The 115343-nt window shown below is 44.5% G+C and carries 104 protein-coding genes, 1 riboswitch and 1 other annotated feature (2 of these 106 running past the window's edge); of the genes, 63 read left to right on the top strand and 41 right to left on the bottom strand.

What is annotated here, in order from left to right; all coding sequences use genetic code 11:
- Together lapB and pyrF are read left to right on the top strand one after the other, a co-directional pair.
- Window positions 1-36, top strand: partial view of a lipopolysaccharide assembly protein LapB gene (gene lapB, locus OCV20_RS10965; protein ID WP_016769333.1) — the end only. It extends 1140 nt beyond the left edge of the window; 36 of the gene's 1176 nt are visible here — the last part of the coding sequence; its start codon lies off the left edge, out of view; the stop codon is at window positions 34-36.
- Window positions 37-160: 124 nt separating this feature from the next.
- Window positions 161-856 carry an orotidine-5'-phosphate decarboxylase gene (gene pyrF / locus OCV20_RS10960; RefSeq protein ID WP_017078954.1) on the top strand — a complete coding sequence of 232 codons (696 nt, stop codon included), beginning with the start codon at window positions 161-163 and terminating at the stop codon, window positions 854-856.
- Between the two features lie 104 nt (window positions 857-960).
- Here pyrF and miaE read toward each other — a convergent pair whose 3' ends face one another.
- Together miaE and OCV20_RS10950 are read right to left on the bottom strand one after the other, a co-directional pair.
- Window positions 961-1716 carry a tRNA isopentenyl-2-thiomethyl-A-37 hydroxylase MiaE gene (gene miaE, locus OCV20_RS10955; RefSeq protein ID WP_050644556.1) on the bottom strand — a complete coding sequence of 252 codons (756 nt, stop codon included), beginning with the start codon at window positions 1714-1716 and terminating at the stop codon, window positions 961-963.
- A 143-nt stretch (window positions 1717-1859) separates the two neighbouring features.
- Window positions 1860-2624, bottom strand: coding sequence for a hypothetical protein (locus OCV20_RS10950; RefSeq protein WP_048614538.1), 765 nt, complete (start codon window positions 2622-2624; stop codon window positions 1860-1862).
- 322 nt (window positions 2625-2946) lie between these two features.
- Between OCV20_RS10950 and cysB the strand changes: the two genes are divergently transcribed.
- On the top strand, window positions 2947-3921 hold the full coding sequence (gene cysB, locus OCV20_RS10945) for an HTH-type transcriptional regulator CysB (protein ID WP_017060244.1): 975 nt from the start codon (window positions 2947-2949) through the stop codon (window positions 3919-3921).
- Window positions 3922-4061: 140 nt separating this feature from the next.
- Entirely contained in the window at window positions 4062-5264 is a 1203-nt protein-coding gene (locus tag OCV20_RS10940; protein WP_086773726.1) for a methyltransferase, read from the top strand.
- A gap of 190 nt (window positions 5265-5454) precedes the next feature.
- Here the strand turns inward: OCV20_RS10940 and ald are convergent, their stop codons facing one another.
- Window positions 5455-6579: an alanine dehydrogenase gene (ald, locus tag OCV20_RS10935; protein WP_086773725.1), complete on the bottom strand. Its 1125-nt coding sequence runs from the start codon at window positions 6577-6579 to the stop codon at window positions 5455-5457.
- Between the two features lie 156 nt (window positions 6580-6735).
- Here ald and lrp point away from each other — a divergent pair, with 156 nt between their 5' ends.
- The 5 genes from lrp to serS all read left to right on the top strand — a co-directional run bounded on the left by lrp (window position 6736) and on the right by serS (window position 14372).
- Window positions 6736-7230 (top strand): leucine-responsive transcriptional regulator Lrp, encoded by a 495-nt coding sequence (gene lrp / locus OCV20_RS10930; protein WP_004734558.1) that lies wholly within the window; start codon window positions 6736-6738, stop codon window positions 7228-7230.
- Window positions 7231-7393: 163 nt separating this feature from the next.
- Window positions 7394-10564, top strand: coding sequence for a DNA translocase FtsK 4TM domain-containing protein (locus OCV20_RS10925; protein ID WP_086773724.1), 3171 nt, complete (start codon window positions 7394-7396; stop codon window positions 10562-10564).
- A gap of 341 nt (window positions 10565-10905) precedes the next feature.
- On the top strand, window positions 10906-11502 hold the full coding sequence (lolA, locus tag OCV20_RS10920; RefSeq protein WP_017060248.1) for an outer membrane lipoprotein periplasmic chaperone LolA: 597 nt from the start codon (window positions 10906-10908) through the stop codon (window positions 11500-11502).
- Window positions 11503-11566: 64 nt separating this feature from the next.
- The gene (locus tag OCV20_RS10915; RefSeq protein ID WP_231625735.1) at window positions 11567-12922 is read left to right on the top strand and encodes a replication-associated recombination protein A; all 1356 of its coding nucleotides are present in this window, start codon (window positions 11567-11569) and stop codon (window positions 12920-12922) included.
- A gap of 142 nt (window positions 12923-13064) precedes the next feature.
- Window positions 13065-14372 (top strand): serine--tRNA ligase, encoded by a 1308-nt coding sequence (gene serS / locus OCV20_RS10910; RefSeq protein WP_010439959.1) that lies wholly within the window; start codon window positions 13065-13067, stop codon window positions 14370-14372.
- A 125-nt stretch (window positions 14373-14497) separates the two neighbouring features.
- Here serS and OCV20_RS10905 read toward each other — a convergent pair whose 3' ends face one another.
- Both OCV20_RS10905 and bioA read right to left on the bottom strand, forming a co-directional pair.
- Complete coding sequence (locus OCV20_RS10905) at window positions 14498-16144, bottom strand: response regulator (RefSeq protein ID WP_086773723.1); 1647 nt, start codon at window positions 16142-16144, stop codon at window positions 14498-14500.
- A gap of 459 nt (window positions 16145-16603) precedes the next feature.
- Window positions 16604-17887, bottom strand: coding sequence for an adenosylmethionine--8-amino-7-oxononanoate transaminase (gene bioA, locus OCV20_RS10900; protein ID WP_086773721.1), 1284 nt, complete (start codon window positions 17885-17887; stop codon window positions 16604-16606).
- Between the two features lie 158 nt (window positions 17888-18045).
- Here bioA and bioB point away from each other — a divergent pair, with 158 nt between their 5' ends.
- The 4 genes from bioB to bioD are packed head-to-tail and all read left to right on the top strand — an operon-like array spanning window position 18046 to window position 21780.
- A complete protein-coding gene (gene bioB, locus OCV20_RS10895) occupies window positions 18046-19098 on the top strand; it encodes a biotin synthase BioB (protein WP_016792500.1) in 1053 nt (350 codons plus the stop codon).
- Window positions 19085-20296, top strand: a complete 1212-nt coding sequence (bioF, locus tag OCV20_RS10890) for an 8-amino-7-oxononanoate synthase (protein WP_086773719.1) — start codon at window positions 19085-19087, stop codon at window positions 20294-20296. The genes bioB and bioF overlap by 14 nt, the downstream gene beginning before the upstream one ends.
- A complete protein-coding gene (bioC, locus tag OCV20_RS10885) occupies window positions 20297-21100 on the top strand; it encodes a malonyl-ACP O-methyltransferase BioC (RefSeq protein ID WP_086773718.1) in 804 nt (267 codons plus the stop codon). It abuts the gene before it with no gap.
- Entirely contained in the window at window positions 21097-21780 is a 684-nt protein-coding gene (bioD, locus tag OCV20_RS10880) for a dethiobiotin synthase (protein ID WP_048617718.1), read from the top strand. Before bioC ends, bioD begins: the two co-directional genes overlap by 4 nt.
- Window positions 21781-21894: 114 nt before the next feature.
- On the opposite strand, the gene OCV20_RS10875 is transcribed toward bioD, so the two are convergent.
- Window positions 21895-22062, bottom strand: a complete 168-nt coding sequence (locus OCV20_RS10875; protein WP_017078977.1) for a hypothetical protein — start codon at window positions 22060-22062, stop codon at window positions 21895-21897.
- 277 nt (window positions 22063-22339) lie between these two features.
- Here OCV20_RS10875 and htpX point away from each other — a divergent pair, with 277 nt between their 5' ends.
- Window positions 22340-23203, top strand: a complete 864-nt coding sequence (gene htpX, locus OCV20_RS10870) for a protease HtpX (protein WP_048617716.1) — start codon at window positions 22340-22342, stop codon at window positions 23201-23203.
- A gap of 261 nt (window positions 23204-23464) precedes the next feature.
- Here the strand turns inward: htpX and purB are convergent, their stop codons facing one another.
- The 3 genes from purB to mnmA all read right to left on the bottom strand — a co-directional run bounded on the left by purB (window position 23465) and on the right by mnmA (window position 26780).
- Complete coding sequence (purB, locus tag OCV20_RS10865) at window positions 23465-24835, bottom strand: adenylosuccinate lyase (protein WP_086773716.1); 1371 nt, start codon at window positions 24833-24835, stop codon at window positions 23465-23467.
- Window positions 24836-24978: 143 nt separating this feature from the next.
- The gene (hflD, locus tag OCV20_RS10860) at window positions 24979-25596 is read right to left on the bottom strand and encodes a high frequency lysogenization protein HflD (protein ID WP_019822494.1); all 618 of its coding nucleotides are present in this window, start codon (window positions 25594-25596) and stop codon (window positions 24979-24981) included.
- 47 nt (window positions 25597-25643) lie between these two features.
- A complete protein-coding gene (mnmA, locus tag OCV20_RS10855; protein WP_048609389.1) occupies window positions 25644-26780 on the bottom strand; it encodes a tRNA 2-thiouridine(34) synthase MnmA in 1137 nt (378 codons plus the stop codon).
- 204 nt (window positions 26781-26984) lie between these two features.
- Between mnmA and OCV20_RS10850 the strand changes: the two genes are divergently transcribed.
- Both OCV20_RS10850 and OCV20_RS10845 read left to right on the top strand, forming a co-directional pair.
- Window positions 26985-27254, top strand: coding sequence for a hypothetical protein (locus OCV20_RS10850; protein WP_010439986.1), 270 nt, complete (start codon window positions 26985-26987; stop codon window positions 27252-27254).
- Window positions 27255-27356: 102 nt separating this feature from the next.
- Window positions 27357-28661, top strand: coding sequence for an inosine/guanosine kinase (locus tag OCV20_RS10845; protein WP_017065317.1), 1305 nt, complete (start codon window positions 27357-27359; stop codon window positions 28659-28661).
- Between the two features lie 194 nt (window positions 28662-28855).
- On the opposite strand, the gene OCV20_RS10840 is transcribed toward OCV20_RS10845, so the two are convergent.
- Window positions 28856-29266, bottom strand: coding sequence for an H-NS family histone-like protein (locus OCV20_RS10840; protein ID WP_017060262.1), 411 nt, complete (start codon window positions 29264-29266; stop codon window positions 28856-28858).
- A 364-nt stretch (window positions 29267-29630) separates the two neighbouring features.
- A riboswitch (Lysine riboswitch) is annotated at window positions 29631-29808 on the top strand.
- 112 nt (window positions 29809-29920) lie between these two features.
- Between OCV20_RS10840 and OCV20_RS10835 the strand changes: the two genes are divergently transcribed.
- The 9 genes from OCV20_RS10835 (at window position 29921) to hisIE (ending at window position 39167) form a co-directional block, all read left to right on the top strand.
- On the top strand, window positions 29921-31513 hold the full coding sequence (locus OCV20_RS10835; RefSeq protein ID WP_086773715.1) for a Na+/H+ antiporter NhaC family protein: 1593 nt from the start codon (window positions 29921-29923) through the stop codon (window positions 31511-31513).
- A 190-nt stretch (window positions 31514-31703) separates the two neighbouring features.
- Window positions 31704-31839: a sequence feature (His leader region), on the top strand.
- A gap of 53 nt (window positions 31840-31892) precedes the next feature.
- Window positions 31893-32789, top strand: coding sequence for an ATP phosphoribosyltransferase (hisG, locus tag OCV20_RS10830; RefSeq protein WP_048617711.1), 897 nt, complete (start codon window positions 31893-31895; stop codon window positions 32787-32789).
- Window positions 32789-34090: a histidinol dehydrogenase gene (hisD, locus tag OCV20_RS10825; RefSeq protein WP_048617710.1), complete on the top strand. Its 1302-nt coding sequence runs from the start codon at window positions 32789-32791 to the stop codon at window positions 34088-34090. The genes hisG and hisD overlap by 1 nt, the downstream gene beginning before the upstream one ends.
- A gap of 9 nt (window positions 34091-34099) precedes the next feature.
- A complete protein-coding gene (hisC, locus tag OCV20_RS10820; RefSeq protein ID WP_052879872.1) occupies window positions 34100-35140 on the top strand; it encodes a histidinol-phosphate transaminase in 1041 nt (346 codons plus the stop codon).
- A gap of 131 nt (window positions 35141-35271) precedes the next feature.
- On the top strand, window positions 35272-36360 hold the full coding sequence (gene hisB, locus OCV20_RS10815; RefSeq protein ID WP_086773714.1) for a bifunctional histidinol-phosphatase/imidazoleglycerol-phosphate dehydratase HisB: 1089 nt from the start codon (window positions 35272-35274) through the stop codon (window positions 36358-36360).
- Window positions 36361-36369: 9 nt separating this feature from the next.
- The gene (gene hisH / locus OCV20_RS10810; RefSeq protein WP_017060268.1) at window positions 36370-36984 is read left to right on the top strand and encodes an imidazole glycerol phosphate synthase subunit HisH; all 615 of its coding nucleotides are present in this window, start codon (window positions 36370-36372) and stop codon (window positions 36982-36984) included.
- 43 nt (window positions 36985-37027) lie between these two features.
- Window positions 37028-37765, top strand: a complete 738-nt coding sequence (gene hisA, locus OCV20_RS10805) for a 1-(5-phosphoribosyl)-5-[(5-phosphoribosylamino)methylideneamino]imidazole-4-carboxamide isomerase (protein ID WP_012604374.1) — start codon at window positions 37028-37030, stop codon at window positions 37763-37765.
- Window positions 37747-38520, top strand: coding sequence for an imidazole glycerol phosphate synthase subunit HisF (gene hisF / locus OCV20_RS10800; RefSeq protein WP_086773713.1), 774 nt, complete (start codon window positions 37747-37749; stop codon window positions 38518-38520). The genes hisA and hisF overlap by 19 nt, the downstream gene beginning before the upstream one ends.
- Window positions 38517-39167, top strand: coding sequence for a bifunctional phosphoribosyl-AMP cyclohydrolase/phosphoribosyl-ATP diphosphatase HisIE (hisIE, locus tag OCV20_RS10795; protein ID WP_086773712.1), 651 nt, complete (start codon window positions 38517-38519; stop codon window positions 39165-39167). The genes hisF and hisIE overlap by 4 nt, the downstream gene beginning before the upstream one ends.
- Before the next feature lie 248 nt (window positions 39168-39415).
- On the opposite strand, the gene OCV20_RS10790 is transcribed toward hisIE, so the two are convergent.
- The 4 genes from OCV20_RS10790 to OCV20_RS10775 all read right to left on the bottom strand — a co-directional run bounded on the left by OCV20_RS10790 (window position 39416) and on the right by OCV20_RS10775 (window position 42710).
- A complete protein-coding gene (locus tag OCV20_RS10790; RefSeq protein ID WP_086773711.1) occupies window positions 39416-39928 on the bottom strand; it encodes a YchJ family protein in 513 nt (170 codons plus the stop codon).
- 127 nt (window positions 39929-40055) lie between these two features.
- On the bottom strand, window positions 40056-41273 hold the full coding sequence (locus OCV20_RS10785) for an EAL and HDOD domain-containing protein (RefSeq protein ID WP_048614506.1): 1218 nt from the start codon (window positions 41271-41273) through the stop codon (window positions 40056-40058).
- Window positions 41274-41396: 123 nt separating this feature from the next.
- A complete protein-coding gene (gene lpxH / locus OCV20_RS10780) occupies window positions 41397-42131 on the bottom strand; it encodes a UDP-2,3-diacylglucosamine diphosphatase (protein WP_086773709.1) in 735 nt (244 codons plus the stop codon).
- Window positions 42132-42215: 84 nt separating this feature from the next.
- A complete protein-coding gene (locus OCV20_RS10775; RefSeq protein ID WP_017060275.1) occupies window positions 42216-42710 on the bottom strand; it encodes a peptidylprolyl isomerase in 495 nt (164 codons plus the stop codon).
- Between the two features lie 190 nt (window positions 42711-42900).
- Here OCV20_RS10775 and cysS point away from each other — a divergent pair, with 190 nt between their 5' ends.
- Both cysS and OCV20_RS10765 read left to right on the top strand, forming a co-directional pair.
- Entirely contained in the window at window positions 42901-44286 is a 1386-nt protein-coding gene (gene cysS, locus OCV20_RS10770) for a cysteine--tRNA ligase (RefSeq protein ID WP_017060276.1), read from the top strand.
- A 98-nt stretch (window positions 44287-44384) separates the two neighbouring features.
- Window positions 44385-44963, top strand: coding sequence for a thymidine kinase (locus tag OCV20_RS10765; RefSeq protein ID WP_017060277.1), 579 nt, complete (start codon window positions 44385-44387; stop codon window positions 44961-44963).
- 127 nt (window positions 44964-45090) lie between these two features.
- Here the strand turns inward: OCV20_RS10765 and OCV20_RS10760 are convergent, their stop codons facing one another.
- The 3 genes from OCV20_RS10760 to OCV20_RS10750 all read right to left on the bottom strand — a co-directional run bounded on the left by OCV20_RS10760 (window position 45091) and on the right by OCV20_RS10750 (window position 46948).
- On the bottom strand, window positions 45091-45756 hold the full coding sequence (locus OCV20_RS10760; protein WP_086773708.1) for a YdcF family protein: 666 nt from the start codon (window positions 45754-45756) through the stop codon (window positions 45091-45093).
- Complete coding sequence (locus OCV20_RS10755) at window positions 45749-46603, bottom strand: NAD(P)H-binding protein (RefSeq protein ID WP_086773707.1); 855 nt, start codon at window positions 46601-46603, stop codon at window positions 45749-45751. Before OCV20_RS10755 ends, OCV20_RS10760 begins: the two co-directional genes overlap by 8 nt.
- A gap of 114 nt (window positions 46604-46717) precedes the next feature.
- Entirely contained in the window at window positions 46718-46948 is a 231-nt protein-coding gene (locus OCV20_RS10750) for a TIGR02647 family protein (RefSeq protein WP_017060280.1), read from the bottom strand.
- A gap of 257 nt (window positions 46949-47205) precedes the next feature.
- Here OCV20_RS10750 and OCV20_RS10745 point away from each other — a divergent pair, with 257 nt between their 5' ends.
- Window positions 47206-48513 (top strand): ATPase, encoded by a 1308-nt coding sequence (locus OCV20_RS10745; protein ID WP_050712148.1) that lies wholly within the window; start codon window positions 47206-47208, stop codon window positions 48511-48513.
- Window positions 48514-48875: 362 nt separating this feature from the next.
- Window positions 48876-49718, top strand: coding sequence for a formate transporter FocA (gene focA / locus OCV20_RS10740; protein WP_048614492.1), 843 nt, complete (start codon window positions 48876-48878; stop codon window positions 49716-49718).
- Window positions 49719-50054: 336 nt separating this feature from the next.
- Here the strand turns inward: focA and OCV20_RS10735 are convergent, their stop codons facing one another.
- Complete coding sequence (locus tag OCV20_RS10735; protein ID WP_086773706.1) at window positions 50055-50849, bottom strand: ABC transporter permease; 795 nt, start codon at window positions 50847-50849, stop codon at window positions 50055-50057.
- Between the two features lie 437 nt (window positions 50850-51286).
- Here OCV20_RS10735 and torE point away from each other — a divergent pair, with 437 nt between their 5' ends.
- The 3 genes from torE to torA are packed head-to-tail and all read left to right on the top strand — an operon-like array spanning window position 51287 to window position 55188.
- The gene (gene torE / locus OCV20_RS10730) at window positions 51287-51469 is read left to right on the top strand and encodes a trimethylamine N-oxide reductase system protein TorE (RefSeq protein ID WP_017060298.1); all 183 of its coding nucleotides are present in this window, start codon (window positions 51287-51289) and stop codon (window positions 51467-51469) included.
- Window positions 51470-51519: 50 nt separating this feature from the next.
- The gene (torC, locus tag OCV20_RS10725; protein ID WP_017060299.1) at window positions 51520-52701 is read left to right on the top strand and encodes a pentaheme c-type cytochrome TorC; all 1182 of its coding nucleotides are present in this window, start codon (window positions 51520-51522) and stop codon (window positions 52699-52701) included.
- 24 nt (window positions 52702-52725) lie between these two features.
- On the top strand, window positions 52726-55188 hold the full coding sequence (gene torA, locus OCV20_RS10720) for a trimethylamine-N-oxide reductase TorA (protein ID WP_048617692.1): 2463 nt from the start codon (window positions 52726-52728) through the stop codon (window positions 55186-55188).
- Between the two features lie 294 nt (window positions 55189-55482).
- On the opposite strand, the gene OCV20_RS10715 is transcribed toward torA, so the two are convergent.
- Window positions 55483-56697, bottom strand: a complete 1215-nt coding sequence (locus OCV20_RS10715; RefSeq protein ID WP_086773704.1) for a putative manganese transporter — start codon at window positions 56695-56697, stop codon at window positions 55483-55485.
- A gap of 201 nt (window positions 56698-56898) precedes the next feature.
- On the opposite strand from OCV20_RS10715, the gene OCV20_RS10710 reads away from it, so the two are divergent.
- Window positions 56899-57804: a manganese-dependent inorganic pyrophosphatase gene (locus OCV20_RS10710; protein ID WP_017060302.1), complete on the top strand. Its 906-nt coding sequence runs from the start codon at window positions 56899-56901 to the stop codon at window positions 57802-57804.
- A 149-nt stretch (window positions 57805-57953) separates the two neighbouring features.
- Window positions 57954-58343 (top strand): DUF2750 domain-containing protein, encoded by a 390-nt coding sequence (locus OCV20_RS10705; protein ID WP_004734596.1) that lies wholly within the window; start codon window positions 57954-57956, stop codon window positions 58341-58343.
- Window positions 58344-58441: 98 nt separating this feature from the next.
- Here the strand turns inward: OCV20_RS10705 and OCV20_RS10700 are convergent, their stop codons facing one another.
- The 7 genes from OCV20_RS10700 to pspF form a co-directional block, all read right to left on the bottom strand.
- Window positions 58442-59221, bottom strand: coding sequence for a DUF2927 domain-containing protein (locus OCV20_RS10700; RefSeq protein ID WP_086773702.1), 780 nt, complete (start codon window positions 59219-59221; stop codon window positions 58442-58444).
- A gap of 36 nt (window positions 59222-59257) precedes the next feature.
- A complete protein-coding gene (locus tag OCV20_RS10695; RefSeq protein WP_017060304.1) occupies window positions 59258-60040 on the bottom strand; it encodes a peptide ABC transporter ATP-binding protein in 783 nt (260 codons plus the stop codon).
- Window positions 60037-61038 (bottom strand): peptide ABC transporter ATP-binding protein, encoded by a 1002-nt coding sequence (locus OCV20_RS10690; protein ID WP_017060305.1) that lies wholly within the window; start codon window positions 61036-61038, stop codon window positions 60037-60039. The genes OCV20_RS10695 and OCV20_RS10690 overlap by 4 nt, the downstream gene beginning before the upstream one ends.
- Window positions 61038-61925 (bottom strand): putrescine export ABC transporter permease SapC, encoded by an 888-nt coding sequence (gene sapC, locus OCV20_RS10685; RefSeq protein ID WP_017065331.1) that lies wholly within the window; start codon window positions 61923-61925, stop codon window positions 61038-61040. Before sapC ends, OCV20_RS10690 begins: the two co-directional genes overlap by 1 nt.
- Window positions 61912-62874 carry an ABC transporter permease gene (locus tag OCV20_RS10680; RefSeq protein ID WP_048614483.1) on the bottom strand — a complete coding sequence of 321 codons (963 nt, stop codon included), beginning with the start codon at window positions 62872-62874 and terminating at the stop codon, window positions 61912-61914. Before OCV20_RS10680 ends, sapC begins: the two co-directional genes overlap by 14 nt.
- Window positions 62874-64496 (bottom strand): ABC transporter substrate-binding protein SapA, encoded by a 1623-nt coding sequence (gene sapA, locus OCV20_RS10675; RefSeq protein WP_086773700.1) that lies wholly within the window; start codon window positions 64494-64496, stop codon window positions 62874-62876. Before sapA ends, OCV20_RS10680 begins: the two co-directional genes overlap by 1 nt.
- A 102-nt stretch (window positions 64497-64598) precedes the next feature.
- Window positions 64599-65621: a phage shock protein operon transcriptional activator gene (gene pspF, locus OCV20_RS10670; protein ID WP_050621873.1), complete on the bottom strand. Its 1023-nt coding sequence runs from the start codon at window positions 65619-65621 to the stop codon at window positions 64599-64601.
- A gap of 274 nt (window positions 65622-65895) precedes the next feature.
- On the opposite strand from pspF, the gene pspA reads away from it, so the two are divergent.
- From pspA to OCV20_RS10625, 9 genes are all read left to right on the top strand, one after another.
- On the top strand, window positions 65896-66567 hold the full coding sequence (gene pspA / locus OCV20_RS10665; protein WP_010440091.1) for a phage shock protein PspA: 672 nt from the start codon (window positions 65896-65898) through the stop codon (window positions 66565-66567).
- 14 nt (window positions 66568-66581) lie between these two features.
- On the top strand, window positions 66582-66815 hold the full coding sequence (gene pspB, locus OCV20_RS10660) for an envelope stress response membrane protein PspB (RefSeq protein WP_004734605.1): 234 nt from the start codon (window positions 66582-66584) through the stop codon (window positions 66813-66815).
- Entirely contained in the window at window positions 66808-67194 is a 387-nt protein-coding gene (gene pspC / locus OCV20_RS10655) for an envelope stress response membrane protein PspC (protein WP_029405576.1), read from the top strand. Before pspB ends, pspC begins: the two co-directional genes overlap by 8 nt.
- Window positions 67195-67351: 157 nt before the next feature.
- Window positions 67352-68386: an efflux RND transporter periplasmic adaptor subunit gene (locus OCV20_RS10650; RefSeq protein ID WP_086773699.1), complete on the top strand. Its 1035-nt coding sequence runs from the start codon at window positions 67352-67354 to the stop codon at window positions 68384-68386.
- A gap of 1 nt (window position 68387) precedes the next feature.
- Complete coding sequence (locus tag OCV20_RS10645) at window positions 68388-69473, top strand: efflux RND transporter periplasmic adaptor subunit (protein WP_086773698.1); 1086 nt, start codon at window positions 68388-68390, stop codon at window positions 69471-69473.
- Window positions 69466-72576, top strand: a complete 3111-nt coding sequence (locus OCV20_RS10640) for an efflux RND transporter permease subunit (protein ID WP_048614475.1) — start codon at window positions 69466-69468, stop codon at window positions 72574-72576. The genes OCV20_RS10645 and OCV20_RS10640 overlap by 8 nt, the downstream gene beginning before the upstream one ends.
- Before the next feature lie 79 nt (window positions 72577-72655).
- On the top strand, window positions 72656-73222 hold the full coding sequence (locus tag OCV20_RS10635; protein WP_086773697.1) for a DNA-3-methyladenine glycosylase I: 567 nt from the start codon (window positions 72656-72658) through the stop codon (window positions 73220-73222).
- Between the two features lie 109 nt (window positions 73223-73331).
- Window positions 73332-74270, top strand: a complete 939-nt coding sequence (locus OCV20_RS10630) for a winged helix-turn-helix domain-containing protein (RefSeq protein ID WP_086773696.1) — start codon at window positions 73332-73334, stop codon at window positions 74268-74270.
- Window positions 74261-74731, top strand: a complete 471-nt coding sequence (locus tag OCV20_RS10625) for a hypothetical protein (protein ID WP_048614470.1) — start codon at window positions 74261-74263, stop codon at window positions 74729-74731. The genes OCV20_RS10630 and OCV20_RS10625 overlap by 10 nt, the downstream gene beginning before the upstream one ends.
- Window positions 74732-74817: 86 nt before the next feature.
- Here the strand turns inward: OCV20_RS10625 and OCV20_RS10620 are convergent, their stop codons facing one another.
- Together OCV20_RS10620 and cls are read right to left on the bottom strand one after the other, a co-directional pair.
- A complete protein-coding gene (locus OCV20_RS10620; RefSeq protein ID WP_086773695.1) occupies window positions 74818-76002 on the bottom strand; it encodes a cystathionine beta-lyase in 1185 nt (394 codons plus the stop codon).
- Between the two features lie 183 nt (window positions 76003-76185).
- Complete coding sequence (cls, locus tag OCV20_RS10615) at window positions 76186-77640, bottom strand: cardiolipin synthase (RefSeq protein WP_048614466.1); 1455 nt, start codon at window positions 77638-77640, stop codon at window positions 76186-76188.
- A 367-nt stretch (window positions 77641-78007) separates the two neighbouring features.
- Here cls and OCV20_RS10610 point away from each other — a divergent pair, with 367 nt between their 5' ends.
- The 4 genes from OCV20_RS10610 (at window position 78008) to OCV20_RS10595 (ending at window position 83104) form a co-directional block, all read left to right on the top strand.
- Entirely contained in the window at window positions 78008-79441 is a 1434-nt protein-coding gene (locus OCV20_RS10610) for a sodium-dependent transporter (protein ID WP_082151314.1), read from the top strand.
- Between the two features lie 207 nt (window positions 79442-79648).
- Window positions 79649-81265, top strand: coding sequence for a methyl-accepting chemotaxis protein (locus OCV20_RS10605; protein WP_086773694.1), 1617 nt, complete (start codon window positions 79649-79651; stop codon window positions 81263-81265).
- A 178-nt stretch (window positions 81266-81443) separates the two neighbouring features.
- A complete protein-coding gene (locus OCV20_RS10600; protein WP_050648811.1) occupies window positions 81444-82142 on the top strand; it encodes a TIGR01621 family pseudouridine synthase in 699 nt (232 codons plus the stop codon).
- Between the two features lie 8 nt (window positions 82143-82150).
- Entirely contained in the window at window positions 82151-83104 is a 954-nt protein-coding gene (locus OCV20_RS10595) for a class I SAM-dependent methyltransferase (protein ID WP_050648810.1), read from the top strand.
- 82 nt (window positions 83105-83186) lie between these two features.
- On the opposite strand, the gene OCV20_RS10590 is transcribed toward OCV20_RS10595, so the two are convergent.
- The 5 genes from OCV20_RS10590 to OCV20_RS10570 form a co-directional block, all read right to left on the bottom strand.
- Entirely contained in the window at window positions 83187-83804 is a 618-nt protein-coding gene (locus OCV20_RS10590; protein ID WP_048617663.1) for a CDP-alcohol phosphatidyltransferase family protein, read from the bottom strand.
- The gene (locus OCV20_RS10585) at window positions 83794-84444 is read right to left on the bottom strand and encodes an ATP-binding cassette domain-containing protein (protein ID WP_048617661.1); all 651 of its coding nucleotides are present in this window, start codon (window positions 84442-84444) and stop codon (window positions 83794-83796) included. Before OCV20_RS10585 ends, OCV20_RS10590 begins: the two co-directional genes overlap by 11 nt.
- A complete protein-coding gene (locus OCV20_RS10580) occupies window positions 84410-86110 on the bottom strand; it encodes an ABC transporter permease (RefSeq protein WP_086773693.1) in 1701 nt (566 codons plus the stop codon). The genes OCV20_RS10585 and OCV20_RS10580 overlap by 35 nt, the downstream gene beginning before the upstream one ends.
- A gap of 5 nt (window positions 86111-86115) precedes the next feature.
- On the bottom strand, window positions 86116-87282 hold the full coding sequence (locus tag OCV20_RS10575) for an ABC transporter substrate-binding protein (protein ID WP_048614457.1): 1167 nt from the start codon (window positions 87280-87282) through the stop codon (window positions 86116-86118).
- A 428-nt stretch (window positions 87283-87710) separates the two neighbouring features.
- The gene (locus tag OCV20_RS10570; protein WP_004734625.1) at window positions 87711-88157 is read right to left on the bottom strand and encodes an META domain-containing protein; all 447 of its coding nucleotides are present in this window, start codon (window positions 88155-88157) and stop codon (window positions 87711-87713) included.
- 188 nt (window positions 88158-88345) lie between these two features.
- Here OCV20_RS10570 and OCV20_RS10565 point away from each other — a divergent pair, with 188 nt between their 5' ends.
- Complete coding sequence (locus OCV20_RS10565; RefSeq protein ID WP_081090123.1) at window positions 88346-88609, top strand: DUF1289 domain-containing protein; 264 nt, start codon at window positions 88346-88348, stop codon at window positions 88607-88609.
- Window positions 88610-88718: 109 nt separating this feature from the next.
- On the top strand, window positions 88719-88886 hold the full coding sequence (locus OCV20_RS10560; RefSeq protein WP_009846446.1) for a hypothetical protein: 168 nt from the start codon (window positions 88719-88721) through the stop codon (window positions 88884-88886).
- A gap of 57 nt (window positions 88887-88943) precedes the next feature.
- Here OCV20_RS10560 and OCV20_RS10555 read toward each other — a convergent pair whose 3' ends face one another.
- From OCV20_RS10555 to OCV20_RS10545, 3 genes are all read right to left on the bottom strand, one after another.
- Window positions 88944-89246, bottom strand: coding sequence for a thiamine-binding protein (locus OCV20_RS10555; protein WP_086773736.1), 303 nt, complete (start codon window positions 89244-89246; stop codon window positions 88944-88946).
- 127 nt (window positions 89247-89373) lie between these two features.
- Window positions 89374-89595 (bottom strand): hypothetical protein, encoded by a 222-nt coding sequence (locus OCV20_RS10550; RefSeq protein WP_017057116.1) that lies wholly within the window; start codon window positions 89593-89595, stop codon window positions 89374-89376.
- A 253-nt stretch (window positions 89596-89848) separates the two neighbouring features.
- Window positions 89849-91087: a DEAD/DEAH box helicase gene (locus OCV20_RS10545; protein ID WP_086773692.1), complete on the bottom strand. Its 1239-nt coding sequence runs from the start codon at window positions 91085-91087 to the stop codon at window positions 89849-89851.
- Window positions 91088-91296: 209 nt separating this feature from the next.
- Between OCV20_RS10545 and OCV20_RS10540 the strand changes: the two genes are divergently transcribed.
- Window positions 91297-91923: a LysE family translocator gene (locus OCV20_RS10540; protein WP_048609428.1), complete on the top strand. Its 627-nt coding sequence runs from the start codon at window positions 91297-91299 to the stop codon at window positions 91921-91923.
- 231 nt (window positions 91924-92154) lie between these two features.
- Window positions 92155-92511 carry a hypothetical protein gene (locus tag OCV20_RS10535; protein ID WP_017060329.1) on the top strand — a complete coding sequence of 119 codons (357 nt, stop codon included), beginning with the start codon at window positions 92155-92157 and terminating at the stop codon, window positions 92509-92511.
- 158 nt (window positions 92512-92669) lie between these two features.
- On the opposite strand, the gene OCV20_RS10530 is transcribed toward OCV20_RS10535, so the two are convergent.
- Window positions 92670-93794, bottom strand: a complete 1125-nt coding sequence (locus tag OCV20_RS10530; protein WP_048614453.1) for a M14 family metallopeptidase — start codon at window positions 93792-93794, stop codon at window positions 92670-92672.
- Window positions 93795-93929: 135 nt separating this feature from the next.
- Window positions 93930-94205 carry a nitrogenase-stabilizing/protective protein NifW gene (locus OCV20_RS10525; RefSeq protein WP_059019258.1) on the bottom strand — a complete coding sequence of 92 codons (276 nt, stop codon included), beginning with the start codon at window positions 94203-94205 and terminating at the stop codon, window positions 93930-93932.
- 307 nt (window positions 94206-94512) lie between these two features.
- On the opposite strand from OCV20_RS10525, the gene OCV20_RS10520 reads away from it, so the two are divergent.
- The 3 genes from OCV20_RS10520 to OCV20_RS10510 all read left to right on the top strand — a co-directional run bounded on the left by OCV20_RS10520 (window position 94513) and on the right by OCV20_RS10510 (window position 98431).
- Window positions 94513-95607: a NapC/NirT family cytochrome c gene (locus OCV20_RS10520; RefSeq protein WP_017060332.1), complete on the top strand. Its 1095-nt coding sequence runs from the start codon at window positions 94513-94515 to the stop codon at window positions 95605-95607.
- A 22-nt stretch (window positions 95608-95629) separates the two neighbouring features.
- Window positions 95630-98077: a molybdopterin guanine dinucleotide-containing S/N-oxide reductase gene (locus OCV20_RS10515; protein ID WP_086773691.1), complete on the top strand. Its 2448-nt coding sequence runs from the start codon at window positions 95630-95632 to the stop codon at window positions 98075-98077.
- A 141-nt stretch (window positions 98078-98218) separates the two neighbouring features.
- A complete protein-coding gene (locus OCV20_RS10510; RefSeq protein WP_017068050.1) occupies window positions 98219-98431 on the top strand; it encodes a TIGR02450 family Trp-rich protein in 213 nt (70 codons plus the stop codon).
- Window positions 98432-98470: 39 nt separating this feature from the next.
- Here the strand turns inward: OCV20_RS10510 and OCV20_RS10505 are convergent, their stop codons facing one another.
- Window positions 98471-99208: an HAD-IIB family hydrolase gene (locus tag OCV20_RS10505; RefSeq protein WP_050053016.1), complete on the bottom strand. Its 738-nt coding sequence runs from the start codon at window positions 99206-99208 to the stop codon at window positions 98471-98473.
- A gap of 641 nt (window positions 99209-99849) precedes the next feature.
- Between OCV20_RS10505 and proV the strand changes: the two genes are divergently transcribed.
- Genes proV through proX form a run of 3 tightly spaced genes read left to right on the top strand, consistent with a single transcriptional unit; the run spans window position 99850 to window position 103135 of the window.
- The gene (gene proV / locus OCV20_RS10500; protein ID WP_048614446.1) at window positions 99850-101037 is read left to right on the top strand and encodes a glycine betaine/L-proline ABC transporter ATP-binding protein ProV; all 1188 of its coding nucleotides are present in this window, start codon (window positions 99850-99852) and stop codon (window positions 101035-101037) included.
- Window positions 101038-101040: 3 nt separating this feature from the next.
- Window positions 101041-102135, top strand: coding sequence for a glycine betaine/L-proline ABC transporter permease ProW (gene proW / locus OCV20_RS10495; protein WP_048609436.1), 1095 nt, complete (start codon window positions 101041-101043; stop codon window positions 102133-102135).
- Window positions 102128-103135, top strand: a complete 1008-nt coding sequence (gene proX, locus OCV20_RS10490) for a glycine betaine/L-proline ABC transporter substrate-binding protein ProX (RefSeq protein ID WP_017065372.1) — start codon at window positions 102128-102130, stop codon at window positions 103133-103135. The genes proW and proX overlap by 8 nt, the downstream gene beginning before the upstream one ends.
- Window positions 103136-103359: 224 nt before the next feature.
- On the opposite strand, the gene OCV20_RS10485 is transcribed toward proX, so the two are convergent.
- Window positions 103360-103734: a YybH family protein gene (locus OCV20_RS10485; protein WP_048614440.1), complete on the bottom strand. Its 375-nt coding sequence runs from the start codon at window positions 103732-103734 to the stop codon at window positions 103360-103362.
- Between the two features lie 141 nt (window positions 103735-103875).
- On the opposite strand from OCV20_RS10485, the gene OCV20_RS10480 reads away from it, so the two are divergent.
- From OCV20_RS10480 to OCV20_RS10460, 5 genes are all read left to right on the top strand, one after another.
- Entirely contained in the window at window positions 103876-104742 is an 867-nt protein-coding gene (locus tag OCV20_RS10480; RefSeq protein WP_086773690.1) for a LysR family transcriptional regulator, read from the top strand.
- Window positions 104743-104957: 215 nt separating this feature from the next.
- Window positions 104958-106352, top strand: coding sequence for a polysaccharide lyase family 7 protein (locus tag OCV20_RS10475; RefSeq protein ID WP_086773689.1), 1395 nt, complete (start codon window positions 104958-104960; stop codon window positions 106350-106352).
- Window positions 106353-106580: 228 nt separating this feature from the next.
- Window positions 106581-107828 carry a paraquat-inducible protein A gene (locus OCV20_RS10470; RefSeq protein WP_086773688.1) on the top strand — a complete coding sequence of 416 codons (1248 nt, stop codon included), beginning with the start codon at window positions 106581-106583 and terminating at the stop codon, window positions 107826-107828.
- Between the two features lie 24 nt (window positions 107829-107852).
- Window positions 107853-109478, top strand: coding sequence for an intermembrane transport protein PqiB (pqiB, locus tag OCV20_RS10465; protein ID WP_086773687.1), 1626 nt, complete (start codon window positions 107853-107855; stop codon window positions 109476-109478).
- Entirely contained in the window at window positions 109478-109981 is a 504-nt protein-coding gene (locus OCV20_RS10460; protein ID WP_086773686.1) for a PqiC family protein, read from the top strand. Before pqiB ends, OCV20_RS10460 begins: the two co-directional genes overlap by 1 nt.
- Before the next feature lie 138 nt (window positions 109982-110119).
- Here the strand turns inward: OCV20_RS10460 and OCV20_RS10455 are convergent, their stop codons facing one another.
- A complete protein-coding gene (locus OCV20_RS10455; protein WP_086773685.1) occupies window positions 110120-111979 on the bottom strand; it encodes a helix-turn-helix domain-containing protein in 1860 nt (619 codons plus the stop codon).
- Window positions 111980-112285: 306 nt separating this feature from the next.
- On the opposite strand from OCV20_RS10455, the gene OCV20_RS10450 reads away from it, so the two are divergent.
- A protein-coding gene (locus tag OCV20_RS10450) for a DUF11 domain-containing protein (RefSeq protein WP_086773684.1) crosses the window boundary here: on the top strand, window positions 112286-115343 show its 5' end (the start). 7319 nt of this gene lie beyond the right edge of the window; only the first 3058 of its 10377 coding nucleotides appear in the window; the start codon lies at window positions 112286-112288; the stop codon falls past the right edge of the window.

Genomic DNA, 115343 nt, shown 5'->3' with positions numbered 1-115343 from the left:
ACGATCAAGCCTATTCGTGGGCTTGATGGTGAATAGATTTGTGGTCACTTTAAGACCAAATTATTAATTGCAGCTTTCGGGCTGCATTTTTATGACTGTTATTTATCACCTGTTTAGGTGATTAGAAATTTTTAGAAAGTTAACTGCGTTAGGAGATGAAATGAACGACCAAAAAATCATTGTAGCCTTGGATTATGATAATCAAGCGGATGCGTTAGCCTTTGTCGATCGTATTGACCCAGCATCTTGCCGCCTAAAAGTGGGCAAAGAGATGTTTACCCTGTTTGGCCCTGAATTTGTTCGTGAATTACATAAGCGTGGTTTCTCAGTATTTTTAGACCTTAAATTCCACGACATCCCGAACACATGTTCAAAAGCAGTTCGTGCTGCCGCAGAACTGGGTGTTTGGATGGTGAACGTACACGCAAGTGGCGGTGAGCGCATGATGACGGCTTCTCGCGAAATCTTAGAACCTTATGGCAAAGACCGTCCACTGTTAATCGGTGTAACGGTACTCACCAGTATGGAGCAATCTGATTTAGCGGGTATCGGTCTGGATCTTGAACCACAACAACAAGTGATGCGTTTGGCTTCTCTAACGAAAAACTCAGGCTTAGACGGTGTTGTATGTTCTGCACAAGAGGCATCTTTGCTTAAAGGTGCACTTGGTCAGGAGTTCAAGCTAGTTACTCCAGGTATTCGTCCTGTCGGCGCAGATGTTGGTGATCAGAAGCGAATCATGACGCCTTCTAAAGCGATTGAATCAGGCTCAGATTACCTTGTTATCGGCCGTCCGATTACGCAAGCGATAGACCCTGCTGCTGTGCTTGCAGAGATCAACGGTACGTTAGCTTAAGTCTATATTTAGATTGAGATATAAATAAAGAAGGCCAGCAAATTGCTGGCCTTAATTTTTTAGTCTGGATTAGTCTAATCTGGACTGAATGCTCTGTGTGGAGCTTAAACCGGAGCGCCACTATGGAATTTGAAGTCGTTGTCATCTGAAGTGATAAGATCAGCTTCTACTTGAGCAAAATGCGCTATACGCTCTGAAATATCTTTCCCTGCGATCTGCTCTGCTAGCTCAAGGTAATCTTGATAGTGACGCGCTTCCGAGCGAAGTAGAGACACGTAAAACTTCTCCATGTCTTCTTCCAAGAAAGGAGCCAATTTAGCGAAGCGTTCACAAGAGCGAGCTTCAATAAACGCACCGATGATAAGTTTATCAACCAGAGCATCAGGCTCGTAAGTCTTAACTTGTTTGATCAAGCCTTTAGCGTAACGACCCGCCTCGATTGGCTGGTAAGTCACGCCTTTCTTCTCCATCAACTCCATGACTTGGTAGAAGTGATGCAGCTCTTCTTTGATCAGTAATACCATCTTATCGATCAGGTCTGCACCGTAATTACAGCCTTCTTTCGCGGTGATTTGCTTGGATACGTTGCTTTTACCACGCAGAGACTCTAAGTCTCCGATACGACGGTAAGCAAATTGCTCGTATGGCAAAATCCATTCATTCAGTTGCTTCGCGCTTTCTTTATCGACAGCGTACTTGCGGATAAGGAACAAAGCACTTTGTGCCGCCTTAAGTTCACACAGCATGTGATCGCGTAGAATGATGTGAAGGTTTTCAGGCTTTTTGGCTTCATCTATCCATGAATCTGGCGTTTCGGCTTTAAGAAAAGAGTGGATTGGAGCGAGTAATTCTTGATACATGGTCAGGGAAAGTTTGTTGATAATGTGGGGATTTTATCACAGCTCAAGAGATCTCCCTATACAGAGAAAGGAAATTCAACAGCTACAAAAAAGGCCGCCTATTTAATGTAAATAAGGCGGCCTTTAAGTGTTGAATTAGATTGTTACCACTTCTTCTTCTGACCGAAGAGGGCATCCATATCGTCTTCTCGCTCTTTAGATTCCATCTGTTGTAAATCTTGAGCGTTTTTGTCTTGGCGTTTCTGGTCAAGCTCGTTGAGCATCTGTTGAAGCTTTTCTTTGGCTTGATTAGAGTACGAGTCGTTCTTAGTCGCTAAAGCATCAATACCTTTGCGTAATAGCTGGATCGCTGTTCCCGGTTGTCCGCGAGAAATCGAATCGTTTGCACGTTTAATAACATTTTCAATGTTAATACGGATTTGAATCGTTTCTAGGCGAGCATTTTCAACCACATAAGCTTGGGTCTCGAAACGGCCTTTATTGTGCTCGTTGCGTACCGTATCACGTAGGCGCTTAACTAACTTAAGCATCATGATCGCTTGCTTGTCACTACTTGGTACGCGGAAAGCTGTACTCTCGCCACCTTTGTAGTTCTCTTTAAGCTGAGTGATTTGTTGCTTTACACTTTCAATGCGTTGGGCAAGCTGCTTATTTTTTGGATCGAGTTGATACATGTTTTCTAATGCATCAAGAATTCGATTGTTTAAGCATACAAGAAGATCTTGGCTAAACGGCATGTGGTGAGCGTTGCCAATCAGTTCTTCTGTACCGTCAATAATGGTTAGATAACGAGAAGCTTCCTGTTTCTTCGCTGTTTCTACCTTAACTTTATATTGAAGCATGATGTTGTAGCCTAAAACTAACACCAAAAGAACGGCTACTAAGGCGATTATTAAACCAATATTCATATATTTGAGTCTGCTTATTATTTTCTATAGCTAACTGGAGAGGATACACGATTCCATTGTGTATCGGCACTCGTAAATTGCAATTTCTGATTATCTCTTGTTGAGCGAAATCGGCAATCAAAACTTACCAACTAATGTATGAGAATGAGGGTTGGGTTGCAAAGCGTTAGTGATGTTTTTGTTTGTTAAGCTAGAAAAACTCAATTTTCCTGTCATTTTTGTGTTCGAAGCGTTATAACTATTAATTATATTACACGCGACTATAACGCTCTCTTTGCAAATAAGTTAGCACAGAAATGAGTAAAGGATTACGAGGTTAGATATGAAGTTACAGCAACTGAAGTACATTGTTGAGGTTGTAAACCATAACCTAAATGTTTCAGCTACAGCAGAGAGTTTGTACACATCTCAGCCTGGCATTAGTAAGCAAGTTAGATTACTTGAAGACGAACTAGGCATTCAGATTTTTGAGCGTAGCGGCAAGCATTTAACGCAGGTTACCCAAGCGGGTGAGGATATCATTCGTATCTCTCAAGAGATTTTGGCGCGCGTTGAAAGTATTAAAGCGGTAGCGGGTGAGCACACTCATCCAGAGATGGGTACATTGAATATTTCAACGACTCATACTCAAGCTCGTTATGCACTGCCTGATGTAATTAAAGGTTTCACGGCGCGCTACCCAAAAGTATCGCTTCACATGCACCAAGGCACGCCAAGCCAAATGTCAGAAGCCGTCGCTAAGGGTACTGCGAATTTTGCGATTGCAACGGAAGCGCTGCATCTTTACCAAGATGCGATTATGCTGCCTTGTTACCACTGGAACCGTTCGATCGTCGTGACCAAGGATCACCCTCTGGCACAGAAGCGTAATATCACGATCGAAGATCTTGCGGCTTATTCCCTAGTGACCTACGTGTTTGGTTTTACTGGTCGTTCTGAGCTTGATACCGCGTTCAACAAAGTTGGGTTAACACCGCGTGTTGTGTTTACCGCGACCGATGCAGACGTAATCAAAACCTATGTTCGTATGGGTATTGGTGTTGGTGTAATCGCAAGTATGGCGATTGACCACGAGCAAGATACTGATTTGGTTGCGATTGATGCGAGCCATCTATTTGGTGCGAGCACAACCAGTATTGGCTTTAGAAAAGGCACCTTCCTGCGTTCTTACATGTTTGATTTTATGGAGCGTTTTGCACCGCACTTGACTCGCCCTGTGGTTGAGCAAGCTATTTCTTTGAAATCGAATGAAGAGATCGAGGAGATGTTTAAAGATATCGAGCTGCCAGTTCGTTAATCTCATCGTGTAAATCTAGATTCTTATTCGGCCTGTATTTGCAGGCCGTTTCTCTTTTGGGCTTTTAGCTTTCGTTTTCTTTATCGATCCTTTCCATTTCGACCTCTTACCCCTACAATCCACGCATCATAGGGGGAAGCATGCATTCACGATTTAAAATACTCGATTCATTTTTGCTAGAACACCAGATTTACTGGCGTTCAGAGCCTTTTCACCTATGCCAAACTCAACAGCAGCCGTGGAAAGAGGTCAATCGTCCACTCGTTGATTGGTTACAAAGCTTAGATAATGAAAGCATTCAAACCTTAAAAGAGCAGCCTCAGCTTTTGATTAAGGAACTGACTCGTTTCCTACCTGAATTAGATACTGCTACCCAAAACATCCAGTTCAATAACACAGCTTTGGTTGGTTTAGACCTCCCACGTGGTACTGCTGATGGTATTCCTGGTCGAAAGCTACATCAAATTGTCGCAATGGGCGAGGCTGCATTAGGTCATCATCATGGCAAAGAGTGGCTCGAGTGGTGTTCTGGTAAAGGCTTTCTTGGTCGAATCCTATCTCAACAATCTGCTCAAAAAGTCACGAGCTTTGAATGGCAGCAATCATTATGCGAAAGCGGACAAAAGATTGCGGATGACCAGAAGTTAGCGATGAATTTTGTTCAAGGAGATGCGTTTTCAGACAAGGCCGATGACGTGTTTAATTCGTACCAACATGCCGTAGCCCTTCATGCTTGTGGCGATCTTCATGTTGAGCTAGTTAAAAAGTCAGTGTCACATGGGCTACCAGCGGTCACTATTTCTCCTTGTTGTTATCATCTTATTCGAGACGAAAACTACCAAGCGATGTCTTCTGTCGCGAAAAGATCAGCATTAACGTTAAGTAAGAGCGACTTAAGAATCCCGCTTCAAGAAACCGTGACTGGTGGTGAAAGAGTAAAGAGACATCGCCAACTAGAGATGAGTTATCGTCTAGGCTTCAGCCAGTTACTTAAGGCTGAACTTCATATTGAAGAATACATTCCTGTACCGAGCATCAAAAAATCAGAGTTAGCTGAGGGTTTTGAATCCTTCTGCCGCTGGGCATCTGAAGTGAAAGAGCTATCGCTGGGTTCAGATATTGATTTTGCATCTTATTTGATTCAAGGCGAAGCGCTTTTCTGGGAAATGGAGAAGCTGAGTTTGGTTCAACAAGTTTTTAGACGACCATTAGAGATATGGCTGGCTTTAGATCGCGCTATCTACCTTCAAGAACAAGGTTATGAAGCTTCGATTGAAGAGTTCTGCGAACGCAGTATTACGCCAAGAAACCTATTGATTCATGGGGTGAAAATCGAGCGCTAGTGGTAAACAGTCTATTCGTGTTTTTTCGACCTAAATCCAGTAATGCAAAATAAAGCTATAAATACAAATAAAGTCATAAATGCAAAAAAGCCAGCGCGACATTATGTCGTACTGGCTTTTTGTTTAATGTGTATGAGTTAACTGAACGCTTCAACGAGAAGATTATTGCGTTCAGGTAGTCATTACATCATTAGTTAAACATTGCGATTGCTTTTGCTGGGTCTACGTATTCAAGGTCAAAGCTCTCTGCAACTTCTTTACAAGTTACTTTACCGTGAATAACGTTTAGACCTTCTAGGAAGCCTTCATCAGATAGAAGTGCTTCGCGGTAGCCCTTGTTCGCTAGCTTAACAATGTAAGGAAGTGTTGCATTGTTTAGTGCGTAAGTTGAAGTGCGAGCAACAGCGCCAGGCATGTTTGCAACACAGTAGTGAACTACGTCATCAACAATGTAAGTTGGGTCTGCGTGAGTGGTTGCGTGAGAAGTCTCGAAACAACCGCCTTGGTCGATTGCAACGTCAACAACTGCTGAACCTGGCTTCATCTTAGCGATGTGCTCTTTTGTAACCAGTTTTGGCGCTGCTGCACCAGGGATTAGTACTGCACCAATCACTAGGTCTGCTTCTAGAACATGCTTCTCAATAGCGTCTTCAGTAGAATAAACCACTTTTGCGCGACCTTGGAATTCTTCATCAAGACGACGCAGTGTATCTACGTTACGGTCAAGAATTGTAACATCAGCGCGAAGGCCTACAGCCATACGTGCTGCGTTAGCACCTACAACACCGCCACCAACAACAACAACTTTTGCTGGTTCAACACCTGGAACGCCACCAAGAAGAAGACCACAACCACCGTTAGATTTCTCTAATGTTTGTGCACCTGCTTGAATAGACATGCGACCAGCCACTTCAGACATTGGTGCTAATAGTGGCAAGCGACCCATATTATCTGTTACAGTCTCATAGGCTACGCAGACAGCTTTGCTCTTGATAAGCTCTTCAGTTTGTGGAAAATCTGGTGCAAGGTGTAAATAGGTAAATAATATTTGCCCTTCGCGAAGCATAGCTCGCTCGACAGCTTGGGGTTCTTTAACCTTTACAATCATCTCTGCTTTCGCGAAAACGTCAGCAGCAGTAGGAAGAATGGATGCGCCTACAGCGATGTAATCATCGTCTGAAAAACCGATACCAGTACCGGCATTGGTTTCTACAAAAACTTGGTGGCCGTGTGAGATTAGTTCTCTCACGCTAGCTGGGGTCATACCAACGCGGTATTCGTGGTTCTTGATTTCCTTAGGTACGCCAATGATCATCCTGACTCCTCATTTTATTTTGGTTGTTTTATCTATGTGTAGGGTAATTCTGTCGAATTAATATCTAGTATAGATAGGTTCAGATAAAATTTGATACTGAATATTAAAAAGTTGTAGTATATTTTTTTGCAAGGAAGTAATAAGGTGGAATAAAAAATGGCAGACAATTATAAGAAGCCGTCCAAGGAACTAGATCGTATTGACCGCAACATTCTTAATGAGTTGCAAAAAGACGGTCGTATCTCAAACGTTGAACTCTCAAAACGAGTAGGACTTTCTCCAACTCCATGTCTTGAACGTGTTCGTCGTTTAGAACGTCAAGGTTACATTACTGGGTATACAGCGTTGCTGAACCCACAGTACCTTGATGCTTCACTGTTAGTGTTTGTTGAAATTACGTTGAACCGTGGTGCGCCAGATGTGTTCGAACAATTCAACACCGCTGTGCAGAAACTGGATGACATCCAAGAGTGTCATTTAGTGTCGGGTGATTTTGACTATCTTCTAAAAACACGTGTATCTGATATGGGTGCTTACCGTAAGCTACTGGGTGATACGTTACTTCGTCTACCGGGCGTAAACGACACTCGAACTTACGTAGTAATGGAAGAAGTGAAACAAACTAATCAACTTGTGATTAAAACTCGTTAGTCACAATTGGTGAAATGAAAGAAAGCGGACATTTGTTCCGCTTTCTTGCTTTCTGGAATTGGGTTTTTCTGTTTGATATGGTTAAATCAACAGTAGTTTCATTGAAACGAGCGGCTTTGGCCGCTCGAGATGTTTTTATCCCGTTTAATTATTAAGTTGGTTTATGTTCAAGCAGAGCAGTAATAAAGTAGAAACAATCATTAAAACGAGTGAAGAGCCTCAGTCTCCTCGTTTGAGTGGTTCTCAACGTCTCAAAGAGTGCAGTCTGATTCTCGGTGTTCTCTTCTCTATTCTACTTGCCGTTGCGTTATTAACTTTTAGTCCTGCAGACCCATCATGGTCGCAAACGGCGTGGGGTGGTGACATTCAAAATGCGGGTGGCTACCTAGGTGCTTGGTTGGCGGATACGCTTTTCTTCGTATTTGGCTCTTTGGCTTACCCTTTGCCTATCTTAGTGACGGTTGCAGCGTGGGTATTATTCCGCAAACGTAATGAAGACGAGCAGATCGACTTCATGCTGTGGGGCACTCGCTTGCTTGGCCTGACTATCCTAATTCTTACGAGCTGTGGTCTCGCGGATATCAACTTTGACGACATCTGGTACTTTTCATCCGGTGGCGTAGTGGGCGACGTCTTAACAAGCCTTGCTCTTCCAACGTTGAATGTTCTTGGTAGTACGCTGGTTCTTCTTTTCTTATGGGGTGCTGGCTTTACTCTATTAACTGGTATTTCTTGGTTAAGTATTGTGGAATGGTTGGGTGAATGTGCCATCAAATTTTTCACTTCTGCTGTTAATAAGGCTCGTGGCCAAGACCAAGAGCTGCTTGAGCCTCAATTAAGAGAATCAGCAGACCGCGATTTAATCGAGGAACGTCATCACCAGCATCAAGAGCCAACTTACCGCGATGTTCCTGCTATAGAAGACAACAAAGAATCAACAGAGCATGACCCGCTAGATCCTGCGATGAGTTTTTCTGCGACTAATGATTCTTCAGACGTGGCGACAAATGCGCGAGACAATGCTGCATCGCCGAAGCGTCATTACAACATTCATATGCCTGTCGAAGCTCCAGCGAAGCAAGAAGTTTCTGTTCATGAAGAACCTCAGGTTCAGCCTCAAGCGGTAATTGAACCAGAGCAACCGATCCCTGCAGCACCTGTTTACCAAGCGCCAGAAGAACAGTTAGAAGAAGGTATTGAGCGCTCTAAACAGTTGAATGCAACGATCGAGCAACTAGAAAATGCGGCCATGTATGAAGATGATCTAGCAGAACAAGATCAGCTCGACGCGCATGATTCTCAGGTTGCTTACCAACAATACATGCAGAACGAACAGTCAGAAGTTAGCTCTGCTCAAGCTGACCTTGAAAGTGCTGAGCCAGAATTAGATAGCTCACCACAAGTAAATGGCGAATTCGGTGCTGAAGATGTTCAACCTGAATCTTTATACGCTTCACCTATGGGCGAGCCAGAAGCAACAGTGGAAGACGATTTCTCTGCACAACCTTCACCGTTTGATGTGACGGAAGAGCAAAGCTACCAACAGGGTTCAGATTTTGAGTCTGAGCAGACTGAAGCTGAATTAGCTGGCGCAGCATTAACCGAAGAACAGTTTGAACCTTTCACTTATCAAGAAGAACATTCAGAGCCTGAACAGCCAACAGCACAAAGCCTAGAGCCAGCTGTTGATCTTCCTTGGGAAGAAGTAACGGAAGAAGAATCTGCTCATCAAGATCAAGATGTCGCAGCATTCCAAAGCATTGTCTCTGAAGCACAAGCGAATATGGCAGCGACGCAGAATCCGTTCTTGGTTCAACAAGATGTTAATTTACCGAAGCCTGCTGAGCCATTACCAACGCTTGAATTGTTATTCCATCCTGAAAAGCGTGAAACCTTTATTGACCGTGACGCATTAGAGGCAATTGCTCGCCTTGTGGAATCTAAGCTAGCGGATTACAAGATCAAAGCCGATGTGGTTGATATTTTCCCTGGTCCAGTAATCACTCGATTCGAGCTCGATCTGGCGCCGGGCGTGAAAGTAAGCCGTATCTCTGGCCTTTCTATGGACTTGGCGCGTTCACTATCTGCCTTGGCAGTACGTGTCGTAGAAGTGATTCCGGGTAAACCTTATGTTGGCTTAGAACTGCCGAACATGAGTCGCCAAACGGTATTCTTCTCCGATGTGGTTGCTAGCCCTCAGTTCCAAGAAGCAAAATCGCCAACAACAGTGGTTCTAGGACAAGACATCGCAGGTGAAGCCGTTATTGCTGATCTATCGAAAATGCCTCACGTTCTGGTTGCAGGTACAACCGGTTCTGGTAAGTCGGTAGGTGTGAACGTAATGATTCTGAGTATGCTTTACAAAGCATCACCGGAAGATGTTCGCTTCATCATGATCGACCCGAAAATGCTTGAGCTATCGGTTTATGAAGGCATCCCTCATCTATTGTCTGAAGTGGTAACTGACATGAAAGATGCGTCGAATGCCCTTCGTTGGTGTGTTGGCGAGATGGAACGTCGTTATAAGCTGATGTCAGCGTTAGGCGTTCGTAATATTAAAGGTTACAACGATAAGCTTAAAATGGCAGCGGAAGCGGGTCACCCAATTCACGATCCACTGTGGAAGCCGGGCGACAGCATGGACCCTGAAGCACCATTACTTGAGAAGCTGCCTTACATTGTGGTTATCGTTGATGAATTTGCCGACCTAATCATGGTGGTCGGTAAGAAAGTTGAAGAACTGATTGCGCGTTTGGCACAAAAAGCACGTGCGGCAGGTGTTCACTTGATCCTAGCGACGCAACGCCCATCTGTAGATGTTATTACTGGCCTTATCAAAGCGAACATTCCAACCCGTGTGGCCTTTACGGTATCAACCAAAACGGATTCACGAACTATCCTTGATCAAGGTGGTGCCGAATCACTATTGGGCATGGGTGATATGCTTTACTTGCCACCGGGCTCTAGTCATACAACTCGCGTTCACGGTGCTTTTGCATCTGATGACGATGTACACGCAGTTGTGAATAACTGGAAAGCGCGTGGTAAGCCAAACTATATTGATGAGATCACCAACGGCGAACAAACCCCTGAAACCTTGCTTCCGGGTGAGAAGATGGAAGGTGATGAAGAGGTCGATCCTCTGTTTGATCAGGTGGTAGAACACGTTGTTCATTCACGTCGTGGCTCAGTTTCAGGCGTACAACGTCGATTCAAGATTGGCTACAACCGTGCTGCACGTATTGTCGAGCAACTTGAAGCTCAAGGTATCGTAAGTGCTCCAGGTCATAACGGTAACCGAGAAGTCTTAGCACCAGCGCCACCAAAAGATTAGTTCTACTAGGGCGTGTAGATCTTTCGAGCTGATTTTTGCAGCGAGTTGCTGGGTATTTATACAAGGCAGAGGCTTTGATGTGTAGCTAGCCTACATGAGAAGCCGATAACGTAGTAGAAATGACCAGCAAACGCTGCCCGAAGGGTTCGGCTAAAAGCGTTTTACTCTTTGTTGAGGGAGATTTGCTTAGAATTACTAGGCTACTTCCCCCTCGCCGCGATTAAAACGCTTTTATCTCGAACAAAATTCAACCACGAAAGGTCAACACGCCCTATGAACTTATACCCATTAAGTCGGTCAAATCGAAAATATGACCGATTTATGTTCTAACAGGATTATTGATGAAAAAAGTATTCGCACTTTTATTTATGAGCTTCTCAGTGTTTGCTTCTCCGAAAGAAGAGTTGAGTAGCCGCTTGGCATTAAACGCAGGCTTCAGCGCTGACTTTAAACAAGTCGTGACCAGCCCTGATGGTGATGTTGTTATGGAAGGTGAGGGCACGGTTGAGATTGCACGCCCAAGCTTGTTCCGCTGGGAGACCACGTTCCCTGATGAAAACTTGTTGGTATCTGATGGCCAAAGCTTGTGGTACTACAGCCCGTTCATTGAGCAAGTGAGCATTTACTGGCAAGAGCAAGCGACTTCACAAACACCTTTTGTCCTACTTACACGTAACCAAGAAAGCGATTGGGATAACTATAATGTGGCGCAAACGGGTAACCAATTTACGCTAACGCCAACCGCTGTCGATTCTAATCAGGGCGACTTCCAGATTAATATCACCGAAAAGGGCATTGTTCAGGGCTTTAATGTGATTGAACAAGACGGTCAAAAAGGTGAGTTTACCTTTAGCAATGTTGACTTGGGTAAACCTGCAGCAGACCGCTTTACTTTTGTGGCACCGGAAGGTGTCGAGGTCGACGACCAAAGAAACTGATCTAAACAAGCAGATCGTTTGGTAGTACGTCGATAGGCATCAATGCCATCAACGAATCAAGAGATTGCAATTGAGTAATTACAGCTTAGATTTTGCGGGGGACGAAGATTTTCGTCCCCTTGCTGCTCGTATGAGACCGGAAACTGTCGAACAGTACATCGGTCAGCAGCATATATTAGGCCCAGGTAAACCACTTCGCAGAGCATTGGAAGCGGGCCATATCCACTCGATGATTTTGTGGGGGCCTCCGGGCACCGGTAAAACGACGTTAGCCGAAGTAGCAGCAAACTATGCCAATGCTGAAGTGGAACGCGTATCGGCGGTAACCTCGGGCGTAAAAGACATCCGTATTGCGATTGAAAAAGCGCGTGAAAACAAGCAAGCAGGGCGCAGAACGATCCTGTTTGTGGACGAAGTCCATCGCTTTAACAAAAGTCAGCAAGATGCTTTTCTGCCTCATATCGAAGATGGCACCGTGACCTTTATTGGTGCGACGACAGAAAACCCTTCTTTTGAATTGAACAACGCTTTGTTGTCACGTGCGCGTGTATACAAACTGACGTCCCTGAATACAGATGATATTTCTCTCGTCATTCGCCAAGCGATTGAAGACAAGCAACGCGGGTTAGGTGATGTGCCTGCTGATTTTGCTGATAATGTTTTAGATCGCCTTGCGGAACTGGTTAACGGTGACGCACGTATGTCGCTTAACTACCTTGAACTGCTGTATGACATGGCAGAAGATAACGATAGAGGCGAGAAAGCGATAACCTTGCAGTTGTTGGCTGAAGTGGCTGGTGAGAAAGTCGCTCGTTTCGATAACAAGGGCGATATTTGGTACGACCTAATATCGGCGGTTCATAAGTCAATTCGTGGCTCAAACCCTGATGCGGCCTTGTATTGGTCAGCAAGAATGATTGCTGCGGGTTGCGACCCTTTGTATATCGTAAGACGTTTGCTAGCGATTGCTTCTGAAGATATTGGCAACGCTGACCCAAGAGCAATGCAGGTTGCGATGTCGGCTTGGGATTGCTTCACTCGTATTGGCCCTGCCGAAGGGGAGCGTGCGATTGCTCAGGCGGTAGTCTATCTCGCATGTGCACCAAAGAGTAATGCTGTTTACACCGCGTGGAAGCAAGCTCTAACAGATGCTCACAACCTTCCTGAATATGAAGTGCCGCATCATTTACGAAATGCACCGACAACTTTGATGAAGGACATGGGCTACGGGCAAGAATACCGTTATGCTCATGACGAACCAGGAGCCTACGCGGCGGGTGAAAAATATCTGCCTCCTGAAATGGGAGAGAAGCAATACTATTTCCCAACAAAACGAGGCTTAGAGACCAAAATTGGCGAGAAGCTAGATTATCTGGCGGATTTGGACGCAAAAAGCCCACAAAAACGCTATGAAAAGTAGTCTTTTTTGGATATCGTTACCTAGTCATAAAATTTCAATTAAATCGTTATAAATTGGTCGAAATAGCACCAGTTTTAGGGGTTTAGCAGTGATTCAGTAGCAAACTACTGAATATTCAAATAACTAAAGCATAGGATTAGCAATGCTGGATTCTAAATTACTTCGAGCTGAGCTGGATGAAACAGCGGCAAAATTAGCACGTCGAGGCTTCACCCTTGATGTAGAGACAATTCGTGAACTTGAAGAAAAACGTAAGTCCCTTCAGATGAAAACTGAAGAGCTACAAGCGTTACGTAACTCTCGATCGAAGTCCATTGGTCAAGCGAAAGCAAAAGGCGACCATGAAGAAGCTGAGCGTATCCTTGCAGAAGTAGGCAACTTAGGCGCAGAACTAGACCAAGCTAAAGTAGCATTGGCTGACCTTCAATCTGAGCTAGAAACGATCACAATGTCTATTCCCAACCTACCTGATGCAGAAGTGCCTGATGGTAAAGATGAAGACGATAACGTAGAAGTTTCTCGTTGGGGTCAACCTAAGACTTACGACTTTGAAGTGAAAGATCACGTCGATCTTGGCGAAATGTCTGGCGGTCTTGATTTTGCTAGCGCAGTTAAAATCTCGGGTTCTCGTTTCATCGTGATGAAAGGCAAATTTGCACGCCTACACCGTGCTATTGCTCAGTTCATGCTGGACCTTCACACTGATGAGCACGGCTACACAGAAATGTACGTACCGTACCTAGTGAACCACGATAGCCTTTACGGTACTGGTCAACTTCCTAAGTTCGGCGAAGACTTGTTCCACACAAGCCCGCTAACTGAGCAAGTAAGTGACGTACCTCTTAAGACTCTATCGCTTATCCCTACTGCGGAAGTACCGGTAACGAACATGGTTCGTGACACGATTACTGATGAAGCTGAACTGCCACTTAAGATGACAGCTCACACGCCATGTTTCCGTTCTGAAGCGGGTTCTTACGGTCGTGACACTCGTGGTCTTATCCGTATGCACCAATTCGACAAAGTTGAATTAGTACAAATCACTAAGCCAGAAGACTCAATGGCAGCGCTTGAAGAGCTAACTGGCCACGCTGAGAAAGTACTTCAACTTCTAGAGCTTCCTTACCGTAAAGTGATTCTATGTACAGGTGACATGGGCTTCGGCTCTGCGAAAACTTACGACTTAGAAGTATGGGTTCCAGCACAAGAGACTTACCGTGAGATTTCTTCTTGTTCAAATATGTGGGATTTCCAAGCGCGTCGTATGCAAGCTCGTTTCCGTCGTAAAGGCGAAAAGAAACCTGAACTTGTACACACACTAAACGGTTCTGGTCTTGCTGTTGGTCGTACTATGGTTGCTATCCTTGAGAACAACCAAGAAGCTGATGGCCGTATTGCTATCCCAGCAGTACTTCAGCCATACATGGGCGGCGTAACGCACATCGGTTAATGCCAATTTAGGTTAATCAAATTTAGATTAACCTGACTTGCCAGAATATTTAAAAGGCTTTGCTGTAATGGCAAAGCCTTTTTCGTGTCTGGAGCTTACCCAAGTAGAAGTCGTATAAAGCGAAGCTACATAAAAGAGAAGCTCGCTTTGGTTGCTTCGTCTGCTTGCTTACAAGCTAGCAACGCCTTTCGATAGTAATTTTGATAATTGTTTTTGGTCAGTTCATCAAGTGTATAAAGTTGAGTGACCACGCCATCACACTTCTGAATAATCGTTAAAACCTGTTTCGCGCCCATTGCGTCAGGCCAAATAACAGAGAGCAGTTTGACGATGTTCATGCATACGTTTTTGATCATCGGGCATCGCTTGTGAATCTCTAAATAAGCGACCAATACCTGTTTATAGTCCGACGAAGCCTGCTTAATGCTGACGTTGCTCTGTTTGAGCCATTCCATCTTTTCTGCGTTACGGCGTTTCATCTCACTGCACATGGTCATTTGGCTAGAAACAACGGTTTCGTTCGCCGTTTGGATGATCAACATGCCACAGCGGCTCTCTGCGACTTTAAACTCATTCTCACAACTCATTCTGTCCAGCAACCAGGTGTGATGATAGATGACCGGGAATGCATTAAAGCTATTTCTGTCGTGCAGTGCAGTCAAAATAGTCACCGCTTTTTGGTACTGTTTTGATTCCATTGCAATGTGTGCTGCGATAAGCGCCAAATCCGTTTGAAGACCTGCTCTTGCCTCTGTAGGGATCTTCGAAATTAGATAGTTTACTTGGTCGAGTGTCGCTTTATTGTTGCTCTCACCAGATGCACAATAGAGCAAAAATCGAATATGGTTGAGCTTCATATAGAGGTTATCTCGAAAGGTATCCCTATTGATCTGCACATAGTTCTGATAGTGAACCAACGCCGTCTTGGTATCATTTACGGAGAGACACAGATTTGCGATTGCCAGTTCCCTTTCTGAATTACCCGGTGTGAGTTCACTTGCCAATTTAAAATGGGCAATCGCAGCTGGAACCTTATTGCTGATAAGGTTTACTTGAGCTGCTTGGTCTCGATACAAGGTGCTGGTGGGTGCTGAATCAATCAAGCTTTCGATCATTCGTTGTGCTTCATTGATCTGACCCAAATTCGCAAGGCTGTTTGCTAGACCTGCTTGAGCCCAATCAAAACTGCCTTCATCAAGCGCCTTCTCATATACGTTCTTTGCTTCTTCGTAAAGCTTAAGCTTTGACAAAAAGCTTCCGCGAAATTGCTGGATGGTCGTAAAATATTCAGAATGAAAGGCGATCAGCTCTTCGCAGAACTCAAGTCCCGCTTCATAGTCATTTTCTCGTTCGGCCTTATAGATTTTTTGTAGAACCAGCTTCTTTTTTAAAGAGCTTGTAATACGTTGCTTTAAGGTTTCACGATTGAATGGTTTTAATAAATAATTATCTGGTCGAAGCTCTAAAATAGGGCGGATCGATAAAGCGGAATTCTCACCTGTAACTAGAATAAATATTCCATCGTCTTTCAATCTATTCGATTGTTTAAGCTCTTCAAACAGCTGCTTGCCATTGATGGTGTTACCAAAGTTATAGTCGCAGATAATCACATCAAACGTCGTTTCGCTTGTTATCGTCATAGCGATGCGAGGGGATTTAGCAATTGAAATCATTCGCTCTGAAAAGCCGATATGAATCAACATATTGCGGATAGTTGATAGCACGATCGATGAGTCATCAACGATAAGTGCATTGAGTTGGTTTAATTTCATGTTTACTTTAAATTATTTACTGACGTGAATTCCGCAGCGATTACGGTCTGCGTTGCTGTCTTGCACGATCGACAAAACAGAGAACTCTGTTTCTACCAAGTTGATACAAGCTTTCGTTACTATTTATTATCTAAGTACAGTCGAATTGAATTAGCTGATTGGATTCTAGAATGAATCGAATGAGGAAGATCATCATAATATCCGACAAAAAATAGCTTGTATTTTAAGCGGCTATTGACCCGATAGGTAACACTCTTTTGCTAATTCTTTTTATGGAGAGGATTAAATTTATTTGTGAGATTCTTCAGGGTGGAATCATAGATAAAATATCAGTTTGAGATGTTCTTATTGGTTTTCTGATTATTTGCCTTGTGACTAAGCCACCTTTAGCACTCTAAAGGCGGCGTTTCGGCTTATATACTTATAAATTTTCGGAATTTCTATTTGGCTTTATTTATATCAATTTGACTTGAAGCAAGCTGATCGTTGTAGAGCTTTATCAATGGCTGAAACAAGTTTCTCGATATGCTCAGGTTCGCTGATAAATGGAGGCATCATATAAATTAGCTTACCAAATGGACGGATCCAAACGCCTTGCTCTACAAAGTGAGCTTGGATGGTTTCCATATCGACAGGTATGTGGGTTTCAACGACGCCAATCGCGCCCAGCCAACGGACGTCTTTGACAAGATCATGCTCTCGCAACGGTGGTAGCAACTCAGAGAAAAGCTGTTCAATCTGCTGAATCTGATTTTTCCAATGACCTTGCTCGATGATGGATAAACTTGCCGCACCGACTGCGCAAGCCAACGGGTTGCCCATAAAGGTTGGTCCGTGCATAAAGCAGCCCGCTTCACCGCCACATACGGTGTCGGCGACTTCTTTACTCGCAAGCGTCGCTGACAATGTCATATAGCCACCAGTTAAAGCCTTGCCTACGCATAAGATGTCCGGTTGAACATCGGCATGCTCACAAGCGAACAGTTTCCCTGTACGGCCAAACCCGGTCGCAATCTCATCCAAGATCAGTAATACATTGAATTCATCACACAGTAAGCGAACCTGTTTTAGGAACTCAGGATGGTAGATGCGCATGCCGCCAGCCCCTTGCACGATAGGCTCTAAGATCACGGCTGCGACTTCTTGATGGTGTGCTGCCAGCTTTTCTCGAAAGCTGTTTATGTCGTTAGCGTCCCATTGTTCCCAAAAACCTGTTTTTGGAGAATCAGCGAAAATGTGTTCAGGCAAAAAGCCTTTGTAGAGGCTGTGCATTGAGTTGTCAGGGTCGGTCACTGACATCGCCGCAAAGGTATCACCGTGGTAACCATCTCTTAGTGTGAGGAACTTTGAACGAGGTTGTCCTTTAGCGTGCCAATATTGCAGTGCCATTTTGAGGCTAACTTCTACGGCTACTGAACCTGAATCGGCCAAAAATACATGCTCAAGATTACTTGGCGCGAGTTTCAAAAGCTTCTTACATAAATCGATAGCGGGTTGGTGGGTGATACCACCAAACATAACGTGTGAAACCTTATCAATTTGACTGTGAGCGGCGGCATTTAGCTCTGGATGATTGTAGCCGTGGATGGTTGACCACCAAGATGACATACCATCAATAATTCGTTTTCCGCCTTCTAATTCTAGGTAAACACCGTCTGCGTTGGTGACTGGGTAGCAGGTCAGAGGTGTTAACGTTGATGTGTAGGGATGCCAGATATGCTGGCGATCAAAGGCGAGATCCATAGTAACTTCCATTCTTGGTGTGATTAAAAAATAACCAGATGTAAACTTTTGATATTATCAATGTGTTGACAGTCTAAAGCTTGTCGGTAGACTAGCCAAGCATAAATGCAATCTCTATTGATAGAGATGAAACATCAAATAATAAAAAGGATCGACACGTGGAAGTTCGTCATGACTGGACAGTTGCTGAAGTAACAGCGCTGCTTGAAAAACCGTTTATGGATTTAATGTTTGAAGCTCAAGTGGTTCATAGACAGTACCAAGAGCACAACCACGTGCAGGTGAGTACGCTTCTATCGATTAAGACCGGTGCTTGTCCTGAAGACTGTAAGTACTGCCCTCAAAGTGCTCACTACCGAACGGATGTCGACAAAGAGCGCCTAATGGAAGTAGAGCGTGTTTTAGATGCAGCGCAAAAAGCCAAGAACGCAGGCTCGACTCGTTTCTGTATGGGCGCGGCATGGAAAAACCCGAAAGAACGCGATATGCCTCACCTGACTGATATGATCAAAGGTGTGAAAGGCATGGGTCTAGAAACTTGTATGACGCTAGGTATGTTAACGCCAGATCAAGCCGGCGAGCTAGCGGATGCAGGTTTGGATTACTACAACCACAACCTTGATACGTCTCCTGAGTTCTACGGCAGCATCATCACCACTCGTACTTACCAAGATCGTTTAGATACGTTATCCCACGTGCGTGATGCCGGTATGAAGATCTGTTCTGGTGGCATTATTGGTATGGGCGAAAGTACCAATGACCGTGCAGGTCTACTGGTAGAGCTAGCGAACCTTCCGGTACACCCTGAGAGTGTACCAATCAACATGCTCGTGAAAGTGAAAGGCACACCGATGGAAAACGTCGATGATGTTGAATCTTTTGACTTCATTAAGTTGATTGCGATTGCTCGTATCATGATGCCAATGTCTGCGGTTCGTCTATCTGCAGGTCGCGAGAATATGAACGAACAGATGCAGGCGATGTGCTTCATGGCTGGCGCGAACTCTATCTTCTACGGTTGTAAGCTACTGACTACGCCAAACCCAGATGAAGACACGGACATGCAGCTGTTTAAGAAGTTAGGCATCAACAGCCAACAAGTGGCTCAGAAGCCTGATGAAATTCAAGAAAACGAACTGTTAGATCAAGTGGTGGAGCGCGTTGCTGCTCGTCCAACGAAAGATGACATGTTCTACGATGCCACTGTTTAAATCCCGTATCAAAGATGCCCTTGTTCAACGCCGTGAACAGGGGCTAACTCGTCAACTCAAGGTACTCGAAAACAGTAATGGCCCTTTGCTTACTTGCGAAGGCTCTCGCTTTATTAATTTTTCGAGTAATGATTACCTAGGCTTGGCGAACGACTCTGAATTGGTAGAGGTGTGGCAAGCGGGACTTTCTCAGTATGGTACTGGCAGTGCGGCATCGCCATTGGTCACGGGTTTTAGTCCTGCCCATCGAAATTTAGAAGCTCAGCTGTGTGAATGGTTGGGTTTTGAACGTGCCATTCTCTTTAGTTCTGGTTTCAGTGCCAACCAAGCCTTGTTGTTTTCTCTGCTCGAAAAAGACGACTCTCTGCTGCAAGACAAGCTTAATCACGCCTCTTTGATGGAAGCGGGGATGCTTTCACCTGCAACCATGAAACGCTTTAAGCACAACGATACGCAACATCTAGAGTCGCTATTGAGTCGCTCTCCGCAATCGTTAGTCGTGACTGAAGGTGTGTTTAGCATGGATGGCGACCAAGCTCCTCTCGAGCGTATCTCTAGCCTGACAAATCAATACGACAGTTGGTTGGCGGTTGATGATGCCCACGGTATCGGTGTGTTAGGTGATAAAGGGGCAGGGAGTTGCAGTGCGGCACAAATCTCACCCGATATTCTAGTCGTCACTTTTGGTAAAGCATTTGGCCTATCTGGTGCTGCTGTTTTGTGTTCGTCAGAAGTCGGTGACTATCTAACTCAGTTTGCTCGTCATCATGTTTACTCTACGGCAATGCCACCCTCACAAGCGGTGGCTTTGTCTCATGCCTGTAAGATGATTCAAACTCAAGAATGGCGCCGAGAAAAGCTGACTGAGTTAGGGGTTCTTTATGCAGAGCAGATGAGCGGCTTGCAAGGCTTTGTGGATACTCAGACTCCGATTAAGCCATTTGTGATAGGTGAAGCTCAGGCAGCATTATCTATCGCTGAAGAGTTAAAGCAAAACCAAGTTTGGGTGACCGCAATAAAGCCGCCAACCGTTCCTGCTGGAACCGCTCGATTACGAATCACGTTAACGGCTAACCATAGCCATGAACAGATTCTCCAGTTAACTAGGTCGTTGCATCAAGCCATTGAGCGAAACATCGACTTAAGCAATGAACCGGGTATCCATCCAAGCTTTGAATCAAATAAAGAGGCTCAGTAAATGTCACAAGAAGCAGTAGTGCATAATTACGTTGGCCAAGATAAGAGTGCGATTGCCGAAGCCTTTGGTAAAGCGGCAACAACCTATGACAAACACGCTGAATTTCAACGCGATGTTGGCCACCGATTACTGGATAAATTACCCAGCGATCTGTCAGGCTTTAAGGTGCTGGATCTAGGTTGTGGTACTGGCTATTTCTCAGAGCAACTTGTAAAACGAGGCGCCGAAGTGGTTTGCGCTGATCTTTCTGTTGGAATGTTAGCAACAGCAGAGAAGCGGTGTGGTGCATCGGTCTCTTTATATCAACAAGCCGATGCCGAACAATTGCCGTTTGAAGATGGGTGTTTTGACATCGTTTTCTCTAGCCTTGCGTTGCAATGGTGTGATGACTTGTCGTCGCCTTTGAGAGAGATGAAGCGTGTTACAGCGGCTGGTGGGTGTGTTATTTTCTCAACTTTGCTTGATGGGTCACTGTTTGAGTTGAAAAAGTCATGGTCCAAAATTGACGCACATCAACACGTTAACCATTTTATTACAATCAATCAGGTAAAAATTGCGTTAGCGCAATCTAGCTGTACGGTTCATCAACTAGACTTGCCCACCATCACCGTTTGGTACGACACTGCGTTTGAACTGATGCGCGACCTTAAAGGCATCGGCGCTAATCACGTAAGTGGTCGCTCACAGGGTTTAACAAGTCGCAGCATGTTGCAGCTTGTTGAACGGGAATATCGAGAGTTTAAAAACCATCAAGGTTTCTTGCCAGCAACATATCAAGTTTGTTTAGGGGTTATTCAATTATGATTGATGCATTATTTATTGCAGGTACGGATACCGAAGTGGGAAAAACTGTGGTTTCAAAAGCGATTCTTCAAGCTTTGGCCGCACAAGATTTATCGACAATTGGTTATAAGCCAGTTGCTGCAGGGTGTGAGAAATACCCTGAAGGTTTACGAAATAGTGATGCTCTGCATCTTCAAGAAGCGGCGACGCAAGATATTGCTTACGAAGACGTAAACCCGTATGCACTATTGTTACCGTCATCGCCTCACATCGCTGCAAAGCATGACGGTGTGGTGATTGATGAAGCCGTATTATCTGCAAAGCTGGAAGAGCATAAGCAAAACTCTGACATCGTATTAGTTGAAGGTGCTGGTGGTTGGCGTGTGCCGGTTTCAGATGACGAATACCTGTCTAGCTGGGTTAAGAAAGAGCAGCTGCCAGTAGTACTTACTGTAGGTATTAAACTTGGTTGTTTGAGCCATGCTCTACTAACGGCAGAAGCGATTCGTGCTGATGGACTAAACCTAGTAGGTTGGGTCGCAAACCGTATCAATCCAGGTACTGAGCACTACGCAGATATTATTGCGATGCTTGAAGATAAGCTAGGTGCGCCAAAGTTAGGTGAAATCCCTTACGTACCGAAAGCGAAGTCTAAGAACATTGGTAAGTACATTGATGTGCAGCCTTTGCTTGCGCTTTAATTACTACGTTATGTACTAAACAAGAAAAGGGCTGCGATTGCAGCCCTTTTGCTATTTTAAGCCTTTAGACCTCGAGTTGATAAACAACCGGTCTTTTAATAAACAAGCTTAGAATTAATGTTCTTTCGTCAGTCCCATTAAAGCTTGCTGAGTTTCTGTGATTTTTGTCTGTGCCGTTTGCGGTGTTAGGATTCCAATCTGCTTTTTCGCTTCTTCTTCAGTAATCCCTAGGTGACAGCACAGTAAATCGATAGCCATTTGAGTGTTAGTACCTTCAACCATGATCCTTCCCTTTTTGTACATGGACTAGCCAATAAATCATCTGAAGTCACTGTAAACGGATTGTTATATCGACACCATACGACTTAGGTCTAATAGAGTGGATTTAATTCGGATATGGTCTCGTAATCAAATGTTGCAATTTAATGCTTAACCTTGTTTTCTTAATCTAAGACTATATGTATAAGTAAGTATAAATCTTCAAGGTTGGAATCTATTGCTGTCTGCCTTGTCTATAACAATAAGTTTTATAAAAACAGCTTTCATGCGGAGATAAGTAATGAAGCGAGTAATGTTGTTCCTTGCAACCAACCTAGCGGTTGTATTGGTACTAAGTGTTGTTCTTAATATTGTATACGCAGTTACAGGTATGCAACCCGGTAGCCTCTCAGGCTTATTGGTGATGGCTGCGGTATTTGGTTTTGGCGGCTCATTCATTTCATTAATGATGTCGAAAAAAATGGCGCTACGCTCTGTAGGCGGCATGGTCATTGAAAGCCCACGTAACGAAACAGAACATTGGTTGATGGAGACGGTAAGCCGTCAATCTCAACAAGTTGGTATTGGTATGCCAACAGTGGCGATCTACGATTCGCCAGACATCAACGCATTTGCAACGGGCGCTAAGCGTGATGATTCATTGGTCGCAGTATCAACGGGTCTTCTGCACAGTATGACGCGTGACGAAGCTGAAGCGGTATTAGCTCACGAAGTTAGCCACATCGCGAATGGTGACATGGTGACCATGACCCTAATGCAAGGTGTTGTGAACACGTTCGTTATCTTCCTATCTCGTTTCATCGCCAACATTGTTGCGTCGAATGACAACGAAGAAGAGGGTGGCAGCAACATGATGGTGTACTTCGGTGTTTCTATGGTGCTGGAACTGGTATTTGGTTTCCTAGCGAGCTTCATTACCATGTGGTACAGCCGTCATCGTGAGTTCCATGCTGATGCAGGTGCAGCGCACTTGGTAGGTAAAGAGAAGATGATTGCAGCGTTAGAGCGTCTAAAGGTGAGCCACGAGCCACAACTAGAAGGTTCTATGATGGCGTTTGGTATCAACGGTAAGAAGTCTCTAACTGAGCTTCTAATGAGCCACCCGCCGCTAGATAAGCGTATTGCTTCTCTACGTAACATGTAATCTCTAAAGCTGCTTTCGTTAAGCGGTAATATGTATTCTAAAGGCTTCCTTCGGGGAGCCTTTTTTGTACTTGCTGCTTAAGAAAAGGAACGGGTGTTTGTCTAATGCGGTTTGCAGTATTTGAATGCGGTAGGCTAATTGGAGAAGTCAGGTTAGATTGACGACGGTTGTTTTACTTAGGGGCTACTGTTCGAAACATTTGTTCTACGCAACAAAAAGGCTTCCACATGGGAAGCCTTTGTTTATTCGTTTGTTCGAATCTTACAGCTTGTCAGTCAGGTCGATTGCTTGACCGATGTAGTTCGCTGGTGTCATCTCTTTCAGGCGAACTTTCTCGTCTGCAGGGATTTCAAGACCGTCGATGAATGCACGCATGCCTTCGCCATCTACACGCTTACCACGAGTTAGCTCTTTTAGCTTCTCGTATGGCTTCTCGATACCGTAACGACGCATTACTGTTTGTACTGGTTCAGCCAGTACTTCCCAGTTCTTGTCTAGTTCAGCAAGTAGCGCCTCACGGTTAACTTCTAGCTTGCTAATACCTTTCAGAGTTGAAGTGTATGCAATGATTGCGTAGCCAACACCAACACCTAGGTTACGAAGAACCGTAGAGTCAGTTAGGTCACGTTGCCAGCGAGAAACTGGAAGTTTTTGTGCCAGGTGGCTAAATACTGCGTTAGCTAGACCAAGGTTGCCTTCAGAGTTTTCGAAGTCAATTGGGTTAACTTTATGCGGCATTGTAGAAGAACCGATTTCGCCAGCAATAGTCTTCTGCTTGAAGTGACCAAGAGCGATGTAGCCCCAAACGTCACGGTCGAAGTCTAGAAGGATCGTGTTGAAACGAGCAACAGCGTCGAATAGCTCAGCGATGTAATCGTGAGGTTCGATTTGAGTTGTGTACGGGTTCCAAGTTACGCCAAGAGATTCAGTGATGAACTCTTCGCTGAATTGGTGCCATTCAACTTCAGGGTATGCAGAAAGGTGAGCGTTGTAGTTACCTACAGCACCGTTGATTTTCGCTAGGATCTCAACGCTTTCGATTTGCTTGAATTGACGTTCCATACGGTACGCAACGTTAGCCATCTCTTTACCCATAGTAGAAGGAGAAGCTGGCTGACCGTGTGTGCGAGAAAGAAGAGGAATATCACGGTATTCGTTCGCAAGAGCTTTGATAGCATCGATTACGTTACGAATTTCTGGAAGAATCACTGTGTCACGAGCTTCTTTAAGCATAAGCGCGTGAGATGTGTTGTTGATGTCTTCAGAGGTACATGCAAAGTGAATGAATTCGTTAACTGCGTGAAGCTCAGGAACGCCAGCAACTTTCTCTTTCAAGAAGTATTCAACCGCTTTAACGTCGTGGTTTGTCGTGCGCTCAATCTCTTTGATACGCAGAGCATCTTCTTCGCTGAAGTTAGCGGCTAGTTCATCAAGAAACTGGTTAGCTTCTGCACTGAACGCTGGTACTTCTTTGATTGCATCAGTTGCTGCAAGCTTTTGTAACCAACGAATTTCAACGATAGAGCGGTACTTTAGTAGTCCAAACTCACTAAAGATGCTGCGTAATGCAATAGTCTTACTTCCGTAACGGCCGTCTACTGGTGAAACAGCAGTCAATGCTGACAGTTCCATGGTGTTCTCCTGAATTGAGTTTTCTAAATTTTGAGAGGTTTATACCAGTAACAATCTCAATTGTCACGCACATTGCGCAATCGTTTGCGTGAGAGTTGTATTGATACAAAAAACAAGCTCGCGACGAGGCGCGAGCTAATTAATTACATTCGAGCTAGTAGGATTTGAGCCTGCTCGATCATCTTCTTGCGACCGAAGATAAGATGGCGACGTTTGCCACCAACCTGGCGCCAAAGAACAGCGCTTCGAATTCCTGACAGAAGGAGTGCACGAACTTTGTGCTGGCTCGATGTCTGTTGAAGTACCGCTGGCGTACCAGAAACCTGAATACGTGGGCCAATAGGGCTCACAACATCAAGGTAGATGCTCGCTAGGTTGCTGATCATTTGCTCGTCAAACAGATCAAAATGTTCAGTTTGGCGTTCTGCAGTTTGAATGCGATCGCCAAGCTGAGACATAGAGTCGTTACGAGAAGATAGCTTACGCTCAAGAGCCATCAAGCTGATGATGTAGCGAGTAATATCGCTACCAGCTGGAGTACTATCGATACCTTTTACTAAGCACTCAAGGCCAAGCTTTAGGTTCGCTTCACGTCCAAATACGCCCACGGTGTTCGCCGGGTTGGTATTTAAAATAGCATTGAGTGAAGCTTCGAAGGCATCTTTATCACAATGGCCGTCTTTCGCTACTTGTTGAACCAAAGCCACTGCTTGGCAAATTCCGGCGAAAGCAATAGTACGGTCATAAAGTGTATTAGCCACGTAGTAACTCCTAGTTGTCTTCTATCGTATGTTGTTCGTCGATTTGATTAGATGCGCTTTTCGATGATACCGCCACCAAGACAAACGTCGTCTAGGTAGAACACTGCCGATTGACCTGGGGTCACAGCAATCTGTGGTTCATCAAAAATAACCTTAATGTTCTCATCATCAATTGGGATGATTGTACAAGGAATATCGGTTTGACGGTAACGTGTTTTTACCGTGCATGTCATAACTTCAGTAATTGGTGTGCGATTTACCCAGTGAAGCTGAGAAGCGATCAAACCTTCTGATTTTAGAAGAGGGTGATCTTTACCTTGAACTGCGATCAGAACATTACGCTTCAGATCTTTTTCACCAACAAACCATGGTTCTTCGTTACCGCCGCCACCTTTAGTGCCGCCAATATGAAGGCCTTTACGCTGACCTAGCGTGTGGTACATCAAACCTTGGTGTTGACCAATCACTTGGCCTTCAGGTGTTTCGATGTTACCCGGTTGTGCTGGTAGGTATTTGCCAAGGAACTCAGTGAACTTGCGCTCACCGATAAAGCAGATGCCTGTTGAATCTTTCTTCTTCGCTGTGATCAAGTCTTGCTCTTCAGCAATACGTCGCACTTCTGGCTTCTCTAATTCACCGACAGGGAATAGGCTGCGTGCCACTTGATCTGAGCTTAGCGTGTATAGGAAATAGCTTTGGTCTTTGTTGCTGTCTAGACCGCGTAGCATTTCTGGTTTTACGCCAGCATCAAGCTCTTCTTGAGTTGGGAAAGTACGACGAACGTAGTGACCCATCGCAATGTAGTCTGCGTCTAGCACTTCATCCGCAAACTCTAAGAATGCTTTGAATTTGATTTCTTTGTTACAAAGAATATCTGGGTTAGGTGTACGACCTGCCTTGTACTCTTCAAGGAAGTATTCGAATACGTTGTCCCAGTATTCTGCAGCAAAGTTGATAGTGTGAAGGTGGATACCTAGTTTGTCACATACCGCTTGAGCATCAGCAAGATCTTCAGCTGCCGTGCAGTATTCTTCGTTATCGTCTTCTTCCCAGTTTTTCATGAAAAGGCCTTCTACCTGATAGCCTTGTTGCTGAAGAAGATACGCCGATACTGACGAATCTACACCGCCGGACATACCGACAATTACTTTCTTTTCGCTGTTTCCAGAGCTGATATCTGACATGTCTAAACACCGTTACTATTACTTGGTCGCAGATTCTAACAGAAAGAGAAACGCCGTGACAGATCCGAGACCGGAATCACAGTTTCATTTGCACAAATAGTGCGCTGACTTTGTTAGAGAATCGCATGAGAGCGAGGTGAGTCGCTAGGATGTCAGAAGTATATGTGGCATAGTCGCTCGAAATCCAAGACCTGAGATAAAAAAATGTCTGAACAAAACGAATTTATGCAAGAAGAAGAGCTGATTGAGATTATCGAGAACCAGCTTGAAGATGGCGAACCAGTGAAAGTGAAAGAGACGTTGATGCGTTTAATGATGACTGGCACTCCACGTGAAGAAGCAATTGCGGCTATGGCATGTGCACTGGCAATTGAAGTATTTGACGTTATGAAAAACGGCGCGGAGTTTAATCAAAAACGTTACGCAGAGCATTTAGGCATGCTGCCTGATTTAAGCTTTATGGAAGGCGAATAAAAAAAACCTTCAGCAAACGTTTGCTATAGTTTGAAAGATTGCCGCGTTAAATATAGCGCGGTAGAATCCGCCACCTATTTCCCCTTGACTTAGACTAGCCCTATGAAATTCCCTGGACAACGTAAATCAAAGCACTACTTTCCGGTTCACGCTCGTGATCCTCTAGTGAGCCAAGCTCAAAGCAGTAAAAGAATGTCACGCACTCATATTATCGGTATTGACCAAACATTGGTGGATATTGAAGCAAAGGTGAGTTCTGAACTTATTGAGAAGTATGGTTTGAGCAAGGGACATTCACTGGTTATTGGCGACGCAGCCGCTGAATCTTTATATCAAGAATTAAAAGAACAGTGCCTGATTACCAATGAATACGCTGGTGGCACAATTGGTAACACATTACACAACTATTCAGTGTTAGCGGATGACCGTTCTACACTGTTAGGTGTAATGAGCCAAGATATTAAGATTGGTAGCTACGGTTACCGCTATTTATGTAATACATCAAGCAGAATGGATCTGAACCATTTACAAGGGGTAGATGGCGCAATTGGTCGCTGCTTTGCATTAATTACAGAAGACGGTGAACGTACTTTCGCAATCAGCGAAGGACAAATGAACCAATTAAAACCAGAAAGCATTCCTGAAAAAATCTTCAAAAGTGCTTCTGCTTTAGTTTTAACCGCTTATTTAGTTCGTTGTAAGCCAGGTGACCCGATGCCTGAAGCAACAATGAAAGCGATCGAATACGCGAAGAAATACGATGTGCCAGTCGTTCTTACACTAGGTACTAAGTTCGTCATTCAAGATGATCCAGAATTCTGGAAAGACTTCCTTGAGCAACACGTAACGGTTGTTGCAATGAATGAAGACGAAGCGGAAGCATTAACGGGTGAAAGCGATCCACTGGCTGCATCAGATAAAGCGCTAGAGTGGGTAGACCTTGTTCTATGTACTGCGGGACCTGTTGGCCTATTTATGGCTGGTTATACAGAAGATGCAGCTAAGCGTGAAACGTCACTGCCTTTACTTCCAGGTTCAATTGCTGAATTCAACCGTTTTGAATTTAGCCGTCCTGCGCATAAAGATTTATGTGAAAACCCAACTAAAGTGTATTCGCACATTGCACCATACATGGGTGGTCCAGAAAAGATCAAAAATACCAATGGTGCAGGTGATGCTGCGTTATCAGCTTTATTACATGATATGGCTGCTAATAAGTACCACAAGGAAAACGTGCCTAACTCAAGTAAGCACCAACATTCATTCTTGACGTACTCTTCGTTCTCACAAGTTTGTAAATATTCTAACCGTGCTAGCTATGAAGTGTTGGTTCAACACTCTCCACGTTTATCTCGTGGCCTTCCTGAAAGAGAAGATAGCCTAGAAGAAGCGTACTGGGAAAGATAAGTTACTTTCTTTAATCAGTAGTACTATCAGTATCAGTTAGTTTCTAATACTGGTAGTACAAATATAAAAAAGGCTCCGAAAGGAGCCTTTTTTGTTTCTGAATATATTGAAGTCGTAAATAATACTTTGGTCGACTTAAATATTAATTCTATTGCTTAGCGTGTAATTGATTACTCACTAAGTAAACTAAATGTTTAGATAGCAAACTCTTCTAGAGATTTACCAGCATCTAGCTGTTCTTGGATAGCTGAAGGCGTACGGCCTTGACCTGTCCAAGTCTTCTCGTCGCCGTTTGCGTCTACGTATTTGTATTTCGCTGGGCGAGGAGCGCGTTTAGCTTTTGTTGTTTTAGATTTTGCTTCACCAGAAAGTGCAGCAATAAGATCGGCAACATCAATTCCGTCTTTTGCAATTTGTTCAGCAATAGCAGAAAGCTTAGCTTCTTGCTCTGCTTTAGCAGCACGTTCTTCAGCTTCAGACTCTTGACGCTCTTGTACAACAATAGTCAGCTTGTCTAGCGCTTCTTCAAGTTGCTCAAGAGTTAATTCACGTGAGAACGCACGAAGGCTGCGGATATTTAATAGAGTTTTTGTTAATTCAGACATGATATTTTCCATCAAGGTAAACTAAATAATCTTCCTAATAATAAACAGAGCCTAGGAATAAAACAAATAGTATTTCTTCTATTACATATTTAAATATAAAAGTGAGATGAATAGTTGAAAATTCAGAGCCGTATTTCTATCGAATTTATAATAATTATTAAGATTATCTTAAAAACTGATATGTGACTGGTGGAGTAGTTAACTTATGTAGACTATTCTCTTATTGATTAGTTCATTAGCAAAAAGCTATTTTTCTCGGAATGATATGTTGCATTGTTGCTCTTGATGGGTACAATTGCGGCTACCTGATGCGAGGTATTGGTTAATTTGTTGTTAAACTCTGGTTTACACGGTTAATAATGTTATCGCACGTAGAGGTGCAATTATAAAAAGTAACTTCCGTTGGGGTGATGCCAATGAACGGGAATGAAAGGTGTAATTGCCGAAGTAAATTGTATATCTAAGCAATTTGCTGGGGTTGTGCTCAATAGGTACAACACTGCCATAGTCTTAATTTTAAACTATGGAGCGCTACTGTAGGGTTGGGTGAAGTGTTCACTTCCCTTTCGCTTAGTTCAACATGAGCTTGGTCAGCCGTATCAAGTTTGTCTGCAGTAGATCTCTAGCCAAATAAAAAACTGGTTTTTGAAGATCATGAATTTAATAGATTTTGCAACATCACCTTTATCTTTGCTTCCGCCCCTTGTGGCTTTGAGCCTTGCTATTGTTACCCGCCGTGTATTGGTTTCTTTGGGTGTCGGTATCATCATGGGTGCGATTCTACTTGCTGACTACTCAGTAGGTAACGCAGCTAGTTACGTGTTTACTAAAGCATCTGGTGTTTTCATGGAAGATGGTGGCATCAACACTTGGAACATGAGCATCATTGCATTCCTAATTATTCTTGGAATGACAACGGCATTATTAACACTGTCTGGCGGTACTCGCGCATTCGCGGAGTGGGCACAGTCTCGTGTTAAGAGCAAACGTGGTTCAAAACTACTTGCTGCTTTCTTAGGTGTATTCATCTTTGTTGATGACTACTTTAACAGCCTAGCGGTTGGTGCTATCTCTCGTCCTGTAACAGACCGTTTCTACGTATCTCGCGCTAAGCTTGCTTATATCCTAGATTCAACGGCTGCTCCTATGTGTGTGATCATGCCTGCTTCTAGCTGGGGTGCTTACATCATCACTATCATTGGTGGCATCTTAGTAACGCACGGTGTGACAGAGTATTCTGCACTGGGTGCTTACGTTCGTCTTATCCCAATGAACTTCTACGCTGTATTCGCACTACTAATGGTGTTTGCAGTGGCATGGTTCGGTCTAGACGTTGGTAAGATGCGTGAGCATGAGATCGAAGCATCTCAAGGCCGTGGCTTTGAAGGCGACAACGATCAAAAGCAAGCTCACGATCTAAACGAAGAGCTAGATATCGAAGAGAGCGAAAACGGTTCAGTTTCTGATCTGGTTATGCCAATCGTATCGCTAATCGTAGCGACGGTTGCCGCGATGCTTTACACCGGTGGCCAAGCGCTGACTGCTGATGGTCAAGCGTTTAACCTTCTAGGCGCGTTTGAAAATACAGATGTAGGTAAGTCACTTGTTTACGGTGGCGTTATCGGCTTAATCGTTGCTCTAGCAACTGTATTCAAACAGAAGCTGTCTATGGCAGACATCGCAAGAACGATGTGGATTGGTGCAAGCTCTATGTTTGGCGCTATCCTAATTCTTGTGTTCGCTTGGACTATCGGTTCTGTAATCGGCGACATGAAAACAGGCTCTTACCTATCGTCTCTAGTAACCGGCAGCATTGATTACCACTGGCTACCCGTTATCTTGTTCCTTCTAGCTGGCATTATGGCTTTCTCGACAGGTACATCTTGGGGTACGTTCGGTATCATGCTACCTATCGCGGGCGACATGGCTGCGGCATCTGACATCGCGCTAATTCTGCCGATGCTAAGTGCGGTTCTAGCAGGTGCTGTATTTGGTGACCACTGTTCTCCAATCTCAGACACAACGATTCTGTCGTCTACTGGTGCTCGTTGTAACCACATTGACCACGTATCGACTCAGCTTCCATACGCGCTGTCTGTAGCGTTCGTATCGTGCATTGGTTTCATTACCCTAGGTATGACATCTTCAATTGGCATCGCATTTGGCGCAGCGTCTCTAACGTTTGTGGCTGTATGTTTTGCATTGGCTTACTTCTCTCGCTGCAAAATGGCGACGTGCAAAAGCTAAAACTGAAAGCTAATCAGTAAACTATCAGGGAGGCATTGGCCTCCCTTTTTTGTGCTTGTTAATTTAATTTTAAGTTTCGTGAAAAAAGTTCGAATAAATGGTTGAAAAAGGATCTCAGCTTAGTTAGTGTGGAGATAAGAAAGCAAACAACTGAAGAGCTTATAAGTATGCGTAAATTAGTAATGAACATTCATCACCATCATCACCCTATCTAGTCTTTCGGGGAGATTTACGTATACCCGGGAGCAAGAATTCTCCCGGAGGTTAAGTCAAAGAATTTAGATTTAAACCCTCGGGATGACAAAGTCTTCCGAGGGTTTTTTAGTTTTAGCGCTTTTAAATAATCAATAAATTCAAATATTTGCACAGGGATACAGCAATGCAGACACAACGCCTAAGAATCGCAATTCAAAAGAAAGGTCGCTTAAGTAAAGAGTGCCAAGACCTACTTAAAAAATGTGGTGTTAAATTTAACATCATGGGTGAGCGCCTAGTTGTTCATTCACTAAATATGCCAATCGACTTGTTATTAGTTCGTGATGATGACATCCCAGGTCTTATCATGGATGGTGTGGTTGACCTTGGTTTTATCGGTGAAAATGAACTAGAAGAAGTTCGCCTAGACCGTGTTGCTCTAAAAGAGCCATCAGAGTTTCGCACACTACGTCGTTTAGACTTCGGTGGTTGCCGTCTTTCTATCGCAATCAACAAAGATGAAGTCTACAACGGCCCACAAGATCTTGCGGGCAAACGTATTGCGACAACTTACCCACAACTACTGAAAGCCTACATGGACGAGCAGGGTGTTGAATTCAGCACTTGTATGCTAACAGGCTCGGTTGAAGTGGCGCCTCGCGCAGGTCTAGCAGACGCTATCGCAGATTTAGTTTCTACAGGCGCAACGCTAGAAGCAAACGGCCTAAAAGAAGCAGAAGCTATCTTTCAATCTAAAGCAACACTGATTCAACGTGTTGGTGAGTTCGACGCAGATAAAACCGCATTGATTGAAAAACTACTGACTCGTATGCAGGGTGTTCAACAAGCGAAAGAGTCGAAGTACATCATGCTTCACGCGCCAACATCTCAACTAGAGCAAATCAAAGCACTACTGCCTGGTGCTGAAGATCCAACGGTTCTTCCACTATCAACAGACAAAGACAAAGTTGCCGTTCACCTAGTAAGTACAGAGAACTTGTTCTGGGAAACAATGGAACAGCTGAAAGAGTTGGGTGCGAGCTCGATTCTAGTATTACCAATCGAAAAAATGATGGGGTAGTGACGATGAGAACCGTTGTTTGGCAATCTTTAAGTGAATCACAGCAAGACTCGGTATTAGAGCGTCCAGCTATTACTGAAGGTGCAAACATCACAGCGACTGTTTCTGATGTTATTGCAAAAGTACGAAATGAAGGCGATGCCGCGCTTAGAGAGCTGACCGCAAAGTTTGATGGTGTGACTCCAGAATCTATCCGAGTCAGTTCAGGTGAGATCGAAGAGGCGTGTGCTCGTCTAACACCAGAGATGAAGCAAGCGTTAGAGCAAGCTTATAGCAATATTGCTAAGTTTCACGAAGCTCAAAAGCCACAGCCAATTAAGGTTGAGACGCAGCCTGGTGTTGTGTGTGAGCAAGTGACACGCGCTATTAATACTGTTGGCCTTTATATTCCAGGTGGCAGTGCGCCACTTCCGTCAACGGTTCTTATGTTAGGTGTTCCTGCTCAAATCGCAGGTTGTCGTAAGGTTGTACTTTGTTCACCTCCGCCAATCGCTGATGAAATCTTGTATGTCGCTAAGCTTTGTAAGATCGACGAGGTTTACAACGTTGGTGGTGGTCAAGCGGTGGCTGCAATGGCTTACGGGACCGAGAGTGTGGCTAAGGTCGATAAGATCTTCGGCCCGGGTAATGCCTACGTAACCGAAGCGAAACGCCAAGTAAGCAATGACTTCCGCGGCGCGGCGATTGATATGCCAGCGGGTCCGTCTGAAGTGTTAGTGATTGCCGATGAAACTGCAGATGCAGACTTCATCGCAGCGGATTTGTTGAGCCAAGCGGAACACGGTCCTGATTCTCAGGTTGTCCTAGTAACACCATCTCCAGTGGTTGCAGACCAAGTAACAGAAGCGGTTCAGAAGCAACTGAAAGAACTGTCTCGTGCGAACATCGCTCAGCAAGCATTGGCTTCAAGCTTAATCATCATTGCTGAATCGCTCACTCAAGCGATTGCGATTTCGAACTTCTACGGCCCTGAGCACTTGATCGTTCAAACCAAGAATCCACGTGAATTGCTGCCATTGTTAGACAATGCAGGTTCAATTTTCCTGGGTGACTGGTCTCCAGAATCTGCAGGTGACTACGCATCAGGCACAAACCACGTTCTTCCGACTTACGGCTATACCAAGACGTATTCAAGCCTAGGTTTGGCTGATTTCTCTAAGCGAATGACGGTTCAAGAGCTAACGGCTGATGGTTTGAAAGGCCTAGCGCCAACAGTAGTAACAATGGCGGAAGCCGAAGGCTTGGATGCACACAAACGCGCTGTGACCATCCGAGTTGAAAAGTTAAATAAAGCGAAATAAGGGTAGGGCATGGAAAAGTTAGCAAGAAAACAAGTTCAGGCTCTGACACCTTACTTGTCTGCAAGACGCATTGGTGGCAGCGGAGATGTATGGTTGAACGCCAACGAATCTCCGTTTGATAACGAGTACAACCTGAACTTGTCTCGTCTTAACCGTTACAGCGAATGTCAGCCAAAAGAGCTGATTGACGCTTACGCTCAATACGCAGGCGTGAAGTCAGAGCAAACCCTGACAACACGTGGTGCTGACGAAGGCATTGAATTACTGATTCGTGCTTTCTGTGAGCCGAACGAAGACGCTATTCTTTACTGCCCACCTACTTACGGTATGTACGCAATCAGTGCAGAGACGATTGGTGTTGAGCGTAAGGTTGTGCCTCTGACGTCTGAATGGCAATTGGATCTTCCAGCTATCGAAGAGCAACTCGACAACGTAAAAGTGGTGTTTGTTTGTAGCCCAAATAACCCAACCGGTAATTTGGTTGATCGTAAAGACATCATCAAGTTGCTTGAAATGACACAAGACAAAGCGATTGTGGTGATGGACGAAGCGTATATCGATTTCTGTCCAGAAGCGTCAACCGTTGATTTGCTTGAGCAATACCCAAACCTAGCGATTCTGCGCACCTTGTCGAAGGCCTTTGCTTTGGCGGGCTTACGTTGTGGCTTTACGCTAGCGAATAAAGAGCTTATCGATGTACTGTTGAAAGTGATTGCGCCTTATCCTGTGCCAATCCCTGTTGCTGATATTGCCGTTCAAGCACTTTCAGAGCAAGGACTAGCGCGAGCTAAGTTCCAAGTTCTGGATTTAAGTGCTAACCGAGCGTATTTGCAAGCGGGCTTATTAGGCATGCCTCAAGTGACGGTATTTGATGGTTGGGGTAACTACCTACTGGTGAAATTTCCGAACGGTGATGAGTTATTTAAAGCGGCTTGGGATACAGGAATCATTTTGCGTAATTCACCCATTGAAGACTGTGTTCGTATTAGTATTGGTAACCGCGAAGAGTGCGAAAAGACACTTGGATTCATTCGTAACTTTTATCAGTAACGAAAGGCTTACCAGTAATAACATTTGCCAGTTTGATTTGATTAATCGCAGGCTGGCAAATGAAACCAATATTTTGGGTTAGCGTTTGAATTTAGCTAGGCCACCAGATTTAAAATTAAAAGGAAGTTCAAGTGAGTAAACAACAGAAAATACTTTTTATAGACCGTGACGGCACCTTAATTGTTGAGCCGCCAGTTGACTTTCAAGTAGACCGTTTAGACAAGCTAAAATTCGAACCGCTAGTGATTCCTAGCCTGCTTGCTTTGCAAGATGCTGGTTATCGCTTAGTGATGGTCACTAACCAAGATGGCCTAGGTACCGACAGCTACCCACAAGAAAATTTCGATGCGCCACACAATATGATGATGGAGTTCTTCGAATCTCAAGGCGTTAAGTTTGACGACGTGCTTATTTGCCCTCACTTTGATGAAGACAACTGCTCTTGCCGCAAGCCTAAACTGGGTATGGTTAAAGAGTACCTACAAGGCGGTAAAGTCGACTTCCAACACTCTGTTGTGATTGGCGACCGAATGACGGATCTTCAATTGGCAGAGAACATGGCTATCCGCGGTATTCAATATGGCCCGGATGCGGAAACAGAAGGCACGCTTAACTGGCCACAAATCGTTAAAGATCTGACGGTTAATGCGCGTATTGCTGAAGTAGTTCGTACCACTAAAGAAACCGATATCAAGGTTGCAGTAAACCTTGATGAAACTGGTGGCAACAAGATCGATACCGGCATGGGTTTCTTCGATCACATGCTTGATCAAATCGCGACACACGGTGGTTTCCAAATGAACCTGACTGTAAAGGGCGACCTGCACATCGATGATCACCACACAGTCGAAGATACCGCTCTGGCTTTAGGCCAAGCATTGAAAGATGCACTTGGCGACAAACGTGGTATTGGCCGTTTTGGTTTTAGCCTTCCAATGGATGAGTGTTTGGCTCAGTGTGCGCTAGACCTTTCTGGTCGTCCATACCTGAAGTTCGATGCTAAGTTCAGCCGTGAGCAAGTGGGTGATCTTTCAACCGAGATGGTGGTTCACTTCTTCCGCTCTCTAACCGATACATTGGCTTGTACGCTACACCTTTCTTCTGATGGCAATAATGATCACCACATCATTGAGAGCCTGTTCAAAGCGTTTGGCCGTACTCTTCGCCAAGCAATCAAAGTTGAAGGTAACGAGTTGCCAAGCAGCAAAGGCGTTCTGTAAGGGTTCGGTATGAAAGAGCAAAAAGTCGTTATTATTGATACGGGTTGTGCCAACGTTTCATCGGTGAAGTTTGCGATTGAACGTTTGGGCTACGCAGTTGAAATTTCAAAAGAACCAGAAGTGGTTCTTGCTGCCGACAAGCTATTCCTACCCGGTGTAGGTACAGCAAGCGAGGCAATGAAGAACCTGCAAGAGCGTGACCTTGTTACCCTTGTGAAGCAAGTAGAGAAGCCTCTGCTAGGTATCTGTTTAGGTATGCAGCTGTTAGGTAAACTGTCTCAAGAGAAAGGCCAGAAGGCTGACGAGTTAGTTGAATGCCTAGGTTTGTGTGATGGTGAAGTTCGTTTACTTGAAACGGGCGACTTGCCATTACCACACATGGGGTGGAACACCGTAACGGCAACACCTAATCATCCTCTATTTAAAGACATTGAAGAAGGCGAATACTTCTACTTTGTTCATAGCTTCGCAATGCCAGTGGGCGACTACACAATCGCACAATGTGATTACGGTAATCCGTTCACTGCGGCGGTTCAAAGTGGCAATTATTATGGTGTTCAGTTCCACCCAGAGCGATCTTCGAAAGCTGGCTCTAAGCTGATTCAGAACTTCTTGGAATTGTAATAAGGATTAGGCAGCGGCTAACGTTGCCATATAAGGAATGTAAATGATTATTCCCGCGTTAGATTTAATTGAAGGCCAAGTAGTTCGCTTATTCCAAGGAGACTACGGGCAAGTAACAGAATACAAAGTAGACCCAGCGGAGCAGTTTAATCTGTATCACCAAGCTGGCGCTGGCTGGCTGCACCTTGTTGACTTAACGGGCGCAAAAGACACAACGGCTCGTCAGTTAGACTTGATTGCTAAGCTCCTTGCTAGCACACCTGCGAACATCCAGATTGGTGGTGGCGTGCGTAACGAACAAGATGTCGTTGATCTGCTAGAAGCTGGCGCACAGCGCGTTGTGGTTGGTTCTACAGCCGTTAAGCAACCTGAGTTGGTGAAAGGTTGGATGGAGAAGTACGGCGCGGAAAAAATCGTGCTGGCTCTGGACATCAATATTGACGAAAGCGGCACACGCAAAGTGGCGATTTCAGGTTGGCAAGAAGATTCAGGTGTGACCATTGAAGCGCTGATTGAAGACTACCTTACGGTTGGCCTTAAACACGTTCTGTGTACCGATATTTCACGTGACGGCACGCTAGAAGGATCAAACGTAGAGCTCTATGTTGATCTTTGTAAGCAGTACCCACAAGTGCAATTCCAATCATCGGGCGGCATTGGCAGCCTAGCTGATATCGAAGCGCTTAAAGGCAGCGGTGTTGCTGGTGTGATTGTGGGTCGTGCACTACTTGATGGCAAGTTTACCGCAGAGGAGGCATTTGCATGTTGGCAAAGCGAATAATCCCTTGTTTGGATGTCCGTGACGGACAAGTGGTTAAGGGCGTTCAGTTCCGTAACCACGAAATTATTGGTGACATCGTTCCGTTAGCACAACGCTATGCAGAAGAGGGCGCTGATGAATTGGTATTTTATGACATCACCGCATCAAGTGATGGCCGTGTGGTCGATAAAAGCTGGGTGAAACGCGTAGCTGAAGTGATCGATATTCCTTTCTGTGTGGCTGGTGGTATTAAATCAGCAGAAGATGCAGCGCGCATTCTTGAGTTTGGTGCGGATAAAGTATCAATCAACTCACCGGCATTGGCTAATCCACAGCTGATCACTGACCTTGCTGACAAGTTTGGCGTGCAGTGTATCGTTGTTGGTATCGACTCATACTTCGATAAAGAAACCGGTAAATATCAGGTTTACCAATTCACTGGCGATGAAGCGCGTACTAAAGCAACCAAGTGGGAAACCAAAGATTGGGTGCAGGAAGTACAGAGGCGTGGCGCAGGTGAGATTGTGTTAAACATGATGAACCAAGATGGCGTTCGTAACGGCTATGACATCGATCAGTTAAACATGGTGCGTGAAGTGTGTAATGTGCCATTGATTGCCTCTGGTGGCGCTGGTGCGATGGAGCACTTTGCTGAAGCCTATAAGAAGACCAATGTGGACGGAGCGCTAGCAGCTTCGGTATTCCACAAGCAAGTCATCAATATTGGTGAACTTAAACAGTATTTAAAACAACAAGATGTAGAGGTGCGACTATGAGTTTTGAAACCGAAAGCTTATCAAAAACAGAAGTAGGCGCATTGTCAGAGCGTATTAACTGGGAAAAAGTAGATGGCTTAGTGCCAGCTATTGTTCAAGATTACCAATCGAGCCAAGTGTTAATGATGGGATACATGAACCCAGCGGCACTTGAGAAAACAGGTGAAACAGGCAATGTGACGTTTTTCTCTCGCACCAAAGAGCGTCTTTGGACGAAAGGTGAAACGTCGGGCAACGTATTGCAACTGCAAAACATTGCCTTGGACTGTGACAGCGACACCTTACTGGTTAAAGTTAATCCCATTGGCCCAACGTGCCACACAGGAACAACAACATGTTGGGATGGAGACAAGCAAGAAGAGTCTCAGATGGTGTGGCTTCATCAGCTTGAGCAGCTACTGGCTGCCCGCAAGGACGCAGACCCTGAGTCTTCTTATACTGCCAGTTTATATGCCCGTGGCACCAAGCGTATTTCGCAAAAAGTGGGCGAAGAAGGCGTTGAAGTCGCGCTTGCGGCGACGTCGGGCGATAAGGCGGAATTAGTGTGTGAATCAGCAGATTTGATTTACCACTTGATGGTTCTTCTTCAAGACCAAGGCTTATCGATGAACGATGTGGTCAACAAGCTAAAAGAGCGTCATCAGTAAGCTCTGTTTAGATTAATCGAACCACGTGACAGATAGATAAAAGCCCCGTAAACAAATATGTTTACGGGGCTTTTTAGCTTTTTAGCTTTTTAATTTTCAAGGCTTCAAGGCTTCAAGGCTTCAAGGCTTCAAGATTTCAAGCTTTCGAAGCCCTGCGTCACTTTTCTAAACTCTAACGTTACGTCATTCCGAGGAGCCTAAGCGACATAGGAATCTCTTCTATTAATCTGACTTCTTAGCCGTGCGAGTTACCCGCAGCACTTCTTATACTTTTTTCCGCTACCACAAATACATGGGTCATTACGGCCGATCTTGAAGCTTTCAACCGTTTGGTTTAAGCGAGGATCGATTTCTGGCTGTGTAGTTTTTTCTTGCTCTGGGAACTCACCGTCGATATAGAACCATAGGCCGTTTGCACGAACGAAACGCGAGCGCTCTTGCATACAGTATTGTGCGCCGTCTTCATTGAAGTAAGCTTTAAATTCAACAAAGCCTTCGTCTTGGTGCGAGCCTGCCGTAGTATCGATGACCTCTAACCCTGCCCAATCACTGTCGATAGATTCGGCGATGCCTTCTCTTTGTGCTTCGGCATTGCAGCTAGGGTGGTAAGTCGCAACAACATAGTCAACCAAACCCAACACGTGCGCTGAATAACGCGAGCGCATCAACTGCTCAGGTGTTTCAACGGCACTGTGGTTAAGGTGCGCTGATTCACAGCACTGTTGGTAAGTATTATTGCTACCGCATGGGCATAAAGACATAGTCAGATCCTGTAAAAATGGCCTCTATTAAGAGGCCATAAATGAATGCGTGGGAGTTTACCAAGAAACGATCGCTCACCAAAGTTTAGTTTCTATTGAAATTATCAAAGTGTTAGCGCGAAGATTACTATTTTAACGCTGGAGATAATAACTCTTGTGCCCAAGTCGTCGCTTCGTCATAAGCTTGACCAAGTTGAGCTTCACTCAGTTTGAGAAGCTGGCGAATACGAGTCGCTTCATCCCATCGAGCTTGTTCATACGCAACCACCATCGCCAATACTGCACCCAACACGCCTTTACGTTGAATCAAGGCTTGTTTGATCTCTAGGTCGATCGGCACTGAATCGAGTACTTGTTTCAATGGTTGGTCAAAGAGTGAATCCAATAGAGAGAACATACCGGTCAAAAAGGCTTGTCCAGGCTCAACCTTAACATTCATCTTCTCAACCAAGAGTTCACACTGACGTGCGCGTATGACCGCTAAGCCATAAAGAGAGTCGGGCTTATCTTCTTTCGCCGATGCGATAGCCACCAGTGAAACGAACTTACGCAGCTTTTGTTCACCCAGGTAAATAAGCGCTTGGCGGAATGAACGAATCGTTGTTGGTGAACCACCCGCGGAGTTTACGTAGGTAAGTAGCTTATAAGACATGGTCACATCGAGCGTAATCAAACGCTCGACTTCGCCAAAGTCGATAGGGTCGTGCGCAATCTCTTTTAACAGCTGAACGGTCGTCAGGAATGCCGGGTTGAGCGCACGCGTCTGGATCATCTCTGGCTTGCTAAAGAAATAACCTTGAAAGTAGGTGAAGCCTGCTTTTTTCGCTTCTTGGTATTCTTCGTACGTTTCCACTTTCTCAGCAAGGAACTTGATATCTAGCCCTTTGAGAGAGTTCATAAACATCGCTGCTTTGGCAATTGGCGTCAAACGGATATCGAACTTGATAATCGAAACGTAGGGTAAGAAGCGCTTCCAAGCTTTACTTGGCACAAAGTCGTCTAGCGCAATGGTATAACCCGCGTCAAAGATGGTTTTGATTGCTTCAAGTAACTCGTCTGTCGGTTCGCAGTCTTCAAGAACCTCAACAACGAGGCTTTCTTTGGGGAACAGAGTAGGGACTAAGTTGATTAGGCTTGCATATGGGAAGTTCACGAACCCAAGCTTATCACCCAACGTATTGTAGTGGGTCGATAAGAAGTGATCGGAAAGCAAACGGCTAGTAGCGAGCTCCGGCTCTACTTCAGGGAAAGTGTTCTTAGGACCATCCCTGAATAGCAACTCGTAACCTATGGTTTTCTTGCCTGTGTCGAGTATTGGTTGACGCGCTACGTATGAATATTTCAACTTGGTACTGCGTTCGGTTTATTTCTGGTAGAGAGATAATAGCTAATTCACTAGAAATTACCATACACTTTCTAAGAAAGTCTGACCGACAATAATAATCAAAGTGAAAGTTTAAGCGTGATGTTAAAAGCTATTGCTAAACGCTCGATTCTGTAGTTCAAAACTTTGCGGCGTGAACACCAGCACTGAGCCTTGTGTATACCAATCGCCAAGTACGATACGGGTTTTAGTGCAATTGTTAGCACTAAATGTATGGATGTCTGGGCGGTGAGTATGTCCGTGGATCATCAGATCGACATTGTTTCGTTCCATCACATCTTCGACTTCCTGCTGTGTCACATCCATGATGTCGAGAGACTTGGTCTGCTTGTCATCTTTGATATCTGATTGAACCTTCGAAACAATTTTCTTCTTGATGAAAAATGGGATTCGGTTGAAGACCCATTGTAACCATGGCTGATGCACTTTTTCGCGAAAGGCGAGGTACTTTACATCTTCAGTACATAGGGTATCACCATGCAACACCACCGCTTTTTGCCCGTAGATATCGATCGTAGAAACTTCGTCGAGAAGTTTCACGCCCGTTTGCTTAGCAAATTTTTTGCCGACTAAGAAGTCGCGGTTCCCTTGAGTAAAGTAACAAGGCACGCCTGTTTTCACTAAGTCGATAAACGCTTGGCGGATAGAAGTCGCGAATTCACTCTTATCATCGTCACCAATCCAGAACTCGAAAAGGTCGCCTAACACGTAAAGTGCATCCGCTTCTATGGCTTCGTTCTTCATAAAGGTTAAGAAGCAGTCTGTGATGTCTTGTCGTGACGGAGAAAGGTGCAGATCTGATATAAAATATGTTTTCATAGGTCTAAAAAAAGGGAGCGATTCGCTCCCTGTATCCTGATTTTATCGGCTCATCAATTATTAATACTAACCGAAAGCAAGTAATTAAGCTTCAATTGTAGTACCAGTGATGATCACTTCTTCTAGAGGTACATCTTGGTGCATACCCATAGAACCAGTGCTAACACCTTTAATCTTGTTCACGATGTCCATGCCTTCAACAACTTCTGCGAATACACAGTAGCCCCAACCGTCTAGGCTTTCGCTACGGAAGTTTAGGAAAGAGTTGTCGTTAACGTTGATGAAGAACTGAGAGCTCGCTGAATGCGGTTCCATAGTACGAGCCATTGCTAGCGTACCAACTTTGTTTGCAAGACCGTTGTTTGCTTCGTTCTTGATCGTTGCACGAGTCGCTTTTTCTTTAAGGCCAGAAGTCATGCCGCCGCCTTGAATCATGAAACCATCGATAACACGGTGGAATAGTGTGTTGTCGTAGAAACCGTCACGGCAATACTGTAGAAAGTTTGCGCTTGTTTCTGGTGCTTTTTCTTCGTTAAGTTGAACTTTGATGTCACCAAAATTTGTGTGAAGGATGATCATGATTGTTACCTTACTGTCTTTTTAATATGAAGTTCGAATTCTAGCGCATGTTGGCGGACTTTCAAATCACCAAATCATTCACTTAACTCAGATGTTTGAGGTAATTCCTGCTTTGGGGGATTACCTATTAAGGTATGACTTGTTATACTGCGAGCTTATTTTTGATTAATCCATAAAATAGATAGAGATCATGCTGAAGATATATAACACGCTCACAAGACAGAAAGAGGAATTCAAACCAATTACAGCTGGCAAAGTCGGCATGTATGTCTGTGGGGTAACCATATACGATCTCTGTCATATTGGTCATGGTCGTACGTTCGTTTCTTTCGACGTAGTAACTCGCTACCTTCGTTACCTTGGTTACGATTTGAACTTCGTTCGTAACATCACAGATATCGATGACAAAATCATCAAACGCGCTAACGAAAACGGTGAGTCTTGTGACTCTCTGACTGAGCGCCTAATCGGTGAGATGCACGCTGACTTTGATGCATTGAACATGAAGCGTCCAGATGTTGAACCTCGTGCTACAGAATACATCACTGAAATCATCGAGCTTGTTGAAAAGCTGATTGAACGTGGTTTCGCATACGTTGCAAGCAACGGCGACGTGATGTTTGAAGTAAAGAAATTCGACGAATACGGCAAGCTTTCTAAGCAAGACCTTGATCAGCTTCAAGCGGGTGCTCGCGTTGATGTTGAATCTGCAAAACGTAGCCCATTAGACTTCGTTCTTTGGAAGATGTCTAAGCCAGGTGAACCTACATGGGAATCGCCATGGGGCCCGGGTCGTCCAGGTTGGCACATCGAATGTTCAGCAATGAACTCGTCTATTCTTGGTAACCACTTCGATATCCACGGTGGTGGTTCAGATCTGCAGTTCCCTCACCACGAAAACGAAATCGCACAGTCTTGCTGCGCGCACGGCACTCAGTATGTAAATACTTGGATGCACAGTGGTATGGTGATGGTAGACAAAGAGAAGATGTCTAAGTCACTGGGTAACTTCTTCACTATTCGTGACGTTCTAGCACATTACGATGCTGAAACGGTTCGTTACTTCCTAATGTCTGGTCACTACCGTAGCCAGCTAAACTACAGCGAAGATAACCTAAACCAAGCTCGCGCATCACTAGAGCGTCTATACACGTCACTTCGTGGCCTAGACCTTACAGCGGCTCCTGCGGGTGGCGAAGAGTACGTGACTCGATTCTCTACAGCGATGAACGATGATTTCAACACACCTGAAGCTTATTCAGTACTGTTTGAAATGGCGCGTGAAATCAACCGTATCAAGCCTGAAAGCATTGAAAAAGCAAGCGGACTTGGAGCATTGATGCGTGAACTAGCAGACATCATCGGTATTCTTCACCAAGAGCCAGAAGCCTTCCTACAAGGTGATGCGGCAGGTAACGACGACGAAGTGGCTGAAATCGAAGCGTTGATCAAACTGCGTAACGATTCTCGTGCTTCAAAGGATTGGGCAAACGCCGATCTTGCACGTGATAAGCTAAACGAGTTGGGTATTGTTCTGGAAGATGGCCCAGAAGGTACGACTTGGCGTCGTAAGTAAATCTTATAAAAAGGGCTGATTTTCAGCCCTTTTTTCTAGCACTAATTCTCTATTTTCACCTTTTCTATCTTCAACTTTTAATTAACAGGAATATTTCTGTGGCTCAGATGTATTTTTATTACTCGGCAATGAATGCGGGTAAATCAACAACGCTTCTTCAATCTTCATTCAACTACCAAGAACGTGGCATGACGCCAGTTATCTTTACGGCAGCGTTGGACGACCGCTATGGTATCGGTAAAGTGAGCTCACGAATTGGTCTGCAATCTGAAGCTCAGCTGTTTAAAAATGACACCAACATGTTTGATGCGATCAAAAAGCTTAATGAGGAAGAAAAGCGTCATTGTGTTTTGATCGATGAGTGCCAATTTTTATCGAAGGAGCAGGTGTACCAATTAACAGAAGTGGTTGATAAGCTGCACATCCCTGTACTTTGTTACGGCCTACGTACCGATTTCCTGGGTGAACTGTTTGAAGGTAGCCGTTACTTATTGTCTTGGGCAGATAAACTTGTTGAGCTTAAAACAATTTGTCACTGTGGCCGTAAAGCGAACATGGTAATTCGTACCGACGAGCACGGTGTGGCGATTGCTGAGGGCGACCAAGTGGCTATTGGTGGTAACGATAAATATGTTTCTGTTTGCCGCCTGCACTACAAAGAAGCGTTGGGTAAATAAGCCGATCTATTGGCTGACGCGAAAGAACGAAAAACGGTGACCAAGTGTCACCGTTTTTGTTTATTGAGCCTGTGTTTTGCTTTCTTCCAAGCCGAGCTTTTGTTTTATTCGAAGTCGATCTTTTGATTTATTCGAAACCGAGCTTCTTCAATGCTTGATAGGCTTGGTCAACGTCGTCGGGGATCGACATCTCAATCTGAAAGCCTTTCTCTGGGTAGGATTTGATTCGCTCGTAATCAGCAATTAATGCGCCTAACACCATATCTAACGGTAGCTCTTCGTTAAAGTAATCATCCCAAGTTTGCCATCGCGACGTCACGGTAATCTCGGAAGTTTGGTCAGGCCACTGTTTACGGAAGGTGGCGTAGGTACGTTTCTCCATGAAGGGCTTCTGAACTAAGGTTAGCCTCTTCGGCGATAACCCTTTTTCTGTCAGCAACTCATGAGTGAATCGTACATTTTCCCCAGTATTTGTCGCGTGTTTCTCTATGATAATGTCAGAGTCAGGCACACCACAATCTCGCGCGATAGAAGCGAATGTTTCAGCTTCTGAGCGCTCAAAGCTCCCTTCGGTAAAGCGTCCCACACCACCAGAAAAAACGATGTAAGGCGCGATCTGTTGGTGATAAAGCTCGGCTGCATATTCCGCGACGCGAGTATCGTTGCTACACAATACAAAGATACAGTCGGAAGGCGTAACCTTGTGACCCATCGACATAAAGTTCCAAAGGGTGTCGACTGAGCGATGCAGTTTTATGTTGGGATCTTTGTTAGCAATAGATTGTTCAGTCATGAAGTGCGTCCAGTGTGGATTCGAATTTAAATGAATAACCTAAGTCGAGAATCTTCTTCGAAGAGATTAACTTGTCTGGGGTATCAACAACAGCGGGCAGAGGCTCACTGCTGTTGGCGCTTTTCAATGCCGCGGCATAAAACTCCGCCTTACTAACCGTATTTGGCGTGGTCACGTTAACTACTTCGTTGTGCAGTTGACTGATAGCGAAATCGACAGCACCAATCGCGTCATCAAGGTGCAGCATGTTGGCTGGAGCTTGAGTGCTGACTTGTTTTAACTTGCTTGCGAAGCGTGATGGGTGACGGCTTGGGCCTATTAGGCCACTAAAGCGAAGAATGGTGTAGTCGATACCGGAATCAATCACTGACTGTTCAGCTTGCAGCATGATTCGTGCGTTATCGGAAAATGAAGAAGCGTGCTCGTTATCTGATGTCGAAAGAGGGAGTGATGCATCCAGCTCGTTCAGCACACCCGGCTTGGTTGGGTATACCGTAGTTGAACTAACCATAATGAGCTTTTTAATGTTGGCCTTTTGACATGCATTGGTGAGTTGCTGCCAGTAGTCGGCATACTCTTGTCCTGCTCCTTTTCTAAAGCCAGGAGGGAAGCTGCCAATCACAATTTCAGTGTTGTTTTCGAGTAACAATGAATAGAGTCGCCCGATAGTCTGTTGTGGATCGGATGAATCAAAGCTAAACACTTCACATGGAATTTGTTCGCTACCAATGGCATCTGCTCCCGCTTGGGTCGTTTTCGTGACCACCACTCGGTTACCATGTTTTTCTAAATGTTCAGATAAAGGTGCACCTACCCATCCTGCACCGACAATAAATATAGAAGCCATGTGTTCCTCACAACTGCAAATGACGAATTTACATTAAGCCTAACAAAGCTTTGCCCAAAAATGAAAAAACTCCACGGCCGAAGCAAGTGGAGTTTTTACTAGAACAATGGAGCTTTAGTTTAGTACGCGAAGAAGCTTGTCTGCGCGCTCTGCCATCTCGATACCTTCATCTGTTAGGTAACCGCCGTCTGGCTGAGTACAAAGGTTTTTTTCGAATAGGCGCTTAACAGCGTCTTGAGTTTCTTGAGCAGCCTCTTGATGAACTTTAATTCCAGTAGCAGCACTACTTACATCAAATTGAAGAAGGAGGTTTAAATCAGCAATATGTTCAGCGTTGTACTTCATAATTAACCTATATATTCATAACGTTCTCTACCTTCACCTTAGTGCGCATTCTCGGCTCAGGCAATAGCAAATAAAGAGAATTGATAAGTGATACCAAATTGATTGATTAATCATCGAGTGATGAGTTTATTTTGGTTATATTGGGTGATTTGCACCCACTTAAATCATCAATGATGTTTATTGCTAAGTGGTTGTAATATATTGTGACTAGAAATAATTTGCATTGAGCGAATATTGTATAAAAAGGATATGCATAAGTGAGAGCGAACAAAGTAGCATTAACGATCAGTATGCTATTTGCTATCTCAGGTTGTCAAAGCACACCCTCAGAGCAGACAGACGCGAACCAAACCACAAACAACAATAATGAATCGACAATAGAGGTCCGTTCATTTCAGTCTGTCCAAAGCGTTTACTCCGAATGGGAAGTTAAGCTTGAAGACCATGCTCAATTGTCTCTCTATGCACCAGAGAATTACAATGAACTATTAGACGCATGGGATGATGCTGAAAGCATTTATGCGGACTTACTGAAAGACGAAACTCGGATAACCAAGAGTTACTCCATTTTTTCGAGCCTAACTTACGCTGAAGCCTTCGATGAAAAAATCGCGTTGATCAAATCAAACTATGACTCGATCTTAGTGTTAAAGAAGAAGGCTGACCGAGTACTTGCTGATTCGATTGTCCAAATGGATTACCTGAAGTTCTTGGGTGCAGATACCATGTTTACCTCGAGCTACAAACGTTTGTATTCAGAATACAGCGAGTTGTTCGAGTATGTGTTGGTCGATGAGCTTGAAGACGCTCAAGAAGCGCAGGTGGAATTTCTTAACAATGCCCGTTTACTAGAAGTTAAAGTGGCGCATAAGAAATACATCGAACCTTTGAAGAACGAATTAGAGTTCTTGGAAGATGAAGACTTTGATGACGTTGCTCCTCTAACCTTTGCTAAGGCGGCATCTCAAATTGCGTTGGCTGAAAGCCAAGTGAAAGCTAGCCCTCGTGAAAAGTCGATCATTGAAGATGCGGTTCACGCTGCAGAGTTTGAATTGAACCACGTGCGCAGTGTCGCTCATGAAGTCAAAGTGCTGGCGAGCGTAAAAGGCGACCAGTTCGAACAGTCGGTTTTGAATGCAGAGAACCAGTTACTGAGCATTTCACAAATCGTTAATGATGAAGATTACCGTGATGTTGGCTTACGTCAGCAATCACAGAAGATTGTCGCGAGTGTTAAGGCGTTAAAAAGCTCTGATATGACAGGGCTTTTAAAGTCAGAGATTGAAACTTTGACTGAGCAATTGGCTAAGCTAGAGTCTGAAAACCAGAAGCAAGCGCAGCAATTGTCTGAAGCAACCAAGCACAGTGAGTTGCTCGGTGAGCAGATTACCAAGAGTGATGCGCACATAAAAAGCTTAGAAGAGTTAGTGGATAGTTTGAAAAGCTTAGGTGGCAAAGTGGCCAACGAAAGTGATTCTGATGTGATGTCCCCGGCTGTTGAATCTACTCTCGAGGATTCAACCCTAGAACAATCATCAGAAGAAGTGATTGAACCTTCGGTTTAGCATCACTAATTTCTTTATTTGTGATTGAGTTAAAAGCGCCTTAGGGCGCTTTTTTACGTTCTGTTGATCTATATCAAAATCTAGAAATAAAAGCGCTAAGTGAGCCATTTTAGTGTACGTTATTCTTTTGGTTTTAACGTAACTTGTTGATATTTATAGGTGTGTCAATTTCTATGCTGATAACTAATCATTCAGCAGAGTTTTCTTTTTACTACTAAAGTCGTATGAATTTGGAATAACTCGGACTATTTGCTTTCAACAAGGCTGTGAGAGGCATTTTGAGCCTAAAATAGCTCTTGAATTCAGAAATGAAAGAGAGGATTATCGCGCTCCCGACGACATGTTTCAAAATGTAAATCATCATGAATCTAAACCAATTTGACTCATTATTACCGCCACAAATGGCTGAGCGCGCTGCAGATATTGGCGTAGGTAAAGCAACCAAAGATCCAATCAAATCTTTTCTCCTAGCGATTTCCGCTGGCATACACATCGGTATTGCGTTTGTGTTCTACACCATCGTAACGACTGGTGCTGGTGATTTGCCTTGGGGTATTACTCGCCTATTAGGTGGCCTTGCATTTAGCTTGGGCTTAATTCTCGTTGTTGTTACCGGTGGTGAGCTATTTACCAGTTCGGTGCTGACTCTGGTTGCTCGTGCAAGTGGCAAGATTACTTGGCGCACGCTCGTTAAGAACTGGGCTACGGTTTATGTAGGTAACTTGATTGGCGCATTGCTGCTGGTGGCTTGTATGTTGCTGACCAAACAGTACATGTTCGACCACGGTCAAGTGGGTTTGAATGCAATGGCGATCTCCCAACATAAGATGCACCACGATTTTATCCAAGCTATCGCGCTCGGCATCATGTGTAATGTATTGGTTTGTATCGCGGTATGGATGACGTTTAGTGGACGTACTCTGACTGACAAAATTGCGGTAATGATTTTACCTGTAGCGATGTTCGTATCGGCTGGTTTTGAGCACTGTATTGCGAATATGTTCCAAGTGCCTTTAGCTATCGGCATCAAAACATTTGCTCCAGCTGAATTTTGGACAATGACCGGCGCTAACCCAGCGGACTATGTTGATCTGAACATGATGGACTTTTTGATGAACAACTTGCTGCCCGTTACCATCGGTAACATCATTGGCGGCGGTATCTTTGTTGGTATGTGGTACTGGTTGATCTACCTGCGTGACTAATAAAGATGGCATGACTAACTCAGTTGACGAGATGAGTTAAAGCGCAGTGAAAACACTGAACTGACTTATGACATTTACAAGACGGTCTGCATTGCAGGCCGTTTTTTATTTGTGGAAAACCTATTTCTCCATCTCTCTAATGATCACCTGAGCATTCAGCAGCGCTGATCATCATGTGTGTATATGTCTTTGAAATCACCCAAAGATCAAAGGCGATGATCTTTCCTTGGGTCGAAATGGACAAAAAAGGATCTATATTGATTTGGTTATCCACAGTTTCTGTGGATAACCTGTCTCAAATTCAGTGAGTAACCAGATCTAAGTGGAGTAGGGAGGCTATTTCGAAGGCTGTATTTGAGCGAGAACTCGCCCTTCTTTGGTCAGAGATGTCTTCAATGAGAGGTGAAGTGCAAGTGCTAAAGAGCAGCTCATCATCACGAAAATCGCCAGCATGATCATCAGTTGATACTTAATCGCGATCATCGGTGAAGCCCCACCTAAGATTTGTCCCGTCATCATTCCCGGCAGTGTTACTAAGCCTGTGGTTGCCATAGAGGCCATAATCGGTGACATCGCTTTCTGTATCGCATTACGTACAAAAGGCGCAGCAGCATAAGTGGGAGACGCGCCTAACGCGATTGCTGCTTCATATTCTGATTTCTGTGTTTCAAAGGCACCAAACAGGTTCTGCAATGCCACTATATTACTGCTTAAGCTATTACCCAATAACATCCCTGCGATCGGGATAAGGTACTGCGCGTTAAAGATCGGTGTCGGTTTAATGATGAAAAAGCAGATGAACAAGACAATAGGTACACAAGTTATCGCAAGGCTAACGGCGACAGGAGCCAAAAGTAGGTTTCTTGGCAGTCTAGATTTTTCAACAATCGAGCTTGCGCCGACGATAATCATCGCAAATAACCACAGCAAATTGACCCACAAACTATTCAAAGTGAACAAATATTCTAGGTAAAGCCCAACCAGAAACAGCTGAATAACCATACGAATTATGCTGATAGAAGCTTCTTTGCCAAGGCCGAGTTTTAACTTGTGGTTGATGGTAATGGGTAGCAAGAGAAGTGAACTGAAGAACAATAACTGCCACCAAGATATATCAATAACGTCTTGCATAATGTTTCCTTTTAAGTAGGTCCCCATCATATCTGAAAGTGCCAAATGATGCATTTCAGCTTCTCAGCCGTTGCTTCAAAATATACTCAATAATTTAACAATCAAACCACAAAATATTGGTTGTTTGAGGCATTTTTGGCTACTACTTAGTAGGTAAAACGTTAAAATTGGTTACAATGCAGTTGCATAGATGTTATAGGTTAACATTTGTGAAATATACTTAATTCTTCACATTTGTTAATACTTTTTAATAACTTTGTTTAACTAAAAACAAGTTTGGATGAGCTCAAAAAAGTATTGATTAGCAAGGGTTATAACGGGAGATTTGATTGAACCCTACTTTGAGTATGGTCTAAAATTTGTCGTTAGATACTTAAGAACTTTAGCCCCATAGAATGGGTTACTCGAAATTACTAAATACAAAATAGGCAAAATGTATGAGTGATGTTAATAAAATTGAAACTAGCGAAAAACATTCGCTGGAGTGGAAGTCTTTCCTCTTCATCGCGGTGGTTCTCTTCCCAATATTAAGTGTGGCTTTTGTAGGCGGTTACGGCTTCCTAGTTTGGGCACTGCAAGTGTTTGTATTCGGACCTCCTGGTGCTCACGGCGGCATGTAATGCCCTCTAGTAACAACATTTTTTAAAATCAATATTTAAGAGAGCTAAACATGAAATCATTTTTAGTTAAATTATGGCGCACAATGACTCGCCCAGCAGTACACATCAGTCTTGGTGTACTAACTATGGGTGGCTTTATCGCCGGTGTTATTTTCTGGGGCGGTTTTAACACAGCTCTAGAGCACACAAATACAGAAGAATTCTGTGTAAGCTGTCACACCATGCGTGACAACGTATACGTAGAACTACAAGAAACGGTTCACTGGAAAAACACTTCTGGTGTACGTGCTACTTGTCCTGACTGTCACGTTCCACATGAATGGACAGCAAAAATTGCTCGTAAGATGCAAGCATCTAAAGAAGTATTCGCTCAAGTATTTGGAGACCTGGATACACCTGAGAAATTCGAAGCTCGTCGTATCGAACTGGCTAAACACGAATGGGATCGTTTCTCTTCGAACAAATCTCTAGAGTGTAAAAACTGTCACAACTACGATTCAATGGATTTCGAAAACATGCGCCCAACAGCGCGTATCCAGATGAAGAACGCGGCAGAGCGTGATCAAAGCTGTGTTGACTGTCACAAAGGTATTGCTCACAACCTTCCACTAGATATGGCATCAGCGAGCGGTATTGTTGGCGAGCTAGAAAACGTAGCAAGCAGCACGTCTTACGCAAATGGTTCAGACGTGATCTCTATTCGTCACCTACCAATGTACACAGATGAAACAGCTGAAGTTGAAGCGGGTCTATTAAGCCCTGCAAGTAAAGTTGCTGTGATCGACGAAAAAGGCGACATGATCAAGATTCAAATCGACGGTTGGCGTAAAGCGAAAGGCTTCGGACGTGTAATCCAAGAAGACTTCGGTATGAACATCTCGACTGCAATCTTGACGAAAGAAGTATCTCAAAGTGACGTAATCACTGTTGGTGAGAAGAAAGAAGATGAGCTAACTGGCCTTCCTTGGGAAGAAGTTAACCTAGCACTTTGGATGAAGAAAGAGTCTATGGTTGATAACTTCGATCCAATCTGGAACGCAGCTGGTCAAGCGTACCAATCTAACTGTTCAACGTGTCACTCACAGCCAGATGAAGCTCACTTCAGTGCTAACGGTTGGGTAGGCATGCTAGATGGTATGATTGCATTCGTTAACTTCGATACAGATACAGAAGCACTTGTTCTTAAGTATCTACAGAAGCACTCATCAGATTTTTCTGAAGGCCATCACTAATAAGACGTCAATTGGAGTAACACAATGGCAATTACAAGAAGAAGTTTTCTGAAAGGTGTCGCGACGACAAGTGCGGCATCGGTTATCGGTCCAAGCTTATTGGCGTCGGCTTCAGCATCTGCTGCAGAAACAGACGGCGTGTGGAAAGTCTCTGGTTCTCACTGGGGTGCATTCCGAGCTCGCGTTTACGCGGGTAAAGTACAAGAAATTAAACCTCTAGAAATCGATCAGCACCCAACAGAGATGCTGAAAGGTATTAAAGGTATTATCTACAGCCCATCACGTGTGCGTTACCCAATGGTTCGCCTAGATTGGTTGAAGAAGCATAAGTACAGCGCAGACACGCGTGGTAACAACCGCTTTATTCGTGTGACTTGGGACGAGGCACTAGACCTTGTTTACCGCGAGCTAGAGCGCGTACAGAAAGATTACGGTCCATGGGCGCTTCACACAGGTCAAACTGGTTGGAGACAAACAGGTCAGTTCCACAGCTGTACTAACCACATGCAACGTGCAATGGCACTTCACGGTTACTCTGTGAAGAAAATCGGTGACTACTCAACAGGTGCTGGTCAAACGATCATGCCTTACGTGCTAGGTTCTACTGAAGTTTACGCACAAGGTACATCTTGGGAACTTATCCTAGAAAACAGTGACAACATTGTTCTTTGGGGTAACGATCCAGTTAAAAACCTTCAAGTAGGTTGGACATGTGAGACTCACGAGTCGTTCGCATACCTAGAACAGCTGAAAGAAAAAGTTGCTAAGAAAGAGATCAACGTTGTTTCTGTTGACCCTGTTAAAAACAAAACAGGTCGTTACCTAGAAAACGAGCAAATGTACATAAACCCACAAACTGATGTGGCGTTCATGCTTGGTGTTGCTCACGTTCTTTACAACGAAGGCCTATACGACAAGAAGTTCATCGAAACTTACTGTCTAGGTTTTGAAGATTTCATCAAGTACGTTCAAGGTGAAACGAAAGACAAAGTTGAGAAGACTCCTGAGTGGGCTTCAGCTATCTGTGGCGCAAGCGCGGACTCTATTCGTGACTTCGCTAAGATGCTGGTTAACGGTCGTACACAGATTCTTGTTGGTTGGAGTATCCAACGTCAAGAGCACGGTGAACAGCCTTACTGGATGTGTGCAGTTATCGCAGCAATGGTTGGCCAAATTGGTCTACCTGGCGGTGGTATCTCTTACGGTCACCACTACTCTGGTATCGGTGTATCTTCAACTGGCTTCGGTGCTCCGGGTTCATTCCCGCTGAACATCGACCAAGGTCAAACGCCTAAGCACACCAACACAGATTACAACGGTTACAGCCGCGTAATCCCTGTTGCTCGCTGGGTAGATAGCTTGCTAGAGCCAGGTAAGAAGATCAAAGCAAACGGCGCGACAGTGACACTGCCTGACATCAAGATGATGGTATTCAGTGGTAACAACCCGTGGCACCACCACCAAGATCGTAACAAGATGCGTAAAGCATTCAAGAGCTTACAAACTGTAGTGGCTGTTGATTTCGCTTGGACTGCAACTTGTCGTCACTCTGACATCGTGCTTCCAGCATGTACTCAGTGGGAACGCAACGATATTGATGGTTACGGTGCATATTCTGGTCGTGGTTTGATCGCAATGCACAAGCTAGTGGATCCTCTGTTCCAGTCTAAGACTGACTTCGAGATCATGTCTAACTTGACTAAGCGTTGGGGCCGTTACGACGATTACACCCGTGGTATGGACGAAATGCAGTGGGTTAAATCTCTGTACGACGAATGTCGCGCGGAAAACCAAGGCAAGTTCGAAATGCCTGAGTTTGCTGAGTTCTGGGAAAAAGGTTTCCTAGACTTCGGTAAAGGTAAGCCATGGACTCGTCACGCTTCATTCCGTGAAGATCCAGAGATCAACGCACTAGGTACTCCTTCTGGTTTCATCGAAATCACAAGCCGTACTGTTGGCAACATGGGTTACGAGCACTGTCAAGAACACCCAATGTGGTTCGAGAAATCTGAACGTTCACACGGTGGTCCAGGCTCTGACAAACACCCGTACTGGCTACAATCTTGTCACCCAGACAAGCGTCTTCACTCTCAGATGTGTGAATCTGAAGAGTGGCGTGCGACTTACGCGGTACAAGGCCGTGAGCCAATCTACATCAACCCAGTAGATGCTAAGAAGAAAGGCATCAAAGATGGTGATGTAGTACGAGTGTTCAACGACCGTGGTCAACTACTAGCGGGTGCTGTTCTAATGGATAGCTACGCTCCTGGTGTTGTTCGTATCGAAGAAGGTGCTTGGTACGGTCCGATCAACGAGAAAGTGGGCGCGCTAGATACATACGGCGATCCAAACACACTGACTCAAGATATCGGTACGTCTGAACTTGCTCAAGCGACGTCAGCAAACACATGTTTGGTAGACTTCGAGAAGTTCCAAGGCAAACTGCCTCCAGTAACTTCATTCGGTGGTCCAATCGAAGTTTCTTAAGTCTTTTACTTAAGAACCAAGATTAAAGCTTGAATTAAAGCCCCTGTAAGCACTCTTACAGGGGCTTTTTGTATTTTAGATGTCTGTGTTGGTGTTTCTAAATAAGCCTTGTACAGGGCTAATAGAGGGCGTTTTGAGACAGGCTGTAACGCGCTGTTTGAGATCAGTAGTAGAAACAGTGAAGCAGGAAGGGAAGGTAAAAAGAACTTGTGGAAAGGCTCAGGCTGACGGCAACAAAAAGGCCGATACAAAGTACCGACCATACAGAAGCCTATGGAGTTAACTCTACTCAAGTTAGATCTCAAACATAAACCAATAGCCATAAGCACAGATTAAAGCGGGCACACTTGAATACAAGGTTGCGACCAGTGCTGCTTTCGGTGCCATCGCGATAGCAGGAAATAGTGCATCACCATCATTTGAAATTGCGTTACCTACCTGAGCCGAAAGTGGGAGTGCGCCTGAAAGGTATAAGCTAGTGACCAATAATTGCGGTCCACAGCCCGGTAGCAAACCCATCAACACGCCAGCCAGGGGGAGCATGATGCCCCAGCTTGAGAATAGCGTCGCAAAATCGACATTTGCTATCACAGAGCCAAATTCAAAGAAAAGAAAGGCAACCACCACCCAAGCGGTGACAAAGTTTGTATCTTGAGCGGTCTTTTGCAATGGGTGAGAGCCTATACATTTTTCGTCCTCACTCACGGCTGATTTGTAATCCTCAATTTCGCGAGTCAACCCCCACAGAAACATCGAGCTGATTAGCAAAATTGTCCCCGCCCATTCCATCGACATTTCAGGCAAAGCGAGCAGCTCGTTCACATCGACTTGAAAAGAGCCAAGTAGGGCAACGGCAGCACCAGGAACAATCAGTACAGACCAAAGGTAACCTTGCAGGTTTATCGCTTTTTTAGAGACCGATTTTTTGTCTTGAGATTGAGAAGCGCAGCTGTTGGTGGCTTCATTTTTTTCTGCTTGTTTCGGGCGTAAGAAGTCGTCTGCGTGAAATAAGTTAATAATTCGGCCTGACGCAGTACCCACAATCACGCCCATCGCCATCATGGCTAAACCTGTCTTCGGCTCGCTCGCTATGAGTAGGAACGCCGCGTCACCCATGGTTGAGACGAGCACCGCAACTACCGCACCAAATCCGAGTTTTCCCGAGATAAATTGTGTGGTCACCACTATCGCACCGCCACAGCCGGGTAGCGCCCCCATGAGAGCCGCGAATACCACTTGGTTTGAACGAGATTGATGGACGAGCTTATTGAAGACGTTATCTTTGTTGATGTACAGGCTTAACCAGTGGTAAATAGCCAAGGTTAAAGCGACATAACAAGACACTGCCCAGAAGGCGTCTGACAAGGTGGTGACCGTTAATTCTCGCGTGGCGGGAGCCGCGACTAAAGCTGAAAGTGAGATAGGCAAAAGCAGGCGCTTAAATGACAGTGAAAACTGAGTTGTTTTCGCAGCACTACTGCTTGGCAAAAAAGAGATTAGTCGATCCATAGGTGTTACTCAAAATTAGTGGCTTAAGATAAATATATACGAATGATAATAATTATCAATTGCATTTGTTGTTTTTTTATCTATTGTTACTATTGGCTAAACCCACGAAACATGACCAATCTAAAAAAATGAGGTAAAGTATGGCTAATAAAGAGAGGCTCTAAAGGTAGAGTCATAATTGTTAGTGTAATAGGAAGAAACATGATTTTAGTTGTTGGTCACAAAAACCCTGATAGTGACAGTATTTGTAGTGCGTTAGTTGCAACAGAGCTTCTTAAAGCTCGTGGCGAGGAAGCGACACCAATTCGCCAAGGCGAGATCAACCGCGAAACTCAACACATTCTAGAAGTCGCTGGTGCTGAAAAGCCAGAGCTTCGTACTTCTGTTGCTGGTGAGAAAATCTGGCTAGTAGATTACTCAGACCTAGCACAAGCACCAGATGATGTTGCTGATGCAGAGATCGTAGGTATTGTCGATCACCACCGTCTAGGCGACGTGATGACAGTAAACCCAATGGAAGCTTGGATCTGGCCTGTTGGTTGTACAAACACTGTACTTTTCAACATGTTCAAGATTGAAGGTCACGCAATCTCTCAACAAATCGCTAAACTAATGATGTCTGCAATTCTTTCAGACACAGTTGGTTTCGCTTCTCCAACATGTACTCAAAAAGACAAAGACGCCGTTGCTGAGCTTGCTGAAATCGCTGGCGTAACTGACGTTGATGCATTCATCAAAGCGCTTCTAATCGCTAAGACAAACATCGAAGGCCTATCTGCTGCACAGCTAGTAGAAAAAGACCTTAAAGGCTACCCATTCAACGGTCGTGATGTTGTTGTTGGTCAAGTTGAACTTGCGACTCTTGAGCAAGTAGACGGCATGATCGAAGCACTAGAAGCTGATCTTGAAGAGCGTTGTGAGAAAGACGGTCTAGCGTTCGCAGCGGTAATGCTAACAGATATCACTACTGCTCAAACTCGTCTTCTATACAAAGGTGAGTGGGCTGAGAAATTGGTTAAGCACGAGAAAGACGGCGTATTGATGATGGAAAATACACTAAGCCGTAAGAAGCAAGGCTGGCCTTGGCTACAAGGTGAGCTTGTTTAATCAAGTCGCTTAATATTAAACGCCTGCTTATTTAGCAGGCGTTTTTCTTTGAAGTAGACTTTCTTCTTCATCGATAATGTTTGAAGTTAAAAACACTCGGCATAAAATAGCTTTAAGAGCAAAGTTACTGACTAAAGTAGGAAATTAAGATGACTACACAGCTAGACGATAAAAAAATCGCTGAAATCAACAAGTATACGGGCGAGCAACGCCTGAAATACTGTGTGAAAGAAATCGTAGCAAACCGTGAAGTATGGATCTTAACCGATGAACACGGTTGTGTAATGCTGAACACAGAAGATGAAGACTGTGTTCCAGTATGGCCAAACCAAGAGTTCGCAGAATCATGGGCAACGGGTGATTGGTCTGAGTGTAAAGCTGAGTCTATTTCGTTGAACAAATGGCACAGTCGCTGGACGAATGGTCTAGAAGACGACGAACTTGCTGTTGTGGTATTCCCGAACGAGCAAGAAGAAGGCGTTATCTTGTTCCCGGATGAGTTCGATTTCGAATTGAAAAAGCAGGCTGCTAAGCGCTAGTTCTTTCGTAATGCAGTAACATCGTAAGTCAGCGCTGCCTTTCTTAGGTAGCGCTATCATTCAATTATCCCATCTAAATTGCTTCCAACTTATATTCGTCAATACCCAATCAACTGATACAAAGGCGCTTGCTGTGCGGCTTTAGAAGCTTGTTGAAGTACATCTGTTTTACTGTACCTCTTGAGTATCTTTCTAACGATAGGTTTTACTTCAGTTTTTGTCATTCCAGCTTTCAGTTCTGGTTCATACAGCAGTTGCAGTAGCACTACGTCTAAGGGCGATAATAAGTCTTCTGGCGTGTGGTCGTTGAAAATAGAAGGGTAGGCTTTATCTGAATCATTCGGCAGGCCGAGAACCTGTGTGATCTCTTCCACGATACAGGCGACCAGCTTACCTCGCGATCTGGCCTGATCAACGGGAATTACAATCCCAGCGTAAACGATCTCACCTTTAGAATTGGTTCGATAACCTGCCGTACAGATGGCGCTATTTAAATGTTGAGTGGATTTGAGTTTAAGCACCGATTTCGCCTCAGATATCCATTGGCTTTGCCTCGTGTATATCCATTTAACGTTCGCTTCGGACTCTTTATTGACGATTGTTATCGGGTGTTGGGTGACTTCAGATAAGTGTTGGATATGAAGCTCTGTGAGCTCTTTATGCAGTTCCTCATCGCCAACTCGATGATCGATCCAAATCTTGATCGGCTGTTTCCACTTGGCGAGCGGTTTGTTGCCTTGGGAGTATTCGTGTTGAAGCGCGACGTTATAAAAGGCTGTTTCGACGAAGCTTCTATCTAGCCATGTGAGCGGTGTGCTTGTCGCGTTAAAGGATAACAGCACCAACAAGAGGGGAAGCATTGAAGCTGTTCGATACATACTTTTCCCCTCTGCTGAATTTAGCGTGATTAAAGGTTAGTGGTTCGGCGCTTTGGAGAAATGGCTCTCAACTAATCTTTGGGTGATTTGGTGAGTTGGATTGGTCAACACTTGATCTGTTTCCCCACTCTCAACCACATTGCCTTCGTGCATGACAATGATCTTGTCGGTAATGTGCTTCACAATACCGAGGTGTTGAGAGACATAAACGAACGATACGCCCATCTCTTCTTGAAGTTCTAAGAACAGATTGATGATTTGCGAGCGCATTGCCATGTCCAAACCATTCAACGCTTCATCAGCGACAATGATGGATGGCTGAAGTATTAAGGCGCGAGCCAAACAAACCCTTTGTTTCTGGCCCGCAGCAAGCATCTGAGGGTAGAAGTAAGCATGTTCTGGTAGAAGGCCCACGCGCAGTAGTGTGTCTTTCACACGACGCATACGGGCTTCTGGTGGCATGTTGGTGTTTCGCTTTAATGGACCTTCAAGAATTCGACCGATCTGAATGCGCGGGTTAAGCGACGTATTCGGGTCTTGGAAGATCATTCGAATCAGCTTACAACGAGTCGAGTAGTCTTTGTGTTCTAGCTTTTCGCCATTCACGCGGATCTCGCCAGCGGTTGGTTCGACCATGCCTGCGAGCATTCTGGCTAATGTTGATTTGCCAGAACCATTCTGGCCGATAAAACCAATTGTCTGGCCTGCTTCAAGAGAAAAGCTTACTGGTTTCACCGCCTGATGAATCTTTTTACGGAAAAGACCAGAGCGAGTCGTAAAGTCTTTAGACAAATCACTGACTTCTAATAATGCACTCATGATTTCTTTTTCTTCTCCATATTCAGAGGGAAGTGACAGTTAAACTTATGGTTCTTGATACGTTTAGTATGTGGGATCTCGACACACTGCCTTTGTGCGTATGGACAGCGAGGGCCTAATCGACAACCAATAGGAAGATGTTGCAGCGGTGGAATTGACCCCGGCAAAGACTGGAGCTTCTCTTTATGGGGAATCCAATCGTTAAAGTCTGGCATCGCTTTTAGCAGAGCAACGGTATATGGGTGCTTGGGTGCATCCAACAACTTCGGCGTATCAGCAGATTCTACAGATTGACCACAGTACATCACGGTAATGCGGGTTGCCCATTGGGTAATGGTGGTTAAGTCATGGCCGATCAACACGATGGTGGTGTTATTGATCTGGTTCATACGGCTCAACAGACGCAATATTTGAGACTGTGTAATTGGATCTAAATCGTTGGTTGGCTCATCTGCAATCAAGACTTTTGGCTTGGCAGCGATCGCCATTGCGATCATGACTTTTTGACACTCACCATCGGTTAGTTCATAAGAGTAACTGTCCATTAGGCGAGAGTGGTCTTTGATGCCCACTTTGTGCAGTAACGCGATCGCTTGCTTCTTACGCCACTTAAATCGTTGCCACCAACGACCTTCAAACGAATGAGAAGGGATCGCTTCAACGAGCTGGTTGCCTACTTTTTCAGAAGGGTCAAGACACGTCGATGGCTCTTGGAAGATCATCGCGATATCGCGGGCGATCACTCGGCGCCTTTCTTTCGGCGTCAGTTGCAGTAGGTCGATATTACCTAAGCGCATTCGGTCTGCAGAAACCTTCCAGTTTTCTTTACATACTCCGACGATCGCTTTTGCAACCAAGCTCTTACCTGAGCCTGATTCACCTACTAAGCCACGAATTTCCCCTTCATTGAGGGTAATACTCATTCGATCTACCGCTTTAACCATCCCTTGAGGGGTCTCTATCTCGATAGTTAGATGTCGAATATCAAGTAACGGCATTATTCGATTCCTGCATTTAGCGCTTGGCGAACACCTTCACCGACGAGGTTAATCACGATCACTGTAAACATAATTGCTAAGCCGGGTAGGGTTACTGTCCATGGCGCAAGGTAAATCAATTCGACCGAATCACCCAAGATTGAGCCCCATTCGGTACTCGGTGCTTGAGCGCCAAGCCCTAGGAAACCTAAAGCCGTGATATCAAGAATTGCAACTGACAGTGCCAGCGTAACTTCAAGTGCGATCACGGTAAGAATGTTCGGAAGGATTGAGTTCCATAGCAGGTAAAAATCGTTCGCACCATCAAGGCGAGAAGCCAGAATATAGTCTTTTTCTACTTCAGCATGCACGGCAATGTACACCGAGCGTATAAAGCGCGGAATCAGTGCCAAACACAAGGCGAGCAAGATATTGAACTCGCCAAAGCCAAGGAATGCCACGAAGATAATCGCCAGCAGAAGAGATGGAATCGACATAACGGTATCAAGCAGGTGGTTTAACGTACTTGATAGCAATCCACGAGTCATACCAGCAAGTACGCCAATCAGACAACCAATGACGGCTGCGATAAAGGTAATCACCACTGCGGCGCCAAACGTCAGCTGAGAGCCAATGATCAAGCGAGAGAGAATATCTCGGCCTAAGTCATCCGTACCTAGAAAGTATTCAACCGTTCCCGCTGGATCCCAAGAGGGCGGCGTTAATAGGTGGCCGGTTTGTTCTTGTGCATCATGCGGGGCTAGCCACGGTGAAGTGACGGTGACCAGAATGATAAGCACCAAACACCACAAGCCAAACATAGCTAGATTATTGCTGCGGAAGCTGCGCCAGAAACGTTCGAACTGGGTTGGAATCTGTTCTTCTTGGTAGACGTTATTTGTTAGCATACCATTCCTTCCTTACCAGTGGATTGATCATCGCGCCCAGTAGATCGGACATAATGTTGGCGGTCAAAACCAAGGTTGCTACCACAATTACGCCTGCTTGAATTGAAACGTAATCTTGATTCGATAAGGCATCCAACAACCAACGACCAATGCCCGGCCAGTTAAAGATAGACTCGGTAATAATAGCAAGCGTTAACATACTCGATAGTTGAACGCCGACCTTTGGAATAATCGGAGGTATCGCGTTTCTTAGCACGTGCTGCGTGATGATCTCTCTTGTTGAAAGACCTTTAATTCGCGCAGCGCGGATGTAGTTTTGCGTCATTACTTCAGCCACTGAAGCTCTCATCAATCGGATGACCTGAGTCGTTGGCGCCAGTGCTAAAACAAGACAAGGCAACGCCATATGCTCGATAACACTTTGAAGTGCGTGCGCACGGTAGCGACCTTCGGCAAAAAAGGCGTCAATCATCGCGAAGCCAGTCACGTGTTCAATTTCGTAAAGTAGGTCGTATCGGCCACCAACGGGGAACATTTCAAAGTGCAGTGAAAACACCATGATCATCAGCAACGCGACCCAAAATATCGGTGCAGAGTAACCGGCCATTGAGGTGAACGATATGGTGGTATCAACAAACTTACCCTGTCTCATACCAGCAATGGTGCCGAAAGGGATACCGATGATGAGTGCCAACACAAAGGCAAAGAAGCACAGCTCTAGCGTTGCAGGGAACACCACGACTAATTCATCGATGATAGGTACACCGTGTTTACTTAGGCCGAAGTTTAGCGTCGATAATTCAGTGATATAGCTAATCCAACCGGGCCAAAAATCTTGAATTGCCCATGGGGAGGTTTGGTCTAATCGAAGCAGGGAAAAACCCACTAAGGTCAGAATCCCTAGCGTAATAACGAATAAGTTTACACGTCTTAATGTATACCAAAACATTACTGCACCTCTCTTCTGACTTGATCAAAAGGTTGGGCATTGAAAGGACTTGCTTTAAAGCCTGTTAGCGAACGATCGTGCACGCGAAATTGCACGCCATGAGCCAGAGGAATCACAGGAACTTCTTCATTGAGAATGTTTTGGGCTTGTCGGTACAAGTTCACACGGTGCCTTTGTTGATTGATTTCTAATGCTAAGTCGAGAAGGAAATCAAAGTCTGAATTACACCACATCGAGACGTTTAACCCTGCACGCTCAGAGCTGCATGAGAGCAGCGGGCGCAAGAAGTTGTCTGGATCACCGGTATTGCCTATCCAGCCTGTAAGCAACAAGTCTGTTGAGGAAATAGAGGACAACTGTGTGCGGTCAAATCGGTCGTCGGTATAGAGTTTCAACTCAATACCAATATCAGCCAAGTTTGCTTGGATCAGTTCTGCCGTTTTTCTTGGACTTGGATTGTATGCGCGTGGCTCTAGTGGTACCCACATTGAAAGCTCTAACCCAGGCTCTACGCCAGCTTCTTTGAGAAGCGCAACCGCATAGTTTCGGTCGTAGCGAACTTGAACGCTGTCTTTTTGGTGAGCCCAAGAAGTCGGAGGAAGCAAGGTGTAGGCTTTGGTTCCTGTACCGTAATACACAGAATCAAGGATGTTTTGACGATTGATGGCTAAGTTTAGCGCTTTACGAACTCGAGAGTCACGCAGTGCAGGGTGCTCAGTATTCAGCGCAATGAAAGAGACATTAACCGCCGGAGTGGCAGAAATCTTCAACTCTTCATGAGCCTGAATAATAGGAATTTGGCTAGAAATTGGTGAGTTGAGCACATCACATTCACTGCGTAGAAGCTTAGCAAGTGTGCCTGTTCCACGTTGCGAAGTATCGAACACAACTTGGTCCATTTGTACTTGACCCTTCCAGTAGTGCTTGTTCTTTTTCAAGCGCACTAGGTCGTTGATTTGGTATTCATCCAAGTAGAAAGGGCCAGTGCCGACTGGATTGGAATCGATTCGATTTTTCTCATCCGCTGCAATGAGCTTGTTGGCATACTCTTTAGAGTGAATGACTGCATAGCTGGTGGCGATATTGTTGAGAAATGAATTGTCTGGGCGACTTAATTGGAATTTCACTGTTAGGTCGTCAACCGCGGTGATATCGACAATCAGGTTCTTGAAGTCGATTCCGGCAAACCACGGGTATAAGCCGCCGCCCACATAATGAAATGGGTTTGAACTATCAATGACACGTTCAAAGCTAAACACCACATCTTGTGCATTCATGCTACGAGTTGGGGTGAACCAGTCTGTTGTTTGGAACGCAACATTTGGGCGCAGTTTGAACGTGTATTCTGTACCTGATTTATCAACAGACCAACTTGTCGCCAAGTTCTGTTTTGGTCGGTACGTCATCGGATCAAGAGTGAGCAGTGTATCGAAGATTTGAGGACTCAGCGATTCTGCGGTAATGCCACTATCAACCAGCTGTGGGTTGAAGGTACTAGGATTACCTTGGCCGCAATAAATGAAGCCTTTTTCACGGATTTGCTCGTGATTCACACTCTCACCACATCCAGCGAGAAAGCTCAGCGTGCAGATGCTCAGTGATAGTCTTATTAGTGCTTTCATAAAAAGAAATACTTTTCGAAACGAGGCGTTAGAGGAGCCTCAAGATCCGGACAATTTAACATTTTATTTATTCGGCTCCAAATAATAATCAAGTGTGGACAGCTATTTATCGTTAGCTTGTCCGACAATCGCGTACTTCCTCACCATTCCACGTAATTGGTTGTAGGTTAACCCAAGTAATTCTGCGGCTTGTTTCTGGTTATATTTGCTCTGTTTTAGGGCTTGGTTGAGTAGCTTGATGTCTTGTTGTTCTTGCCATGCTTTGTAATCAAGCGGCAAAGAAAACGAGCTCTCTGATGAAGTATGGCTGTTAGATGGCTCATTGCCAGTTTCAGGAGAGGAATCTTGCTCTGTTTTCCATGCGGGCTTAAATGGGTTAAACACCAAATATTCAATAGGATATGGGTCTTTTCCGTGCTGATAGATAGCTCGCTCAATAACGTTTTTGAGCTCTCGTACATTCCCTGGCCAAGAATAATCTAAAAGCGATTCAACGGCAGAAGGGGCAAAGCCAACGAACAACTCCAATTCCAATTCACGACACATCTTAATGGCGTAGTACTCGGCCAGTAGCATGATGTCTTCTTTTCGCTCACGCAAAGGAGGGATAGTAATGACGTCAAACGCCAGTCTATCTAATAGGTCAGCCCTGAATTCGCCCTTTAATGCCATGTCTGGCAAGTCGGCATTGGTTGCACACACCAGTCTTACATTGGCACTTAGCGCCTTTTGACCACCGACACGTTCATATTGCCCGTATTCAATAACGCGCAATAGCTTCTCTTGAACCGCAAGGGGAGTGGTCGCCAGCTCATCCAGAAACAGTGTTCCTCCTTCTGCTCTTTCAAAGCGACCTTGATGACGACCTTTCGAACCCGTAAAGGATCCCGATTCATGACCAAACAGTTCTGAATCAATCAAACCTTCACTGAGGGTTGAGCAGTTCAATGAAATCAAAGGTTGATCCCAGCGTCTTGAAAGGTAATGCAATCTTTGTGCGATCAACTCTTTACCTGTGCCACGTTCGCCAATGATTAGAATGGGTCTTTCTATTGGTGCGAGTTGGGAAACTTTATCTAACACAGAGAGAAAGCTAGGTGATTCACCAATGAGGTTCTGCTGCATAGCGGGTCCTTGTATGAATTAATCGCTGGAGATAGTCATGTAAGAGCCGTAGTGGTGAAAAATACCAATACTTGGCTAAATTCATCATAGCATGGTTCAGGTTAATCACCATTTTATTGTAAGTAACTGATAATAAATGGCTTAAAAGTTGGCACGCTACTTGGATCACTTATGGTAGGTTTAACAACAAACGTAAATTTTTGAGCAAGTGGATCGATAAAGTCGCACAACGATTTGAAACGCATTTGCCATCATTGTAATTAAGGAGTTCCTCATGGGTATTTTTTCTCGCTTTGCAGACATTGTAAATTCAAACATCAGTGCACTATTAGATAAGGCTGAAGATCCTGAAAAGATGATTCGCCTGATTATCCAAGAAATGGAAGATACGCTGGTTGAGGTTCGTACTAACTCAGCAAAAGCAATCGCAGACAAGAAAGAGCTAGCACGTAAAGTTGAAGCTATCGAAACTCAGATTCTAGATTGGCAAAACAAAGCGACACTCGCACTGACTAAGCAACGTGAAGATCTGGCAAGAGCGGCGCTAATAGAAAAGCAAAAACTGGAAGACATCATCAAGAGCCTTCACACCGAGCAAACTTTGGTTCATGAAACCATCGAAAAGCTAACCAGTGAGATCGGCAAGCTTGAAACCAAAATTGCAGAAACTCGCGCAAAGCAACAAGCATTAATGATTCGTAATAATGCAGCGAGCAATCGTCGTGATGTTCAAAAACATCTGCATTCAAGCAAAACCAACGAAGCAATGGCGAAGTTTGAGCAATTCTCGCGTAAAGTGGATGAATTAGAAGCTGAAGCGGACGTTTACGCTAAGACTGGCAACGCAAAATCTTTAGACCAAGAATTTGCCGAGCTACAAGCTCAAGATGAAATAGAAAAAGAGCTAGCGAAACTGAAGCAACAAGTTGAAAACCGCGATAAATAATTTAGGAGTTGTCTATGTCAACATTTCTAATTGCAGGTCCACTGATTGTCTTTTTAATCTTCGTGGCGCCGCTATGGTTATTCTTACATTACCGCAGCAAGAAGAAATCCAGCAATGGTCTTTCTGAAACGGATCTTCAACGTCTGCATAAGCTTTCTGCACAAGCCGAATCTATGCAAGACCGAGTGAAAACGCTAGAAAAAATACTGGATGCGGAGTCGCCTAACTGGAGACGAAACTATGAGTAGAGAACTGTATCGCGACACGATTAACGGCAAATTGTCTGGTGTGTGTGCAGGGTTAGCGAACTACTTTGGCCTTGAAGTGTGGTTGGTTCGCATCTTAGTTATCTCTGCGGCACTGCTTGGTGGTAGCTTTCTGGTGTTATTAGCGTATTTAGCTTTGACATTTATGCTTGAAAAACAACCACCTCACTATGTTGATGAGATGAAAGCCAAGCAAGAGCACACACTCAAACAAAAGCCTTGGGAAAAAGGGCAAACGGCAGAGTCGTTACTGGGCACTTTAGAGGGTGATTTCCAGAAGTTAGAGACCAGTGTCCGCAACATGGAAGCTTATGTGACCTCCGATACTTTCAAAGTCGACCGCGCATTTAAGAACATGTAGCGATAAGTCTAAAAAAGATTCGATAACGGTTTAGGAAAATTTATTCCAAGCCGTTATTTTTTTTAATAATTTTGTCTAAATAAATCTTACGATAACTGGTAAGTTACATGTGATTAATCTATGTTATAAAAATATTTATAGATATGGATGATCACCAATGTATAGAGCCTCCGTTGTCCTATTGACAGCCTTAGCTGGGTTGTCTGGGTGTGGTAAGGAGCTTCCTCCCGTACCTGAACCTGATTCTAGACCCGCCAAACTCTTCACCGTTTCCGTCGGTAGTAATGCCTTTGAACGTAGCTTTCCTGCCACCACTGAAGCGGGTGACAAAGCCGTACTGGCATTTCGTGTTCCAGGGCTACTTCAGACTATCGATGTCACATCTGGTCAAAAGGTGAGTAAAGGTGAAGGGCTTGCAACGCTCAATCCTGACGAATATCAGCTGTTAGAGAAGCAAGCAAGAGCCAATTTTAAGCTTGCTGACGTTCAATACCAACGTTCGATTAAGCTACGTAAAGATCGAGTCGTATCTGAGCAAGATTTCGATCAAGCGAAAGCCAATCACAATTCTGCTAAAGCGATGCTTAATCAAGCCAAAGCAAACCTTCGCTATACCACTCTTGTTGCGCCTTACGATGGAACAATTTCCATTATTCCGGCGGAAAACCATGAATACATTGCGGCTAAACAAGGCGTGATGAATATTCAGACCAATCAAATTCTTAAAGTCGTTTTCTTATTACCCGACCAACTTATTACGCGCTTTTCTTCAGGGTTCGAGACAGATGCAACCATGGTTTTTGATGCATTTCCTGAAAACTCTTATGTTCTAACCTTCCAAGAAGTGGATACCGAAGCCGACCCGAAAACAGGTTCGTACAAGGTTACCATGGTAATGGAAAGACCAATCGATGTGGGTATTTTGCCCGGTATGTCTGGCTCGGTAAATCTCGTTTCATCGTTAGCTGCCGCCACCAAAATTCCAACGTCAGCAATGATGACCGATGGAGATGATGTCTCTGTGTGGCGTGTGAATAGCGACGGCATTGTTGAAAATGTTGCCATTGTCATCGATGAAAAACGTCATATCGTCTCTGGATTGAACGATGGCGATCGCATTGTGACTTCTGGCGTCAATGGTCTTGAATCGGGCATTAAAGTTCGAGAGTGGATCAAGGAAAGGGGGCTATAACATGAAAGCACTTAAAGTGGCCGCTGGCCTGTCGTGTTTAGCCTTACTGACGGCTTGTGAAGATAAGCAAGCTGTAGAAGTGAATAACAAGCCCTTGGTTAAAGCTATCGAGATTTCAGTCATCGATTTTAGCGACAAACTCTATTTCCCCGCGGTAGCAAACGCTGCTGAGAAAGCTCACCTTAGTTTCCGAGTGGCTGGTGAAATCTTCAAGCTAGATGTGAAAGAAGGTGAACGTGTTTCTAAAGGAGACATCATTGCCGAGCTTGACCCAACCGATTATCAATTGGATGTGGACAATGCTCAAGCGCGTTACACGGTAATCAATAGCCAATACCGACGTTCGAGTCCGCTAGTGAAGAAAGGCTTATTGGCTAAGTCGCAATTCGATGAAATTGCCGCTCAACGCCAGATTGCTTATGCCGAGTTGGAACTGGCGAAACTGCGCTTATCGTTCACCATGCTTCGTGCACCTGTTGATGGGATCATTTCTCGTGTCAGTGTCGACCAATATGAAAATATTCAGGTAGGCCAACAAGTAGTGAACATCCACAGTGTCGAAGATGTTGAAGTCGTTATTCAACTGCCTGACCAAATCTACGTCAATCAACCGAGTGAACAACTGCTATCGAACGTTGAGGCTGTGGTTAGAGTGCCGAGTGGCAATGAATACACGGCAGGTATTAAGGAGTTCACAACAGAACCGGATCCAAGTACGGGCACATTTACGGTGACGCTTGCTTTGCCTATGCCTGAGGATGACTTGATTCTGGACGGTATGGCGGTTGAGGTGACTTCAAATGGGCGAGAAATCGGCTTAGAGCTAAAAGTCGGTGTGTTGATTCCAATTGAAGCGGTATTTAATGCCGATGGTGATGATTTAACGCGTCAAAACTCTTATGTATGGGTGCTTAATGACGACAATACCGTTTCGAAACAGCAAGTCGTATTAGGAAAAGCAAATCAGAAAACATTGCAGGTCATGAAAGGACTGGAAATGGGGCAGCATGTCGTTGTTGCAGGCGTATCGCGATTGCGAGATGGGATGACAGTGGAAGTATTGTCTCAGGAGACGAACAATGAGTGAAGTAAATAACAAGCCTCAAAATGACGATCAACAGGGTGATGATCAGATCACAGGTGTTGCTTCTTACTTTATACGTAACAAAGTCATTAGCTGGATGCTATCTCTGATCTTTCTTATTGGTGGTGTTTCTGCGTTCTTCGGTCTGGGTCGTTTAGAAGATCCTGCCTTTACCATCAAAGATGCAATGGTCGTGACTTCATACCCAGGGGCAACGCCTCAGCAGGTGGAAGAAGAAGTTACTTACCCACTAGAGAAAGCGATTCAACAGCTTACCTATGTAGACGAAGTGAACTCTATTTCAAGCCGTGGCCTGTCTCAGGTAACGGTGACGATGAAGAATAACTACGGCCCAGACGATCTTCCGCAAATTTGGGATGAACTTCGCCGAAAAGTGAATGATCTCAAGGTGGAGCTGCCACCCGGGGTCAATGACCCTCAAGTCATCGATGACTTCGGTGACGTTTACGGTATTTTGCTGGCGGTGACGGGGGATGGTTACAGCTATAAAGAGTTGCTCGATTACATTGATTACCTAAGGCGAGAGCTCGAGTTGGTCGATGGAGTCAGTAAAGTCTCCGTTTCCGGCCAACAACAAGAGCAAGTGTTCATTGAGATATCGATGAAACGAATAAGCTCTCTGGGTCTGTCTCCAAGCACAGTATTCAACCTTTTATCGACTCAAAATATTGTATCAAGTGCTGGTGCGGTCAGAATTGGCGACGAATACATTCGAATCCATCCAACGGGTGAGTTCCAGAATGTTGAACAACTTGGTGATTTGATTCTGACAGAAGGTGGCGCTCAAGGGCTTATCTATCTAAAAGATGTGGCGAATGTCACTCGTGGTTATGTTGAAGTTCCAAGTAACATCATTGGCTATAACGGCAAGCTCGCACTTAACCTTGGTGTCTCTTTTGCGCAAGGCGTGAACGTGGTAGCGGTTGGTGAAGCGTTTGACCGAAGACTGGCCGAACTAAAATATCAACAACCCGTCGGTATCGATATCTCCGAGGTTTATAACCAACCCAAAGAGGTAGACAAGTCGGTAAGCGGATTTGTGGTGAGCTTAGGACAAGCGGTTGCTATCGTAATCGTAGTGTTACTGTTCTTCATGGGACTACGCTCGGGATTGTTGATCGGCTTGATATTGTTGTTGACCGTTTTCGGTACCTTCATTTTCATGCAGTACTTCAAGATCGACCTACAACGTATTTCACTGGGCGCGTTGGTTATCGCCTTGGGGATGCTGGTGGATAACGCCATTGTGGTGGTGGAAGGGATATTGATCGGCACGCAGAAGGGGCGAACCCGGATGCAGGCCGCCACCGATATCGTAACCCAAACCAAATGGCCGCTACTTGGTGCGACGGTTATTGCGGTGACTGCGTTTGCTCCAATTGGTTTATCTGAAGACTCAACAGGCGAATACTGTGGCACCTTGTTCACGGTGCTACTGATCTCCTTGATGTTGAGTTGGTTTACTGCCATCTCGCTCACGCCGTTCTTTGCTGACATGTTCTTTAAAGGTCAGAAGGTCGACCCAGATAACGAAGGTAAGGACCCATACAACGGGATGGTTTTTGTTATCTACAAAAACTTCCTTGAGTTCTGTATGAAACGTGCTTGGCTGACCATGTTTGTTCTGATTATTGGTTTAGGCGCGAGTGTGTACGGTTTTGGTTTCGTTAAGCAAGCCTTCTTCCCGTCTTCAACTACACCTATGTTCCAAGTGGATGTGTGGATGCCAGAAGGTACCGATATTCGAGCGACCAATACCAAGCTTAAAGTGCTTGAGAGTTGGTTAGCAGAGCAGGACGAAGTTGAACATATCACGACAACGGCGGGTAAAGGCCTGCAACGTTTCATGCTGACTTACTCACCTGAGAAAAGTTATAGCGCTTACGGCGAGATAACGGTTCGTGTGAAAAGTTATGAAGTGCTTGAAGGGCTAATGAAACGTTTCCGTGAGCATGTGGGTAGCCAGTTCCCTGAGATTGATTACAAGCTGAAACAGATTGAATTAGGTCCTGGTGGCGGTGCGAAAATTGAAGCTCGAATTGTGGGTTCTGATCCAACGGTTTTACGTTCAATCGCTGCTCAAGTGATGGATATCATGCGTGCTGATGAAGGTGCATTTAACGTTCGTCACGATTGGCGTGAAAGAACTAAGGTATTAGAGCCTCAGTTCAATGAAAGCCAAGCGCGTCGTTATGGTATTACCAAATCTGACGTTGATGATTTCCTAGCAATGTCTTTCTCTGGTAAGTCGATTGGTGTGTATCGTGATGGTACAACGTTGATGCCGATTGTGGCTCGTTTACCTGAAGATGAGCGTGTCGATATTCGTAACATCGAAGGCATGAAGATCTGGAGCCCAGCATTAAGTGAATACATCCCACTTCAACAAGTAACGTTGGGTTACGAGCTAGAATGGGAAGATCCACTGATCATCCGTAAGAACCGTAAGCGTATGCTGACGGTAATGGCGGATCCTGATCTATTGGGTGAAGAGACGGCCTCAACTCTACAGAAACGTTTACAACCACAGATTGAAGCGATTGAGATGCCGCCGGGTTACTCATTGGAATGGGGGGGTGAATATGAGTCGTCAGCAGATGCACAGGCGTCACTGTTCACAACCATGCCTCTGGGTTACTTGTTCATGTTCTTAATCACTGTATTCTTGTTTAACTCGGTGAAAGAGCCTCTGATTGTTTGGTTAACGGTGCCACTCGCCTTAATAGGTGTAACGACAGGCTTGTTAGCCTTGAATACACCATTCGGCTTTATGGCATTGTTGGGCTTCTTGAGTCTATCTGGAATGCTTCTGAAGAACGGTATCGTACTGCTTGATCAAATTGAGATTGAGATGAAGTCCGGTAAAGATCCGTATGTAGCGGTTGTTGATGCGGCACTGAGCCGTGTTCGACCGGTATGTATGGCGGCGATCACCACCATTCTAGGTATGATCCCTCTACTACCGGATATATTCTTTAAACCAATGGCAGTAACCATCATGTTTGGTTTGGGCTTTGCGACTGTACTCACGCTAATCGTAGTACCTGTGTTGTATCGTCTATTCCATAAAATTGAAGTGGCTTAACGTCAACTGACCTTTGAAATAATGCCCCTAATTGGGGCATTATTTTTATATACCGATTGATAAAAAGAGAATACAAAAAATGGACGTAAATACATCATATAGAACGTGTGCATGGGCGCTTAAACATGAGCTTGAAAAGGAGTACCACGACGCAGAGTGGGGCGTGCCTGTTTATGATGACCAAGTTCTGTTTGAGTTCATTACTTTAGAAGGCGCTCAGGCGGGCCTGAGTTGGATTACGATCCTGAAAAAGCGTAAAGGGTATCGTGCCGCGTTCGATAATTACGATCTAAACAAGCTAGCTGAGTTGAATGAAGACAACGTGCCGCACATCATTGAAAACTTCGATGTGGTTAAACACAAGGGTAAGATCGCTTCGGTATACAACAATGCGCGAGCAACGCTTGAATTACAGAAAGAGTTTGGCTCTCTTTCAAATGCCTTATGGCAATTCGTCGACAATGAAGTGATCGTGAATCAATGGACCGAGATGTCTCAAGTTCCCGCTTCTACCGAACAATCTAAAGCGATGAGTAAGTTTTTGAAGAAGAGAGGCTTTAAGTTTGTAGGGGAAACAATCTGTTACGCGTTCATGCAAGCGACAGGCATGGTTAATGACCATATCGTAGGTTGTCCGCACAAATAAAAGTGTTATTTATCGTCGAAAAATAATTGCGTTAATATAGGAAAATTTACTGGTCATTTATAAACTATTCAATATCATATGCGACCAAATTCAAACCTAGAAGACGATAGTGAAACAACAAAGCTACCAAATCTGTGATGCTCTTTATGATCCCTTGCTTAGGCAGTTTGTGCGTGAAGATGGCCACGTAGAAACTATCGCGCCGATAGAAGGTAAGGTGTTTCTGTTCTTACTTGAAAATGTTGGTGAGTGTGTTGAACGAGGCCTGATATTTGATAGGTGCTGGGGCAATGTGATAGTCTCAGAGCAAGCGCTCACTAACGTGATATCTAAGATTAGAAAAACGCTATCACGAGTGACTTGTGGCTGTGCGACGATTCGCACGGTCAGTAAAACGGGCTATTCACTTGAAATCGATGAGTCGATAAAGCCTAGCAAAACTGAAACTGTGCCTTCTCAAGTGACTGACAAGGTATCTAAAACAAACTCTTCGCCTGTCGAGCCAGAAGTGTTGGCTACGACTGAAATCTCTACAGACGTTAACGCGGCAGCAGTCACTGGTTCAGGTCTTAAGACGTCTTCCAACCAAGAACTGAACTCAGCTGAATTAGAACCTTTAAATTCAAAAAGCAATACGCACCTTGTTAAAGCGGGCTATTTAGTCGCATTGATTTGTGTTGTCGTAACGGCGTTCAACCTTTTCCAAACCTATTATACGCCACTGCCTTATTTTGTTGATAAAGCCGAATATCGCGACAGCTACACAGATAATACCAATCACTACTTTTTCCATATTGCGCATAATGAATCCTATTCGTTGCCTGCGATCACTCAAAAGCTAACGGATGCGATACCTAGCCACTGCAACGTTGATGTTTTTGTCCGTATCTATCCGTCTGTAGACCAACCTGAAAATGATACGTTATACATGTTGGTTCAAAAGAAGGATGGCGAAGCGTTGAATTACAGGGCTTCTATTTTCAATGTAGCGTCGTCTTTTGATTCGTTTGCTCAGCACATGGAAAAGAGGAGTTACTTTTGCGACTAATTGGCTTACTCATTCTTTGTGCAATCGCCGCTTCGAGCTTCTTGTTAGAGCAAAATGAATTAGCAGGCACTCGATGGCACTGTAAAACGATCAAAACGGATTTCTTATCTCAGGCATTCCAACCATATCAAGCACTGTACGAGCGCATAAGCCTTACTTTTCAGTCTGACCATACTTTTAGCATTAGAGAGTTTGTGACGATTACTGAACAAGACGGTAACGAGAGTACAATGGAAAACCTTTATTCCGGCTACTACGGGTTGGATGGAAACAATCTGTCGATGAGCATTCTAGATGTGAGAACCGCAACGCCTTTTCATGATCCTGTTATTAATCAGGATTACAGTGAGTATAAAGGGGTGACGATTGACTACGCTATTGCAGTGAAGGATCAGTCTTTGTATATGTTCAATGAACATCGAACTGAAATATTCAATTGGGCGTGTTTTAACGTTCAGTAGCTTTTTAAAGCTATGTGTCTAATACGCTAATCTGAAAAAGGCAGGAATATCCTGCCTTTTTGGTCTGAGTTTGTTAACGCTTTAAATTAAACGAGGGCGTTATAACGTTCTAACCCTGCTTCTAGGTCTGAAATCAGATCATCAACGTCTTCTAAACCGATATGAACGCGAATCAAGGTACCTTCGAAGTTAGGGTTCGCTACTGTTCTTAGGCTATCAAAGCTGTTCGGTTCGTTCGCTAGAATCAAGCTCTCAAAGCCGCCCCATGAGTAACCCATACTAAAGTGCGTCATCCCATTAAGTAGAGCTGTGGTCGCTTTTGTATTTGAGTTCTTCAGCACAAAAGAGAACAAGCCATTGCCGCCCGTAAAATCTCGTTTAAAGAACTCATGGCCTGGGCAAGACTCAAGTGCTGGGTGACGAACATGGTCAACCTCAGGACGAGTCTCTAACCATTTTGCGACTTTCAAGCTGCTCTCTGCATGTTGGCGTAGACGAACATCAAGAGTACGAATACCACGTAGACCGAGGTAAGCGTCATCTGGCGAAACACATTGACCCATCAGGTAGCTCTGTTCTCTCAGTTGGTTCCAACATTTTTCATTGGCTACCGCTGTCCCTAGCATCACATCAGAGTGACCAACGATGTACTTAGTCGCTGCTTGGATAGATATATCAACACCGAAGTCAAACGGTGAGAAGTTCACACCGGCTGCCCATGTGTTGTCTAACATAACGATGATGTCATGTTCATGAGCAACACGCGCGAGCGTTGGAATGTCTTGAACTTCCATGGTGACTGAACCTGGAGACTCGGTAAACAGAACCTTAGTGTTTGGCTTAATAAGGTCTTGGATGCCTTCACCAATCGTTGGCTCGTAGTAAGTTGTCTCGACTCCCATCTTTTTCATGATGGTGTCACAGAAATCACGGGTCGGTTCGTAGCAGGTGTCGACCATCAGAATATGGTCACCTGTTTCTACAAAAGAGAGGATGGCATTAGAAATGGCCGCCGTACCACAAGGGTATAGCGCACAGCCAGCGCCGCCTTCCACTTCAACCATAGCATCTTGGAAAGCGAAATGAGTGTTGGTTCCACGACGTCCGTAAAAAAGCGTCTTGTTAGCGCGATTAATCGTAGCCTTGCGCTTTTCTTCTACTGAGTTGAACACGACAGTTGAAGCGCGCTGTACTGGTGGGTTAACGACACCATTGGTCCACTTCTTATCACGACCTGCAGTGATCAGCTTAGTGGTTTTGTTCTCGGACATGCTGTGAATTCCTTATCAATCGGTTATATCCTATTTAAAACATGCCAATAGCCTTCAAAGCAAGAGTGAACCGGGAGTTTTTATGCTTTTCTTTTGCTTTTTAACCTTTCACGTCGTTTATCGTGAAAGGTTAAAAATAAGATAGGCAGCGAGAGATGAGTCTGCATGGAGTTATTGATTGGATTACAGCAGTGGATTGAACAGATAGAACAACCTTTCAAAGAAGCGGTTACGCAGATTCCTCTGCTCCCACTGCTCGAGTTCTACTGGGTGCGATGACTCGATGTAAGATTGCTGAAGTTCAGATAGCTGCTGAGTGAAGTGCACATCGTCAACGGCTAGCGTCACTTCGAAGTTAAGCCATAAACTGCGCATGTCGATATTGACCGTTCCGATTAAACAAAACTCTTCATCAATCACTACTGACTTGGTGTGAAGAAGCCCACCGTAAAACTCGTAAATCTTCACGCCAGCTTCAAGTAACTCCGTATAGAAAGCGCGCGAAGCCCACTTAACCATTAGTGAATCGTTGTTATGTGGGATTATTAATTCTACGTTGACACCACGTTGCGCTGTCATTTTGAGTGTTTCTAATAAATCGGCACTCGGTACGAAGTAGGGTGTTGTGATACGAACTGAATGGTTTGCCTGATTAATCGCAATGGTCAGAACTTGTAGGATCAAATATTCCGGCATGCCCGGGCCTGATGGTACTACCTGAACTGGATGATGCGTCATTACCTCTTCAACCGGACACTCTGGCAAATCAGGAAGGATGCGTTCACCTGTTTCCACTTCCCAATCCCAACCATGAATGGCCGACAGTACATTTACGGTAGGGCCAGTTACGCGAACCATTACGTCAATCCACTGACCCACACCTGAGCTCTGTTTGAAGTGAGCAGGGTCAACCATGTTCATTGAACCGGTATAGGCAATGGTTTCATCAATGACGATGATCTTACGGTGCTGTCTTAGATCTAGGCGGCGTATTAAAATACGCCAAGGGCTAACCTCTAGTGCTTGTACAACTTGTACACCGGCGTCTTTCATCATTGAACGCCAGTGGCTTTTGAAAAAGCGTGGGCTACCTGCAGAATCGAGTAAGACTTTAACATCCACGCCACGTTTCGCAGCTCGAATGAGTGCGGAAGCAACCGAATCCGTTAAGCCTCCAGGGTGCCAAATATAGAAAACCATCTTGATACTGGTTTGGGCATTTTCTATATCTTCAATTATTGCGTGTAAGATCTCATTAGGGGAGGCTTGCAGTGAAAGTGTGTTTCCGCTGAGTGCAGGAATGCCCATTCGATTATTACAAAGCTCATCGATTTTATGGATTGGGGAGCCGACCTTTCCTGGCAGGTGGAGCTGACAATCATCTAGTTTTCGGAACCAATCGCCAAACGGAGTAAACATGCGGTGAGCGCGCTCAGCCCTCTTTCTACCTAGGTTTAGCTCTCCAAAAAGGAAGTAACAAGCGACACCTACAATTGGGATAATGTAGATAACCATCAACCACGCGAGAGAAACGCTGACAGAGCGTCGTTTTAGCACGACACGGAAAGTCACACCGGCTACAAGTACCCAGTACAAAGCGACAGAAGCTAAAGTTAAAAAATGGTAGAGCTTTTCCACATTGAATACTCGAAAAAAGAGACACTTAGATAATAATGCTATTTTGCGGATATGGGAATTTAAGGAATCAACTATTTACAAATTAGAGCTAAAGCTGTAAACAGGTTATAGTTGTTAAGTTTTGGTTAACTTAAGACGAAAACGATTGTTTTGTATGAAAAGGCGGCATTTAACCATAAAAATTTACATTGGTAACGAAATATGTACGGTTCGGGCTTCCAATTTTATTCTTAAACTGGTTTACTTGCCAGATAACGAGCGTCAATCAAATCTTTTAGGTGTGTAAATTTTTTTATACGCCTTATCTTTTAAAGACGCCACCCAAAGCAAAACACAACATCACATAACACAAAAGTTTGGAGTACACGTGGCTACTAGTAATACAACCACAACACCCCGCGATACCTGGGGTTCGAAGTTAGGATTCGTAATGGCTGCAGCAGGTTCTGCTGTTGGTCTAGGTAACATTTGGAAATTCCCTTACACAGCAGGCGAAAGTGGCGGCGGTGCATTCGTTGCAATTTACCTGTTTTTTGTAATCTTTATCGGTTTCAGTGTAATGCTGACTGAATTTGCGATTGGCCGTCATACGCAAAAATCAGCAGTAGGTGCATTTAAATCAACTGACCGTCGTTGGACGTTCGCTGGTGTTATCGGCGTAGTCAGTGGTCTACTTATCATGGGTTTCTACCCTGTAGTAGGTGGCTGGTCTATCGCATACATCGGTAAGATTGCGGGTGGTCTACTAGATGCACCTGAAGCAATCGGTGACAGCTTCGGTGGCTTTATCTCAAACCCAGTTCAACCACTTATGTGGATGGGCCTATACCTACTACTTAACATTGTTATTGTTATGAAGGGTATCTCTGGTGGTATTGAGAAAGCAGGTAAGATCCTGATGCCACTTCTTTTCATTATCCTTATCGTGGTATCAATCAAAGGCATCATGCTTCCGGGCGCGATGGCTGGTCTTGAATTTCTATTCAGCCCTGACTTCTCTAAAGTAGATAGCGGTGTAATCCTAGCTGCACTAGGTCAAGCATTCTTCTCACTATCTCTTGGTATGGGTTGTATGTTGACTTACGGTTCTTACCTTAAGAAGAAAGAGAACCTAGTTCAAACTACGGCTATGGTTACGGCAATGGATACAGGTGTTGCTATCCTAGCTGGTGTTGCAATGTTCCCTGCAATGTTCGCATTCGGTATGGAACCTGCAGCTGGTCCTGGTCTAGTATTCGTTGTTGTACCTCAGCTATTCGCTGAAATGGGCGGCGTAGTTGGTCTTCTATTCGCTCTTATGTTCTTCGTTGGTCTAAGTGTTGCGGCACTGACTTCTTCAGTATCTCTACTAGAAGTTGTGGTTTCTTACCTAATCGATGAGAAAGGCATGAAGCGTGTGACTGCAGTACTGTCTGCAAGTGTAGTAATGGCGATTCTATGTATCTTCGCTTCTCTATCACTTGGTGGCTTCGGTCCTACACTGTTCGGTACTGGCGCATTCGATATCTTCGACCTACTAACTGATAAGATCTTCCTAGCCGTTGGCGGTATGTTGGTATGTATCTTCGCTGGTTGGAGACTAAACCGTGCAGACCTTGAGAAAGAAATCACTAACGACGGTGAAGTATCTTTCCCTCTATTCGGTCTATGGTACACACTAGTTAAGTACATCATCCCAGTAGCTATCGCTATCGTAGCGTTCATGGGTATCTCTTCTGGCTTCGACAGCGGTAAAGGTGCAATCATGCTACTAGGTATTGGTATCATTGCTGGCTCTGCGCTTATCTCTAAGAAGTTATAGTTCTAAGAAACCATAGCTCTTAGAAGCTAGAATCGCGAGTTAAAGTAAGTTAAGAAACGGGAGCCATTGGCTCCCGTTTTTTTATGTCTGAAACTTAATTATTGATGGAAAATAAATGTCGTATATTCACTCAAGTTATCCGTGCGCTAGCCGATATATTGAATATCAAAGGTTTTCTAAGCCGTATTTTATTTAGGTAGGTGTTGTATGAAATTATCGGTGAGAAAGAAACTGTATGCCGGTTTTGGCTCTATATTGGCGGTGCTTGTCACGTTAGTCAGTATTGTATGGATAGAGGTTATTGGCGCTCATAGAAGTGCCGATGAGATCAGAATGGACGATGTACCGGGCACTGTTACCTATCTTGTTCTGATAGATGAAGCTGGAGATGTCTACCGAGATGCGTTAGGTGCGATTATTCAGGTTGATAACGCGCTGAACGATTATCGAACCAATAAGAACGAATTTGCCCAAGCAATCGAGCAGGCGAAGCGTTTGGAGAGTAGAGGTTCGGAAGATCACCGTCGTATTCAGCGAATTGAAGACCTGATGGGGCGTTTCACTCAAGAGTTTGAATCAACGCTTGTGCCGAAGATCAATGATGAAGCTGCGCTCCTAGCCAACATTCAACAGCTACGATCTTTGTATGAGAGCAATCTCATCCCTATTGAGAACTTACTGGATCAAGCGTCAGCAAGTGAGCGTGCAGATACAGAACAGTCACTACTGACACTAACCGATACGTTTACCACCATCGAACGTACCATCATGCTGTTGTCTGCTATTGCGATTGTCTTTGGTTGTGTGATTGCGTATCTATTGTCTAGCTCTATTACCAACCGCCTGACTCGTGTTGAACAAGTAGCACGACGTGTAGCAAATGGTGACCTAACGGCTGGCGACATTATTGATGATTCTGGCGATGAATTAGCTGAACTGGCTAAGTCGATTAACCAGATGCAGAAATCGCTAGTAGACCTACTAGGTTCAATCTCGTCTGTGACTCACCAAGTCCAATCGGTGACAGGTGAGCTATCGTCAATCAGCCAAGACATCGTGACGGGCGCATCAGCTCAAGCAGACAAAGCTAACTTGATTGCAACGGCTGCTGAAGAGCTAAGTTTGACCATTTCTGAAGTGGCGCAGCAAGGTATTTCTACTTATGAAGAAGCACGTCGCTCTGAAACGTCTGCAGAAGATGGCCGCAACGTGATTGTTGAGATGGTGGCGAGTATTCAACAAGTGTCGACTCAAATGAGTGACATGTCGCTACAGATGAACACGCTGGGTTCGCATGGTGAGCAGATTGGTAGCGTTATTAAGGTAATCGAAGACATTGCTGAGCAAACCAACCTGTTAGCTCTTAACGCTGCAATTGAAGCGGCACGTGCAGGCGAATTCGGTCGTGGTTTTGCTGTGGTAGCCGATGAAGTGCGAGCGCTAGCAGAAAGAACAACCAAAGCGACACAAGAAGTCTCGGGTATCATTCAATCGATTCAATCGGGCACTCAAGAAGCGGTGACTTACACTCAAGACAACTGTCGTTTAGTTGAGATTGGTGTCGAGCAAAGCTCAGGTGCTGTTTCTGCGCTAGAGGCGATTGTGAGCGGTGCGGGCAATGTACAAAGCATGGTTAACTCTATTGCGACTGCGGCAGAAGAACAGACGGCTGTGACCAAAGAAATTGCAGCGGATATTACCGCGATTAGCGATATCTCTGAGCAATCTTTGCAACTGGCGACTCGAAGCTCTGAAAACACATCAGGCTTGAACGCTAAGGTTGCTGAGCTAGAAGCATTAATCGGTAAGTTTAAACTGGCGTAAAGCGGTGACTTGGTTCTATTTATCGAGTGGCAATCGAGTAAAGACCAAGCACTGATCGCTACTTGCTGAAAAGAAGCCCAATGATTCAATGTTTATTGAGTGAGTTGGGCTTTTTCGTAGCTGGAATCTGGGTTCAGACGCGGTATACTCCACCTTCTACAATGGAGCTAGCCTTTACATGTTCGATATTCTTCTGAACCACTCTGATTTTTTACTTATCAATAAGCATCCTGGAGTCAGCGTCCACAAAGACGATGGCGATACCATGTTGCTTCAAGAAGTTGCTAAGGCAATTAATGAGCCTAAGCTGTATCTCGTTCATCGACTAGATAAAATGACTTCGGGCATTCTGCTGCTGGCAAAAAATGCGTCGGCGGCGAGCGAGCTTTCACAGCTATTTGCAAAGCGTGAAGTAGAAAAATACTACCTTGCGATTGGTTCTAAGAAGCCAAAGAAAAAGCAAGGTTTGATCTCAGGAGACATGGAGCGTTCACGACGCTCAAGTTGGAAACTTCTGACATCCAAAGAGAATCCAGCGATTACTCAGTTTTTATCAGCAACGGCTGAACCCGGTGAGCGTTTGCTGTTATGCAAACCCTATACGGGGCGAACTCACCAGATCCGTGTCGCGATGAAGTCGATCGGCTCAGCCATTGTTGGTGACCCTATTTATAATCCATCGAGTGAGGCTGACAGAGGTTATCTGCATGCCTTCGCGATTCGATTTACCTATCAATCACAAGCCTACGAATATGTCTGCGATCCAAGAGGGCTAAACTCCTTGGGTGAGAAGTGGCATCAGGAAACCGTGTCGAACGGTTTGGACAGTTGGCTTGAACCTTGGTCATTAACTTGGCCAAAGCTAAACACTAAGTGAGTGAAATAATGGAAGCATCAGCTTTACCTCTGTTTTTTAGTCATATTGAACAGCAACTTAATGAAGTACCAAACGAATTACGCCGTATTTTCCACGGGCGCGGTAAGTTTTGGCCTGGTCTAGAGCAACTGACATGTGATTGGGTTGATGGACAACTACTGGTTAACGTGTTTAAAGAAGTCAACGATGAATTCTTGTCATCTCTTAAAGCTGGATTGGTTGAACTCACCAACAAAGATATCTGGCAATCAAAGCAGGGCACAAGCATTGTTCTGCAACACCGTTATGCCGATGGCGCGCCTTCAGAGGTCCTATGGGGTGAGTTGAATGATTCTCCGGTTGTGGTTGAGCACGGTCTTAAGTACCAATTAGATATTGGTCGTAATCAGAACTTCGGTTTGTTCCTAGACATGCGTAATGGTCGTCAGTGGGTACAAGATAATGCCAAGGATAAGAACGTTCTTAACCTGTTCGCATACACTTGTGGTTTCTCTGTCGCGGCTATCGCTGGTGGCGCTCGTCAATGTATGAACGTGGACATGTCACGTGGCTCGCTAAACAAAGGCCGCGATAATCACCGTCTGAATGATCACGATATGCGCTCGGTTAACTTCCTTGGTTACGATATCTTTAAGTCGTGGGGAAAAATCAAGAAGGGCGGCCCTTACGAGCTAGTGATCATCGATCCGCCTTCGTTCCAAAAAGGCAGCTTTGCTCTAACTAAAGACTACAAAAAGATCTTACGTCGTTTACCTGAACTTCTAACTGAAGGTGGTGAAGTTATTGCGTGTGTGAATTCACCTGCTGTATCACCAAACTTCCTGATTGAGACGATGGCAGAAGAAGCACCAAGCGTTGAATTCATTGAGCGTCTGGACAACCCGCCTGAGTTTGTCGATGTCGACCTTGATTCAAGCTTGAAGGTGTTGAGATTTAAAATTAGCGCTTCTGCAGATGCTTAATTAGGTTTGAGTATTAGCTAGAATATAAAAACGCCGCTCATGTTGAGCGGCGTTTTTGTTTGAAAGGAACCTGAAACTAATACTAGGTGGTTTGATTCTTGAGTGTCTGGAACCCAAAATAAATACGCATGAACGTAGTTAGCCAACAAGCTGCACCAAAGGTGTAAGCGATAACTGCAAAGTGTTGAGGCCAAATACAGAACGCTATGAAACAGGCGATGGTTTCAGTGCCTTCGGTTAACCCCGACATGTAGTACAGAGACTTATGTTTATAGACTGGGTTTTCTATGCCTCGCTTGCCTGCCATAACGGCAAACGCCAAAAAGCTGCTGCCTGTGCCGATAAAAGAGAAGATCAAAAATGCACCGGCAATGGCGTTATGTTCTGGGTTGGCAATGACAAAACCAAAAGGGATCAGCGAGTAGAATAGGAAATCTAGGCTGATGTCGAGGAAACCACCCGCATCACTAATGCCTTGGATTCGAGCCAAGGCTCCATCAAGCCCATCACACACTCTGTTGAATACAATGAAGCCTAACGCCCACTCGTATTGCTGAAATGCTAGCGCTGGAAATGCTAAACACCCAACCAGAAATCCGAATAACGTGGTTTGATTGGCCGTGATACCCAATTGGTTCAGTAACTTAGCAGACTGATTTAATGGCCACTTAATGACCTTAATGGAGTACTTATCCAGCATGGTTACTTCTCCATGGCCAAGACAGTACTTCTGCCCCTTGAGGTACATCGGCTTCGTCGTGCGTGACCATTAATGTAGGGATATTCGCTTTGGTCAATTGTTCAAACACCCAATCGCGAAATTGTGCTCTTAACTCTTGGTCTAGCTTGCTGAACGGTTCGTCAAGCAAGGCGAGCTTAGGCTTGGCTAACAACATACGAGTTAAGCTTATTCTTGCGCGTTGACCACCAGATATTTGATCCGGGAAAGATTCAGCTAAGTGAGTTAGCTCTATGTCTTTTAGTGCAGCCATTGCTTGCTGTTGACGAGCGGAGCCCTTAATTGAATTAGGCAGAGAGAACGCCAAGTTCTCCCATACTTTGAGGTGCGGAAACAACAAGTCATCTTGAAACAAAATACCGACTTCACGCTGATGTGAAGGAAGCTCGTCGAGCTGAATATCGTTCAACACAACGGTGCCAGAATACGAAAACTCTTCACTTAAGTGACCAGCTATCGCATCCAATAAGGTCGACTTTCCGCAGCCACTCGGCCCCATTAAAGCCAGTATTTGGCCAGATTCTAATGTTACGTTTAGCGCTGAGAACAGCGAATCTCCATCGGTTTTACGGATGGCGAGGTCGTTGAGGTACAGACTCATTACTTAGGAAACCTTTAAAAGTAAGACGGCGATATCTAAGTTGAAGTCGGCTGACTAATATCGCTAAAGAGAAAAAGAACAGAGGCAATAGGGCCTGCCAAATGGCATAGATTGCTGTCACCCTGCGGTCGAAACCACTGGTTAGGGCAACGGCTTCTGTGGTGATCGTGCTAATACGGCCCGCGCCGAGCATCAATGTTGGAAGGTACTGAGCCAAACTCACGCTGACCCCGACCGCCCAAGCAAAGGCAATAGCAGGAAGCAAGATTGGCAGTTTGATCGAATACCAACTCTGAAATGGCGATTTACCTAGGCTCAGCGAGGCTTTAATCAACCCATCATTGAAGCTTTTCCACGGGCCGTCCAAAGACAGATACACAAACGGGAAAGCAAAGAAAACATGCGCCCAAATCACCCAGAACTCATAGGCACTACTGCCGATGTAGAGGGTCGTGACTTGCATACCAAACAATACCGAGAGTTGAGGTATTAACATTGGGATAGCGATAATGAAGCCCGGAACTTGCCACTTGTATTTGATTCTGTATTCGTGAGCAATCAGCGCAAGTAACAGAGCGACTGAAGCGGCAATAAGGCCAATCCATAAGCTTTGACCAACGGTGCTCATGATGCCATCCCACTCGAACTCCCAGAAGCGCATGCTGTAGCGGCTCGGCAGTAAATCAGGGAAGCGCCAACGCTGAGCAACGCTCCAAATTACCATCAATGGAATGATCAGCAGTGAAAGACTAGCAAGGACTGTGAACACCGTTTTCCCCGGAAGGTTTGCCCCTGTTCTTCCGGAATACTGCCAAGTTCGAAAGTACTTAAGAACCGCCCATTCAACTAAACGCGCCAAGGCGATGATCAACGAAGCTAAACCAAATAAAACGATGGCACCAGCAGCAGCTCGCGGAAGTAGGTTAAGATCAGGATCGTTGAACCATTGCCATACCAAAACGGCAAAGGTCGGTGGATTGGTTGGGCCAATGATCAGAGCAATATCGACAACCGAGACACTGTAAGCGAGTACCGCCAGCATTGGGAAGCGAAGCTTAGTAAACCATTGTGGGAAAATACATTTCCACCAGATCTGAGCACGGCTATAACCCAGAGATGCACTGACCTTGGTGATACGTTCTACATCAATTTGTTGAAGTATCGAAATGCTCATCAGCAACAAGAAGGGGACTTCTTTAAGTGCGAGCATAATGATTAAGCCGAACGCGTATGGGTCTTTCACCAATAACGCCAATTCAGAGCTCGTAGCCGATTCGCCGAGCAAGTGATGTACCGCTCTTGCGCCAAGCCCCGTTGGGCTAAACAGAAATGCAAAGCCGATAGCGAAAGCCACATGTGGAATGGCAAGCATTGGTGATAGTGTTAACTCAATCTTTCTCCAAAACTTGTTTCCCCAAGAGGCTTGAAGAATACAAAAGGTCAGGAAGCAGGCTATGTAGCTGCTTGCAATTGCTGAACCTAGGCTTAAGCCAATAGAGTGCCAAGCCCCTTCCCATTGCAAGACTTGGCTAAAGCCGTTGAGTGTCGGCTCCTCTAAACCAAGAGGCGGGATGAAGCTCAGTGACGAAGCCACGACTCCCGCTACCCCAGGAATGGTTGGGATAATGCATACAGCTATAACAACAAAATATAGAGCGCGTAGCATGAAGACTAGTTACCGTATCGCTTAAGCCACTCTTTCTCGAGCGCGTTTTGCCAGCTAGGGTGTGGTTCATCAACCGATTTAAATTGCTGGGTGTTTTTAGCGCTGCCAGTGAGGTACTTGCTGCTCAGAACCGAAGGATCGCCCCAAACATTGAGGTCACCTTTACGAGACTGTGCTTCTGGGCTCAGTAAGAAGTTAATGGTCACTTGAGCACCTGCGGTTGCATTGGCATTCCAAGGAATCGCAAGGAAGTGAATGTTAGATAGTGCGCCGCTTTCTAGAGCATAAGCCTTAGTGGTTTCGGCTAGGCGACCACTTGCTTGTGCTGAATAAACAGAGTTTGGATTGAACGTAATCGCGAGATCGATCTGTCCGTCATCCAGGAGTTGGATGCTTTCCGATGTGCCTGCTGGGAATTGTTTGCCACCGCGCCAAGCCACTTTATGGAATTTATCTAAGTAAGCCCAAAGTGGTGCCGTCACTTCTTGGAAGTTGCCTTCTGAAACCGGCTGAGCCAGCGCAGGGTTATTGTTTGTTAGTTCAATCAATAGAGACTTAATGAAGCTCGTGCCATGAAATTCTGGTGGGCGAGGGTAGCTTAAGCGGTTCGGGAAAGCCTGAGCGTAGCTCAACATCTCTGAGAATGATTGTGGTGGATTGTGCAGCGTCTCTTGATCGTGAATGAACACAAGTTGTCCCACGCCCCACGGTGCTTCTAAGCCTTCTGTCGGCTCTGAAAAATCGACATCAATTGGCAGAGACTTATCGACATACTGCCAATTTGGAAGTGATTCTGTAAATGGCCCAAACAATAGCGCGTTGTCTTTCATCGAGCGAAAGTTCTCGCCATTGATCCAGACAATATCGACGCTGCCTTCACTGTTCTTTCCTGCTGCTTTTTCAGCGAGCAGTCGAGTGGTGGTTTCCGCAATATCGGTTACTTTCACATGCTTCAACGTGACACCGTAGTCACTTTGTAATTTCTTGCCTGCCCACTGTAGGTAACGATTGATCTCTTGGCTTCCGCCCCAAGCGTGAAAGTAGACAGTTTCTCCCTCTGCCTGCTGTTCTATTTGGTTCCAGCTGTCGGTTGATGTTGCTTCATCAGCATAAATGGTTGCGCTGTATGCAACGGTTGCCATGATTCCTAACGTACTTACTATCTTGTTCATAAACTTTTCCATTTGGTAGTGAACGGGCAAGAGCATTGTATTTTCAAACTCCCTAGGGCGTACTGACCTTTCGCGGTTCACGAAAGATCAACATGCCCTAATAGTTATTCTATCTGTTTCTGAAATAAATTCTAATTCAACAGTAAATTCAATCAATTACTTGAGAACAAGCAGGGAGTTCGCGGTTGAGTTTTGTTCGATATGTAATCATCTCGAAAACTCGACAGACTCTAGGCTTTTGCCATCCTAGCAACAGACCGCTGAACCGTTGAATTTATTGCATCTAAATGAGAGATTTTTGAGGTTTATTGGAGGTTGGTACGAAAAGTCGGCGATGAGCGTCAATTTTGAAGAAGTAGTGAGGGCAAGCTGGCAATAAAAAAGGAGCCATCAGGCTCCTTTAATCAATATTTGGTTTCGATGACGGATTAGTTTACCCAGTCACGAATGGTGTACGTTAGCGTGTGTACATCGTTTTTCAGTACTAGCGTATCGTTTGTTAGCGTTACGTCGCTCCACTCGCTTAGAGTAGCAGAAACCGATTGTTCGATTTCCATCGCAGAGCCGTGACACATTTTCATTGTCATGCCCATTTGCTTGATACGGAATTGACCGTCTTTCAGCTCGCCTTGACCGAAGAAGTTGTTACAACCAGCCATGCCGTTTGCAGTCATCTTTTCGCCGATCTCTAGACGAGGAGCTGCTTGGTCTTCGCTTTTCACAATGTCCTTGCCATCAATTTGCGCAAGTTCCCAATTATGGTGCTGTAGATCGGTTGGTGTTACTTGCATCGCGTTGTCACCTGTTGTTGTGCATGCTGCTAGCATCATAGGTAAAGCGGCTACTGCTAGTAATTTTTTTGAACTAAACTTCATATTATAAGGCTCCAAAGGAAAGAACGAAGTTACCGAATAAGTGTAACTTGATGGGTTCAAAGTATAGTTTACAAAACACTATATGTGTCAGTATAAGGTCATAGTTTAGTATGGATTCCATGAGCTAGGCGACAAATTAATCGCTTATTTTTGAGAGAGTAAGCGTAATTTTGAATGTGTAAGGAGGCATGGTGGAGCAGTTAGAGTTTTTCCAAGTTCCAAGCCCTTGCGTTGGGGTTTGTTCAAGCGATGACAAAGGCTATTGCAATGGTTGTATGCGCAAAAGAGAAGAGCGGTTTAATTGGATGTCGATGACACCGTCAGAACAATTGCACGTGATAAAGCTGTGTCGTCAGCGCTATAGACGAAAAATAATGAAGCAAAAAAACTTGGTTGGTAAGCAGGTCGATGAAGAGGGAAACACAAGTCCCCAAAGAGATCTTTTTGGCTAAAGAGGAAGTATTAAGATTTTATTTAACTCCGAAGTAACTATTACTTTACATAATGGTTGGGGTGTAATATTAAGGTAGGTACCTTTGTACCTGAAGGAGTGGTGTCGGTATGAATAAAAAGAACGTAAAACTCAAAAAAGAGCCAGTCAAAGCACTGGACCGAAAACCGATCGGGGCGAAAGATGACCCTGAAGAGACTCCGCGTGATTGGCATTCGATGTCAGAAGAAGAACGAATGGAAATCCTTTCTCACCTCTCAGACATGCCTTTCCAATAACACCACTGGTTCTTCAGAGTCTTTCTTAAAGCTCAGTTTTCAGAAACAAAAATGTGATTAAACAAACATGTGATTCGCTTTCGTTACACCACGATGGTACGTGCAAAATGTATCATCGGCATCGGTGGTTTTACTGTGAATCTTAATGTTCGTGATCACTTCTACAGCCCCTGCATCGTAGCAAGCTTGTTCTGCTTGTTTAACGATATCGAGTAATTGGTTGAGTTCACCTTTCATCGTGGTTTCCATCGCACCGACTTGGAAAGGCACATCGGCAGCTTTCACAACTTCAATGGCTTTATCAACCACTTCGAAGTTGTTGCCTTCTTTAACGCGAGGTATCACTTGGAAGGCAACCATCACTTCTTTTTCTCTTTTTAACTCAGACACTTTCTGCTTACTCTAGGATAGGGAATTGTTGCAGATGATAGGTTAATGCGGAGACGAATTCTACAGCGGTTATGCTGGTTGGATTACTCTCGTTGTCCTACTTGTTACCCCAGTGGTCACTTACCCAACCACCTATGTGCTCATCAAAATGACTGCCACTGAACCTCTGGTTGCGTTCAACCGAGGTATCACAATCATCTTTATTATCTATTAGGGTTTGTATGTAGTTTGCCATCGGGTCATTGGAACGTTGACGATCTCGGCGGGTTGCCACTTCCTTAATCAGTTGTAATCGATATGTAGAGCTAGCACGTTTCATTTCAATGACCTCCTGTTGTAGACACTAATAGAAAAATCTAGTTGCCAGACATAGGGGCGTCAACGTGATTTAAGAGTATTTTTTTTGAGCAACCAAGAATCAATACGTTGGCATCATAATTCACAAAAGTGTCATTTAAGTTGGCAACTTTAGGTAAGTTTTTGGGTGTGAATTTATGTTTTGTTGCATATAAAAAAGCCCAGTACAAACTGGGCTGACCATTCTATTTCTGGCTGCTTAGCGCTATTTCTGGTTACTTGGAGCTATTTGGTTTGCTTTTAAATTGCTTAATGCTCTTCTTTTTGGCTGTTCTTCGATTTGCCATTTTATCTTTAGGTGGACGCTTGCGAGCGGTCGCTTCAGATGCAGGTTTGTCGGTAATAGGGAAACCCTCTAATGGTTGCAGCACTAACGGCTTATTGGTCAGGGTGCGAATTGCATTTAGGTAATCAGTTTCGCTGTGGCTAACCAGAGAGATCGCCAAGCCAGTACTTCCTGCTCTTGCTGTGCGACCAACGCGGTGTACATAAGTTGCTGCGTGTGACGGTAATTCGAAGTTGATCACGACAGGTAACTGATCAATATGAATGCCTCGAGCCATGACGTCTGTCGCGATAAGCACACGAGTCTCGCCATTTTTGAAACTTTCTAATGCTTGCTCTCGTTCTTCTTGGCTCTTATTTCCATGTAACGCACTCACACTGATTTTGGCTTTATTCAATCGTTTGGTTAATGCATCGGCATTGTCTTTTGCGCCAATAAATACCAATACTTGCGGCCATGTGTGTTGATTGAGTAGGGCGATGAGCGCTTGAGCTTTACTGCCTTTGTTGACTAAATACAGGGTTTCTTCAATAGCCGCGACCACGCTGTTTTCTTGGTGTGTCGTCACTTTAACTGGATTTGAAAGAAGCTCTTCAGCCTGACCTACTAATTCGGGCGGAAGTGTCGCAGAGAACAACAGTGACTGACGTTTGCTCGGTAGTACTGCAGTAATCGCTTGAATATCTGGCCAAAAGCCCATGTCGATCAGGCGGTCGGCTTCATCAAGAACCAATGATGAACACTGAGCTACATCCAGTTCATCACTTTTGATTAAAGCAAGTAAGCGGCCCGGTGTGGCGATGGCTAATTGTGGTTTAGTCGATAATTGTTGCTGTTGATCATCAGTATTTACGCCGCCCGTTAGCGTTACCAATTTGATATCGAGAGCTGTTGCGATCGGCTCTAAAGATTTGGTCACTTGAGATGCAAGTTCACGGGTTGGAACAATGATCAGTGCTTGCAATTCATTTACATCTTGGTTCATGTTATTCAGTAACGGTAAGCCAAACGCCAATGTTTTACCGCTGCCCGTTTGAGCCAATGCAAGTACGTCTTTCCCCGCAATAATGGTAGGAATTACCGCTTGCTGTATCTCTGTCGGCTTATTGAATTGAGATGGGAGCGCGGAGACGGTTTTTGCGTTAAGGGTTAGGCTAGCAAATGACATAAATGAACCAAGTATCAAAAGGGAGGTGGAGTCTAACAGGGCTACAAATGTTAGAGAATCAGTTTTGTACGTTAGACGATAAACACATTCATTATACGCGCGAATTATGTATGTTAGCCATACGCGATAATTAAGCGTTTATCATATTGTAATGGCACTGAATGGACGTACAATGTCCGCCCTAAAAATGTTCATGAAATGAGATCGAAATGAGTTGGGACAGTATCTGGCTGTTTATTGTTATCGTGTTTTTTATTGCCATTATCCCGGGCCCAAATGCGCTGTTGGTATTAAGCACAGCCTTAACTCAAAGGAAGCTGTTCGCATTTGTGAACGTGTTGGGCGTGTCATGTGGTTTCTTTTTTCATGCCTTTATCTCGGCCAACGGCATAAGCCTATTACTGTCGAACACTCCCATGGCCTTTGAAGGGCTAAAGTGGGCTGGGGTTTTGTATCTTGTCTGGCTTGGATATAACCATTTTCGTGCGGCGCTGCGCGCTCAAGAGGGCGTGCTCTCTGTGGTCAGTGCATCGGGAAGTAAGCTTTATAACCAATTTTTCAAAGGGCTTCTCACTAATCTACTGAATCCTAAAATTGTCCTGTTTTATCTTTCTATATTCCCTCAATTTGTTTCAACAGATGCGATTGTGACAGACAGTTTGATACTCGGTGCAATTCAAGCGTCAGTGGTGTCGATGTGGTTCTTGGTTGTGATCTTAATGGCGGATACCTTTAAGCGCTTGTTAGTTCAAAAGCGCACCTCGCAAATGATGAACATTGTGTGTGGGATTCTATTTGTGGGCTTCAGCATTCAGTTGGCATTGTTTCAGCTTTAGGGTGTGACACGAAGAATTGGGTTTTTAGCTATTGGCTCAGTTCATTTCCGATTCAGTTCTCATTTTTTACTGAATACTAAGCAATCCGTGTTTCTCTGTATAAATCTCTAAAGCATTAGCTCGGAAAGTCGATATAATAATTAGCTATCAATTTGGTGAATGTGTTTATTTGAGACCAATTGAAGCTACAGCCTATTGCTTGACCGAAATAACAGAGACAGGGAGTCACTAATGCGTGAAGATTCATTCACCCAGAAACGCAAATATTACCGCTTAAAGTACCCTCAAAAGGCACGTCCGGTGATGCGAATTAAGGATGAACTTTTTCATGTCAGTGAAGTTTCTGAAAAGGGTGTACGCCTGATGATGCGTAACATCATTCCGGTTTATCGTGGCTTTTCAATGGCCGGCACCTTGAGGTTGCATGACAACAACAGTATCGACATTAGTGGTGCTGTGTTGAGACAAGAGGGCGATGAAGTGATCGTTCAGTTATCACAAGGCCCAAGCTTCAAAGATATGGTGTCTGAACAAAGGCATATTAGGCAAAGATACCCGGTATTTTTTGCAAGCTTAAGAGTGGCTTAAAAGCGACTGACGTTAGATTCCTTAAGGCGCAAATCGTTCATTCTAAGCAGAGATTAAAAAGCCCAGCACTTTCACAAGTGCTGGGCTTTGTTCTATCTATAGCCCAGATTCTTATAAACCAAAGGCGATACAGGGACAAACAAAGAGCTTAGTTTGCCTTATAGCTCGTCTACTGTTGCCCAAACCGCGGCCAGCATGTCGTGACCAAACGCGACACTGCGCTCTGGAGACCAGCCGTAAAGTTCGTCAGCGTGGCTGATGTGATCTTTAAATGGCATCTCGACGGTGTAAGCCAAACACTTGAATTGCTCACCAATCCAGTTTGTGCCAACAGTCATGTTTGCTTTGCCCGGTTCGTCTTTATCGTAACCAAATTCATCTTGGAACTCTGGCGTGATAGTGAGCAGTGCTTGCTTGAAGTGGTTCTCTAGCTTCGCGATGCGCTCGTTGTAAGAAGGTGTGCCTTCGCTACCGGCTACAAAGTTATATGGAATCGCTTCGTCGCCGTGAATGTCTAGACACAGGTCAACGCCCGTTTCTAGCATACGCTCGCGAACAAGGAATACCTCTGGGCTGCGTTCCATAGAAGGTGATTGCCATTCGCGGTTCAGGTTAACACCAATCGCGTTAGTACGCAGGTGACCGCGGATGCTGCCATCTGGGTTCATGTTTGGTACAACGCGGAACACAACGCTGTCTAGAAGAGAGCGACCGACCGTATCTGTTTCATCAAGCAGGCGTTGTAGCAGGCCTTCGATTAGCCATTCAGCCATCGTCTCGCCTGGATGTTGGCGACCGATAACCCAGATATTTTTCTTCTCTTCACTTGGCTCGCCGATGGTTAGCAAAGTGATGTCGTTGTTGTCTAGCGTGTGACCTAGAGTTTCAAGCTTACAAGCAGGGTGCGTTTGAGCACTGTGCAGAAGATCTTGGTGACGATCGTATGAGTACGGTGCGAAATACGCGAAGTACATTGAATCGTGTTCAGGGATGATATCAAAGCTTAATGTATCGCCATCGAACTGAGATGGGATACGGAACCACTCTTCACGGTCATACGATGCAACCACATCGTAGTCTTTCCAGCCTTCAGGGTAGGCAGATGTCGCCAATTGACCGATTTCAAAGTGGTGAGCTTGTTGAGCTTCACTTTCTAAGCGGAAGTGAAACCACTGAGAGATTTCAGTTTGGTAGTCTGCTGGGATAGTCAGTTGAATGTTTTGTGGTGAATCTGCTGAAACGACGTGAATGTTGCCGCTTTCGAAATTGCTGAAAATTTTCATTGTAGTTTTTATCTCGTAGTTGAGTTGCCGTAAGACTAGCACACTTTTTTTCGAGCAAACCACTAACTAAATCGTAATGAGATGTTATTTCAACTATCTACTTTTTCGTTCTCTATTTTGAACAGTGCTTCCGATCTATCGACGCTGGCAAGTTGTACACCCACGACAGGCAGAACGCGTGTGGCGATCTAACTTGCTGCGTTGAACCTTACAATAAGCGTTTTTCAGCGCTCTTCTTCCTGAGAACCAATCATCGGGTTTTGACAGGATCAGGTAACCATTAAAGCGTTTCATAAGCTCGACTCTATTTTGGTCGATGAACTTGCTATCAAATCCAATTTCGAAGTAATCAAGCGCTTGTTCAATTGAGGTGAAACTCGCTATTTTTTGTTGGAATTCTGTTTGGTTCATTGAGTGAGGAGTTTATGAAAAATAGATAGCCGATATTGTAATAGATTTACAATTTACTTCTTTGACTTAGAAAGCCGTTTTGTCTCGTTGATGTTAGATTAATCAATAATAGATATTTAACTGTCACCTCTTATTTGGTGGGTGATTGTATCTGGTGGGAAATAATTTCGTGAAGTGACCTTGGGTTCTCATAAAGGTTCAATTTTTGTTCCTCAGAATGCGATTTATGATCCAAATCAAACTGATCTACCCCTAAAGTACTATTCTGATCTTAATTGTAACCAATTGTTGAAGATGATTAAGAATTATGACAATAAAAAAACGTTATATCGCACTAATAGCGGCGGTTGGTATAGGTATTGGCTGGTTAACCTTAGGGGGAACTGCAGCCGTTATGCACTATACATCGAGCACTGAGTTTTGTGTTTCTTGCCACACAATGGAAGCACCCCACAAAGAATACCAAGGTTCAGTACACTTCAGTAACGCAAAAGGCATTCGAGCTGAGTGTGCCGATTGCCACATTCCAACGGATCCGATTGACTACGTGATCACCAAAGTAAGAGCGTCCAAAGACATCTACCATGAATTTATTTCAGGGAAGATAGACACGCCTGAGAAATATGAAGCACACCGTGAAGAGATGGCTGAGACAGTTTGGGCTCAATTCCGCGAGAATGACTCAGCGACTTGTCGCTCTTGTCACGAATTCGATGCAATGGAAGAGTTCGAACAATCTCGTGATGCAGCGAAAATGCATGCTTACGGTCGTGAAAACAACCAAACGTGTATCGATTGTCACAAAGGCGTCGCACATTTTGCTCCTGAAGCTCAGCTAGATAGCAAAGCGTTCGATACCTTGATTGCATTTACGAAAAACACGCCAGCAGATGCGAAAGTGGTTTACCCAGTAACCGATATCGCAATGGGTGACTTCGGCAGTGTAAACCCAACAGCAGAACTGCAAGTGGTTAAGGCTGAAGGCGATAACCGTACTGTGACTTTGAATGCATTCCAAATGAAAGGTGCAGAGCAAGTGCTTTACTTCGGTGAAGGCCAACGTGCAATCGTTGCGACATTGACAGACAAAGGTCAAGAAGCACTGACTACTGGTGACTATAAAGCCGATGCTTACGGTAACGAGTGGCGTTCAGTTGCGCTAACGGGTGATATCACTTCTCCAGTTGTCGATAAACTAGACCCAATTTGGTCTTATGCAGAAGAGTTGGACAACGTTTACTGTGCAACGTGTCACGCGAAAATTCCTTCAAACCACTTCACTGTGAATGCTTGGGGACCTGTTGCGAAAAGTATGGGCGACCGTACAGACATTTCTGAGCAAAACCTTGAGCTGCTGACTAAGTACTTCCAAAACCACGCGAAAGACGTTGTTGGTCACTAAAGAGAATTAGAAGGATAAAATTATGACTAATATGACACGTCGTGGATTTATGAAAGGTACAGGTATCACAGCTGGTGCGTTGGCGTTCACATCTTTGACACCGATGAGCGCAATTGCTTCGGACAAACGTGGTTCTGGTGTTCTAACATCAGGCCGTATGGGCCCAATGCTGTGTGAAGTGAAAGACGGCAAACTCGTGTCGACGACGAATGCACTGGCACAAACGGTTCCAAATAGCCTGCAGACCACAGGCCCTGATCAAGTACACACCAAAGCGCGTGTTAAGTACCCTATGGTTCGTAAAGGCTACTTGGCTAACCCATCTGCACCTGAAGGTGTACGTGGTAGTGATGAATTTGTTCGTATCTCTTGGGATGAAGTGTACAAATTGATTCACCAACAACACTCACGTATTCGTCAAGAGCACGGTGCGGAATCTGTATTCGCAGGCTCTTATGGCTGGCGTTCAAGTGGTGTTCTGCACAAAGCGCAAACGCTTCTACAACGTTACATGAGCATGGCTGGTGGTTACTCTGGTCACTTAGGTGATTACTCAACAGGTGCTGCGCAAGTTATCATGCCGCACGTTGTGGGCTCGATTGAGGTGTATGAACAGCAGACGACTTACCCAGTTATCCTTGAGCACAGTGATGTGGTGGTACTTTGGGGCCTAAACCCAATTAACACCTTGAAGATCGCTTGGAGCTCAACCGACTGTGCAGGTCTTGAGTTCTTCCACCAGTTGAAGAAGTCGGGCAAGACAGTGATTGCGATTGACCCAATGCGCTCTGAGACTATTGAGTTCTTTGGTGACAACGCAGAGTGGATTGCTCCTCACCCAATGACTGACGTAGCCATGATGATGGGCATCGCACACACGTTAGTGAAACAGGGCAAGCACGATAAAGAATTCTTGGGTAAATACACAACAGGTTACGACGTATTCGAAGCTTACTTGATGGGTAAGGAAGACGGCGTGGAAAAATCTGCTGAGTGGGCGTCTGAGATCTGTGGCGTACCAGTGAAGCAACTGGAACTGCTGGCGGATATCTTCAGTAAGAACCGTACTATACTGATGTCTGGCTGGGGGATGCAGCGTCAACAATACGGTGAACAACGCCACTGGATGTTGGTTACGCTAGCGACGATGCTAGGTCAAGTTGGTTTACCTGGTGGTGGTTTTGGCCTTTCTTATCACTACTCAAACGGTGGTAACCCTGCACGCGATGCGGGTGTACTTCCTGCGATTTCAGCGTCTCTTGGCGGTGGTTCATCGGCTGGTAACGACTGGGCAGTATCGGGTTCTGTGAATGCTTTCCCTGTAGCGCGTATTGTTGAAGCGCTAGAAAACCCGGGTTCAAGCTACCATCACAATGGTCACAACCTAACATTCCCTGAGATTAAAATGATCTGGTGGGCAGGCGGTGCGAACTTTACTCACCACCAAGATACCAACCGCCTAATCAAAGCGTGGCAAAAACCTGAGCTGATTGTTATCTCAGAACCATACTGGACAGCAGCAGCTAAGCACGCGGATATTGTTCTGCCAATTACTACATCGTTTGAACGTAATGACATGACGATGACGGGTGACTACAGTAACCAACACTTAGTACCAATGAAGAAAGTGGTTGAGCCACAAGGTGAAGCCCGTAACGATTTCGATATATTTGCGGACATGTCTGAGTTACTTGCTCCGGGTGGTCGTGATGTGTACACCGAAGGCAAGACCGAGATGGAATGGCTGTATGGTTTCTACAAAACCGCACAGCAAGGTGGCCGTGGTCAGCGTATCGTAATGCCTAACTTCAGCAAGTTCTGGGAAGATAATCAGTTGATTGAGATGAAGTGGAACGAGAAGAACGCACAGTTTGTTCGTTACGCTGATTTTCGAGAGAACCCAATCATGAACCCACTAGGTACACCAAGTGGCAAGTTCGAGATATTCTCAAGAACCATTGAAGGTTACCAACTAGATGATTGCCCAGCACACCCAACTTGGTTAGAACCAACAGAGTACACAGGCAATGCTAAAGATGGCGAACTGCAACTAATGACAGCGCACGCCGCGCACCGTCTGCATAGCCAGTTCAACTACGCGAAGATCCGCGAAGAGTACGCGATTGCAGACCGTGAGCCGATTTCAATTCACCCTGAAGATGCGAAAGTTCGAGGTATTAAAACGGGTGACTTGGTTCGTGCACATAATGGTCGTGGACAAGTATTGGTAGGTGCATTGGTGACTGATGGCATCAAACAAGGCTCTGTATGTATCCATGAAGGCGGTTGGCCAGATTTAGATAAAGACACAGGTCTATGTAAAAACGGTGGCTGTAACGTGCTTACGTTGGATATCCCGACTTCTCGTTTGGCGAATGGCTGTGCTGCAAACTCTGCGCTTGTGAAGATTGAAAAATACACAGGTCCAGTATTAGAACTCACGGCATTTGATCCACCTAAAAACGGCTAATCTTTAACGAGAAATAGCTCACTGAACGAAGCCAGCTTAATCGCTGGCTTTTTTTGATCCTTTTCGTGCGATGAAGACTATTACTCAATGTCGGCTAGACAATCCATAATAATCAATGACATCTAAGCGAGAAATGAGCTCATGAATCGAATCAATCCAAAGAAACTACTTCGCAGTAAATGGACGGCTGTTAGCCCTGTAAAGAAAGAAAAACACTTTATGGTCACAGAGGTCGAGTTTGAAGAAGGGGAGGTCATTCGTTGTTTGATAGAAGCGGTGATGACCAAACGAGAGGAAGACATCAACTGGCGGGATCTCACCGACAAGGATCATTGGCTTCCCGGTTGGAAATAAGGATAGGAAGTAGGGAGCGGTCGGTCACTTCTACTTATTCTAATTACCCGCTGCTGCACGCCCTTGCCAGTATTTAAGGCCTTCTAATACACCCTCAGCATGTGTTGCTCTGCTGGTGTATACGTTGTCTCTATCCGATAGGTGAGCAACCTCTGGGTAATGATTAGCGACCAGTATCGAGTTTACGCCCTCAATGGTGAGCATTGAGGTGTCGTTAGCTGAATCACCTGCGACACACACTTCTGCAACGCTCAAATCGTGTTGTTCGAGTAGGTGGTGAATCGCCGTCGCCTTGTTGACTCCTTTTGGTGTGATATCTAAGTACCAATCATGAGAGTAAGTAAGGTGAACATCTAATCCGTGCATTTCCAAGCTAGATTCAATCAGTTCATGTTGAGGTTCTGAAAGCTTCCCTTCAAAGGTGATCTTGTAATCGCCTTGATGGTTCTCTATGCGCTCACCCATAAAATCAAGGGGTGCGAGAGCCGTCTCTACCTTTGATTTGTTCCAAGAAGCTTCCAGTTGGTTATGCCAAACATGGTCTGGTTTTTGGGAATGAACATGATGAATTTTGGTGCCCACATCGCTAATAATACTGTGTGGTTTCGGGTAGTTATCCGATTCTAAACCCATTCGAATCGAAGGTAATGTTCTTCCTGTCGCGATGATAAAGCGAATATCAGGTTGTTCTGTGAGGTAATCAAATAGCTGGTTAACACCGTGAGATGAGCCTCCATCAAGCGTACCGTCAAAGTCACACACCAACATTTTTATCATTCGAATTCCTTGTCTTTTTCTCTATTTCGTCACGGGAAAATGCGTATTTCTTTTATAAAGAATGGCTCAGCAATGAGCACTCTACAAGTTGAAGCCCAGCCTAGATAATCACCAATTGAGAGTTTGCAGCAAGTATCACAGTTGGTGTGATGTATTACAATTCTTGGTCTAAAAGGTTGATTTCAACTCGCTGACTTTAGCCGGTTGACCTTTGGTTTTTAGCTAGAGATTGATAGTTGACCCTATCTTTTTTAGCGAGCGAACTTTCGCCTCTGAAACATCATGAAAGCTTAATAAATAGTTCGTATTCGAATTATTTGTGTACGAACTAATTGTGGCTTTTGTTGGTTCATTCAGCCTATTAATTACTCTAATGTAAAATTAATATTCAATAATCTACAAGTAAGTAATACATAATATTGGTCGTGTGCTTTTCTTATTTATCTCTTTGTTTATCAGTGCCTTGTGGTTTTTGCGCTTATTTTTTGAACTCAATGTCGCTGGTCTGGTTTTGGGTTATCACCTTGTTTTACCGAACGAAGCTCCTTGATTTACACGCGTTAATTACTTAGAGTGCTAATCGTTTTTCGGGTTTAAATAACCATTTTTAAGTTTAAATAACTGAGAAAGGATTAGATTACATGGATCCCATACTGGAAGTTAAGGGACTGTACAAGGTGTTTGGTGAAGACACCGATCGTGCTTTTACAATGATTAATGAAGGCGCGAACAAAGATAAAGTTTTTGAAGAAACAGGGCTAACGATCGGCGTTAACGATGTTTCTCTTAGTATTCAAGAAGGCGAGATTTTCGTCATAATGGGACTGTCAGGATCTGGCAAATCAACCCTAGTACGCCTTCTTAACCGCTTGATCGAACCTACCAAAGGTAATGTGCTTCTTCGAGGCAAAGACATTGCCCACATCTCAGAAGATGAACTCCGTGAAGTCCGCCGCAACAACATATCCATGGTTTTTCAAAATTTCGCTTTGATGCCGCATATGACGGTTATCGAAAATGCCGCGTTTGGTCTAGAGCTTGCGGGCGTTGAAGTTGAACAACGAAAGCAGTCAGCACTTGAAGCGCTAGAGCGTGTTGGCCTTGGCGCATATTCAGAATCTTACCCAGATGAACTATCTGGTGGTATGAAGCAGCGTGTTGGTTTGGCTCGTGCACTAGCATGTGACCCAGATATCTTGTTGATGGATGAAGCGTTCTCGGCGCTCGATCCTTTGATTCGTACTGAAATGCAAGATGAGCTTATTCGCCTTCAAAATGACGATAAACGAACCATCGTTTTCATCTCGCATGATTTGGATGAAGCGATGCGTATCGGTGACCGAATTGCGATTATGCAAAATGGCGAAGTGGTTCAAGTTGGTACTCCAGACGATATTCTTAATAACCCAGCCAACGATTATGTCGAAGCTTTCTTCCGCGGTGTGAACGTGGCAAGCGTGCTTACTGTGAAAGACATTGCGCGTAAGAAGCCAGCTGCGGTATTTAAAAAATCAGAACACGATGGCCCAGCGTCCGCTCTACAAATTTTGATGGATAACGACCGCGAATACGGCATCGTAGTTGAGAAGAGCAGCCGTTACTCCGGCATTGTTTCTATCGACTCGCTTCGTAAAGCCCACAAAGAGAATAAATCACTCGTCAGCGCACAGCTCGATGATGGATTAACGCTGAACCCTGATTTACCAATCAATGATGTGCTTGGCCTAGTTGGTGGTGTGCCTTACTCAGTGCCTGTTGTGGATGAGCAAGGTAATTACTTTGGCGTGGTGACTAAGTCACGACTGTTACAAACATTGGATAAGGGGTAGATCATGTCGTCTGAACAAACAAACAATGATCCATGGTCTCAATCGGCTCCTGCAGCTCAACCTGCAAGTGATCCTTGGGGTCAAGCCGCTGATACCTCACCATCAGCAGATTGGTTAAGCAGCGAAACAGTTGAAACGACACCTTTTGACCCACTGAACCCTTTTGCAGAGGCTGTGTTGCCTGTGGACACTTGGGTTGAGTCTGGACTGAATTGGTTAGTTGAGCACGGACGCCCATTATTCCAGGCAATCCGTGTGCCTATCGATTTTATTCTAAGTTCATTTGAAACGGCGTTAGTGTCTACACCTGCGCCATTCATGTTGATCATCTTGTTTCTTGTGGCGTGGCAATTTTCAAACCTGAAACTTGGCGTTGCAACGGCCGTGTCTTTGACTTTCATTGGCTTGATTGGTGCTTGGTCTGAAGCAATGACCACATTGTCACTGGTCATGACGTCTGTATTCTTCTGTCTGTTGATTGGCTTACCCATGGGGATATGGCTCGCCCGAAGTAACACGGCGGCTAAATTCGTGCGCCCAATTTTGGATGCTATGCAAACCACACCAGCCTTCGTTTACTTAGTACCGATCGTAATGTTGTTTGGTATCGGTAACGTCCCGGGTGTGGTGGTGACCATCATATTCGCACTTCCTCCTGTTGTACGTTTGACCATCTTGGGTATTCAGCAAGTTCCGGAAGAATTGATCGAAGCGGGTCACTCATTCGGTGCAAGCAAAAAGCAGATGCTTTACCGAATTCAACTGCCACTTGCATTGCCAACTATCATGGCAGGCGTGAACCAAACACTGATGTTGTCGTTATCGATGGTGGTTATCGCATCAATGATTGCGGTTGGTGGTTTAGGTCAAATGGTGCTGAGAGGTATCGGCCGTTTGGATATGGGATTGGCCGCTGTTGGTGGTTTAGGCATCGTTATCTTAGCCATCTTATTAGACCGCATCACCCAAGTACTGGGTGTCAACGCTGGTAATACAAAATTACGCTGGTATCGCATGGGACCTGTCTCCCTTGTACTGAATGTACTTAATCGCGGTAACAAATCAGAACTTCAATTAAGGAAAAACACCAATGAATAATTCATGGAAGAGTAAACTCGCAGTAAGTATCGTTTCTACATTAGCGGTATCGACTAACGTGTGGGCAGCAAGCCTACCGGGTGAGGGCGTATCAGTTCAGCCTGTTCAATCGTCTGTAGCGGAAGAGACGTTCCAAACATTGATCGTTAACCGTGCTCTAGAAGAACTGGGTTATGACGTGAAATCAACTCAAGAAGTGGACTACAACGTAGGTTACACCTCAATTGCAAAGGGTGACGCAACGTTCCTAACAGTAGGTTGGTTCCCGCTTCATGCTGACAAATACACAATGGCAGGTGGTGATGAGAAATTCTACCGTGAAGGCCAATATGTAAGCGGTGCTGCTCAAGGTTACCTAATTGATAAGAAAACAGCTGAAAAGTACAACATCACCAACATTGGTCAATTAACTGATCCAAAAATCGCGAAGCTGTTTGATGCGGACGGTGATGGCAAAGCAGACCTAACAGGCTGTAACCCAGGTTGGGGTTGTGAGATGGTGATTGAACATCAACTTTCAGCGTTCAAACTGGACGATACGGTGACTCACAATCAAGGTAACTACGCTGCAATCATTGCAGATACGATTTCTCGTTACCAAAAAGGTGAATCAATCCTTTACTACACGTGGACACCTTACTGGGTGAGTGGCGTATTGGTGCCAAACGAAGATGTAGTTTGGTTAGAAGTTCCTTTCTCAGCACTTCCTGGCGAGCGTTCGAACGTGGATACGACGTTATCTAACGGCAAAAACTACGGCTTCGAAATGAACTCAATGCGCATTATTGCGAATAAAGAGTTTGCTAAGAACAACCCATCAGCAGCGAAGCTTTTTGAAATCATCAAACTTAACATCAATGATGTAAGCGCTCAGAACATGATGATGAGTAAAGGTAAGAACAGCTCTGCGGATATCGAAGCGCACGTAAATGGTTGGATCAAAGCAAACCAAAGCACGTTCGATGGTTGGATTACAGAAGCGAAGAAAGCAGCACTGTAACTTTGACTTGTATTTGCTCTGTCTTACCAGACATTTTGATTTGAAATGATGAGCGTGTTGAGTGATTGTGTAGAGTCACTCAATCACTTTCAAATGCAGTGAAATAGCGACAAGAGTGAACATTATAAAGCCAGCGGTCCATTTGGATTGCTGGCTTTTTGTTTTCTGTTTCATTTTTGAGCTTTGAGCTTTGAGCTTTGAGCTTTGAGCTTCTAGTTATAGCTCTAGCGTTCGCCTTGAACTTCGAAGTCGTCGCTGACTAAGCGAGCGCAGCCATCGGCTTCAAGTGCCCAGTGTTCACGATGTACAACGCCAAACGCTTTGTTCATTGTCCAGCTAGCGGTAAGAATGTAACCGCCGTCTGGGTGCTCTTCCCATTTAACATCGGTGTAATCAACGTCTTTGAAACCTTGGTCGATGATGTTTTGCCAAAATGCTTGAATCGCTTCACGACCTTCAAAAGTACCAAATGGACGCGCTTCCATTACACAGCTTTCAGTATATTGATCGGCACAACCTTTCGCATCTTGGCTGTTGAAAGCTTTTTGCCACGCGTTAATCCCTTGCTTACATGCTTCTAAAATTTGGTTGTCTAACATTGTCTTTCTCCATAACAGTCTTGTTTCGAGCACTGTCTTTTTGATTTGGTATCTCGATAAGTTGAATAGAGTTTAGTCTTGGAAATTGATTTGAAAAACAGAGATAATAGAAAATACTGTTTGTAAAAAGAGAACAATAAGATGAGTAAGCTAAAGCAGATGTCGATTTTCGCTCATATCGTAGAGCAGGGTTCAGTCTCGGCTGCGGCTGAAAAGTTAGAGTTGTCTAAATCTGTTGTCAGTCAACATCTCAAAATTCTAGAACAAGAGTTAGGCGCCTCTCTCCTTAAACGCACAACACGAAGACAAACTCTGACAAGCATGGGTGAGCGCTTTTATTTGAGTTGCAAAGACATCAATGTGATCGCTGAATCGGCTTGGGATATGGCAAAAGCCGAATTAGAAGAGCCACAAGGCCGGATTCGTATCACAGCTCCGAATGCGTTGATGGATTTATTGGTAGCGCCTGTTATTGCGGATCTGATGAAGCAATATCCGAAGCTAAAGCCAGAACTGATCAGCGACGATCAACATATAGACTTCATGGAGCACGATATTGATCTTGCGGTACGAGTGGGCAGCTCTCGTGACAGTAACCTCAAACAGAAACGCTTGGGTGAATTTAAAGATGTGTTGTGTGGCGTTGAAAGCATGCGTGAACGCGAACTTGATTCTATCCCTTATATCGCTAACTCGTGGCAGGGGAAGCAGATCTCTCATTACTTTACGTCTCAAACTGAACCAGACTTCGTTTACCAGCAACAAGCAAGCTGCACCACTAACTCTTTTCACAGCTGTCTTGCCTTGATCAAATCTGGCGTTGGTATCGGTGTGATTCCAGACTTCTACCTCTCTCAGTTATCCAATGAAGTTGTCGACATAATGCCAAGCTTCCAACTACCGACTAACACGGTTTATGCGCTAAACCCATTCGCTTCTAATACGCCTATCGCCATCAAGCTGTGTATCCAAGCGTTGGAAGAAAAGCTTAAGTGGAATTTGGTTTAAAGCTTCTCGTTATATTGCCGTCTTATTAGATGATGTGTTTGGTATAAGAATGGTTCATGTCACATAGTTATTTATTTGTAATATAATAATTCATGATCGTGATGTTTGTTCAACTTGTCGTACAAATATTGTCCTATAGTGGTTCTCGTTACTTCGGTAACACCCTACAAAATATGGAATAAATAATATACGTGAAATATATCATGGAGACTTGTATGACTTTTAAACCTTGCAAACACACCTCTTGCAAACCTCGAACTCACCAATTTAAACCTTACAAACAATTGTCGTGTACGGTTCTTTTAGCTATGGCTACTTATGGCGTATCGGCTGAAACACTGAACATTCAATCCGCATCAGACTGGGGCGGAGCGCACAACTCTTACCCAGCATCGAATACGATTGATGGAAGCACTGATTGGTCATCACGTTGGGCTGCTCAGAATGCGCCTGTCAATTTAGTGCTCGACCTAGGCTCGGTACAAAATGTTCAAGACGTCGCGATAGCTTGGGGTAAAGGCGAAGAGCAAACTTATAAGTTCGAGATCAGAGCGCTAGCTGATGAAAGTTCAAGCAGTTGGGACAAGGTTTATTATGGATATAGTAGTGGCAGCACATCTGGTTTTGAAACCTACGATGTGACGGATGTTCAAGCTCGTTGGGTTCGTATCAAAGTCTTTGAAAACAGTGCGGAAAGTGTTTGGACGAATATTACTGAAGTCGAAATCAGTGGCAATGATAGCCCTGACTATGGACTCGATCCAAACCTACCGCCGTCAGGTAACTTCGACTTACTGGACTGGTATGTGAGCATTCCCGTTGATGAGGGTGACGGCTACGCGACTTCTATCAAAGAGAACACGCTAGATGCGGGTTATGAAGACCAATTCTTCTATACCGGTAGTGATGGTGGCTTAGTGTTTTACACGCCAGTCGAAGGCGTGACCACATCTAGCGGAACAAAATATGTTCGTACTGAATTAAGAGAAATGCTTCGTCGCGGTGATACCTCTTACTCCACTTCGGGTAAAGACAATAACTGGGCGTTTTCGTCTATTCCATCGAGTGACCAGTCGGACTTTGGTGGTATCGACGGGACGTTAAATGCGACGTTAGCTATCAATCATGTGACGACAACGACTTCGAACACTGAACAAGTGGGTCGAATCGTGATTGGCCAGATCCATGCCGAGAAAAACGAACCTATTCGCCTGTACTACCATAAACTGCCAGGTAACGACAAAGGCGCAATCTACTTTGCTCATGAAACCTCGAACTCGAGCGGTGGCGATGAAACTTGGCATAATCTATTAGGTAACATGGTGACGTCTGACGGTGACTTAAACAGCACTAGCAACCCAAGTGACGGTATTGCACTCGATGAAACCTTCTCGTATTCGATTGTTGTTGAAGGTGACAAGTTGATTACGACCATTAGTCAAAATGGCTCAGAGTTGGCGGCAAAAGAAGTGGATATGAGTAACAGCGGTTATGATGATGCGGATAACTACATGTACTTTAAAGCGGGTATCTACTTGCAAGACAACTCAAGTGACGACAGTGATTATGCGCAAGTGACTTTCTATCAGTTAGACAACAATCACAACTGATCACGCTATAAATAGTGCGTAGCTACGGCAGCCAGTTTACTCGTTGCGGTTTGTATTCGTTCAATGATTAAAAAGGGGATAGCCAGTTGGTCATCCCCTTTTACTTTCTACCTCTCATTTCTAGTATATCGTGCGCGTTTAATTCGGTGCATATTGGCAAAAAACTCAACCCTTACTTATATTTACCTAGAGTGTCTAGTTGCTTATAAAGACTAAAAGGGGACGTCATTGCCAGAGCGCTTTACCAAGTCATGCCACGAATGCGGGCTGGTTAGTCAGTTTGAAGAACTGTCTGCGGGCAGTGAAGCTTCTTGCCCGAGATGTTCTCACACCTTATCGAGCCTCGGGCATCATAAAGAGCAGGGTGTGATGGCTTATGCGTCGGCTAGCCTTATTGCTTTAATCATGAGCCTGACATTCCCGTATATGTCTTTCAGCGTTCAGGGAATTAGCCAGCAAATCACTTTGTATCAAGCTGTTGATATGATGAATCGAATGGATAACAGCCTGATTGCTATATTACTTTTTCTTGCCGTGATTCTTTTGCCTGCCTATTTTTTGGTGCTTTCTCTCTGGTTTTATCTACTGGTAGACAGAAAGAAGCACATTCATTATGCGGCTAACCGATTCACCTTTTTGGCGTTGAAGTCATTAAGTTGGGCAAAGCCTTGGTTGATGGTCGATGTGTTTTTGATCGGCGTATTGGTCAGCTTAATCAAGATAGCAGCATTAGCCGATGTATCGATGGGGATATCATTTTGGGCATTTTGTATCTACGCCATGTTGGTGGTGAAGACGATTTCATTGGTTGATTTTGATTGGTTATGGGATCGCTTAGTTCCAACTAAAAACGCACAAGAACAAACGGTTGGTAGTACCTTTCAGAAAAAGCAGCACCTTGCTTGCCATATTTGCGGTCAAGTGCACAGCTACAGTGAGGCTACTCATCATTGCTCGCGCTGCCACACACATTTACATCGATTTGAACCAATAAAAAATCTGCAAATAGCGTGGGCGCTGTTGTTCACCTCTGTCGTTTTCTATATTCCAGCAAACCTATACCCAATGATGTATACGTCTGCGTTCGGGACGAGTGAAGGATCCACCATCATGGAAGGGGTGATCTTGCTTTGGAATATGGGGTCATACCCCGTGGCACTTATTATTCTTATCGCGAGTGTTTTCATCCCAATGGCAAAGATGTTTGCCTTGGCCTATCTGTACTGGAATGCAAAAAGGGTACATGGGCTCACCAATCAAAGGGCGAGTCGCTATCTTAAGCTCTACCGCATCACCGAATTTATTGGCCGTTGGTCGATGATAGATATTTTTGTCGTCGCGATTCTTGTTGCCTTGGTTCAGCTCGATGGTGTGATGGCTATTTACCCTGGGCCTGCGGCACTGTCATTTGCGTCGGTTGTTATCTTTACGATGTTGTCGGCGATGATTTTCGATTCTCGGATTATATGGAAGTAATCTCCCCAAAGAGGTGTGGGACATATGGAAAAGCAAACTACTTCAGATGCGAAAGTATCAAAAAAAAGCGAACTGTCTCCAGTCTGGATTGTGCCGGTCATTGCGGTACTGGTCGGGTGTTGGATGCTGTTCCAGTACTTCAACAATCGTGGACCTGAGATCACCCTGATCTTGCCAGATGCTTCTGGGATAGAAGCAGGGAAAACGGCGATCAAATCTAAGAACGTGCACGTTGGGACCATCACAGACGTGGCGTTAAGTGAAGATTATGAATACATCATCGCCAAAGCTCAAATAGACAAGAAAGCCGCTCGCATGATCAATACTGAGACTCAATTTTGGGTGGTTGAGCCACACATTGGTACTGATGGAATCAGCGGGTTAGAAACCATTTTGTCTGGCTCATACATCGAGTTGAAGCCAGGGAAATCCAGTGAATCTCAATTGAAGTTTGATGTGTTAGACACGCCACCCGTCGCAGGGCCAGACACCAAAGGCATTCGTGTGGTGTTATCGCACCATAAAGCGAATCAACTGAACGTTGGCGAACCTGTATTACATCATGGCTTTGTTGTTGGACGTGTCGAGAAAACAAGTTTCGATTACGAGAATAAAGTGGGTAAATACCAACTGTTTATTTTCGCGCCTTATGACGGGCTGATCTTCGAGAAAACTCAGTTTTGGTTGTCCTCTGGGATTGATGTGAAGTTTGGTGCGAATGGCCTCGACGTAAACTTCGCATCGATAGAAAGCATAATAACGGGCGGCGTGAGTTTTGATGTGGCAGAGAGCATTCAGCCGGGACAGCAGATCAAAGAGAACTTACAAGAATATACACTTTACGATAATTATGACGCAGTTTTACAAGGTAAATACACCACTTCTATTGATTACGTATTGTTGTTTGAAGAGTCAGTCAGAGGTCTAAAGAAGGGCGCGCCTGTGGAGTATCGTGGCGTTCGAATAGGTACAGTGGATACAGTGCCGTTACAGATTCGCATGGACAAAGACGGCAAAGTCTCGAATCGCATTCCCATCTTAATCAAGCTGGAGATAGAACGAGTTTCAGAAGTATTTAAGGCTGTGAATGCTGAAAGCTTTGCCAAACGAGTCGACCTTCAAATGGGAGAAGGTTTAAGAGCGACTCTGAAGACGGGTAACTTGCTTACAGGCGCATTGTTTGTCGACATAAACTTCTATGAAGACGAAGACCCGTACGAGCCAAGAGAGTTTGATGGTTATCCTGTCTTCCCTGTTGTGGCTGGTGGCTTGACCGAGATTCAAAAGCAGATCACAGACTTCTTAACCAAGATTAACGAGTTACCGCTAGATGCGACTGTGGCCAACTTAAATGGCTCGCTTGCTTCGTTAGATAGCACCTTAAAGAGTATGGATGAACTGCTGGATAGTGAGGGCGCAAAAGCGTTACCAAAGGATCTCAGTGAAACGATGAAGCAACTTGAGACGACATTAGAGAGCTACGACGATGATTCAGACGCCTACAAGCAATTGATCAGCGCATCTGAAGAGTTAGAACATGTGTTAAAAGAGCTTCGCCCATTGATTAAAGTGCTGAACGATAAACCGAATGCGCTGGTGTTCGGTAGCGAAGTAGAAGAAGACCCGATTCCAGTTAAGGGAGTGGAATAATGAGAAAGCTATTTATATCACTTATCGTGCTCTTCGGGCTTTTAGGGTGTTCAACGCCTACTGATGGCACTAACGCGTATCTCTTGCCAGAAAGTACGCTAGATAAACCGATCTTTAAGATTAAAACGAGAGTGGAGTTACCAGACTATCTCGACACAATAGGGATTGCGTATCGCAAGTCTGAAAATGAATTGGTGTCTGCGCGTAAACACGTTTGGGCTGAAAACCTTGAAGGGCTGCTTGAAGAGCGGGTCAATATTTCTGATACATCAGGAGAGCCCGAAAGAGAGTTGACGATAACCTTTGAGCAGTTCAATGGCTCTTATACCGGAAACGCAGAAGTGAAAGGAACTTGGGTATTGAGCGAGCAAGGCTCAGAGCTTGCACGTGCCGATTTCGAATCAAAAGTACCTTTGAAAGAAGCAGGTTATGAAGCACTCGTTGAAGCACTAGGTGAGGGGTTAGATGAGGTGCTATCTGAGATACAGATGCAATTGCCTTAGGTGTTTGTCTGTATGAATACCGCTAGTCGTATATCTGGCTAATTGACTTATTCACCCGATTACTATTGGGTAGCCTCTCGAAGAATTTAAAAGCCACCTATTGCTTGGTGGCTGTTTATATCCAGTAAACCTGAGTCGTTAACCATATTTATTAATAAATGCGATAACATTCTTGTTACTCAGTAATTCGATCTTGTCGATAGTCAGTACGCAATAGCGGTAGTTTTTGTTTTTGAAAGTAATGTTCGACTTTTCTTCAGTTGGTTCTGAAAACTTCCATATTTCAAATCCGATGTTCTTCATAAGTTCTAATGCACTTGGGTTCTTAATGATCATGGAATATTTTTTAATCTTAGTATTTCTTGCAAGAAGCTTCATATCGGAAATCAAGTTCGCAACAGATTGTTCGCGCTTCTCAGAGTGACCGCTAACCACAATGTAATTTAAGTTCTGGTTAGAATCTAAAGAGCAAGCTTGCTTAATATGTAGATGCTTATTTTGGTATTGCTCGAATACCTCTTCGTTGAAGAAAAAACCTAGGCTATGACTAACAATATCGCCATTTACATCGACCATTTTTCTGCCATGCGCCTTTTTTTCACTGCAATAGAGAAACAGATCGATAGTATCAAGGGCTGAAGGATCCATCTTTGTATATTGCGAAATCAGCTTTATTCTATCTATTACTGCTTTGTCATTCTGATCTGTCATTAGTGGCATGATCTGACAGTCGCAGCCTTCTTCTATTTCCCCTTTAGTGATAGACGATATTCGGCTTTGAAACGAAAAGAACCTCTCACGAAGGAAGTCTTCAAGTAGTGCACTGTCTTCGTTATCTTCTGAATCAAAGGATTTCAACGTTGTATACAAGTCTAGCCCAAGGCAGTCCAATAGCTTTAGGGCTTTGTAATTACTTGGTTTTACTTTGCTATTTTCCCATCGATTTATCGTTACGACATCTACAGAGCTGAATTCATCATCTAAGTGATTAATGTATGCCGCAAAATCCTTTTGCGTTAACTTCAATTTCTTGCGCGCTTCGCGCAGTAATTGCGGAAATTTCATCATGGTAGAATATTCATCTTTGATTAGTGACATTACGTTCCGATTCGTCAGATAGTCTATTTTATCAATCGTTAATATACAGTAGCTATAATGTTTATTTTTGAACATGATATTACATTTTTTAGCAGAAGGTTCTGAAAATTTAAATACTTCAAACCCCACACTCTTCAAGAGTCTCATCATATTGGGGTCTTTTACTAAAACAGAATATCTTTTAATGTTTTTGTTCTGAGAAAGTAACTGTATATCTGAAACTATATGCTCAATAACATGATCTTTTGTCTCTGAGTGTGAGCTTATATTAAAATAATTTATGCTTTTGCTTGAATTTAAAGAGCAGGCCATTCTTAGATCTAGCTCTTGAGTTTTTAATGTCTCAAATTGATGGTCTTCAAAGAAAAAGCCTACGTTGTGACTCACAATGTCGCCATCTACATTGATCAGCTTGTGACCATGTGCTTTTTTCTCACAGTAGTAGAGATATAAATCAATTTGGTCCAGTGGCGATATATCGACTTTTGTGAATTTAGAAAGTAGTTTGATTCTGTCGATAACGCCAGTGTCACACGGCTCTGACATTAAAGGCAGTGACTTAAAGTTGCGTTTGCCTTGTTGTTGATTCAGGCCTGATAGAGCTGAAATTCTACTTTGAAATGAGCCATAGGATTCGTTTAAAAACAGTTCGATTAACGTGTCTTTTTGTTCGGAATTAAAGCTCTTTATTGTCTCAAACAAATCTCCGCCAAGGTACTGTAATATCTTGAGTGCTTTGTATGTACTAGGCTTTACCTTACTGTTTTCCCAACGATTTATCGTTACGACGTCAACCGCATTAAACTCATCGTCCAGCTGATTTAAGTAGGTTGCAAACTCTGTTTGCGTAAATTGAAGTTCCTTTCTGAAGTTACGTAACAACTGTGAAAACTCACTCATTAAAACATTAACCTTCTGATAATTAACTCAATGTCTTGATTCTAATTTAGACATCAGACTCTCTATTTAACATCTTCAGTAATTTGTTTTTTACGGATGTTAATTGTTCGGATTATTTGAACTGTATGTTGCGCATGTCCCTAACAGGCTAAGTGCCAAATTAGTGACGTCAAATCTATGGCCTTTTGCCTAGACGCTTGTCAATCTACTGTGAAGTGCGCGTTAATGTTCAGATACAATCTTGCCTTTTTTTTATCCATTCTGCTGTTTCCATTCGCCTCCTATGCGGGCACAACGGGTCTTGTTATGGATCTGTCTGTTGACAGTGCGTCTTACGACAACGACCAAGAGGTGGCTTATACGCTTGTTTTAACGAATGAGTCGGATAAAGCTATCGCTGAGTTGGACGTTAAAGATGAGCTGTTAAATATCTTAACGACAGATGATCAAGGAAATAATGTTAACGCGTTCTCGCAAGTTTCGACTCAAGCGCAATCCTCCTTCCTGTCATCTCCAGGTGATTACAGTCGCTTCGGAAACTTAGATGCATCAGGTGTGCGTATTGCGGCTGGTGGGTCGGTGACCTATACCATGGTCGCCACCGTTTCTGCTGACGCAGCCGGTACGATTGATAACGTCGCAAGTGCGAGCACTGGACTGTTGGATGCTGTTGAATCAAATACAGAATCCATTCAACGAGGCCTATATGAACACGACATTACGGTGTCAGTTGATAAGACTCACTACCAACTGAATGATGAACTTACCTATACCATCAAGGTATTGAATACCGGTGATACTGTTATTAAAGCGATTGACGTTCAAGGTGCTATTGCTGATATCAAGGCGCTGAATATTGAAGCTGCACTTGAACCGGCTTTTACAGACAACGTCAATTCAGCTTCAGTCGAAGGGGATGAAAGTGATGCCGGGACATTTAACTCATCAGGGAATTTAGTTGTCAGTGATGCGTCGATAGATATCGGCGGATCTATTACTTACACCATCGAAGCTACCGTTGCCGACAATTTAGTCGGCGATATTGTTAATGGCGATGTGGCAGCTGAAACTCGTGATGCTTTGGTTTCTGCTGATGTGCTAACCACGCCGCCTACTGAGCCGAATGTGTCTCTTACACATACCTTAAACCAATCAGACAGTTACTTGGTTGATGACAAGTTTTCTTACACGGTGAAGGTAACCAACCAAGAAAACTCGGGCATCGCTTATCACTATTCTGTTCAGCAATTTTTGGAAGATCTTAAGACCGACTTAGGTAACGAAATCAGTACCGACAAGAACGCGGATGACACAACAGGTAACCCGTATGAGTCTTGGACCAACCAAGTGATTACTCTTGGCGCTAATAGTACTTCTGAGTTAGCGGATAGTGGCATTGAATCGAATAAATCTTTGAATGATGTCGTCTCAATTTACCCAGGTGAGCAAATTCTTTACTCAGTCGAAGTTGATGTCAGCCCTGTTTCGATTGGTGCCATTCCTGAAGTCATCGCACGGGTAGTGGATGCAGATGGCACGGCAGATTCTGGTGACGTGCTAACAAATCCTTTAGACACTAAAGAAGTCATCCACTCTTCATCGAGCCAAATTACCCGCAATAAGAAAACCACTGATACCACCTATGTACCGGGTATTGCTGGTCAGAATGAAGTGGTGTACGACATTGTTGTTTCGAACAAAGATTCTGAGTTCTTCGCGAACGATATCGAAGTTGTCGACAAATTTGCTTGTATCGTGACAGAGCAAGCGGATGGCTCTAACGCTTCAGCATTTTCCGAGTGGAAGCTTGAAGTCGCCGATAGAAGTGGTGATGGATCGAACTATGGTTCATTTAATTACAATACTTGGACAACAAACGACATCAATTTGAAAGTTGACCTCGCACCTGAGGGCTATGTTCATTATAAGCTGACCGCAAAAGTGGCAGACACCAGTGTGGGTCAGATTGTTGATGATGGTACCGATGCCGGCTTGTGCTTAGGGGATAACTTAGGTGAGTCGGGCTCTGGCGTTCAAATGCCAAACTCGAAATTAAAAGTCCAAAAGGAAGTGGATTCTCGTTACTACTCAGCTGGCGGTACCCTGAACTACGACATCACGGTAGAGAATAACGGTGACGGCTACGCGATTGATGTACCGGTTTATGATGATTTAGTCTCTGTCATGACTCAGTCTATTAATGATACACCGACTAAAGCGTATTTGAGCTGGGTTATTACTGCGAAATCCTATGCCTCTGACGGCTCAATTTCGACAAACAGTGATCCCGGCTTTACTGGTCAAATTGAAGGTAATCAAAGCAATAAACTTATCTTGGACGAGAAGGCTAAGTTGGCCCCACACGATAAGATCGTTTATAGCATTGCGGCGATCGTAAACCCCATTGCCGATGATGAAATCCGTAATGAAGTGACGGTAAACAGCGTGCTCTATTCTGATAGAGGTGCTTATCCCCGTGATTATTACCTCACTCTAGACAAGCGTGTAGATGGGCACAATGAACAAAATGCCTATACCGATACGACGACTGAAATCACCTATACAATTAAGGTGAGCAACCCGGAAGGGAATGGTTTTGCGTCTAATATTAACGTTAAAGATGAAATCAGCACGATAGAGGCTGAGCTTCTTCATGAGCCGGGTGAAACCAAACCGGTATTTTCATCTTGGACGATCAGCGCTCAAAAAGAGGCGGTCTCTCCTTGGGTGCTAGCCGTAACCGATCCCGGTGAGTTTTCGGATAATAATGACCTTAATGCTACGGCACAAATCCCTCCCGGCGCTTCTATCACCTACACCATTGTTGGCCAGCTTGACCGCAGTGATGACACTGAAATCCTATGGGGATCGTTCAGCAATACAGCCAAGGTAACGGGGCCAGATACCAACCTATCGGATACCGTTAGCACTCACCCTAGCGAGCCTAATCTTGTGGTTGATAAAACTGCTCAAAGTGCAGAGTTTGTGGGTGGTGAGCGAACGTCGTTTGATATCTACATCTACAACCGAGGTGTTGGTTACGCTAATGATGCAAAGGTACAAGATAGTATTTCAGCGCTTAACTTTTTTGATAGCTGGACTATTGTCGGAACAACCAATACAGACAAACCGGGTTCGCGCTACGGTGATATCTCTGACAATGCTGATATTGATACTAACGTAGATATCACTCCTGGTGGCTGGGTGCACTATGAGGTAAGTGGTGTGGTTAGGTCTGATTATGAAGAAGACCAAGTGTCAAACCGTGTTGATGTTTATGACCCGATCACAGACCGTGAGCACAGCTCTTCTGCGCAAATAGATAACTCGAACAGTGCCTATGACATCAACGTTTCACTGGCCA

This window comes from Vibrio coralliirubri (assembly GCF_024347375.1).
Lineage (GTDB): Bacteria > Pseudomonadota > Gammaproteobacteria > Enterobacterales > Vibrionaceae > Vibrio > Vibrio coralliirubri.
The sequence above is the reverse complement of the archived record's forward strand: the minus strand, read 5'-3'. Positions and strand labels throughout refer to the sequence as shown.

What these genes read in the sequence shown, in the direction of transcription:
- pyrF (WP_017078954.1), top strand. Translation starts at nt 161, where the DNA reads ATGAACGACCAAAAAATCATTGTAGCCTTGGATTATGATAATCAAGCG.
- miaE (WP_050644556.1), bottom strand. Translation starts at nt 1,716, where the DNA reads ATGTATCAAGAATTACTCGCTCCAATCCACTCTTTTCTTAAAGCCGAA.
- OCV20_RS10950 (WP_048614538.1), bottom strand. Translation starts at nt 2,624, where the DNA reads ATGAATATTGGTTTAATAATCGCCTTAGTAGCCGTTCTTTTGGTGTTA.
- cysB (WP_017060244.1), top strand. Translation starts at nt 2,947, where the DNA reads ATGAAGTTACAGCAACTGAAGTACATTGTTGAGGTTGTAAACCATAAC.
- OCV20_RS10940 (WP_086773726.1), top strand. Translation starts at nt 4,062, where the DNA reads ATGCATTCACGATTTAAAATACTCGATTCATTTTTGCTAGAACACCAG.
- ald (WP_086773725.1), bottom strand. Translation starts at nt 6,579, where the DNA reads ATGATCATTGGCGTACCTAAGGAAATCAAGAACCACGAATACCGCGTT.
- lrp (WP_004734558.1), top strand. Translation starts at nt 6,736, where the DNA reads ATGGCAGACAATTATAAGAAGCCGTCCAAGGAACTAGATCGTATTGAC.
- OCV20_RS10925 (WP_086773724.1), top strand. Translation starts at nt 7,394, where the DNA reads ATGTTCAAGCAGAGCAGTAATAAAGTAGAAACAATCATTAAAACGAGT.
- lolA (WP_017060248.1), top strand. Translation starts at nt 10,906, where the DNA reads ATGAAAAAAGTATTCGCACTTTTATTTATGAGCTTCTCAGTGTTTGCT.
- serS (WP_010439959.1), top strand. Translation starts at nt 13,065, where the DNA reads ATGCTGGATTCTAAATTACTTCGAGCTGAGCTGGATGAAACAGCGGCA.
- OCV20_RS10905 (WP_086773723.1), bottom strand. Translation starts at nt 16,144, where the DNA reads ATGAAATTAAACCAACTCAATGCACTTATCGTTGATGACTCATCGATC.
- bioA (WP_086773721.1), bottom strand. Translation starts at nt 17,887, where the DNA reads ATGGATCTCGCCTTTGATCGCCAGCATATCTGGCATCCCTACACATCA.
- bioF (WP_086773719.1), top strand. Translation starts at nt 19,085, where the DNA reads ATGCCACTGTTTAAATCCCGTATCAAAGATGCCCTTGTTCAACGCCGT.
- bioC (WP_086773718.1), top strand. Translation starts at nt 20,297, where the DNA reads ATGTCACAAGAAGCAGTAGTGCATAATTACGTTGGCCAAGATAAGAGT.
- bioD (WP_048617718.1), top strand. Translation starts at nt 21,097, where the DNA reads ATGATTGATGCATTATTTATTGCAGGTACGGATACCGAAGTGGGAAAA.
- OCV20_RS10875 (WP_017078977.1), bottom strand. Translation starts at nt 22,062, where the DNA reads ATGGTTGAAGGTACTAACACTCAAATGGCTATCGATTTACTGTGCTGT.
- htpX (WP_048617716.1), top strand. Translation starts at nt 22,340, where the DNA reads ATGAAGCGAGTAATGTTGTTCCTTGCAACCAACCTAGCGGTTGTATTG.
- purB (WP_086773716.1), bottom strand. Translation starts at nt 24,835, where the DNA reads ATGGAACTGTCAGCATTGACTGCTGTTTCACCAGTAGACGGCCGTTAC.
- mnmA (WP_048609389.1), bottom strand. Translation starts at nt 26,780, where the DNA reads ATGTCAGATATCAGCTCTGGAAACAGCGAAAAGAAAGTAATTGTCGGT.
- OCV20_RS10850 (WP_010439986.1), top strand. Translation starts at nt 26,985, where the DNA reads ATGTCTGAACAAAACGAATTTATGCAAGAAGAAGAGCTGATTGAGATT.
- OCV20_RS10845 (WP_017065317.1), top strand. Translation starts at nt 27,357, where the DNA reads ATGAAATTCCCTGGACAACGTAAATCAAAGCACTACTTTCCGGTTCAC.
- OCV20_RS10840 (WP_017060262.1), bottom strand. Translation starts at nt 29,266, where the DNA reads ATGTCTGAATTAACAAAAACTCTATTAAATATCCGCAGCCTTCGTGCG.
- OCV20_RS10835 (WP_086773715.1), top strand. Translation starts at nt 29,921, where the DNA reads ATGAATTTAATAGATTTTGCAACATCACCTTTATCTTTGCTTCCGCCC.
- hisG (WP_048617711.1), top strand. Translation starts at nt 31,893, where the DNA reads ATGCAGACACAACGCCTAAGAATCGCAATTCAAAAGAAAGGTCGCTTA.
- hisC (WP_052879872.1), top strand. Translation starts at nt 34,100, where the DNA reads ATGGAAAAGTTAGCAAGAAAACAAGTTCAGGCTCTGACACCTTACTTG.
- hisH (WP_017060268.1), top strand. Translation starts at nt 36,370, where the DNA reads ATGAAAGAGCAAAAAGTCGTTATTATTGATACGGGTTGTGCCAACGTT.
- hisA (WP_012604374.1), top strand. Translation starts at nt 37,028, where the DNA reads ATGATTATTCCCGCGTTAGATTTAATTGAAGGCCAAGTAGTTCGCTTA.
- hisF (WP_086773713.1), top strand. Translation starts at nt 37,747, where the DNA reads ATGTTGGCAAAGCGAATAATCCCTTGTTTGGATGTCCGTGACGGACAA.
- hisIE (WP_086773712.1), top strand. Translation starts at nt 38,517, where the DNA reads ATGAGTTTTGAAACCGAAAGCTTATCAAAAACAGAAGTAGGCGCATTG.
- OCV20_RS10790 (WP_086773711.1), bottom strand. Translation starts at nt 39,928, where the DNA reads ATGTCTTTATGCCCATGCGGTAGCAATAATACTTACCAACAGTGCTGT.
- lpxH (WP_086773709.1), bottom strand. Translation starts at nt 42,131, where the DNA reads ATGAAAACATATTTTATATCAGATCTGCACCTTTCTCCGTCACGACAA.
- OCV20_RS10775 (WP_017060275.1), bottom strand. Translation starts at nt 42,710, where the DNA reads ATGATCATCCTTCACACAAATTTTGGTGACATCAAAGTTCAACTTAAC.
- cysS (WP_017060276.1), top strand. Translation starts at nt 42,901, where the DNA reads ATGCTGAAGATATATAACACGCTCACAAGACAGAAAGAGGAATTCAAA.
- OCV20_RS10760 (WP_086773708.1), bottom strand. Translation starts at nt 45,756, where the DNA reads ATGACTGAACAATCTATTGCTAACAAAGATCCCAACATAAAACTGCAT.
- OCV20_RS10755 (WP_086773707.1), bottom strand. Translation starts at nt 46,603, where the DNA reads ATGGCTTCTATATTTATTGTCGGTGCAGGATGGGTAGGTGCACCTTTA.
- OCV20_RS10750 (WP_017060280.1), bottom strand. Translation starts at nt 46,948, where the DNA reads ATGAAGTACAACGCTGAACATATTGCTGATTTAAACCTCCTTCTTCAA.
- focA (WP_048614492.1), top strand. Translation starts at nt 48,876, where the DNA reads ATGAATCTAAACCAATTTGACTCATTATTACCGCCACAAATGGCTGAG.
- OCV20_RS10735 (WP_086773706.1), bottom strand. Translation starts at nt 50,849, where the DNA reads ATGCAAGACGTTATTGATATATCTTGGTGGCAGTTATTGTTCTTCAGT.
- torE (WP_017060298.1), top strand. Translation starts at nt 51,287, where the DNA reads ATGAGTGATGTTAATAAAATTGAAACTAGCGAAAAACATTCGCTGGAG.
- torC (WP_017060299.1), top strand. Translation starts at nt 51,520, where the DNA reads ATGAAATCATTTTTAGTTAAATTATGGCGCACAATGACTCGCCCAGCA.
- torA (WP_048617692.1), top strand. Translation starts at nt 52,726, where the DNA reads ATGGCAATTACAAGAAGAAGTTTTCTGAAAGGTGTCGCGACGACAAGT.
- OCV20_RS10715 (WP_086773704.1), bottom strand. Translation starts at nt 56,697, where the DNA reads ATGGATCGACTAATCTCTTTTTTGCCAAGCAGTAGTGCTGCGAAAACA.
- OCV20_RS10710 (WP_017060302.1), top strand. Translation starts at nt 56,899, where the DNA reads ATGATTTTAGTTGTTGGTCACAAAAACCCTGATAGTGACAGTATTTGT.
- OCV20_RS10705 (WP_004734596.1), top strand. Translation starts at nt 57,954, where the DNA reads ATGACTACACAGCTAGACGATAAAAAAATCGCTGAAATCAACAAGTAT.
- OCV20_RS10700 (WP_086773702.1), bottom strand. Translation starts at nt 59,221, where the DNA reads ATGTATCGAACAGCTTCAATGCTTCCCCTCTTGTTGGTGCTGTTATCC.
- OCV20_RS10695 (WP_017060304.1), bottom strand. Translation starts at nt 60,040, where the DNA reads ATGAGTGCATTATTAGAAGTCAGTGATTTGTCTAAAGACTTTACGACT.
- OCV20_RS10690 (WP_017060305.1), bottom strand. Translation starts at nt 61,038, where the DNA reads ATGCCGTTACTTGATATTCGACATCTAACTATCGAGATAGAGACCCCT.
- sapC (WP_017065331.1), bottom strand. Translation starts at nt 61,925, where the DNA reads ATGCTAACAAATAACGTCTACCAAGAAGAACAGATTCCAACCCAGTTC.
- OCV20_RS10680 (WP_048614483.1), bottom strand. Translation starts at nt 62,874, where the DNA reads ATGTTTTGGTATACATTAAGACGTGTAAACTTATTCGTTATTACGCTA.
- sapA (WP_086773700.1), bottom strand. Translation starts at nt 64,496, where the DNA reads ATGAAAGCACTAATAAGACTATCACTGAGCATCTGCACGCTGAGCTTT.
- pspF (WP_050621873.1), bottom strand. Translation starts at nt 65,621, where the DNA reads ATGCAGCAGAACCTCATTGGTGAATCACCTAGCTTTCTCTCTGTGTTA.
- pspA (WP_010440091.1), top strand. Translation starts at nt 65,896, where the DNA reads ATGGGTATTTTTTCTCGCTTTGCAGACATTGTAAATTCAAACATCAGT.
- pspB (WP_004734605.1), top strand. Translation starts at nt 66,582, where the DNA reads ATGTCAACATTTCTAATTGCAGGTCCACTGATTGTCTTTTTAATCTTC.
- pspC (WP_029405576.1), top strand. Translation starts at nt 66,808, where the DNA reads ATGAGTAGAGAACTGTATCGCGACACGATTAACGGCAAATTGTCTGGT.
- OCV20_RS10650 (WP_086773699.1), top strand. Translation starts at nt 67,352, where the DNA reads ATGTATAGAGCCTCCGTTGTCCTATTGACAGCCTTAGCTGGGTTGTCT.
- OCV20_RS10645 (WP_086773698.1), top strand. Translation starts at nt 68,388, where the DNA reads ATGAAAGCACTTAAAGTGGCCGCTGGCCTGTCGTGTTTAGCCTTACTG.
- OCV20_RS10640 (WP_048614475.1), top strand. Translation starts at nt 69,466, where the DNA reads ATGAGTGAAGTAAATAACAAGCCTCAAAATGACGATCAACAGGGTGAT.
- OCV20_RS10635 (WP_086773697.1), top strand. Translation starts at nt 72,656, where the DNA reads ATGGACGTAAATACATCATATAGAACGTGTGCATGGGCGCTTAAACAT.
- OCV20_RS10620 (WP_086773695.1), bottom strand. Translation starts at nt 76,002, where the DNA reads ATGTCCGAGAACAAAACCACTAAGCTGATCACTGCAGGTCGTGATAAG.
- OCV20_RS10605 (WP_086773694.1), top strand. Translation starts at nt 79,649, where the DNA reads ATGAAATTATCGGTGAGAAAGAAACTGTATGCCGGTTTTGGCTCTATA.
- OCV20_RS10600 (WP_050648811.1), top strand. Translation starts at nt 81,444, where the DNA reads ATGTTCGATATTCTTCTGAACCACTCTGATTTTTTACTTATCAATAAG.
- OCV20_RS10595 (WP_050648810.1), top strand. Translation starts at nt 82,151, where the DNA reads ATGGAAGCATCAGCTTTACCTCTGTTTTTTAGTCATATTGAACAGCAA.
- OCV20_RS10590 (WP_048617663.1), bottom strand. Translation starts at nt 83,804, where the DNA reads ATGCTGGATAAGTACTCCATTAAGGTCATTAAGTGGCCATTAAATCAG.
- OCV20_RS10585 (WP_048617661.1), bottom strand. Translation starts at nt 84,444, where the DNA reads ATGAGTCTGTACCTCAACGACCTCGCCATCCGTAAAACCGATGGAGAT.
- OCV20_RS10580 (WP_086773693.1), bottom strand. Translation starts at nt 86,110, where the DNA reads ATGCTACGCGCTCTATATTTTGTTGTTATAGCTGTATGCATTATCCCA.
- OCV20_RS10575 (WP_048614457.1), bottom strand. Translation starts at nt 87,282, where the DNA reads ATGAACAAGATAGTAAGTACGTTAGGAATCATGGCAACCGTTGCATAC.
- OCV20_RS10570 (WP_004734625.1), bottom strand. Translation starts at nt 88,157, where the DNA reads ATGAAGTTTAGTTCAAAAAAATTACTAGCAGTAGCCGCTTTACCTATG.
- OCV20_RS10565 (WP_081090123.1), top strand. Translation starts at nt 88,346, where the DNA reads ATGGTGGAGCAGTTAGAGTTTTTCCAAGTTCCAAGCCCTTGCGTTGGG.
- OCV20_RS10560 (WP_009846446.1), top strand. Translation starts at nt 88,719, where the DNA reads ATGAATAAAAAGAACGTAAAACTCAAAAAAGAGCCAGTCAAAGCACTG.
- OCV20_RS10555 (WP_086773736.1), bottom strand. Translation starts at nt 89,246, where the DNA reads ATGGTTGCCTTCCAAGTGATACCTCGCGTTAAAGAAGGCAACAACTTC.
- OCV20_RS10550 (WP_017057116.1), bottom strand. Translation starts at nt 89,595, where the DNA reads ATGAAACGTGCTAGCTCTACATATCGATTACAACTGATTAAGGAAGTG.
- OCV20_RS10545 (WP_086773692.1), bottom strand. Translation starts at nt 91,087, where the DNA reads ATGTCATTTGCTAGCCTAACCCTTAACGCAAAAACCGTCTCCGCGCTC.
- OCV20_RS10540 (WP_048609428.1), top strand. Translation starts at nt 91,297, where the DNA reads ATGAGTTGGGACAGTATCTGGCTGTTTATTGTTATCGTGTTTTTTATT.
- OCV20_RS10535 (WP_017060329.1), top strand. Translation starts at nt 92,155, where the DNA reads ATGCGTGAAGATTCATTCACCCAGAAACGCAAATATTACCGCTTAAAG.
- OCV20_RS10530 (WP_048614453.1), bottom strand. Translation starts at nt 93,794, where the DNA reads ATGAAAATTTTCAGCAATTTCGAAAGCGGCAACATTCACGTCGTTTCA.
- OCV20_RS10525 (WP_059019258.1), bottom strand. Translation starts at nt 94,205, where the DNA reads ATGAACCAAACAGAATTCCAACAAAAAATAGCGAGTTTCACCTCAATT.
- OCV20_RS10520 (WP_017060332.1), top strand. Translation starts at nt 94,513, where the DNA reads ATGACAATAAAAAAACGTTATATCGCACTAATAGCGGCGGTTGGTATA.
- OCV20_RS10515 (WP_086773691.1), top strand. Translation starts at nt 95,630, where the DNA reads ATGACTAATATGACACGTCGTGGATTTATGAAAGGTACAGGTATCACA.
- OCV20_RS10510 (WP_017068050.1), top strand. Translation starts at nt 98,219, where the DNA reads ATGAATCGAATCAATCCAAAGAAACTACTTCGCAGTAAATGGACGGCT.
- OCV20_RS10505 (WP_050053016.1), bottom strand. Translation starts at nt 99,208, where the DNA reads ATGATAAAAATGTTGGTGTGTGACTTTGACGGTACGCTTGATGGAGGC.
- proV (WP_048614446.1), top strand. Translation starts at nt 99,850, where the DNA reads ATGGATCCCATACTGGAAGTTAAGGGACTGTACAAGGTGTTTGGTGAA.
- proW (WP_048609436.1), top strand. Translation starts at nt 101,041, where the DNA reads ATGTCGTCTGAACAAACAAACAATGATCCATGGTCTCAATCGGCTCCT.
- proX (WP_017065372.1), top strand. Translation starts at nt 102,128, where the DNA reads ATGAATAATTCATGGAAGAGTAAACTCGCAGTAAGTATCGTTTCTACA.
- OCV20_RS10485 (WP_048614440.1), bottom strand. Translation starts at nt 103,734, where the DNA reads ATGTTAGACAACCAAATTTTAGAAGCATGTAAGCAAGGGATTAACGCG.
- OCV20_RS10480 (WP_086773690.1), top strand. Translation starts at nt 103,876, where the DNA reads ATGAGTAAGCTAAAGCAGATGTCGATTTTCGCTCATATCGTAGAGCAG.
- OCV20_RS10475 (WP_086773689.1), top strand. Translation starts at nt 104,958, where the DNA reads ATGACTTTTAAACCTTGCAAACACACCTCTTGCAAACCTCGAACTCAC.
- pqiB (WP_086773687.1), top strand. Translation starts at nt 107,853, where the DNA reads ATGGAAAAGCAAACTACTTCAGATGCGAAAGTATCAAAAAAAAGCGAA.
- OCV20_RS10460 (WP_086773686.1), top strand. Translation starts at nt 109,478, where the DNA reads ATGAGAAAGCTATTTATATCACTTATCGTGCTCTTCGGGCTTTTAGGG.
- OCV20_RS10455 (WP_086773685.1), bottom strand. Translation starts at nt 111,979, where the DNA reads ATGAGTGAGTTTTCACAGTTGTTACGTAACTTCAGAAAGGAACTTCAA.